The following is a 111,259-nucleotide window of genomic DNA, read 5'->3' as shown; positions in this document are numbered from 1 at the left end:
CAATGCCGCGCGAGGGCGCGGAGCCCGGCGTGCGCGCACGCAGCAGGTACATGGCGAGCGTGGGAATGAGCGTGCGCGAGAAGAAGTACGACGCGCACATGGCGAACACCACGGCCTCGGCGAGCGGCACGAAGAGGTAGCGCGCGACGCCCGAAAGCAGGAACATCGGCACGAACACGATACAGATGGAGAGCGTCGAAACGAAGGTCGGCACGGCAATTTCGCCGGAGCCGTTGAGAATGGCGTCATGCAGCGGCGCACCGCGCTCCAGGTGATGCGTGATGTTTTCGATGGCGACGGTTGCGTCATCAACGAGTATGCCGACAGCGAGCGCCAGGCCGCCGAGCGTCATGATGTTGATGGTTTCACCGAGCGCCGCGAGCGCGATGAGCGACGTGAGCACGGCAAGCGGAATCGTCACGGCAATGATGAGCGTGGCGCGCCAGCTGCCGAGAAAGAGCAGGATCATTGCGGCAGTGAGGCAGGCCGCAATGAGCGCTTCGCGCACCACGCCCGAGATCGCTGACTTCACGAACACGGACTGATCGGAGAGCGGCGTGATCTTGAGCGCTTTCGGCAGGCCTGCTGCGATCTTCGGCAGCATCGCCTTCACTTGCTGGATGATCGTAAGCGTCGAGGCGCTGCCGGTTTTTTCGACGGTGAGGAGCGCCGCGCGTTTGCCGTCCGCGCGCACGATATTCGTTTGCGGCGCGTAGCCGTCGATCACGTGCGCCACGTCGCGCACATACACCACGCTGCCGTTCACGGTCTTGATCGGCAGGTCGTTGAGTGCGGCAACCGTTTGCGTGCTGCCGTTCATCTCCACGTTGTATTCGCGCGAACCAATCTTGGCCGTGCCGCCGGGCAGGATGAGGTTCTGCGCGTTCACGGCGTTCACGACATCGGCGGGGGCGAGTCCTTTTGCCTGCATCGCTTTCGGATCGAGCTGCACCATGATCTGGCGGATCTTGCCGCCATAGGGCAGCGGCACGGCCGCGCCCTGGACGGTGGCGAGCTGCGTGCGGATGAAGCTGTTGCCGAGGTCGTAGAGCGACTGCTCGGGCAGCGTCGCGCTGGAGAGTCCCAGTTGCAGCACCGGCACCGTGGAGGCGTTGTACGTGATGATGTTCGGCGGCAACGTGCCCGGCGGCAGTATGCGCAGGATCGAAGCGGAGTTCGACGCGGCTTCGGCAATCGCGCGGTTGATGTCCGCGCCCGGGTGGAAGAACACCTTCACGACCGAGACGCCGTTGAGCGACTGCGATTCGATGTGCTCGATGTCGTCCACGTCGGAGGTGAGGGCGCGCTCGTAGTTCGAGGTGATGCGGTGCGCCATGTCCTCGGCGGAGAAGCCGTTGTAGGTCCAGACAATGCTGACCACGGGGATATTGATGTTCGGAAAAATGTCCGTGGGCGTGCGCATGATGGCAAGCGGCCCGAGGATGAAAAGCAGTACGGCCAGCACGATGAACGTGTAAGGCCGCCTGAGAGCCAGTTTGACGATCCACATGACGGTGTCCGGGTTGGGGCAGGATTGGCGCAAGTATCGGGAGGGCGCGCTTACCCGGCGCTGACCTCGACATTACGGATTTGTCATGTTTGACGTGAAGGGGTGTTGGCCGCGCATCGGCCGCGCGAGGCGCGTCGCGCCCAGATAACGAACTCGTAATCGGCGGGTCAGCATTGGGTCAGCGCCGCGCGGCCAGAATGCAGTCAACCTTCGCGACATTGCCGAGGGCGGCCGAGGCGGCATCGCTTCCCGATGCAGCGGCCATTCATTGAGAGGTGAACATCATGAAAGCACTCGTTTCCACATTGCTCGTTGCCTGCGCTCTGGCCGCTCCGGCTGCCGCTTTCGCACAGACCGCCACCCCGGCCAACACGCCGGTCACGCGTGCACAGGTCGTTGCCGATCTCGTGCGGCTGGAGCAGACGGGGTACCGTCCGACGGCCAACGATCTCAACTATCCGGATGACATTCAGCACGCGGAAGCGATCGTGGCTCAGGAGCAGGCGCAAACGGCACAGCAAGCCGCGCCGGGCAACACGGCGGTTGGCGGCGTGGCGATGACGGGCAGCTCGGACTCGGGCGCGCCGATCGTGGCCAGCGTTGCCGGCGGACGGTCGATTTATGCGGGCCACTGAGTTGACCACTGAGCGCTCGAACGCGTCGCGGCAGCCCCGGCAATAGAGCCGGGCGCCGCCGCGTATTCCGATTGATTGAATCAAACGTTTGCGCGGACGTCATTCGCACACCATCCCCGTCTTGCCGGCGCAGTCACGTTAGAATCCCGACCCTCAATAAAAATGAAACATTCAAACGGGTGCCATGCGTATGCGAAGTGGACTGGATATGCGTCGGGAGGTCCGAACGCCCCTGTTGTTCGCCCCGCTGCTGTTGAACAAGGACGGCAGGGCGCTCGCGCAGGTCGCCGACCTCAGCTCGCGCGGGGCGCTGCTGTACGCGCGCAACGGTCTGCTCTTCCGGGGAGAGACGGTCTCGGGTTGGCTGCAGTCGGCGCCGATCGACGACGAAGACGAGATCGTCCTGGCCGTCGCGCTCGATGTGCGCTGGATCACCGAGGATCAGGAAAGAGGATGGAGCCGCGTGGGTTGCGAGATGCACCCGCTGGATCGGCGCTCGATGGCCCGTTTGCAGGACCTGATTGCGAAGGCCGCGCCCTAGCCGTTCGACATTTCATGCGTGGCCGCTAAAGTTTGTAAGCCGCCCGCCGAAAATCCATGCATGGCGCACGAACAACCCAAACCTCCTCCAAACGATCCGATCTGGGCAGAAGCACGGGCGCTGGAGGCCAGCATCCGCGCGATCAGGCATGCACAGGGAAAGTTGAATCCCGAAGACTGTGCGCCGGGCAGCCCGGAATGCCTCGCGATCATGGAAGCATTCGTGCGCGATGTCGGGCGTGTGCTTGCGCTCGATATGCTCGAGCGCGAAAAGGAAGATGACAGCGATGTGAACGGAGCGGGTTCCACCGGGTAGGTGAAGACGCATCGAGGTAAAGTTCAACCCAAGGGCGTAAAGCCATCAGGGCTCCAGTCCTCGCTGCCCACGCCGTGATGCACGAAAAAGAACCCTTGCGGATCGTAGCGATCCTTGATCGCCTTGAGCCGCGCGTAGTTGACGCCCCAAAACGCCTCGCGCCAATCGTCGCGAAAAAAATCGGTCTCCGAAACGTAGGAGCCGCCTTGCGGCGATAGCGCCTTGAGAATGGCCGCAGCCTTGGCCACATTCGCGGCGTTGCGATGCGCCTGCGACATGTCGGGCGCGGCGATAGGGAGGCCCGGAAATGGCGGTGGGCCGCCGGTGGCGACGATCGCGAGGCCGAAGGCGTCGGCCACGTTCGGATTCGTGGCGCACTGACGCGCCGCGTCGTTCACCTCCGGCGGTGCACCGGCGAGTCCTTTGTTGAAATGCAACTCCACGGCTTGATACTGGGCGGCCGCGACGAAGGCATCGACAAGGCGGCCGCGTTGCGCCGGTTCGAGCAGGGCGGCGGGCAGCCATTGAGACTCGTAGGCGTGCAGGAATGCGGAGGCCTGCTCGCCATCGCCTTGCCACCAGCCGTGGTTGTGTGCGGCTTCGGCGCGGGGGTCCGCCACGAGTCCCGGGTTGGCATCGACGTCCCACCAGCGGCGCGACGGGCCAGCGCCGACGCGAGGTCCTTCGTTCAAGGTGAAGTCGGGCGGCGAAGCGCGGACCCAATCGATGATCGGTGCCCAGACCGACTTCGCCTCGTGGTCGTCGAGGCCCTGGCATACCATCGCCACCTCGATCTCATCGCTGTGAAAGACGAATCGCTCGCCCCATGCAGGGTTGAACAGCTTGTCTGCATAGTGATCGACGAGCCGCGCAGCCAGCCGCCGGTAAGCCTCACGCGACGAAGCCTTGACCTTGAACCTGGCCCAGCCGAAGTGTTCGGGCAGGTCGTGGGTCTGTAGCGTGATGCGGGTCACCACGCCGAAACTGCCGCCACCGCCGCCCTTGAGCGCCCAGAAAAGATCGGGCTCCTGGCATGCGTTCACCGTGCGGACAACGCCGTCGGCGGTCACGATCTCGGCCTGCAGCAGGCTCGCGGCCGCGAGGCCATACCGCTTGGACCAGGACCCGAAACCGCCGCCCAGAACGAGGCCGGCCACGCCCACCGTCGTGCATCCACCGCCCTGGACGTAGCGCCCCGCCTGAGTCGTGACGGCAGTGTAGGCGTCGATCCACATGCAGCCTGCCTCGACCGTCACAGCGGGCTTCGGCGTCGTCGAGCAACCGGCTGGAACGAACGCGTCGTGGAGTTCGATACGCTTCATGCCGCGCGTCCAGATCAGAAGAGAATCGGGCGCGTTAGAGCCGCCCAGGTAGCTGTGGCCTCCGCCTTTCACCACCAGGCGTAAATTGTGCCGGCGCGCGAAATTGACGCCCGCAACGACGTGTGCGGTGGAACGCGCGGCCACTGCGTAGGCGCTTGCCTTCGCCGTCCAGGCATCGAGCCAGCCGGAGATCTGGGTGCCGCCGGCGTCGTCGCCGAGTGCGAACGGGTTGCGCGCTTCCTTGACTCTCGCGAGGCACGCTTGCTCGTGTGGCGCTTGTGCGCAGGTCTGCCAGATCGTGGTGGGTTGCAGCAAGTTTGCGCCGACTGCCTGGCGCAATGCGTCCCATTGCTGTGCATTCGGCCAGCCAGGGTCGCCTGGCCGCACACGCCCCGCGCGCGCCGAGGCGGGCAGCGCGTTGGCGAAGGTCGAGGCGGTGGCGAAGCACGGCAGCGCCATAACCCCCTTTAGCAGGCTTCGTCGTTTCATGACGACGTTTCTCCTCACGATGGGTGAAACGCTTAGCTTTCCAAATGATGATGCAATGCTGCCAGCATGTGCTGCTCGAGGGGGCGCGCCGGGCGCCGGCGTCACTCGTGCCGCGTCTCCGCCCCGCGCAGCACGAACAGCGTCACGCTCTGCGCGGGCAGGCTCGCGCGCAGCGTGCCGTCCTGGTAGCGCGCGTCGGGCAGGCGCGCAAGCTGGTTGTTCGCGAGCCGCCAGGTTTGGGCCACGCCGCTCTCGGCGAAATGGTCGAGCGCGACCGCGGTGTCGGCGGACCGGTCCAACTGCTTGTTGATGACCACGAGCGTGAGCGCGTGGTCGCGCTCGCGCAAGGCGGCGAACGCGGATACCGTGTCCGGGTCGCTCGCGCTCGTGGCGATGCTGGTCGCGCCGAACGCCGAGCCGTTGCCGTCGTAGTTGCGGTAGAGCTTGAACGCCTTGTACACCGGCATCGACGGATCGAGCTTGCCCCAGCGCGTGGCGATATCCAGCCCTTCGCGGCCGAAAATGCCGAGCACGTCGGCCTGGGCCGTCGCGCCGTTCATCAGCGTGTCGCCGCCCCAGCTGTATTCCGTGATGGCGATGGGCGTGCCTGGGTAGTAGTACGTGTCGGCCCAATGACGCATCAGCGGGATCAGCGCCACGACGCTGTTGATCCACGTGGGGTCTTTGTAGTTCGGGTCCCACAGGTCGCGCGTGGAGCGGTTGCGCATGAGCGCCATAGCCTGCGCGTTCGTCACGCCCGCTTCGGCAAATTCGCCGCCTTGTGGATAGAAGTGGAGGCTGAACACGTCCACTGGATGGCCCGCCGCTTTCCATTGCGTGAGCAACCAGGGCACGTAGGGCATGCCCTGAGTTTCGCCTGCGCGGTCGGGCGTGCGGTCGAAGCCGTGGTCCGCTGCGTATTGCTGGTCGAAGCCGCTGTAGAAATAGCCGGGCCAGCCCCATTCTTCCGGCGCGACGATCTGCGCGTGCGGGTCCGCCGACTTCACGGCGCGCGAATAGGCGATGACCTTGTTGGCGATCTCGCTCGCATGCGCGCCCGTGGGGTGCACGTCGCGGTGGTTGATCTGCCAAAGGCTCGGCTCGTTGTCGAGCGCGTAGTAGCGCACGCCGCCTCCGTTCGCGCCGCCGAACCGTTTGACGAGATCCGCCACGCGCGCCTGCTCATTTTGCGGGTCGTCCGGTGTCGAGGCATCGTTCGCGTCGTTGCCGTCGATCGGCTTGCCGCCTGCCGTGACGCCATTGCCGGCATCGGCGTGGCCGTTCACATCGCGGTTTGGCTGCGGGCCGTATTTGGCGATCGAGAAGCTCGCGAGGGTCTCGCGCGCCGGCCCGAGTTTCGCCACACGGCCGAGCATCGGAATGGTCACGATGGGCGTGGCGCCCGCCGCCTGGGTGAACGCGACGAAGCGCTCGCCGAACTGCTCGTCGATCGCGGCGGGATTGGCCGCAACGCTTTCGAAATACCAGTCCTTGCCCGCATTGCGCGCGTCGATGCGCCAGTTATAGGCCGAGGCGCTGTTGCCGCCCGAGCGGTTGAGCGGCGCGCGCAGGTCTTGCAACACGGCGGTCGTGCCGAAGTTGATACCGTAAATCAGCGGGCTGATGGGGTGCCGGCCCGCCGCGGCATCGACCGAGATGGCCACCGGCAAGGGCGTGCCGGAGGTCGCGCCGGTGCAGACCGCAGCGCCCGACATGAGCACGCCGGCCAGCAGCGTGTGCAGGCGAGGGCGCCTGGTGCGCTCAGTACGCTCAGCGAGCTTGGGGCGAGACGTGGTGAACCGGCAAATCGGCATGGTCGGCAAGATCGTCGTGTTCGCTGTGCAACTCGCCCGCGCGCCAGATCTACGCGAAGATCGCGCGAACCGCTGTGATTTTGCCCGGCGTGAGCGTAGGTGGAGAGACGAACGAAATGAGCAGGAGGTAGACGAGCTAGTCGAACAGTGCACCGATCAGGCCGTACTCGAACTCGGGGATGTTTTCGTACGCATTATATGCGTCGTCGAATCTTCGATGCTGGCCCGCAACCGTTTCTGTATGGTAGTGATATGAACAAGCCGTGCGGTCAATCGGGCCGCCGTTGCGCGGACAACGAGTGTGAAGCGTAGCCGCGCGGGCCGCTTTCATCGCCCCGGCTGCAAGTGGCCCCAGCTCACGAGAATGGCCTGAATGCTGCGCGCGTAGGCGTCGCGCTCGTGCGGCGATTCGGAGTGGTACGCGCCGATGGCGCGCCACGTGTTGCCGTATCGCACCATCTTTTGCTTGAGCAGCCACGCGGCCACGAAGATATTCACGCACGGGTCCGTGAGGGCGCCGTGCGGAATGCCCTCGCGCGAAAGCTCGGAAAAATGGATCGAGTTGATCTGCGCTTGCCCCACGTCGATTGAGCCGTTGGCATTGTGATTGATGGCCGCGGCGTCCCCTTTCGATTCACGCCACGCCACCGCGCGCAGCACGAGCGGATTCACGCCCTGGTAGGCGCCGGCCTTTTCAAAGCATTCGTCGGCGGGCTGCGCAGCGTGCGCGGCGGTTGCGCCGAGCGCCGCGAGGCTCACGAACGTGACCCACGCGCGGACGACTCGGCGTCGCAGGCTCAGGGCGTTGGTCTGCTGCTGCATGGGGCGAAGCTCCGGGTTAGGCGTCATGCGCGACGTCAACGCGCGACGTTACTGCGCAAGGGCGGAATCGAGCTGCTGCTCGATGTCCTTGAGGTAGGCGCGCGACGTGTCGGAGACGACAAGGCGCGGTGTGGGCATGGCGCAGTGGCAATCGCGCTGACGCGGCTTCTTCTTGTGCGAGGACGAATGCGTCGCGGGCAGCTCGTCGTCGTCGCCGGTGGAAGGCGGCAGCATGGCGAGCGTGGGCAGCGGCGGATAAACCTTGTCGGCGGCGGCGGCGGCGGCGGGGGTTGCGGCAGCGGCAGCGGCAGCGGTGGTGGCAACCCCGGCGGCAGGCGTGCTGGCGGCGGGCTGGCCCGCCCAGGCGGCGCTGCAACAGCAGAGTGCGGCGGCGGCGACGAAAACGATCGAACGCATCGTGTCAGCTCCCCGCATGCAACGGCTCGATCGAGACGCTGTACGTCTGGTTCGCGCCGGCCGTCAGGTTTTCGAGCGTGGGCTTGGGCCCCTGCGCGGGCACGCCGCGCCAGATGGCCTGATTGATGTACTTGAGGTCCTGGCCGAGGGCCGTCACGCGGATCAAGGTGGGCTGCTTCTGCGCGGCGGCGAGCGCGCCCGCCTTGGCGAGCACCGCGCTCAGCTGCGGGTCGTGCGCGCCGAGCGCATCGGCGGGAATGTCGAACTTCATGATGACGTTCGACACGGCGGGTTTCCCGGTTTGCGCCGTCGCGGGCGGCTGCAGTTGCGCGCAGCCTGTCATAACCATTACGGCAAGTAAAAGCAAAACGCGCGTCACGGCCGGGTCTCCAAAAATTCGTGGCGATGTACGCGTTTTCGGCCTCGCGCGCGCGGACTTGATACCCGGGCTGCAAACGTTTGCCAAAAAGAAAGAGTTCGCTCGCGCAGTGCCGCTTCCCGGAAGGTCGCTCGCGTCGAGGCGGCGTTCGGGCAGAGAACTGCCTCCCGAAACCAGCAGGCAATGCGCCGCGCATGCGGCGAATAAGTATGAAGAATACGAAGCGGCCGCGCGGCACCGGCCCGGGTGCCGCGCGCAGGTTGTTGTTAATTGAGCTTGCCGAGCACCGCGGTGAACTCGTCCTTGCTCAAGGCGCGCAGCGATTGCGTGCGGATATTGCCAAGCGACCCGAGCGCGAGGCCGAACGCCATGAAGCTTTGCTCGTCGGGCGCTTCGATCACCGTGACGATGTCGTACTTCCCGAGCGTCCAGTAGATCTGCTTCATTTCACAGCCGAAAGTTTTGGCCATCTCCGCGGCCTGGCCGGCCCGCTGCGCACTGTTCTTGACAGTGCGAATACCCTGGTCGGTGAATTGCGCAAGCACCACATAGGTCGACATGACGATTCCCCTTACGATGACATCGAAACTCGAATCACGGGCTCCCCTTAGGCCGACCCGTCGGGCCGGATGTTCTGGTTATGGCGGAAAAGATTGTGCGGGTCGTAACGCGTCTTCACTTCGACGAGACGGCTCATGTTCGGCCCATACGCCGCCTCGACGCGCGTGCGTTCGTCGTCGGTGAGGAAGTTCACGTAGACGCTGCCGAGCGCATACGGCGCGGAAGCTTCGAAGAAGTCGCGTGCCCACGCAACGCAGCGGGCGTCGTCGGCGGGATCGGTCCAGCGGCCGTGCACGTTCATCACGTAGAGCGCGTCGCGGCTCGGGTAGGCCATCGCATCGGGCGCGACGCGCAACGTCGCGCCGCCGATCTGCCCGAAGAATATTTCGCACTCGGGCGAGGGCAGTGTGGCGATGGCGTCGGTCAGCGTGTCGATGAGGCCGTCGGGCAGCGTGGCGAGATTGTGCGATTTCCAGTAGTTGCGCGCGCCCGGCGTAAGGAGCGGATCGAATGCCTGTTGCCACGCGGCGTACGGCATCGGCCCGAGATGTTCGCCATAGGGCTTGCCGAAGCGCCGCACCACCTCCACCGCGTTCGGCCCGTTTTCCACCGGCCCCGAATAGCAGATGGCGAACACCATGATCGGCTTGCCATGGACCTCGGGCGGCAGGAAAGGCAGCGGCGGTGCGAGGCGCGACACGCTCCACACTGTCAGGTCTTCGGGCATCGTGGCAGCCGCCTCGCGATACTTCACGAGCGCTTCTTTCGCGGCGTCGAATGGCAGCACGACTAGCCCGCCGTAAATCTCGGGGCCGACGGGGTGAAGCGCGAACTCGAACATCGTCACCACGCCGAAGTTGCCGCCGCCGCCGCGAATGGCCCAGAACAGGTCGGCGTTTTCCTTGGCGCTCGCGCGCAGCAGTTCGCCGTCGGCGGTCACGATATCGGCGGCCACCAGGTTGTCGATCGACATGCCGAAACGCCGGCTCAGCCAGCCGAAGCCGCCGCCCAGCGTGAGGCCGGCCACGCCCGTTGTCGAATTGATGCCAAGCGGGGTAGCCAGGCCAAACGCTTGCGCTTCGTGGTCGAAGTCGCCGAGCGTGGCGCCGGGCTCCACATACGCGCGGCGCGTGGCGGGTTCGACTCTGACTGACTTCATCAAGGAGAGATCGATGACGATACCGCCGTCGCATAGCGCGCTGCCCGCGATATTGTGGCCGCCGCCACGCACGGCGAGCGGCAGTCCCGTTTCGCGCGCGAGCGCCACGGTTTGCCGCACGTCGGCGCAGCCCCGGCAGCGCACGATGAGTGCAGGGCGGCGCTCGATCATCGCGTTCCAGATTTGCCGGGCTTCTTCGTAGGCCGCGTCGCCGGGTTGCAACGCTTCGCCGCGCAGCGCGCTTTTCAATGTGGCGATGGATTCGCTCGACAGGCTGGACATGGCTCACCTCTCAATTCAACGGATCGGACACACGCACACCCATAGCCGGGCGTGCGTTTTCATGGACTGAACGGAACTGCGGGCGACCGCTTCAATTGTCGAATCAATGCGGCTGACGCACGCGCGAAACGCGGCGTGCGTCCGGTCGGGAAAGCAGGAAGGAAGCGCTTTCGCAAAGGGCGGCGGGGGCAGCCTGTGGCCGGACCGCGAGGGACCGGGCGGCGAGCGCTTCGTGACCTTGCCGGGTTTCTACCCAGGCCGCCACCGAGCCTCGCCGGATCATTAGATAACCTAAATTACGCAGCTTGATAAATAAAATCGCGTGCAATTAATTCAGATTATTGTCGCGCGTGGAATCGCTTTAATAGTTTAGCAAGCACATTGCATGGATTCTATAATTTTCACGTATGTACGCACGGGCAGCGTGAATGTTCTCCTATGCCCAACGAGAGGTCTCACCATGACGCGCAAGTACATTGACTGCCGGGAGTTCCCTAGTGAAATGAACTGTTCGGTGGCGATCTCGGCGGACTCGGACTCCGAGCTTCTGGAAGCGGCCGTGCAGCACGCGGTGAGCGTGCATCGTCACGTGGATTCTCCGGAACTGCGTGCGCAGCTCAGCCAGCTCTTTCACGAGGGTTCGCCGCCCGTCGCATCGCCACGCGCATGACGCCAAAGAGGGCCGGCATGCAATGTGCCGGCCTGTGCGCCCGTCCCATACGGCGCACGCGAGCCTCCAGCACCCCACCCCAGCGTTTCTGGCGCCCGAATCCGGGCCGCGCCTGAGCACCGTCCAGCCGCCATTGCCACCCGTTCGCCCCGGCTGGGTCGTCCGTGGCAGAATCAAGCGCGTCCCGCAGTCCCAACATCAGCGTTAGGCCTTTCCAGCCGGGAGCCCCCCGTGAAATACCCGCTAATCGTTGGCTTGAGTATCGTTTTCGTCGATGTCGTCGTGTGGCGTGCGCGGCTGCCTCCACAGGATCTGGTCAGGCTCTTCATTCGGCTGGCGCTCTTCGCGGCGTTGAGCTGGGTGCTGTTTTCGTCGGGTATGAATCCGTTCGGGCAGGCGCCGTACCGGGATGCGGCAGCGCTCCACTGGCTGGCCCAGGTTCTGGAAATCGTCTGGTGGCTGATGGCCGCGCGGCTGTTTACCCTGTCGCTCGACTCGCTGCTGTTGCCTCGCGCCTGGCGAAAGCAACGACTGTTCTCGGACGTCTTCGGCGCCGTCGTTTTTCTCGCGGCGGTCGTTGCCGCCCTGGCATTCGTGCTGGAGCTGCCGGTGCGCGGTCTGGTCGCCACGTCGGGTGCGCTGGCTATCGTGCTCGGCCTCGCCATTCAGAGCACGCTCAGCGACGTTTTCGCCGGAATTGTGCTCAACGCCACGGAGCCGTACACCGTTGGCGACTGGGTCGTGATCGACGATGTGGAAGGCAAGGTCGTCGAAATGAACTGGCGCGCCACTCACTTGCTGACCGGTCAGGGGAACACGCTCATTGTCCCGAACGCCATGACTTCCAAGGCGAAGATCTCGAACAACAGCAGGCCGGCCAATGTTCACGGCCTGTCAATCGTGCTCGAGATCGACCCGGAAGCCCGGCCGAAAACGGTGATCGACGCGCTGGAGCGCGCGCTGACCGGAAGCCACGCCATCCTCAAGACGCCCGCGCCCTATGCCCGCATGCAGCGCGCAACGCTGAACTCGATCCATTACGAGGTGGTCGGGTTCGTTGACGATATGAGCAAAAAGAGGGTGACGTCCAACGAGCTGTTCGACTTGTGCTACCGGCACCTGGCGGCCTCCGGCGTGTCGTTGCGTGCACTGGGCGTGCCCGCGCCCGCCATCGAAGCGCATGACGCGAAGGAGGCGCTGCTCAAGCGCGTGTCGCTGTTCGAGAGCCTGAGTGCCGACGAGGTGACCCAGCTCGCGAAGCGTCTTTCCCGGCACGAGTATCAGGCCAATCAACAGATCCTTGCCCCGGATACCGTGCCGGACAGTCTCGCCATTATTTATGCGGGTGTGCTGTCGGTGACTTTCCGCGAGCCGTCGGGCGAGCACGAGCTTGCCCGGATCGGCCCGGGCGAAGCATTCGGCGAGGCGGGACTGCTGGCGGGCCTGCCCATGCACGTGTGCATTACCGCGCTCACGCCATCGGTCCTTTTCGAAATCGGCAAGGACGACATGACCGCGTTCCTGAAAGAGCACCCGGAAGTCGCAAAGGAACTTTGCCAGCTACTGGCGTACCGGCAGGACAAAATCGCCAAGTTGACGACGGCGCTTCCCGCAGAACAGGAGCAAGGTCATTCCCTCTTCGAATGGCTGTTCGGCAAGGTGCGCAATATTCATTCGCTCTACGATTCCTGAGGGGCTTTATTTCAGCGCTCGAGCGAGCGCTTACAGTTCGGACTCGATCGGCAGAAGGCCCATGAACCAGACGCTGGTGCGTCGCATGAAGGATACATCGGGCTCCGAATCATATTCGGTCACGGTTCCGTTCGCGGCGGTGTCGATCCAGACGATCCGGGTCTTGCCGTTCGCTTCCGTGCGTTGCTCGACTCGCCAGGCAATCTGGTCCAGTTGCGGCTCGACCTCGTCGATCACCTGGCCCGCAATTGCCGGGCTGTCGCACAGCACGCCAATCTCCGTATTGAGTTTGCTCGAACGAGGGTCGAGATTCATCGAGCCAATGAAGATGCTTTGCCGGTCGAACACGTAGGTTTTCGCATGCAGCGAGGCTCTCGAAGAACCAAAAAACCGTCGTTGCGCCTTCACGCTGGACGCACCAACCGGCTTCAGTTCGTAGAGCCGCACGCCAGCCGCGAGGAGAGCCTCGCGATAGTGGTCATATCCCGCATTCACGGCGACGACGTCAGTCGCAGCCAGGGAGTTGGTCAATACCGTGACGCGCACCCCGTGCCCGGTCAGATCGCTTAGCCACGCCACGCCCGCTTTTCCCGGCACGAAGTAAGGCGAGATGATGAGCATCTCATGCGTGGGTTTGAGGTTAAGCGCGGCGAACCGTGTCATGAGATGGCCTTCCGGGTTGGCCGGGTCGCGAGCGATCTTGGAGGGATCGTCGTAGAGGAGTGTGGCTTTTCCCCAGGAGAAGGTGGTGTTGCCGGCCTCGAGGGCCTTGGCCAGTCGTTGCCTCGCTTGCACGACATAGGGCGAGTCACGCTCCGACTGGATGTATTCGTCGAGCTTCGCGCGGTAGGCGGCCAATGCGGACGGATCTGCCGGATGCCCCATCAATTGCTCGATCGAATAACTCGATTCGGCATTCCAGAACGCGTCGAAGACGTTGGAGACCTTCCCGACAATGGGGCCGTGCACCAGCACATCCAGATCGCCGAAGGCAACGACTCTCGACGCACCGAAGTATTCGTCGCCGATATTGCGGCCACCGAGGATAGCGGCCTCGTTGTCGGCAACGAGCGCCTTGTTGTGCATGCGCCGGTCGACCCGGGAAAATTCGAGCGCGGACGAAAGTGCCTTGAAGCGGCGCCCCGCGACCGGATTGAATAGCCGTATCTGCACGTTCGGGTGCGAGCTGAGCGTGAGCAGCACCTGGTCGTCCGCATTCGTGCCGAGGTCGTCGAGCAGGACACGAACGCGCACGCCGCGGTCCGCCGCCTTGAGCACCGCCGCCGCCAGTTCGCGGCCGGTCAGGTCGTCGTGCCAGATGTAGTACTGCAGGTCGAGCGAGCGCTCCGCCTTTTCGGTGAGCACAACGCGGGCCACGAGCGCGTCGGTGGGGTCCGGCAGCAGGTGAAACGCGCTTTCGTCTGGATGGCTTTGTGCTTCGGATGCGAAGAGCGTGCCGAGTGGTGTGGACGCCGTATCTTGCAACGCAAATGTCTGCGGCCGGTTGGTCTGCGGCGGCAGACTCGCGCACGCGCTCAACACACAGGCAACAACGATGACGATAAGACGCTGAAGCTTTGTCATGTTCACACCTCGCTGGAGCATCCGGTTGGGCGAGTGGCGCCCCTCTTGCCACTGGCATTGGCGGTAGGAATCATACGCTTTACGTTGTATTATCGACGCACACCAGCCCAGCATTGCCCCATGACCGACGTCGCCCCCGACGAAGTGCGCCTCGCCGCCGAGATCGAGCGGCTCAAAGCCGAGTTTCCCAAAACGCGCGAACTGTATCGTGAAGTGTGCGCGTTGATGTTCTTCCGTTACGGCATCACGCCCACGGCCAACCGGCTCTATCAGCTTGTGCGCCGCGGCAGCATGAGCACGCCTACGGCAGTGCTTTCGGAGTTCTGGGCCACCCTGCGTGAAAAGAGCCGCGTGCGCATCGAGCACGCCGATCTGCCTGAGGAACTGCAAGGGGCCGCCGGCGAACTCATGGGTGCGCTCTGGACGCGCGCCACGGCGGCCGCGCAGGCTTCGCTCGAAGCGCTGCGTCTCGAAGTGGAAGAGGCGCGTCGCGCCGCGGAGGGCGCAACCGCAGCCGTGCGCGCAGACCTCGGGCACACGGAGGTGGCGCTCGAACAGCGCACCGCTGCGCTGCTCACGGCGCAGGTGCGCATTCAGGAACTGGAACAGGCGCAGGCCGGCGCCGTTGCCACGCGCGGCGCACTCGAAGCGGAACTGGCGCGCGAGCGCGAGGCGAGCCGCGAACGCGACACCGCGCTGACCCAGGCGCGCGCCGATTTTGCCGCGGAACGCGACAAGTTGCGCGCAAGCGCCGAACTCGCGCAAGCCGGAGCGCAACGCGCGCTGCGCGCGGAGGAAAGCGCGCGCGCCGAGATTCAGGCATTACAGGCGCAGGTGGGCGATTTGCGCCATCAGGTGGGCATGCTCGAAGGCCGGCTCGACGCACTGCGTTCGACCCGCGAAGTTTCGGTGCGCGAACGTCAGAACGCGCCCGCGAAACCGTTGCGGGCGGCGCGCAAGACAGGACCCAAGACGTGAAGGTCTGGTTGACACGATAATTCGTTCGTCATCCTGAGTGAATGACCACGTTTGCAGCGTTTCACTCGTCGCGCACGCGTACCGGCAGCTCGGTTTTGTACTCCACGCGGCGCAGCGCCACGGAAGTGTGAATGTCACGCACGCCCTCGATCTTGGTGAGGCGCGTCATGACGAAACGCTCGATGCCCGCAATATCGCTCGCCACCACGCGCAGCATGTAGTCGAACGCGCCCGTCATCAAATAACACTCCATCACTTCGTCGCAGTTCGAGATTGCGCGCTCGAACGCGGCTAGCCGTGTCTCATTCTTCTTCTCGATCGCGACCGACACATACGCGTTCACAGGAAAGCCCGCCTTCTCCTGATCGAGCAGCGTGACGTACTGCGTGATGACGCCGCGCTCTTCGAGCATGCGGATGCGCCGGTAGAACGGCGAGAGCGAAAGCCCGAGCGATTCCGCGAGGTCGGCGGACTTCACGTGCGCGTCGCGCTGCAGGGCGTGCAGGATGGCCACATCCACGCGATCGAATTTCATTGGCTAAGTTTCCCTGGAAAGGCCGAATTTTAGGCGAGTGTTGCTAATTCGAGAGTGATGTGTGGCTCAGTTTGGCACGAATCGCCGCTATTGGCTACCTAGAATCGGTTAATACCCACAAGCCGAACAGCGGAGACAACCATGAACATGCGAGCCGTCGAGACCGGGCGCCAGATCGATACGGACTATCGCCTCGAAGACCGCTACCTGCGCGAGGACGGCGCGGTCTTTCTCACCGGCACCCAGGCGCTCGTGCGCATCCTGATCGAACAGGCGCGCGCGGACCGGCAGGCCGGGCTGAAAACGGCAGGTCTCGTCTCCGGCTATCGCGGCTCGCCGCTCGGCGGATTCGATCAGGAACTGTGGCGCCAGAAGGCGTTGCTGGCGGACTTCGACGTGCGTTTCGAGCCGGGCCTGAACGAAGACCTCGGCGCGACGATGCTGTGGGGCGCGCAGCAACTCGACGCGTTTCCCGGCAAGCGTGTGCAAGGCGTGTATTCGATGTGGTACGGAAAAGGGCCGGGCGTGGACCGCACGGGCGACGTATTCCGCAATGCGAACATGCTCGGCACGGCACGGCACGGTGGCGTGCTGGCCGTGGCCGGCGACGACCATGCGGCGCAGTCTTCGATGTTCCCGCACCAGACGGACCACGTATTCGAAGGCGCGATGATGCCCATCCTCTTTCCGGCCTCGGTCGAGGAGTACATCGAGTTCGGGCTCACGGGCTATGCGCTTTCGCGTTTCAGCGGGCTGTGGGTCGGTTACAAGGCGATTACGGAGACGGTGGAAAGCGGCCGCTCGATGCGCGTGAGCCGCGGCGTGCCGTTGCGTTTGCCCGAGGACATTGCGGTTCCGCCGCAGCGTGGCTTCAACTATGACCCGCAATTGCGCTGGCCCGCGGAACGCGCCGAACTGGAGCGCCGCGTACTCGAAGAGCGCCTGCCCGCCGCACTCGCGTTCATGCGGGCGAATCCGCTCGACCGCGCGTTGCTGCGCCCCGCGCATGCGCGCGTGGGCATCGTGACGGTGGGCAAGGCGCATGCGGACGTCCTGGCCGCGTTCGAGGCGCTGGGCCTCACGCACGAGCGCCTCGAGCAGCTCGGCATCGGGCTCTATAAGGTTGGCATGATCTGGCCGCTCGAAACGGAAGGGCTCAAGGCGTTTGCACGCGGCATGCAGGCGCTGTTCGTCGTGGAGGAAAAGCGCTCGTTCGTGGAGCGGCAGATCAAGGAAGCGCTGTTCAACGTGCGTGCGGACCAGCGGCCGTCCGTGCATGGGAAGACGCTTGGCGAGCGCGAGCCGCTGCTGCCGGCGGCGATGGAGTTCGCGCCGGAGCAGCTTGCCCGCGCGCTGCAGCGGTTCTTTCAGCACGTTGCAATCGATATTCCGAATGTCGTTGCGGGTGCAACGAATGAGCGTTCGGCCGCGCAGCGCGTGATCGCGCTAGCTTCGGTGCCGGCGGGGGAACCGCTCACCCGCAAGCCGTTCTTCTGCGCGGGCTGCCCGCACAATACCTCGACGCGTCTGCCGGACGGCTCGCATGCCGCGGCCGGTATCGGCTGTCACATCATGGCGCTCGGCGAAGCAGGCAATACGGCCACGTTTTGCCAGATGGGCGGTGAAGGCGTGCAGTGGGTCGGCATGTCGACGTTCACGGACATGCCGCATCTGTTCGTGAATCTCGGCGATGGCACCTACCAGCATTCGGGCAGCCTCGCGATACGCCAGGCCGTGGCGGCGCGCGCGAACATCACTTACAAGATTCTCTTCAACGACGCGGTCGCCATGACAGGCGGTCAGCCCGCCGAAGGCGGCCTCACCGTGCATCGCGTGGTGGCACAGGTTCAGGCCGAAGGCGTGAGTGAAGTCGCCGTGGTGACCGACCGGCCCGAGCAATACGCGGGCTCGCATGGGTTGCCCACGGGCGTGACGCTCATGCACCGCGACGCGCTCGACGCGCTGCAACGCCGCTTGCGCGAGCAGAAGGGCGTTTCGGTGATCGTCTACGACCAGACCTGTGCCGCCGAAAAGCGCCGCCGCCGCAAGCGCGGCAAGCTGATCGATCCGCCCACGCGTGTGGTGATCAACCCGGCTGTGTGCGAAGGCTGCGGCGACTGCTCCGTGCAGTCGAACTGTATTGCGATCGAGCCGCTCGAAACGGAGCTGGGCCGCAAGCGGGCCATCAATCAATCGAGCTGCAACAAGGACACCTCGTGCGTGAAGGGCTTTTGCCCGAGCTTCGTGACGGTCGAGGGCATGGAGCCAAAGCGTCCGGACGCCGCGCGCATTCAACGCATCGAAGCCGAGCTGCGGGCTACGCTCGCACCGCCCGCACGCGTGCCGCAGGCGCTGGAGCAGCATCTGCGCATGGTCGTGACCGGTGTGGGCGGCACGGGCGTCGTGACGATCGGCGCGATCCTCGCCATGGCCGCGCATCTGGAAGGGCGCGGCGCCTCGACGCTCGACTTTACCGGCCTCGCGCAGAAGAACGGCGCGGTGTTGAGCCACGTGCAGATCGCGCAAAGCCGCGGGCTCATCACCACGTCGCGTATCGGCGCGCATGCGGCCAACGTGCTGCTCGGTTGCGACGCCGTGGTGGCCGCCTCGTCCGGCGCGCTCTCGCGCTTGCCGGCCAGCGGCGCGCGCGCCATCGTGAACGAGCGCATCACCGCAACGGCCGACTTCGTGCGCGACGGTGACCTGCCCGTGAGCAAGGCCGTGCATCAAGCGGCGATAGAGAGCGCGATGGGCGCAGAGGGCGCGGCGTTCTGGGACTGCACGGCGGCGGCAGAAGCCATTTTCGGCGACGCCATCGCGTCGAACATGATGATGGTGGGCTACGCGTACCAGAGGGGCCTCGTGCCGCTCACGGAGGCATCGATCCTGCGTGCAATCGAACTCAATGGCGCGGCCGTGAAGATGAACGAACGCGCGTTCCTGTGGGGACGGTTGATTGCGCAGGACGCTCGCGTGCTCGAACGCGTGGCGAGAGCGGACGTGGCAGCCGCGAGCACGCCGTTCGATCTTGCGCGCTTCGTGGCCGAGCGCGAGCGCGATCTCACGCAGTACCAGAACGCCGCTTATGCTGCGCGCTATCGCGCGCTGGTCGAAACCGTCGCGCAGGCGGAGCGCGGCATTGACGGTGCCCACGGTGAGCTTGCGCAAGCGGCCGCACGCCACTATTTCAAAGTGCTCGCCTACAAGGACGAGTACGAGGTGGCGCGCCTGCACACGAACGGGGGCTTTAGCGCGTACCTCGCCGGTTTGTTCGACGGCACGGCGGGCAAGAAGACCTTCCACATGGCGCCGCCGCTCCTCACGCGCCGCGACGCGCAAACCGGACGCCGCAACAAGATCGCGCTGCGCGGCGTGTGGGCCGAGCCGTTGCTGCGCGTGCTCAAGCATGGCAAGGCGCTGCGCGGCACGCCGCTCGATCCGTTCGCACGCCAGCGCGACCGCGTGATCGAGCGCGCGATGATCGGCGAATTCGAGGACGACGTGCGCCTCGTGCTCGGCAAGCTCACGCAGCAGACGCTGGCAGCAGCCATCGGCCTGCTTGGCGTGCCGGGTGCGGTGCGTGGGTTCGGTATCGTCAAGGAACGCAATTACGAGCATTCGCGCGGCATGCGCGAGCGGTATCGTGCGGAACTGATGGCTGAGACGGTTTGAAAGATCGGATAACTAATCGATGGAGGAGATTCAGATGGTGGTGCAGGACAAGACGTTTTTGATCACGGGCGGTGGTTCAGGACTCGGTGCCGCGGTGGGACGGCATTTGCTCGAACGCGGCGCGAACGTCGTGTTCGCCGATATCGACATCGCGCGTGCGCGCGACGAGGCGGCGAATGGCGGCGAGCGTGCATTTGCCGTAGAGGTCGATGTGACGCAGGCCGCAAGCGTCGAGGCGGCGATTGCGCTCGTCACGCAGCGCTTCGGCGCGCTGCATGGTGTGGTCAACTGTGCGGGCATCGCGCCGGCGCAACGCATCGTCGGAAAAGAGGGCGCCCATTCGCTCGATCTGTTCGCGAAGGTCGTGAGCGTCAACCTCATCGGCACCTTCAACGTGATGCGCCTCGCGGCCGTGGCCATGGCGAACAATACGCCCGACGCAGGCGGCGAGCGCGGCGTGATCGTCAACACGGCTTCGGTGGCGGCTTACGATGGCCAGATCGGGCAATCGGCCTATGCGGCTTCCAAGGGCGGCGTGGTGTCGCTCACGCTGCCGGCGGCGCGCGAGCTGGCGCGCAACGCAATTCGCGTGGTGACGATCGCGCCAGGCATCTTCGAAACGCCGATGCTTCTCGCCATGCCCGCGGAAGTGCAGCAGGCGCTGGGCGCGGGCGTGCCGTTTCCGCAACGCCTCGGCCAGCCCGCGGAGTTCGCGGCGCTCGTCGAGCATATCGTCGGCAATCGCTACCTGAATGGCGAGGTGATACGCCTTGACGGTGCATTGCGCATGGCGCCGCGCTAGTCGACGTTCCGCGTTGGACGGATCGCCGCAGGGACGTCGAAGACTGTGTATCGTAGAATCGGAACCATCGACTCACGATATTCGAAAAGCACATGGCCAAGGACGTGACTTTGCGGCAGTTCCGCTACTTCGTGGCGGCGGCGCAGAACGGGCAGTTTTCGATGGCGGCGGCGGCCGAGCATGTCTCGCAGTCCGCGATCACCAACGCGGTGCTCGCGCTCGAAGAGGCGCTCGGCACGCGGCTATTCGTGCGCTTGCCCCAGGGCGTGGAGCTGACGCCCGACGGGCAGGACTTCCTCAATCACGCGCGCCACGTGCTGGAGTCGGTGCGCGACGCGCTGCACAAAGCGCCGTTTCGCGCGCACAGCCTGCGCGGTACGGTGCGCATGGCCGCCTCGTATACGCTGCTCGGTTATTTTTTGCCGGAACTGCTCGCGCGCTTTCGTGCGACGTATCCGGAGATCGAGATCGATCTGCACGATCTCGACCGCCCGGCTATCGAGGAAGCGGTGCTCGCGGGCAATGTGGATCTTGGCGTGGCGCTGCTTTCCAACGTGGAGCGGCGCGCGCGCTTTGGCCACCACGTGTTGATGCGCTCGCGACGCCAGTTGTGGGCGGCGCCCACGCATCCCCTGGCGCAGACGGGCACCGTCACGCTGCGCGACATCGCGCGCTACCCCTATATCCTGATCACGGTGGACGAGGGCGAGGCCTCGACGCTGCGCTACTGGAAGAAGCGGCGCATTGCGCCGAATATCGCGTTTCGCACGAGTTCGATGGAGGCGTTGCGCGGCCTCGTGGCGCATGGCTTTGGCGTGACGATTCTCTCGGACATGGTGTTCAGGCCGTGGTCGCTGGAAGGCAAGCGCATTGACGCGTGCGCCATCGAGGACGCCATTCCGCAGATGGAGGCGGGCATGCTGTGGCATCCGGGCGCGGTGTTGAGCGATCCGGCGCGCGCGATGCAGCAGTTTTTGATTCACGCTTGCGGAAATTGAGGGACGGTCGCCACCTCTCATTTCGAATTCCTCTGATATCCCCGCCACGCCCATTTCCCTAATCTGAAGCCTTCACCGCAATCTTCCGCGCTGGAGGCAAGTCATGGGTCCGCAACTGTTGCTCGATACGTCGCATCTGATGAAACACGTCGATGCGCTGGGCGAGTCCATCCACACGCACGCGAACGCGCAGCCCGTTGCGCGGCACGAGCGTATCGCCGTCGATTTCGTTCGGCGCCAGTGCACCGAAATCATCAACCTCGGCGTGGCGCTCGGCTGCGCGGCATTTTGCATGGGTATCGTGATCGGCGTGTACCTTTTGCTCGAACGCCTCTAATCGATCCGACGAGGCGATTCCAATGTCCAAACTCCGCGAACGCTACCGGGCGGGCAAAAAGCCGGTCAACCCGGATAGTTACCTCGCCGCCATCATCGAGCGGCACCGTCATTTGTACGTCGATATCGGCATGTGCATGGGCGTTCTGGTGGGGGTCGTCTGCCTGGTCGTCGCGGCGCACGTGATCGCCGACTGGCTCAACCTCGCGATCTAGCCGCCAACGGCAGGGCTGCACGCCGGTTTCTCCTCCACGGCCTTCATGGCAAGATACGCTTTCCCTCGCGCCACCCCGGGCACCGTACCCGGGCAACAATAAGGAAGCGTCATGTCGGCCGTGTCGGCGTTCAAGCTTGTGCTCCTGGCGCTCATCGCCATCATCGCGCTCGAACTGCTCGCGAAACGACTGCGCCTGCCACCCGCTGCCGCATTGCTGGTCGGTGGCGCCGCCCTGGCGTTCGTACCCGGCCTGCCGCCGGTCGTCATCGACCCCGACCTCGTCCTCATCGTGTTCCTGCCGCCCCTGCTGATGGACGGCGCTTACTCCTTCGTCTGGTCCGATTTCAAGCGCCACCTCGCGCCCATCCTGCTCTTCGCCATCGGCGCGGTGGCATTCACGACTTGGGCGGTCGGCGTGGTTGCGCATTGGGCCGTTCCTTCGCTGCCGTGGGCCGCCTGTTTCGCACTGGGCGCGGTGGTCTCGCCGCCCGATGCCGTCGCCGCGAAAGCCGTGCTCGAACGGCTCGCGCTGCCGCGCCGCCTGATGGTGCTGCTCGAAGGCGAGAGCCTGCTCAACGACGCCGCCGGTCTCGTGCTGTTTCGCTTCGCCGTGGCGGCGGCATTGACGGGAGCGTTCAGCGAACCGAATGCGGCGCTCAGTTTCGTCGGGCTTGCGCTCGGCGGGATCGTGGTGGGCTTTGTCGTGGGCTATGTCGTGGTGTGTCTGCTGCGTCAGCTCGAAGACGAATACCTGATCATCACCGCATCGGTGCTGGCGGGCTGGGTCGCCTATATCGCGGGGGACATGCTGGGCGTGTCGAGCGTGATCGCCACGGTCACGTGCGGCATGCAGCTAGGCTGGCATCAGCATGAAGTCTTTTCGGCTACCGTGCGCAGCCGCGGCACGGCGTTCTGGCAGGTCATGGTTTTCGTGCTCGAGGGGCTCGTATTCGTGCTGATCGGCCTTTCGCTGCGCGGGGTCATGCTTCGCCTCGGCGGTACGGGCAATGCCGTCGCGCTGCTCGGTCCCGCCGCGATGGCCGTGGTGCTCGCCGTCGTCGTTTCGCGCTGCGTGTGGACCTATGGCATCGAGGTCATCCGGGCAGCGTTGCATCGCATATTGCCGCGCCGCGTGAGCGCCGCGGACTTTCGCGGCGCGGCGGTGGTGAGCTGGGCCGGCATGCGCGGCGTGGTTACGCTGGCCATTGCGCTCGCCTTGCCGGAGGCGATGCCGGGGCGTGACCTCATTCTTTTCGCCGCGTTTGCCGTCATTCTGTTCACGGTGCTGCTGCAAGGCACGACCATAGGGCCGCTCATCAAGCTGATCAGGCCTGCGAACGATCTCGAAGGGGAGTCAGCCTATCTCAGCGAGCCGCAGGCGTGGGCGCGCCTCGAAGCCGCCCAGCTTGCGGCGATCACGCCGCTCGTACACGGGCCGGACGGCAGCGTCATCCACCCGCGTTTGCTGGAGCAATACACGTATCGCGCGAACCTCACGCGCAATTTTGAAAACGCCGAGCGCTATCCCCAGGAAATGCGCACCTCCCACTACGACGTCGTGCTGGCCGCGGTGGAGGCCGGGCGCGCGGAGCTGTTGAAGCTGCACCGCGCCGGCCAGATCCACGACGAACTGCTGCGTGTGCTCGAACGCGATCTCGATCTCGAGGAGCTTTCGGCGCGGCACGGAAGGGGCTGATACTCTCCTTCACGTTCTTCAGGCGTGCACGACAAGTGGCGCGAACAGAGTCGAAAGGTCGCGTTGCTGGTCGAGACTCCAGAGAAAGCCCAGCGCATCCTCGGCACGCGCGCTCCCGATCACAGGCGCCGCGTTCTTGCGGAACTTCACCGCGAAGTCGCTGCGCTGCATCGGCCGCGTGGCGAAGCCTGGAATGTCGTCCACGCGCTTCGACACGGTTTGTCCGTCCGTGAGCGTGGCGCTCACGATGGTCGCGTAATACTTCGGATAGAGCCGGGTCAGTTCGGGGTCCTCCACCACCTTGATCTTTTGCATGAACGCGCGAATCTTCGGGTCATGCAGCGCCTCGGAGCGGTAGCTCGCCAGGCTGATGTCGCCGTCGAACATGGCGCGCGCGGTCACATAGGGCAGGCTGTGATCGGCGGTTTCGCTCGTTTCCGGCGCCCACTTCTGCGGGTCCATGCCCGCCGAGAAATAGCCTTCGTGCGAGGTGCGAATCTCCATGCTGGCAATGCGGTTGAGATCGCCCACCTGTTTCGCGACGTCGATGCCCGCGGCAATGGCCGTTTGCGTGAGTGCCTGCGCCGGGTAGAACTTCACCGCACAGTCGTTGATGCGAAACGGCCGGCCTTTGCCGCCGAAGCTCGCCGTGTCGATGGTGAATGGCCCGGATACCTGCTTGAACAGCCCCGCATTCCCCTCGAAGATCGGCGCGGGGCCTGTGAGTCCGTCGCGCGCGAGGGCGGCCGAAAAGACGGCGTTGCGCGCGGCGTCGGCATCGGCGAGACCCTTCCAGTTCGACATGGTTTGCACGCGCGTCTGGTTCAGCGCGAGATGGCCGTTGAGCGCGATGTTGACGGCTTCGGCCAGTTGCCGCTCGTCGAGCTTCATGAGCTTGCCCGCCGCAAGCGCGGCTGCGGGCAGGCTGAAGATGGGGTGGTCCCAGCCGCGCGAGCTGATCGAAGCGGCGTCCATGAGGCGGCAGTCGATTTCGTAGGCGAGGGCGATGGCGACAATCAGGTCGCGGCCATTCGCGCCTTCGGCCTCGGCCTGCGCGAGACACGCTGCGATATTGTCGCTCGGGTGGCCGATTTCCTTGCCCGCATACACGTCGTTGAGATCGTAGTAGCGGATGGCGGCCCCATTCGCAAACGTGGCGAGGTCGGGCGACGTGCGCCGCTGCGTGCCGAGCACCGTGGCGCCCCGGCCGTCGCCGCTCGCGTAGTTCAGCGCAACCTGGCGCGCGATGCCCACCGGTTTCTCGCCGAGCGCGGCGATGCCGCAGCCCAGCGCGTCGGCGGTGTGGGTCTTGACCGCTTCGATCGTGTTCGCGTCGAGGTCATCGTAGTTCAGCGCGGCGGCGTATGCCGCGAGCCGCTGCGCGATGGTGGGCGAAGCCGGTGCGGACGCAACCTTCTGCGCGCGCGCCGCGCCCATGCCGCCCAATGTGCCCGCGCCCGCGGCGAGCGCCGTGAGCGACGCCATGAATGCACGCCGTTGCATGCGGTGTCTCCTTGTTCTTTGATGGTTTTAGGGAAGAATGCGGGTCAGACGAGCAGCAGCAGCGCTGCGCCGAATACCACGGTGCCGAGCAGGAAGGTCATGACCGTGAAGCCCAGCACGCGCTGCACGCCAATGCCGGCCATCGCAACCACGGGCGCGGCCCAGAACGGCTGCATCATGTTGGAGACCTGTTCGCCCATTGCGACGGCCATCGTCGTGGCGGGCATGGAGGCGTGCAGCGCGATCGCCGCAGGCACGACGAACGGACCCTGCACGGCCCAGTGACCGCCGCCGCTCGGAATGAAGAACGTGACGATCAGCGAGCACACATAGCTCCAGAACGGCAGCGTGTGCGTGTTCGAGATCGCGATGAAGAAGTGCGAGATCACGTTGGGCAGGCCCGTGGCGTCCATCATGCCCATCACGCCGCCATAGAGCGGGTATTGCAGCATCATCGAGCCGGTTTGCTTGGCGGCGTTCTTGACCGCATCCGCGTAAGCGAGCGGGTAGCCGTGCAGGATCACGCCCGCGATGAACATCACGAAGATCACGGCGTTCACACCGGAAAACGCTTCGATGTGCTCGAGGCGCGCGAGCACGAGGAACGTCACGCCCACGAGACCGATGAACGCGCTGCCGATCCACGAGTATTCGAGCCACTTCGCGAAGCTCAGCTTGCCTTCGGGGCGCTTGCGCGGTTCCGGGTCGGGGTTCTTTTCGATGTCGAGCACGACGGCGTCTTCGTCGCGCGGCTTGAGGAGCGCGAGCACGACGGGCGTGGCGACGAGCATGACGATCACCGGCACGAGGTTGAATGCCGTGAACACGGTGTCGTTGAACGGCAGCACCTGGCCCGTGAGCTTTTGCACGACATTCATCGCGCTGCCGGGCGTGGATTGCGCGAGCGCGATCGAGCTGGAAATGCCGCTTGCCCATACCACCCAGCCCGAAAAGCCCGCTGCGACGATCCATGCGAAGTCCACGCGCATGCGCTTGGCCACTTCGCGCGCGAGCAGCGCGCTGACCACGAGGCCGAGGCCCCAGTTGAAGAACGACGCCACAGCCACGAGCACGAAGGTGAGCGAGGCGGCCTGTACGGGCGTGCGGGCCATGCCCACGAGCGCCTTGAACACGCGCTGCACGGGCGCGGCGTGGGCGAACGCGTGGCCCGTTACAAGAACGAGTGTGATCTGGAAGGCGAACGTAAGGATATTGAAGAATCCCTTGTACCAACCAACCACGAGCGTGTTGAGCGTGGCATGCGGGGCGAACATCGCCGAAAGCGCGGCCACGACCGCGGTGATAAGGATCGCGAGCACGAACGGGTCGGGAATGGTGCGTTCGAACAGGCTGATCGTCGCGTCGGTAAAGCGCGCTTTGCGTACAGGTGCGGCGGTGGCGGTGGACTTCACGTAGTGTCTCCTGGTGCTGAAAGTGGCCGCGCGTACCTCGCGCGCGGCTGTTTGTATCGGTGGCGCAGTGGCGCTAGTTCATCGGGCGAAGCCGTAGAGTTCGGCAGGGTTGTCCACGAGAATCCGCTTGCGTGCCGCTTCGTCCTCGACCCACGTGCCGAGCAGATCGAAGATCGAGGCGGTGTCGGGCTTGTGCGTTTCCGTTACGTGGGGCCAGTCGCTGCCCCACACGGTGCGCTGCGGCAGCAGTGCGGCCCATGCGCGCGCGGTCCCGGCCATGTCGGCGTAACCGCCCGCGAGTCCCGCTTGCGAATCGAGGTAGGCGCCCGAGAGTTTGACCCACACGCGCCCGGAAGCCGCGAGGCGGCGCACCACGCCATACGCGGGGTGCGAGGTGCCCGCCGGCGAGGGCAGGCGCGCGAGATGGTCGAACACCATCTTGCAGGGCAGGCGCGTGAGCAACGCTTCGTGCTCGACGATCTGGTCGGCGGTCCAGTGCAACTGCACATGCCAGCCGAGTTCCGCGATGCGCCGCGCAAGCGGCTCGACCATGTCGAAGGTGACGACCGCCTGATGCGGCGTGTACAACGTGAAGCGGATGCCGCGTATGCCGCCGCGATCGAGCATGTCGAGTTCGGCGTCGCTTACCTCGGGGCGCAGAACGGCTACGCCGCGCGCGTTGTCGATACCCAGTTGGCGGATCGCGTCGACTGTCACGCAGTTATCGGTGCCATAAGGTCGCGGCGTGACGATTACCGTGCGCTGCGTGCCAGTGCGTTGCTGCACGCGTCGATAATCCTCGACCGTTGCGCCTTCAACGATATGCGCGCCGTTGCCGGGCGACGCCGCGAAGCGGCGATCGTAGATGTGGATATGCGAATCGCACGCGAAGGCGGGCGCCTGCATGCGTGCGTTGGATGTATCGATCGTATGGACATGATGCTCACGGTCCATTGCGTTGTCTCCTTGTTTGCCGCGCACGCTAACGGGAATCGGCGTGCGCGGTTGCGGCTTTTTCTGTTCAGAGCACGGCGTGCTCGCTTCTCAAGCGTTCGATCTCCGCATCGCTCCAGCCCGCCTCGCGCAGCACCGCGTCCGAATGCTCGCCGAAGGCGGGCGCGGCGATCGGATCGGGTGCAGGCGAGGCGCCGAAACGAATCGGCTCGCGAAAGCCGCGATACGCGCCCACGCCGGGATAGTCGTAGCGCGTGACCATTTCTTCCTCGAGCACTTGCGGGTCGTCGAACATATCTTCGACCGTGCGTGCGGCCGCGCAGGGCACCGCCTCGCCGAAGTGCGCTTCCCATTCGAGCGCGCTGCGCGCCTGCAACGCGGCGTGCAGTTGCGGCACGATCTCGTCGCGATGCTCCGCACGTTTGCGCACCGAATCGTAGCGCGGGTCCTGCGCGAGTGCAGCGAGCCCGGTTTTTTCGCAGAGCGCCTGCCAGAAATGCGGCGTGTTCGCCGAGATGTAGAGCCAGCCTTCGCGCGTGGGATGAATGCCGGTGATGCCGCCCGAGCGCATGTCGCGGCCTATGTCCTTCGGTTCGTCGTCGGCCCAGATCATGCGCGCCGACTGCATGGTGAGCGCGCTGCGCAACAGCGAAACGCCCACATATTGGCCCGCGCCGCTGCGTTCGCGCTCGAACAGCGCGGAGGAGACCCCTGCCGCAACGAGCGCGGCGGCGTAATAGTCCACCACCGAGCCATAGAGAATCTCGGGCGGACCGCCGGGCTTGCCCTGGAACGTGCACATGCCCGTCATGGTTTGCAGCACCTGGTCGTAGCCGGCCTTGTCCTTGTTCGGGCCCTGGTCGCCGTAGCCGGTGACCGCGCAGTAGATGAGCCGCGGATTCACTTCGCGCAGCTGTTCCCAGGCAATGCCCAGGCGTGCTGGCACGCCGGGCCGGAAGTTGTGCACGAGCACGTCGGCCTGTTTGACGAGGCACAGCAGCACCTCTTGCGCGCGTGCTTGCTTCAGATCGAGCACGAGGCCGCGCTTGCCGCGGTTCACGCCGAGAAAGGCACGGCTTTCGGCTTCGAGCGTGGAAGGGTACTTGCGCAGGTTGTCGCCCGTGGGCGGTTCGATCTTGATGACGTCCGCGCCTTGATCGGCGAGCAGTGTGCAGCCATACGGGCCCGCGATATAGGCGCTCAGGTCGAGCACGCGCACGCCAGCGAGCGGGCCGCGCGGCGCGGCGTTCATTTCGGGCAGCGCGTTCATTGGCGCACCTCGCTCGACGTTGCGGGCGCAACGAGTCCAAGCCGCTCGGCGCTTTGCACGAGCGCGCGGGCGCGCTCGACGAAAGGCGCGTCGATCATCTTGCCATCCACGACATAAGCGCCCACGCCGTCACGTTCGGCGTTGCGCGCGGCTTCCACCACGCGCAGCGCGTGGGCGATTTCGTCGTCGGAAGGCCGGAACACGTCGTTGGCGAGCGCGATCTGGCTCGGGTGGATACAGCTCTTGCCGAGGAAGCCGAGCGCACGGGCCAACTCGGCCTCGGCGCGAAATCCTTCGGCATCCTTGATATTAGCGAAAGCCGAATCGTACGCGAACACACCGGCTTCGCCCGCAGCGAGCCGCAGGCTGAACATGGCCTGCTGCACGGCTGCCGGATCGCGCCGCGCGATGCCGAGCGGCTCGAACAAGTCGCCAAGACCCAATTGCAGTCCCGCCACGCGTTCATTGGCGCACGCGAGTGTCGCGGCTTCGCGCAGCGCGCGCGGCGACTCGACGTTGAGCAGCAGCTTCACGGGGCGGCTCACGCCGTTGGCGCGTTCCGCGCGCTCGATCGCGGCGGCGGCGGCGCGCACGTCGTCGGCGGATTCGGGTTTCGGCAGATTCACGTAATCGAGGCCAGGCTGAACCACGGCGGCGATATCGTCGGCGAACCACGGTGTGTCGAGCGCGTTCACGCGCACGATCAGCACCTTGCCGCGCTCACGCACCGCGGGCGAAACCAGCAGGGCTCGCAGCGCCTCGCGAGCCTCGGGTTTACGCGCGGGTGCCACCGAGTCTTCCAGGTCGAACGACAACGCGTCCGCGGCGCTCGCGAGCGCCTTTTCGAACAGCTCCGGGCGCGATGCCGGCACGAACAGTTTGCTTCTCATTTCCACGCATTCCGTATAGATCACCACTGAAGCGCAGTCTACGATCGGCAACGATTTAGATAAACTATGCGAATCTATCTTTAAACCATAGAAAAGCTACATTTATGGACACTGGCTTCCTGAGCAACCTGCTGCTGGTCGTGGAGAGCGGCTCCATGGCCGAGGCTGCGCGCCGCGTGGGCGTAACGCCCGCCGCGATCGCGCAGCAAATCCAGACGCTCGAGCGCGAGCTGGGCGTAGCGCTCGTCATGCGCGCGGGACGTACCGTCATTCCCACGGAGGCGGGCCAGCGAGTCGTGGAGCGCGCCCGCTCGCTCGTGCGCGGGTTCGACGAGCTGAAAGCGCTGGCGCAGGAGCAGGAAATGGGCGGCGAGCTGCGTGTGGGGACCATCACGTCGGCGCTGCTGAGCGTGCTGCCCGACGTGCTTGCACGCTTCGCCGCGGCTTTTCCGCAAGTCAAGCTGCTGATTCGCGCTGGCACCTCGACGGAGCTATTCGAGGCCTTGCAGCGCGGCGAGCTGGACGTGGCCATCTGCCTGCACCCCGCGTTCGCGCTGCCGAAATCGTATGACTGGCATCTGTTGCGCGAAGAGCCCATCGTCGTGCTAGCGCCTGCAAAGCTCGCGCGCACCGATCCGCACGAACTGCTGCGGCGCGAGCCGTTCATACGCTACGACCGCGCGCTTGGCGGCGGCAAGCAGGCCGACCAGTATCTGCGCCGTGCGAAGATCGTGCCGCGCGAGCTGTTCGAATTGAATTCGCTGATGGCGATTGCGCTGATGGTGGATCGCGGCCTTGGCGTCTCGCTCGTGCCCGATATCGGCACGCCGCTTACGAAGGGCTTGCGGCTCGCGCGCCTCCCGCTGCCGGAGGCAACCGAGCCACGCCGCTTCGGCATTCTGTGGTCGCGCGCTTCCACGCGCAGCCGCGTGATACGCGGGCTCATCGAATGCTCGGCAGAAGTGGTGCGCAGGTGATGTGACGCGCTCGCGCGGGCTTCAGGCGGCCGCCGGCTTGCCGATGCGCTTGTACCAAAGCTCGATGAACGACTCGGCGGCGGGCGAAAGCGAGTGGTCGGCGCGACGGATCAGATTGACGTCGCGCGTGACAACGGGCGCCTCGAGCTTGCGCGCGACGAGATCGCGGTGTGGAAACGAGCCGAGCAGCATGCCGGGAAAGATCGCGATGCCGAGTCCGGCCTGCGTCATGGAAAGCCCGGTTGTCATATAGGCCACCTCATATTCAATGGCCTTGCGCTCGCCCAGCGCGAAGAGCGTTTCGTCGATCAGGCCGCGAATGCCGCTGCCCGGCTTCACGCCGATCCACGGGTAGCCGAGCGCGTCGGCCCACGTTACGCGGCGTTTTTTCGCGAGCGGCGAATCCTTGCGGCAGATCGCGCAGAGCCGGTCGCGCGCGAGACATTGCAGCGTAATGCCTTCGGGTTTGTCGCTGATGGTGCCGATGCTGAACTCCACGTCGCCGGTGAGCGTGGAGGCGGTGAGCCGGTCGGGCGCCGCGTCGTCGATCGAGACCTCGATGTTCGGATACAGGGCGCGGTACTCGGCCACGAGGCGCGGCACGATGGCTGCCGCGATGGAAGGCGTGGCGGCGAAGCGCAACTGTCCGCGCTCGCGCCCGGCCAGCTCTTTCACGCTCGACTGGATCGATTCGAGGTCGCGCAGCATGCGCTCGACAGTGGGCAGGATTTCCTGCGCCGCCACCGTGGGCCGCAGCGAGCGCGACGTACGGTCGAACAGGCGCATGCCGAGCGCTTCTTCCATCTGCCGGATCAGCACGCTGACGGCCGGCTGCGTGATGAACATTTCGTCGGCGGCGCGCGTGAGCACCCCGAAGCGGCAGACAAGCGCGAATGCGCGCAGTTGCTTGATGGTCGGTTGCATAAAGTAACTTTATGGAGCCATTGAATTTGTTCGATTGTCTTCATGACTATAGTGCCTTACATTGCATTGCGGCAGATTCGATGAAGTCGTTAAAGGTCCAATAGAGGCAGGCCAGCCATGAGCTGACCGCATGGAGACAGTCGTGAGAGCAATGGATACGCGCATACGCTGGCGCGGCGCCGTGGCGTCGACGCTCGGCAACGTGCTGGAGTGGTACGACTTCGTCGTATTCGGGTTTCTCTCTATCATCATCGCCAAACAGTTCTTTCCCGGCGACAGCGAATACGCGGCGCTCATGCTGACCACGGCCACGTTCGGCGCGGGGTTCGTCGTGCGGCCGCTCGGCGGCGTGCTGCTCGGCATGTACGCAGACCGCAAGGGCCGCAAGGCGGGCCTCACGCTCGTCATCGCCTTGATGACGCTGGCGGCCGCGATGATCGCCTTTACGCCCGGTTTTCAGCAGATCGGACTCGTTGCGCCCGCAATCGTCTTGTGTGCGCGGCTGCTGCAGGGTATTTCGGCCGGCGGCGAGTTCGGCACGGCGACGGCCATGTTGATCGAGTACGCGCCGAAAGGGCGGCGCAACCTTTACGGCAGCTGGCAGATGTTCGCCCAGGCGCTTGGCGCGCTGCTGGCCGTGGCCATGGGCAGCGCGCTCACGCACCTCTTCACGCCGCATGCGCTCGAGTCATGGGCGTGGCGCATTCCGTTCCTCTTTGGTCTGCTCATTGGCCCGGTGGGTTTCTATATTCGCCGCAGTCTGCCGGAGACCGAGGCATTCGAGCAGATCGACAAGCGCGTGAAGGCGCCGTTTAGCCGCGTGGTGTCGCAATACCCGCGCGAGCTATTCGTGGCGACGGCGCTGAGCGCCGCGCTCAACGTCATGGCGTACGTGATCATCACCTATCTGCCGATTTACTCGGTCCAGAATCTGCACATGCCGGTGACTCTGCCCTTTAACGTACTGCTGGCGAGCGTACTGTTGCGCGTGGTCACCATTCCGCTATTCGGCCATATGGCGGACCGCGTGGGCGGCAACCGCATGATTTGCGGCTCGCTTATCGTATTTCTCATCGTGCTGTATCCGGCCTATTACTGGATCGTGAGCGCGCCTTCCATCGTTTCGATCATGACGGTCGAATTGCTGTTCGCATTGCTGATCGGTGCTTCGAACAGCCCGATTCCCACGGCGCTCGCGGCGCTCTTTCCCACTGAAGTGCGCTCCACGGGCCTCGCGATTTCGTACAACATCGGCGCGGCGGTCTTCGGCGGATTCTCGCCGTTCGTGCTGACCTGGCTGCTGCACACCACGGGCAACAACATGGCGCCTGCCCACTTCTGCGCGGTGTTCTTCGCGCTGGGTCTGGTTGGCGCGTTCATGCTCAAGCGCGAAGCACCGCACTTGAGCGACCTTTCGGCGCCTTCGTCCATTTGAGCGGAGCAGCGCATCCATACACGCTGATGCTTTTATCCATACGATAAGGATGACGAAGCGTTAGCCATTCCATCGGCAATCTCGAACAGGAGAAACCAGCATGCCCGTCATTGACGTCCATACCCATATCTTCACGCACAAATGGCTCGAACTGCTCAAGGAGCGCGGCGGCGCCTACAACATTCAAACGCGGCCCGACGGGCAGCAGGAAGTGTTTCGCGGCAACACGCCGGTCGTGATTCCGCAGAAGGGCCATTTCGATTTCGACCTTCGCATCAGGCACATGAACGAAGCGGGCATCGACGTTTCGGTCGTTTCGCTGACATGCCCGAATGTATTCTGGGGCGATGAGGAAACGAGCTGCCAGGCCGCGCGCGAGACCAACGACACGATTGCGGAGGGCCAGGCGGCTCACCCCGAGCGCATCCGCTGGTTCGCTTCGCTGCCGTGGGAATATCCGCAACGCGCGGTGCAGGAGCTGGAGCGCGCCTGCGCCAATGGCGCGAGCGGCGTAATGGTGCTCGCCAACGTGGCGGGCCGCAGCCTCACCGACCCGATGTTCGCGCCGATCTGGGCCGAGATCGACCGGCGTGCACTGCCGGTGCTCGTGCACCCCACCGATCCGCCGGGTGTCGAGCAAATGGACATGACGAAGTTCGACCTGAGCTGGTCGGTGGGCTTCATGTTCGATACGACGCTCGCCATCACGCGCATGATCTTCGAAGGCTTCTTCGACCAGTATCCGAACCTCAAGATCATCGCCTCGCATGCGGGCGGCGCGCTACCGTATCTCGCGGGCCGCTTCGGCAAGGGCGACGACGTGGAAATTCCGCAGCGGCGCCAGATGAAGCGCAAGCCCATCGACTATTTGCGCCATATTTACTATGACTGCATCACGTATAGCCCGGCGTCGCTCGAGTTCCTGATTTCGGTAGTAGGTGCGGACCAGGTGATGTTCGGCACGGACTGGCCGCATCAGGTGCATGACACGCGCGGTGCGTTCGCCAATACCGCGCGCTTGCCTAAGGCGCAAAGCGATGCGGTGCGCGGCGGCAATGCATTGAAGGTGTTTGGATTCTGAGCGATGGAGACGGCAAGCGCGGCCTTTGGGCCGCGCTTGCCGGCACGAAAGCCTATTCCGCGAAAAGATCCGGCCCGAAGACTTCGTAGTGAATCCGGGCTTCGTGAACGCCGAGATGCTTTAGCGCATCGTGCTGCATACGCATGAAGGGAATGGGACCGCAAATATAATAGTCGGCGTCGGGTTGCAGAATCGCCTGCTTGATCTGGCCGATGTCGACGAACCCCGCATAGTCGTAATCGCGTCCTTGCACGTCGCCGGGCAACGGCTCGTTGTAGAAAATCTCTAGCTGAAAGTTGGCGTTCGTGGCGGCGGTCTCGCGCAAACGGTCGCGCATCGCGTGCACGCCGCTATTGCGCGCGCCATGCACGAATACCACCTTGCGCTGCGGATCCTGAAGCGCTCGCTTGAGCATGCTGATCATCGGCGTGAGGCCCACGCCGCCGCTGATGAGCACGATAGGCGTATGCGCGTTCACGTCGATATGGAAACTGCCGTAGGGCGCGGCCAGTTTCACTTCGTCGCCCACGTTCACATGGTCGTGCAGCAGGTTCGAAACATAGCCGGCCGGCTGTGGGCCGCCGGCCTCGCGTTTCACGGAAATGCGGTAGGTCCGGCCATTGGGCATATCGGAAAGACTGTATTGCCGGATCTGCTGCAAGCCGAGCGCCGGCACGTTCACGCCGATGCTGATGTATTGGCCAGGCTCAAAGTTCGCGACCGGGCCGCCGTCTGCCGGTTCGAACACGAACGAGGTGATCACGCTGCTTTCGGGCCGCTTCTCGCGCACGGCGAACGTGCGCCAGCCTGTCCAGCCGCCGAGCTTGTCGGCGGTATCTTCATATAGCTGGCATTCCATGCCCATGAGCACGTCGGCGAGATTGCCGTAGGCCTGCGCCCATGCGGAGATGATGTCCTCGGTGGCCGCAGCGCCCAGCACATCTTTGATCGCACCTAGCAAATGTTCGCCAACGATCGGGTAGTGCTCGGGCAGCACGCCGAGGCTCGCGTGCTTGTTGGCGATGTTCTTGAGCACGGCGCCGAGGCTCGAAGGGTCTTCAATGTTTTCCGCATACGCATAGACGGCGCGCGCGAGCGCCTGCTGTTGCTGCCCCTGTTCCTGGTGCGCCATGTTGAAGACATTCTTCAGTTCAGGGTGGGCCTCGAAGAGCCGCGTGTAAAAGCGCTTGATGATGGCGTAACCGTGATCCGCGAGCACGGGCGCGGTTGCCTTCACGATGTCCTTCGTTCGCTGCGTGAGCATTTCCGTTCCTCCTTTCACGAGTGGGGAAGCACGCGTACTCATTCCAGTCTAGTCAATGACAGGCGCGATCGCAGGGACGGGCGCTTATGCCTCACTCCTCCTTTTCGTCCGCTGCGCTAGCCCCTGTGATCACGCGCACGCGTTTGCGGATTTCCGAATCGAGAATCAGCCGCCCGCGCAGCTTGCCTTTCATGCGCTTGACATGCTTGGGCGCCTCCGTCATGTGCTCGACCATGAGCGCGCGCACACGTTCGACGTCGCGCTCGCGTGCGGCCTTCACGATCTCGCGGTGAATCTTGACGTTCGAAGCGCCAAAGCGGCGATGCTCCGCTATCGGCGTGTCGTTCCTGAACTCGATCAGCTGCCGGATCATTTCGTTGATCAGCTCGCAGATAAAGCGCAGGAACGGATTGGGATTCGCGGCTGCGAGGATGTCGTGAAAGGTCATGTCCTCCTGACGCTGACGCACGAGGTGGCCGCGGTCATGCGGCGCGCTCGCACCGTCGCAGCATTCGATGTTCGCCTCGAGCGCGGCAAAGTCCGCTTCGGTGAGATGCGGCACGGCGCCCGCGGCCAGTTCGGGTTCGAGCTGCTGGCGCACGGTATAGATGTCGTCGATCGAGACATCCTTGAAGAACAGATAGTTCTGCAGCAATTGCAGCGTGCGGTCGAGCGGCACTTCCACGACCATGCCCCCGCCGCTCGGCCCCGTCGACACCTTGATGAGACCTTGCACCTCGAGCGACTTCAGCGCCTCGCGAATCGTGCTCTTGCTGACCGAATAGAGCTGCTGCAACTCGGCTTCGCGCGGCAGCCGGTCGCCCGGTTTCAAGTCCTTTTCGGTAATCAGGCGCTTGATCTCCTCGGCGACGAGATCGGCGCGCTTGGGCTGCTTGATTTCGACGGCGGTCCCCGATCTGACCCGGTTCGTGACCATCTTCGCGACTCCCTGCGTAATGTTGGTTTCGTTGTTTCGCGCCGGCCGCGCCGCCGCTTGTGAGAAGGCGTGGCCAGGCCGACGAGGTTTTTGACGGATTGACACTGCAATTAATTATACCTAGCATCGGGTTCATTCTATTTATCATGATAAATAGAAATCACCGTCTCGCAGGCCGTCTCGCTGGCGCCGGTACGGTTTTGCAGTCTGCCGCGTCGTTCGTGTCTGTGTGTCCCCACAAGGAGCCTCAACTTGAATCGCCGAGAACTGTTGAAACTGGCCGCGCTGTCGGCCATGCCGGGCGCGCTGAGCGTCCTCTCGTCCTCCCGGGCGTTCGCACAGGGGGCGGCCGGCGTGCAGCTCGCGTGCCCCGTGCCGATGTCGGGGCCGTTCGCGGCCAACGGCAAGTACGCCGATCTCGGCATGCAGCTCGCGGTCAAGCAGTACGGCAAGGTGCTCGGCTTGCCGCTCGACTACACCACGCTCGACACCGAGGGCAAGCCCGCCACGGCCGTTCGCCGCGTGCAGGAGATCGAGCAGCAAAAGGGCGTGCGCTTCTTCGCGGGCGGCGTGCTGTCGTCCGAAGCGCTTGCCATGGGCAAGGAAGTCGACAAGAGCGGCGGCGTATTCATCACCACGGCCGGCGCCGACGAAATCACGGGCAAGGACTGCAACGCCGCCACGTTTCGCTGGTCGGTGCCGACCTTCGGCGCGATCGAGCAGACCGTGCGCCCGCTGATCCAGATGCAGCCGAAGGCCAAACGCTGGTACACGATCACGCCGCAATACGTGTTCGGCGAAGGCCTGCTCACCGCGGCGAAGAACGTGTTCAAGGAGAAGGGCATCGAGCACGTGGGCAACAGCTATCACTCGCTCACCGAGAAGGAATTCAGCGGCTATCTGACGAACGCTGTGGCGGCCAAGCCCGACGTGCTGCTCATTCTCAACTTCGGTTCGCAGTCCTCCGATACGCTGCGCCAGGCCGTGAGCTTCGGCATGAAGAACAACTGCACGATCCTCATGGCGTGGGCCTCGGGTCTCGAACAGTTCGAGGCGCTCGGCCCGGACCTGTGCGACGGCGTGTACTTCGGCGCGCAATACTGGCACGGCATCGACACGCCGCTCAATCACGACCTCGTGCAGCGCACCCAGGCGGCCTTCAAGGCCAACCCCAACTACAGCCTCGCGGGCTCGTACATCTGCTCGAAGATCCTGCTCGACGGCATGGTGAAGGCGGGCAGCGCCGATCCGAAGAAAGTCGTTGCCGCGCTGGAAGGCATGAAGTACGCGGGTTTGACGGGCCCTGAAGAAATTCGCAAGGGCGACCACCAGGTGCTCAAGAACTACTACCTGTTGAAGGGCAAGAAGAAGTCGGCGATGAAGAATGCCGACGACTACGTGGACATCGTCAGCTCGGGCCAGTCGTTCCTGCCGCTCGACAAGACGGAGTGCAAGATCGCCTGAGGTTTCATGGCGGCCCCGCTTGCCGCTCGCTCGTCACTTCTACGCTACGCAAGCCATGAATGTCTATCTGCTGCAGATCATCAATGGGATCGGCGTCGGGATGCTGTATTTCCTGCTGGCGGTCGGTCTCTCGATCGTGTTTGGCCTGTTGCGCTTCGTGAACTTCGCGCACGGCGCGTTCTACCTGCTCGGCGCGTACTGCTGCTATCAGTTTCTGCAGTGGTCGGGCAACTTCTGGCTCTCGCTCGTGATCGTGCCGATTGCGGTGGGCGCGCTTGCCTGGGTCGTGGAGAAACTCGTATTGCGGCATATCTATGCGCAGCAGCACGAGTTCCATATTCTCGCCACCGTCGGGCTCGCACTGGTGATCCAGGAGTGCGCGATTCTCGTGTGGGGACCGCTCGGCGACAACGTGGCCGTGCCCGACGCGCTCAATGGCGTGGTGATCTGGGGCAGCTTCGTTTATCCGAAGTACCGTTTGTTCGTGATCGGCTTCACCGCCGTGCTCGCCGTGCTGCTCTGGTGGGTGCTCGAAGGCACGCGGCTTGGCAGCGCGGTGCGGGCGGGCAGTGAGTCGTCCGAAATGGTGTCGCTGCTCGGCATCAATGTCACACGCGTGTTCAGCCTCGTGTTCGCACTCGGCGCGGCCACGGCGGCACTCGCGGGCGTGCTGGCAGCGCCCATACGCGGCGTCGATCCGTTCATGGGGCTCGAGGCGTTGAGCGTGGCGTTCGTCGTCGTCGTCGTGGGCGGCATGGGCAACTTTCTTGGCGCGCTGGTGGGCGGCCTGTTGGTCGGCATTGTGCAGAGCCTCATGAGCACGCTCTGGCCACAAGGCGCGCAGCTCATGATTTACGTGGCGATGGCGGCCGTGTTGCTGCTGCGTCCGAACGGACTGCTCGGGAGGGCCGCATGATCGAATCGACAAAGCTTGCCACTGGCGCGGGCACACGCGACGCGGCCGGGCCTGCCGGCCCGCTGCGGCGCTATCGGTATGTTCTGCTTGCCATCGTCGTGGTGTGCGCTTTGCCGCTCACCATCCGCTCGGGGTCGCTCGCGACCGAGGTGCTCGTGTTTGCACTTGCGGCACTGGGCTGCAATCTGCTGCTGGGCTTTACAGGGCTCCTCTCGTTCGGTCAGGGCATTTTCTTCGGCCTTGGCAGCTATACCGCCGGCATCCTGCTCACGCACGGCGTGCCTTCGGTGCTCGTGGCGCTGGCGGCTGCGGCCGTACTGGGGGCACTCGCGGCGGCGATTGTCGGCTGGTTCTCCATACGTCAGCGCGGCACTTACTTCGTGATGCTCACGCTTGCGTTCGGCCAGCTCTTCTACTTTCTCGCCTATTCGCTGCCCGATATCACCGGCGGCGACAACGGCCTGCTCGACATCCCGCGTCCGGCGCTTTCAATCGGCTCGCACGCACTCGTCGCGCTCGATTCGCCGTGGCAGTACTACGGTTTTGTCGCGGTGGTGTTCGTGGTCGTGTTCGCGTTGATGGTGCGCGTGTCGCATTCCGTATTCGGCCGCACGCTGCTCGCGATTCGCGACAACGAGGCGCGCGCGGGTGCGGCGGGCTATCACGTGAGCCGCTTCAAGCTGATGGCGTTCGTGATCTCGGGTGCGGTCACCGGTCTCGCCGGCGCGCTGCACGCGATGATGACCGGCATCGCGCCGCTCTCCAACATCGACTATCACACGAGCGAAATGATCCTGCTGATGACGGTGATAGGCGGCAGCGGCAACCTGTTCGCCTCGGTTATCGGTGCGGCGTTTTACGTGCTGTTTGCCGACTGGCTCTCCACCCTTTGGCCGCGCTGGCTGTTGTTGCTCGGCCTCGTGCTGATCGCCGTGAGCCTCTTCATGCAGCGCGGTCTGTGGGGCTTGGGTGAGCGCGTGGCGGTCGCGCTGCGGCGCACAGAAGGCGCGGATGCGCACAGCAAGGAGCAGACATGAGCGAAGCGATTCTGGAGGCGCGCGGCGTGGTGAAGCGCTACGGCAAATTCACGGCGCTTTCGGGCGTGGACCTGCGCATCGCGCCGCGCACGGTGCATTCGGTGATCGGGCCGAACGGCGCGGGCAAGACCACGCTCTTTCACGTGCTCACGGGTACGGTGCCGATTTCTTCGGGCACCATCGTATTCGACGGCCACGACATCTCGCGCGAGCCCGATCACAAACGCGTGCGGCGCGGTATTGCGCGTTCGTTCCAGGTGACGAGCCTGTTTCAGAACCTGAGCGTGCGCGAGAACCTGCGCGTGGCGGCCCAAGGTGTTCAGGCGCGCCGTGCGCTCAACGCCTGGACCCCGCCGCACGGCGCGCTCGCCCATGCGGAAACGGTGGAGCGCGTGCTGGAGCGCCTCGCGCTGCAACGCCACGCGGATACGGCGGCGGGTGCGCTCTCGCATGGCCAGCAGCGGCGCCTCGAAGTGGGCATGGCGCTGGCCGCGCGGCCGCGCGCGATCTTTCTGGACGAGCCCACCTCGGGCATGGGCATCGACGATCTCGACGACATGAAGACGCTGATCCGCGGCCTGCGCGACGACTATACGGTCGTGCTCATCGAGCACAACATGGGCATCGTCATGGACATCTCCGACACCATCACAGTGATGCAGCAGGGCCGCGTGCTCGTGGAGGGCAAACCGGATGCAATACGCGGCGACGAACGCGTGCGCAGCGCCTACCTCGGCAACATGATTACGGGAGGCCGCGCATGATGCTCGACGTGCGAGATATTCACGCGTACTACGGCAAGAGCCATATTCTGCAGGGCGTGTCGCTGCAGGTGAACGAGGGCGAAACGGTCACGCTGCTAGGCCGCAACGGCGCCGGCAAGTCCACGACGCTCAAGACGATTGCGGGCGTGGTGGCGCCGCGTGGCGGGGTGATCGACTTCTCCGGCAAGACGGTTAGCGGACAGCCGGCGCACCGGATCGCGGCGGCTGGCCTGTGCTTCGTGCCGGAGCATCGCGGCATTTTCCGTTTGCTGAGCGTGGAGGAAAACTTGCGCCTTGGCGCGCGCAAGGATTCGCCGTGGCAGCTCGAAGACATCTACCGGATCTTCCCGCGCCTGAAGGAGCGGCGCAAGAACGGCGGCGCGCAGTTATCAGGCGGCGAGCAGCAGATGCTCGCGATCGGGCGCGCGCTCATGAATCATCCACGACTTCTGATGCTCGATGAACCCGTGGAAGGCCTCGCGCCCGTGATCGTCGAGGAGATCGTCGACCAGCTCAAGCAGATCAAGGCAGCGGGCGTGGCGATCGTGCTGGTCGAGCAGAACCTCGAAGTGTGCACGCAACTGGCCGACCGTCACTACATCATCGAGCAGGGCGTGATCGTCTACACGGGCGGCAACGCCGAGTTCGCCGCCGATCATACGGTCAAGGACCGCTATCTGGGCGTGGGCGTGGTTTGAACGTCGCCTCCCATTCAAGCAAGGAACCCAATCGATGCAAGTTCAGGAAATGACTCGCGAGCCGCTCGCCCGCCTGCGCACGAACGGCGCTCGCCTGTGGGGCAGCCTCATGCGGCTGGCCGAGATCGGCGCAACGGAAAAGGGCGGCGTGTGCCGCCTCGCACTCACGCCGCTCGACCGTGAAGGGCGAGATTTGTTCGTGGCGTGGGCGAAAGAGTTGGGCTGCACGATACGCGTGGATGCCATCGGCAACATCTTCGCGCGGCGTGCGGGCGAGCGCGACGACCTGCCGCCCGTGATGACCGGCAGCCATATCGACACGCAGCCCACAGGCGGCAAGTTCGACGGCAACTACGGCGTGCTGGCGGGCCTCGAAGTGCTGCGCACGCTGGTAGAAGCGGGCGTGCGCACGCTCGCGCCGCTCGAAGTGGCCGTGTGGACCAATGAGGAAGGCTCGCGCTTCGTGCCGGTGATGATGGGCTCGGGCGTGTTCGCGGGTGCGTTTACACTCGAGCACGCGCTCGCGCAGCGCGATCGGGACGGCGTTTCGGTATCCGAAGCGCTTGCGAAGATCGGCTATGCGGGCGCGGGACCCTTCGCGCCGCATCGTGTGGGCGCGTATTTCGAAGCGCATATCGAGCAGGGGCCCGTGCTCGAAGCGCACGAGAAGACGATAGGCGTGGTGCAGGGCGCGCTCGGTCAACGCTGGTACGACGTGACGGTGCACGGTATGGAAGCGCATGCGGGCCCCACGCCGATGGATTCGCGCCGCGACGCGCTGCTCGTTGCAGCGGGCCTGATTCAAGAGGTGAACCGCATTGCGCTTGCGCACGCGCCGCATGGGCGAGGCACCGTGGGCTGGGTCGACGTGCATCCCAATTCGCGCAACGTGATTCCGGGCCGCGTGACGTTGACGGTCGACCTGCGCGCCGCCGATGACGCGGCACTGTCCGCAATGGACTCGCAATTGCGCGCGGCGTGCAGCGAGGCAGGGCGTCAGGCCGGCATGAGCATCGACGTGGAGCAGGTCGTGTACTTTCCCCCGCAGCCCTTCGATCCCGCGCTCGTGGACGCCGTGCGAGCGGGCGCGCAAACGCTCGGCCTTTCCGCCATGAACGTCGTGAGCGGTGCGGGACACGATGCCGTGTATCTCGCGCGCGTGGCGCCCACGGCCATGATCTTCGTGCCCTGCAAGGACGGCATCAGCCATAACGAAATCGAGGATGCGCGCCCCGAACATCTGGAGGCCGGCTGCAACGTGCTGCTGCACGCGATGCTGGCGGCGGCGGGCGTGGCTGCTGTGCGTGAGGAGGACGCTGCATGAAGATCCTGATCGCGCGAATGAATCACGAAACCAATACGTTCTCGCCGGTGGCCACGCCGCTTGCGGCGTTCGGCGGCGACGGCCCCGCGTGGGGCGAAGCGGCGTATCGCGAGAACAAGGGCATGCGCACGGCGATGGCAGCGTTCATCGACGCGGCAGAGCGCGAAGGCGCGCAACTCGTCACACCCGTTTCGGCTTCGGCGAATCCGAGCGGCCCCGTTGCCGCCGATGCCTACGATGCGATCTGCGACGCCATCGTCGCGGCTGCCCCCGGCTGCGACGCGGTGATGCTCGACCTGCACGGCGCGATGGTGGCGCAGCAATCGGCGGACGGCGAGGGCGATCTGCTCGCACGCGTGCGCGCCGCGCTGCCCGAGGCGCCGATTGCCGTCGCGCTCGATCTGCACGGCAACGTCACGCAGAAAATGATCGACAACGCGGATGTGATCGTGAGCTTCAAGACCTATCCGCACGTCGATATGTACGAGACCGGCGAACACGCGGCGCGCCTGCTGCTCGATCGCATTCATGGTCGCGCGCAGCCCGTGCTGGCGTGGCGGCAGCCGCCGCTGCTCACTTCGACGCTGCGCAGCGCGAGCGCCGAAGGCGCCATGCACCGCGCCGTCGAAGCGGCGCGCGAGGCCGAGGCGCAGGGCATGCTGGCCGTTTCGGTGCTCGCGGGCTTTTCGCTTGCGGACATTCCCGCGCCGTGCATCAGCGTGGTGGTGGTGGGCAACGGTGACGCGGCGGCCGCCGATGCGGTTGCCGAGCGCATCGCGCGGCAGATCTGGAACGAACGCGGCGAATTCGTTTATCGCAGCGCGCCGCTCGAAGCGTCGGTCGCTCAGGCGGCGCAGCTGGCGCAAGATGCCGGCAAACCCGTGCTGCTGCTCGACCACGGCGACAACTGCATGTCGGGCGGCACCTGCGACACGATGGACCTGCTCGAAGCCGCGCTCGCGCAAGGACTGACCGGCATGGTGAGCGGCCCGCTATGCGACCCACAGGCCGTGGCGGCGCTCATCGACGCGGGCGTGGGCGCCAAGGTCACGCTGGGCGTTGGGAACAAGCTCGCACGCGATGGCGCCGCACCGCGCGCGCCCTTCATGGCGACAGGCGTGGTGCGTGCGATCACCGACGGCGAATATGTGATCACCGGCCCGACCTACACGGGGCAGCGCGCGTACATGGGGCGCGCGGCGGTGCTCGATATCGGCGCCGCGACGCTCGTCGTGACCGAGCGTACCCACGAGCCTTGGGACCTCGGCGTATTCGAAAGCGTGGGCATCGATCCGCGCCGTGCGCGCTTTCTGCTGCTGAAGTCGCGCATGTATTGCCGTCCGGTGTTCGTGCCGATCGCGGCTGCGCTCGTGGAATGCGACAGCCGCGGCGTGACCGGTTCCGACTACGGTCTCTTTCAGTACGAGCGGCTCGCGCGCCCGATGTATCCGCTCGATGCCGACAGGCAATGGCACGCGGATTGAAAGTCGACCAGGCGTTGGTAACACGTCGGAGCTTATATAACTAGCCAGGCAGTGCGAAGAAACGTCCTCCACTTCGAAAGGAAACCTTCATGCGTTTGCTGCTCGCGATGTTCAAACACGAAACCAATACGTTTTCGCCGGTCCCCACGCCGTTCGAGCGGTTCTTTCGCCGCACGGGCGGCGCGGTCGCGGGCGAGCAGGCGCTCGAAGCCTACCGCGGCACGGGCGGCGCGCTGGGCGCCTACATCGACGTGGCCGACGAACTCGGCGCGCAAATCGTGCTGCCGGTTGCCGCCGACGCCTTTCCGAGCGGCCCCGTGCATGACGACGCTTACCGCCGCATCACGCAACTGATTCTCGACGAGGTGGCGAAGGGCGGCTACGACGGCATCCTGCTCGATCTGCACGGCGCCATGGTCACGCAATCGCTCGACGACGGTGAAGGCACGCTGCTGCGCCGCCTGCGTGAGATCGACCCGCATACGCCGGTGGGCGTGACACTCGACATGCACGCGAATCTTTACGACGACATCGTGAAGCACGCGACGGTCGTCACCGGCTATCACACGTATCCGCACGTCGACATGTACGAGGCCGGATTGCGCGCGGCGCGCATACTCGCGCGTGCGATCGCGGGCGAGATCAAGCCGGTGATGGCGTGGGGCAACAAGCCGATGCTGCCTCACGTGATGCGTCAGGGCACGCACGCCGAACCGAACCGATCGTTGCAGGCGCGCTGCATGAGGTACGAACAGGGCGATGCGCTGGCGGCCTCGCTGTTCGTGGGCTTTCCGAACGCCGATATCGAAAACGCGGGCCTGAGTGTCGTGGTCTGCACCGATGGCGACAAAGCGAAAGCGAGCGAATTGCGCGACGCGCTGCTCGACGAAGCGTGGCGCGAGCGCGAGCAGTTTCTCTATGCAAGCGAGCCGTTGGCCGAATCGGTCGCGCGCGCAAAGGCTTCGACGACGGCTGGCCCGCTCGTGCTGCTCGACCATTGCGACAACACAGCGTCGGGCGGGACGATGGATACCACCGAGGTGCTGGCGGAGGTCCTGAAACAAGGCCTCGACAACGCAGTGTTCTATGCGATCTACGATCCCGAAGCGGTGCAGCTGGCGATCGCGGCGGGCATCGGCAATGACGTTACGCTCTCGTTAGGCGGCAAGCTGCCGATGCCTGCATTGCAGGAGACGAGCCGCCCCATCGAAGTGACTGCGCGCGTGAAACTCGTGTTCGACGGCGTGTTCCGCAATCGCGGACCGATGTATCGCGGCGCGCTCAACAATACCGGTCCTACTGTGGTGCTCGATACCGGCAAGGTGGAGATCGTGGTGGTATCGGCGCATCAGGAGCCGTTCGACCTGAACTGCCTTTCTTCGGTGGGCGTCGACCCGACGCAAAAGCGCTATATCGTGCTGAAAAGCCGCGTGCACTGGCGTGCCGGCTTCGGCGACCTGGCGCGCGAGGTGATCGAATGCGCGGGCGTGGGCGTCACGACTTCGGATTACGGGAAGCTTGAATTCAGGAAGGTGCGGCGGCCGATTTATCCGCTGGATGCGATTTAACCGCTGAACGCTGGGTTTGTCTGCTTGAAACGTTCACGCCCTGATCAAACCCGTAGCCGCGTTTTTCGCACCGGCTTCACCAAATAGCGTCGATGCCGTGCGCTGCGGATCGAGCCCAAGGCTTTCCGCGGCAGCACCCGCGATTAATGCGTCGAGCGATGCGGTGGGCTTGAGGTCGCGCGACTCATAGAGATCCGCGGTGCGCAGCCCCGGCCAGTCGGCCTGGACGCGCCCCCCAGCCACGGCGCCGCCCACGAGCATCGCCACCGAAGCCTGCCCGTGGTCGGTGCCCCCCGTGCCGTTCGCCGCGGCCGTGCGGCCGAACTCCGTCGCGACGAGCACCGTGGTCTTGTCCCACGCGGCACCGAGGCCGTCGCGCAGCGAGGCCAGCATCGTGTCGAGCGCTTTGAGCTGATTCGCGAGCCGCGCATTCTGTGCGCTGTGCGTGTCCCATCCGCTGGTTTCGATCATGGCGATGCGCGGGCCATCGGGGCGCGCGAGGAAGCTCGCGGCCAGCTTGCCCACGCTCGCGGGGTCCTGGCGCGCGCTCGCGTCGCCGGCGAGTCCGCGTGCGTTCATCGCCGACATCCACAGCGAGCGCAGTTGCGGATCGGCTTCGTAAAGCGCCGAAACGCGCGTGAGCAGGTCGTCGGAAGCGGCGGGCAGCGCCGAGGGCGCATACGAACTCACCTGTACCGGGCCGCGCAGCGCGAGCGGCACGGTGGGCGCGAGCGCAATGGCGTTTTCGCGCGAGGCAGGCAGCATGGCGACGAGCCGGTTGAGCCAGCCGTCCTTGACCTGGTAAGGCGCGCGGCCGCCCGTTTCCAGCACGTTCTGACCGTCGAAGTGCGAGCGGTCGCGATACGGCGAGGCAATCGCATGCACGAAGAGCGCCTGCTTTTCGCCATACATCTGCGCCAGTTGTACGAGCGAGGGATGCAGCGCAAACGTGCCGTCGAGTTTCGTGGCGCGGTCGATGTCGATGGCGAGCGGGCCGCGCAGCGTGGCATAGGCGGGCTCCGCGTAGGGCACGACGATGTTGAGCCCATCGGCCGCGCCGCGCTGAATCACGAACACGAAGCGGCGCTCGGTTGCGACGCTGGCGAACACGATCTGCGGCGCGACGAGCATCGCGCCTGCGCCAGCGGCAGCGACGCGCAGGAAATGGCGGCGGGAAACCATGACGGTTATCTCCTCAGAAAATCGGGCGAGACGAGCAGCAACGCGATCGCCGTGGATGCGCTTTCGGCATGCGCGACTGCGCTTGCTGTAGACGTGCTGAGCGTGGCACCCATGAGCGTGTTGCCGAGCGTGCGCGGGTCGAGCCGGTCGCCCACGCGCGCCGCGAAGCGCTGCGCGACTTCCACGCGGCGCACGAGCGCATCGGGCGCGGCCCAGCTCGCGGCGATGTCGTCGTAACCGGCGGGCGAGCCTGGCCGCCACACCGGCTGGCCGAGTTGCGTGAGCAGCGGCGCGGCATTCATGTCGCCGGGTTCGCGCCAACCGAGACCGCGCATCGACGATACGGTCCATTCCCACGGCGTCTTGAACTTCGCATCGACCGGCGCCCACGCTTGCGGCGCTTCGACGAGCGCGCGGTACACGGTGGGAAGATCGCCGCTGCTTTGTTCGAAGGCCAGCGCAAGGCGTTCGGTGAGTGCGGGCGGCGGATTGTCGGCGACGAAGTGGCGCGCGAGCTGAAACGCGATATGGCGGCTCGTGGCGCTCGCATGCGCGAGGTCGTTGAGGATGGCGAGCGCCTGCAGTTCGCCCGGCTGATCGTAGCGCTTGCCCATCACGGTGCGCGCGCCCGGCTCGTGCAGCGCGGGGCGAAACACGAAGCTGCCGGGCGAGGCGGCATTGGCCACATTCCCCGGCTGAGGACCGCGCACGCCCGCCACGCTCCAACCCGTGAGCGCACGCGCGAATTCGGTCACATCGTCTTGCGTGTAGCCGGTGCGCGCGCCGAGCGTGTGCAGCTCCATGATCTCGCGTGCGAGGTTCTCGTTCAGGCCGCGCTTGTGCGCGGGGTCGCGCTGATCGGCGCGCAGCGCGGCCCGGCTGTCGGGCCCAACGGAGCGCGTCTGGTCGAGAAAGAGCTGCATGGCTGGGTGCTGCTCGACAGCGACCAGCATGTCCGCGAAATTGCCGAGCACGTGCGGCCGTATCGCTTCCCTTTCGAATGCGCCCGCAATGCCTGCAATGAGCGCCTTATCCACCGATACGGCGAAGTGGTTCGACCAGAAATGCACGAGGCGCTCGACGAAGGGCGTGTCGGTCTGCAAGGCGCTCGTGAGGCGCGCGTTGACCGCGCTGCGGTAGATGCCCACGCTCTCGCGGCGGATCGCCTGATTGACCGCGCGGCGCGCGGCTTGTTGTGCGTTGGGTTGGCCGTTCGTTTGCGTACTAGTCTCAGAAGCCGCGCTCGCTGCCGCGTCGTCCGCCATGCCTTGTTGGCGCTCGGCGCCGAAGCGGGCGGCGAGCGCCAGCACACCCGGCTCGTTGCGCCATGCTGCGGGCAACGGTTCATATGCAGCGAACTGGCCGAGCAGCCAGCTTTGCGGGTTGGCGGGCGGCGTTTCATCGGCGCGCGCGCCCAGGCCGAAGCGGTTCATGGCGATCGCGCCGGCGCGGGGATTCGAAAGGCTTTCCATGCGCGGTCCTTGGGTTCGCTGGAGCGTTGCGTATTTCCGTTAAACGGTCATCGCCCGTGTGATCCGTCGCCGGCCGGTCAACTTTTTTATTGCGCGTCGCTTGCCTCGCTTGCGGCGCGTTGCGGCTGCTTTTGCTGCTGCACAGGCAACCGCCACTGGCCGCGCTTTTCGAGTCCCTCGACGAACTTCACGCGTTCTTCGGGCGTGAGCGTGGCGGCGAAATCGACTACGCCGCTTTCGATCTGCGCACGCAATGCACTATCCGCCGTGCGCGTGCGCGCGAGCGCGGCGTCGATGGCGTTGCGGTCGAGTTGCGGCGCGGCGAGCAGGTCGAGCACCTCGCGCCGTCCGTCGCGTCCGTCGCGCGCGTACTCCCGGCCTTCGCGGCGCGAGGACTTGAGCGCTTGCGCGAACTGCTGCTGGCGTTCCGGCGAAAGCGCCTCGGTGGCGAAGCGCAACGCCACGCGCTGCGCGGATTGTGCCTGCGGCTCGTCGCGCACGGCGAGCCAGCGCCAGGCGCCGCCCGCAATGGCGCCGAGCAGAAAGACATTCAGAAGTACCGAGCCAACAAGCAGCGTCTTCCATGAGCGGCCGTTCATTCGTCACTCCCTTCGGCGCCCGCGTTGAGGTTCGATTCGCTCCAGTCCGAACTCGTCCCGCCAAAGCTCGTGCTGAGATAAGGCTCGTGCGGCGCTGCGGGCGTCGTGCCGCCGAGCACGACAAACGATATCGTCAGCGCGCCCGCGAGCGCTCCGGCGAGGCCCACGCCCGCGAACGCCGCGCCGGACCACCAAAAGCTGCGGCGTTTCGCGGCGGAGATGGGTTTCACAGCGGGCTTCACAGCAGGCCTAACCGGTGCGCCCGCAACGATCTGCTCAAAGAGCGCGCGCGTGGGCGGCGCGATCATGTCGCGCGCGAGCCAGCTATCGAGCGCCATGGCTTCGTCGAGTGCCGCGTCGGCTTGCGCGCGATGTGAGCGCGCCCACTCGAGCGCGTCGTCGCGCTCATGCTGCGGCCAGCGCTGCGGGTCGGCGCCATACGCCGCGACGAGAGTGTGGAATCGTTCGGGTGTCATACGGAGTCCTTACCGGCAGCTTCACCGGCCAGTTGTGCGCGCAAGGTGCGCCGGGCGCGCGCCAGCAGGCTTTCGAGCGCGTCCACCGAAATGTCCATCAGGCTGGCTGCTTCGAGGTTCGACAGCTCCTGATAGTAAGTGAGCACGAGCGCTTCGCGCTGACGCACGGGCAGCGCCGCGAGTGCGGCGCGCACGCGTTCGTCGCGCGTGCGCGCTTCGATCTGCTGGTCGGGCGAGCCTGCGGGATCGGGTGCTGGCTCGCTCATGGCGTGCACGTTGTCTACGGTCTCTTCGCGGCGGCCGCGCAAGCGGTCGTAACACAGGTTGAGCGCCACGCGGTGCAGCCACGTGTCGAATTTCGCTTCGCCGGTGCGCCAGGCCGGTGCTTGTTTCCAGATCCGCACGAATGCTTCCTGCGCGACGTCTTCGGCTTCGCTGCGGTCGCCCAGCATGCGCGTGGCAAGTGCGATGAGGCGCGGCAGCTTGCTCGCGACGAGCGCGCGCACGGCAAGCGGATCGCGCGCGCCCACGCGCGCGACGAGGTCTGCGTCTGGATCGCGTTCGTTCAAGGCCTTCCCGGCCCCGGCGGTCCGCAACGGTTGAACCGCATGCGAACCCTCTGCCGCGCTGTCATAGTCGTTTCCCAGTTTGAAGTCGGGCATTCACGCCTTATGCCGATCGATGCCACATCATGCCCGGTGGCCCGCAATCCCGTTGTAGCCGGAGCGGGGTCAACAGTCCCCATATGACTTGAACGGCGCCGCCGCATAAATCCGTCGCTCGGGCCGTTTATCCCGCATGCAATTTCCGCGCTCAGCGTCGTGTTTTTCGATTCGGAACGTATGTTGCTTGACAACTGCAAGTTCCGAACCCGAAGGACTTGAGATCAGGGTTTTTACCTAATAAGAAGCGCCACAAAATTGTTAAATTTCTGTCTTAGAATGGACACTCTAGATTGACTGCGGCGATGCAGCATTAGTTTTCAAACATAGATATACAGCCGTCAGTCAGGCCATCGGGGGTTGGCGCTTTAATTAGTTTGACTAACCAAGGAGCATGAGCTGATGTCCGTTTCCGCACCCGAACAATTCCGCGCGAACTACCAAGCCGGCGTCGCAGCGTTCTTTGCGCTCACGAAACCCGTTTTCCAGGGCGTGCAGGCCGTGATCGATCTCAACGTGCAGGCCAGCAAGGCTGCCATTGCCGAAAGCGAAGCGACGCTCAAGGGTGCCCTGCAAAGCGGGAACCCCACTGAGTTCCTGACGCAGCAGATTGGTGCGTCGCAGCAGGCCGCCGCCAAGGCCATGTCGTACGGCCGCCACCTCGTCGACATCGCGACGACGACCCAAAACGAGCTCATCCAGGCCGCCCAGGTGCAATCGGGCGAGCAGGAGCAGCGCTTCAAGGCCTTTTCCGAAGGCCTGACGCAAAACGCGCCCGTTGGCGCGGAGTCGTTCATCGCGGCCGTGAACTCCACGTTCGCCGCCGTGAACAATGCCGCCGAAACGCTGCGCGGCGTGACCCGCCAGGCCATCGAAACGGCCCAGAGCAATTTCCAGAACGTTGCCGCCTCCGTCCAGGAAGCCGCGCCGGTTGCCGTCCAGGCGGCTTCCGCGAAGTCGACGAGCCAGGCCAAGGCCTGATTTCCGTTCCTGCCACACCGGCAATACGCCAATACCCGCCTTCGTCGTCGTGACTGAACGACGAGGGCGCGGCATTTGCCGGCTCAGCTTCAAGACATCGATATTTCAGCGTAATTGCAGAGCAGGAGCTCAACATGACTGACATTGTGATCGTTTCGGCCGCACGTACGGCAGTTGGCAAATTCGGCGGTTCGCTCGCGAAGGTGGCGGCGCCCGACCTGGGTGCGATCGTCATCAAGGCCGCGCTCGAGCGCGCAGGTGTTGCGCCCGAGCAGGTGAGCGACGTGATCATGGGTCAGGTGCTGACCGCCGGCTCGGGCCAGAACGTGGCGCGCCAGGCATCGATCAAGGCGGGCCTGCCCACGGCCGTTCCCGCCATGACGATCAACAAGGTGTGCGGCTCCGGCCTGAAGGCCGTGATGCTGGCCGCGAACGCGATCATCGCGGGCGACTCGGACATCGTCGTGGCCGGCGGCCAGGAAAACATGAGCGCCGCGCCGCACGTGCTGCCGGGCTCGCGCGACGGCTTCCGCATGGGCGATGCGAAGCTGATCGACAGCATGATCGTCGACGGCCTGTGGGACGTGTACAACCAGTACCACATGGGCGTGACGGCGGAAAACGTCGCGAAGGAATACGGCATCACGCGCGAGGAGCAGGACGCGTTTGCGGCGCTCTCGCAGAACAAGGCCGAGGCGGCGCAGAAGGCGGGCCGCTTCGACGCGGAAATCGTGCCGGTGGCGATTCCGCAGCGCAAGGGCGAGCCGCTGCAGTTCGCGACCGACGAATTCGTGCGCCACGGCGTGACGGCTGAGTCGCTCGCGGGCCTGAAGCCGGCGTTCAACAAGGAAGGCACGGTGACGGCGGCGAACGCCTCGGGCCTGAACGACGGCGCGGCCGCGGTCGTGGTGATGTCGGCGAAGAAGGCCGAAGCGCTGGGCCTCACGCCGCTCGCGCGCATCAAGGCGTACGCAAGCGGCGGCGTGGACCCGAAGATCATGGGCATGGGCCCGGTGCCGGCCTCGAAGCGTGCGCTGGAGCGCGCGGGCTGGTCGGTGAACGACCTCGATCTCATGGAGATCAACGAGGCCTTTGCCGCGCAGGCGCTGGCCGTGAACAAGCAGATGGGCTGGGACACGTCGAAGATCAACGTGAACGGCGGGGCGATTGCGATCGGTCACCCGATCGGCGCGTCGGGCTGCCGGATTCTCGTGACGCTGCTGCACGAAATGCAGCGCCGCGATGCGAAGCGCGGTCTCGCCTCGCTGTGCATCGGCGGCGGCATGGGCGTGGCGCTCGCGCTCGAGCGCGCTTGATTGCGCTTTTAAGGCAATAAGCAGCGTAGTAACCAGGCAGCAAGCGGCTCGTCGCACGCGCAAGCAGCGGCGAGCCGCCAGTAGTAGCAACCACGCGCAATACCAGAAATTAATCAGAAGCCGCGCGGTATTCGCCTTGTCCTCGTCTTGGGTGGAAAGACGAAGCGGGGCAACAGTGCATGTGGCGCCTGCACGCATGATGCGTGACGCCACGGTTTGATTGACGCTCAACTCTCGCGGATATATAGGATGACTAATCGTATTGCATTGGTGACACGTGGTATGGGCGGCCTTGGCGAGGCCATCAGCGTGAAGCTGCATGATGCGGGCTATCGCGTCGTCGTGACGCATTCGCCCGATAACGCGGGCGCCAAAGACTGGCTGGCGCGCATGAAGGAGACCGACCGCGAATTCCACGCGTACGGCATGGACGTAGCCGACTACGACTCGTGCCAGCGCGGCGCGCAGAAGATCCAGAGCGAGATCGGCCCCGTCGATATTCTCGTGAACAACGCGGGCATTACGCGCGACATGACGTTCCGCAAGCTCGACAAGGTCAATTGGGACGCCGTGCTGCGCACGAATCTCGACTCGATCTTCAACATTTCGAAGCCGCTGTGCGACAGCATGGTCGAGCGCGCGTGGGGCCGCATCATCAACATTTCGTCGGTGAACGGTTCGAAGGGTTCGGTCGGCCAGACCAACTACGCTGCCGCGAAGGCCGGCATGCACGGCTTCACGAAGTCGCTCGCGCTCGAAGTGGCGCGCAAGGGCGTGACCGTGAACACCATTTCGCCGGGTTATCTCGCCACGAAAATGGTGACCGCCATTCCTCAGGACATTCTCGACACGAAGATCCTGCCGCAAATTCCCATGGGCCGCCTTGGCAACCCGGGTGAAGTCGCGGCGCTCGTGCTGTTCCTGTGCTCGGACGAAGCGGGCTTCGTGACCGGCGCAAATATTCCTATCAACGGTGGCCAGCACATGCAGTAACGCTATGCCAAACATGTACCGCGCATGAATGATGTCAGGCGAATTTCGCCTGATGGATGCGCGGCGCATGTGGCCCCGGTAACGCGTACCGACCGCCGCATTGCAGGGCACGCATAAAGCGCGCCGTGCAATGCGGCGGTTTTGCATGGTGGCGCCGCGGTTTGCGGGGCACGAACGCGGTCTAGCGTGCCGCTATAATTGGCCACCCCACGCGTGACCGGAGACCGGCCTTTGTCGAGCATTGCGAAACTGCTGTCCATCCTCGAACTCTTTTCCGAGGCGCGGCCTTTTCTTTCCGCCGAACAGGTGGCGGCCGAACTGCAATGCTCGGTGCCGACCGCTTACCGCTATCTGCGTGAACTCGTCGATACCGGCATGCTGCTGCGCTTCGTGGGCGGCGAATATGGCCTGGGCCCGCGCATCATCACGCTCGACTACCATCTGCGTATTTCCGATCCGCTGCTCAAGGCGGGGCAGCCGGTCATGCGCGAGCTGGCGGAGCAATCGGGCTTCGACGCCGTGATGTCGCGCTGGTATGGCAACGAGCTCGTCGATACCCATCGGGAATCGCACGACGCCGTGTTCGACCTGCGCTATGGACGCGGCCGTCCGCGCCCGCTCTTTCTTGGCGCGGCACCGAAGGCGATCCTCTCCACGTTTCCCAAGGCGAAGCTCGCCGCGTTGTTCGAGCAGTACCCCGAGGACATCGCGGCTAGCGGACTCGGCAACTCGCTCGAAGAATTCCGCGCGAGTCTGCTCAAGATCCGCCGCGCGGGCTTCTATCTCTCGAAGGGCGAACTCGAAGCGGGCATGTCCGCCGTCGCTTCGCCGCTCTTTACCGACGCATCCGGCGAAGCCGTGGCCTCGCTCGCGCTCGTCGTGCCCGAGCAACGCCTCGCGTTCTTCAACCTGGAACGCGTGGTCGAGGCCGTGAAGGACGCCGCCGCGCGCATTTCCACGCGCGTGCGTGCGTTGATCGAGTCATAAAGCCGCGGTGCGGCGTCACGCTACGCCCATACGCGCCGCCATCTCCCTTTCCCACACCGCGCGCGGGCGGAAACCCGGCAACGTGCTCGCATGGCGCTCGACTTCGGCCAGCAACGCCTCGTCGGGCAGCGTGAAGTCCACGCTCACACGCATGGGCTGATCCACGTACCACGGCGTGTCGATGAAAATCTCCAGCCGGTTGCCCTCCGGATCGCGCGCATAGAACGAGATCGCATTGCCGTGCGTGACCGGCACGATTTCCTCCATGCCTTCCTCCACGAAGCGCCGGTGAAAGTGCTTGAGCGTGGCGAGGCTGTCCGCTTCCAGTGAAATCTGGTTGATCGGATTGAACGGCAACTTCTCGGGCCTGCCGCTCGCCAGCACGATCTGGTGATGCACACGCGGATCGCGGCTGAGAAAGACCAGGCTGACCGCGCCGCGCGGTGTGGGCAGCGTGCCGCGGTCCGTCACCGTAAATTCGAGCACACGCGTATAGAAGTCTTCGACCTTCGCCATGTCGGTCACGAAAAAGCCCATGTGGCTGAGCGTGAGGCCGGTTCGCTTCGTGGTTGGTTCGGTGTTCGGCACAGTCATGCTGTCTCCAGTCGTAGTGATAAACCCTGATAAAAATCAAGTTGTGTGGCGCGTTTTTCGTAGTGTATTCTCAAAATACGATAAACACACCAAGAAATACGCGTTTCGATTCCAAGGAAAATCCACTCTTTATCAGCGGAGCATCATGAAACTCGCCAGCTTTTCTACCCATGAAGGTTCGTCGTTCGGCGTTGTGCGCGACGGCGCGGTGTTCGACCTCAAAAAGCGGCTTGGCGGCCGCTATGCAGACCTCAAGTCGCTGATCGCGGCGGGCGCGTTTGCAGAAGCCGAGCGGGCCGCAAGCGTTGGCAAGGGCGACTATCCGCTCGCCGAAGTCGCGCTCGAGCCTGTGATTGCGAATCCGCAGCAGATCTTCTGCGTGGGCCTGAACTACGCCGAGCACGTGAAGGAGACCAACCGCGAAACCACCGAGCAGCCGGTGATCTTCATGCGTCTGCCGGCATCGCAGGTGGGCGCGGGCGAGCCCATGCTGCGTCCGCGCGAGTCCACGCAGTTCGACTATGAGGGCGAGATCGCCGTGATCATCGGCGAGGGCGGCCGGCGCATCGCCGAGGCCGACGCGTGGCGTCATATCGCGGGCTACAGCTGCTACAACGACGGCTCGGTGCGCGACTGGCAGCGCCACACGGGCCAATGGGGACCCGGCAAGAACTTCTACCGCACGGGCGCGTTCGGCCCGTGGATGATCACGAGCGACGAGATCGAGCCGAATGCGCTGATGACGCTCGTCACGCGCCTGAACGGCCAGGAAGTGCAGCGCGCGACCACGGAGATGCTGATTCACGGCATTGCGAAGCAGATTGCGTATCTCTCCACCTTCACGCCGCTGTTCCCCGGCGACGTGATCGTGACCGGCACGCCGGGCGGCGTGGGCGCGAAGCGCAATCCGCCGCTTTTCATGAAGCATGGCGACGTGGTGGAGGTCGAGGTGGATCGCATCGGCACGCTCAGGAATCCCGTCGCGGACGAAGCGTAAGTTGCAGGCCGCCGCCCGCACCATGCGGGCGGCGCGGCTATCCACGCAATTATCCATGCAGTTAGCCATGTATCAGGTGAATGGGATGAAGGATGTCGTAAACAATTCGGTATGCAAAGCAAATCCGGCGCCCGACTATGATGTCGCGATCATCGGCTTCGGGCCGACCGGCGCGACGCTCGCCAATCTGCTCACGCTGCGCGGCCTGAAGGTCGTGGTGTTCGAGCGCGACAAGGACGTGTTCCAGCTGCCGCGCGCCGTGCACTTCGACGGCGAATGCATGCGCGTGTTTCAGACTGTCGGGATCGCGCAAACGCTGCTGCCGAACCTCTTCGTCGGGCCCGGCATGAAGTTCGTCAACGCGCGCGGCGAACTGATGATCGACTGGAGCCGGCCCGGCGGCATCGGCCCTCAGGGCTGGTGCGCAAGCTACAAGTTTCATCAGCCGGATCTCGAACGGGCGTTGCGCGCGCAACTTTGTGCGCGCGGCGGGGCCGACGTGCGTTTGCGGCACGAGGTGTTCGCGCTCGACGAACGCGACGACCACGTGCGCATTCGCTTCGAAGATACGGCACAAGGGCGACTCGCTCACACGACAGCGCGTTACGTGGTGGGTTGCGACGGCGCGCGCTCGACGGTGCGCCGCTTCATCGGCACGGAACTCGCCGATCTGAAATCGCACGAGCGCTGGGTCGTAGTGGACGTGTTGCTCGCGGGCGAGCGCGCCGATCTCGGCGACTACTCGATCCAGTACTGCGACCCTGCGCGCCCGACCACCTACACGCGCGGACCGCACAACCGCCGCCGCTGGGAAATCATGGTGATGCAGGGCGACGACGAGCGCCGCGTAGGCACGGCGGAATGGATCTGGGAGCGCCTCGCACGATGGATCACGCCCGAGCACGCGCAACTCGAACGCTCGGCGATCTACACGTTCCATTCGGTGATCGCGCAGGGCTGGCGGCGCGGCAGGCTGCTAATCGCGGGCGACGCGGCGCACCAGACGCCGCCGTTCATGGGGCAGGGCATGGCCGCGGGCATACGCGACGCTTCGAACCTCGCGTGGAAGCTTGCCGACGTGATCGAAGGCGCGCTGCCCGAAGCGCTGCTCGACACTTACGAGAGCGAGCGCGAGCCGCATGTGCGCACGTTCATCGAAACGGCGGTGCAGTTAGGCGGCGTGATTCAGGCCACCGACAGCAACGCTGTGGCCGCGCGCGACCGCGAGATGACGGCGGCGATTCGCGAGTTCCGAACGCCGCAACCGCGCTTGGGGCCGGGCTGGCACGCAAGCGAGGCTGGTGGCGAGATCGGGCCGCAACCCGTGTTCGACGACGGTACGCGTCTGGACGACGCAGTGGGCTATCGCTTCGCGCTGATCGCTGACGAAGTGCTGGCGGTGCACGCACGAGACGCGCTTGCGAACGCGGCACAACGCGAGCGGGTGGCGATCGTTCCCGCTTCGCACGAGTCGCTTCGAACCTGGCTCGCGCAAACCGGCGGGCGCGCCATGTTGCTGCGGCCCGACCGCTACGTTGGCGGCGTGGCGCGCGACGCGGGCGAACTGGATGCACTGCTCGAACGCGCAGGCGTTGCGCGTGCGCGGCAGCCGCGCGAGGCCGCGGCAGCTTGATCCGGCTTGACCAGGCTTCTGGGCGGCCCGCAAGGGAACGCGGCCGCCCGGGCCGACGTTTTTGAAGAAAGAGGCGCAGGACGACGATCCGCTAGCAGCCCAAAAGCGCCGCCATGTCAAATCATTAAGGAGAGCAAATGGAGACGACCCCCTCACTGCCTGTGTCGCAGGCCGCCGCGCCTGGCCTGAGCCGCGCCCAATGGAAGATGATCCTCATAGCGAGTCTGGGCGGCTCGCTGGAATTCTATGACTTCGTAATTTACGGCTTCTTCGCCCACTCGATCGCCGCGCAATTCTTTCCGGCGAGCAACCCGCTCGTGAGCATGCTGCTGACGTTTTCGGTGCTTGCCATCGGCTATATCATCCGGCCGCTCGGCGGCATTGTGCTCAGCAGCCTTGGCGACCGCATTGGCCGACGTCCCGTGTTCGTGGGCTCGATCGTCGTCGTGACGGTAGCGACGATCTGCATTGGCCTGTTGCCCAATTACGCGCACTGGGGCATTGCCGCGCCGATTGCGCTGATTGGCTTGCGCGTGCTGCAAGGTTTTTGCGTGGGCGGCGAAATGCCCGGCGCGATCACCTATGCGGTGGAGGCGGCGCCGCGCCGCGCCGGCCTCGCGGCGGGCGTGATCGTCTGCGCGATCAATACGGGCGTGATGCTCGCGACGATCGTCAATCTCGCCGTGCAGTCCACGCTCAGCCCTGCGGACGCCGCGAGCTACGGCTGGCGCATTGCGTTCCTCGTGGGCGGTGTGTGCGGGATCGTTTCGTATCTGCTGCGCCGCAATCTCGACGAGTCGCCCGAGTTCAAGCAGATGCAGGGCGCGGTGGTGAAGCAGCCGTTTCGCGAAACGCTGCGCCATCATCGCGGCGCGGTGGTGGGCGGTGCGCTCTCGATCGCGGTGATGGCGGGTTTCAACGGCGTGCTCTACGGTCACATGCCCGCGTATCTGATTCAGACGTTGAACTACGCGCCGCGCGACGCAGCGCTCGCACAGAATGCGTATTTGCTCGTGAGTTCGGTGGGACTGCTCGCGGCGGCCTGGGCAGGCGACTTCGTGCCGCGCCGGTACTTGCTGCGCGTTTCGTGCGTGCTGCTCGCCGCGCTTGCGTGGCCGTTCTATACGGCACTTGCGGCGCACAGCGTGAACGTGGTCGTGCTGTTCGTGCTCGCTGCGCTGGTGTTCTCGCTCGCAAGCGGCACGTGGGCCTCGGTGCTTGCCGACCTCTTTCCGGTGCAGGTGCGCTTTAGCGGCATTGCGCTTGCGTACAACGTTTCGGTGGTTGTGTTCAGCGGTTTTGCGCCGTTACTCTGCGCGGCCTTCGTGCGCATGAGCGGATCACTCGCGGCCCCTGCGTGGTACGTGAGCGGATCGGCGTTGATCGCTTTGGCGGCAAACGTCGGGCTGCACGCCTCGTCGCGCTCGCGACTGGAGCGCTCGGCGGCAGCGGCGGGCTAGCTGCGTTCCATTGTCCGGGCATGCCCGATGCGCTAACTGGCAAGCGGCGTATTGCGCCGGCAAGGAGGCAGCCATGAAGCATCACGAGAGCCCGAACGACGACGGCACGCACGTCAAGCATCCGCAGCACGAAAGCAGTGAGCCGCTGGCGCGGCGTCACCCGCATGAGCCGCGCTCGGTGGGCCGCCAGGGGTATAGCGACGTGGAAAGCGGGCAGGAGGACACGGACCGCTGGGGCGCAGACGCCCACCAGGAGCGCACCAAGAACGACGCTCACGTGAACCGCAATTCGCAACAGGGGCGGCGCTGACCGCTGCAGCGCTTGCGCCTGCCCCTGAGTGCGCGCGCTTACTTCGGCGAAACGTCGATATCGCCGAAGTATTTGCGGGCGAGCGACGTGACCGTGCCGTCGGACTCGATCTTCGCGATGGCCGCGTTCAGGCGATCGCGCAGCGCCGTGTCGCCCTTGCGGATGCCGAAGGCCACGCCGCTGCCCAGGATCTTGTCGTCGCGCACGGCCTCACCCACGAACGCGAAGCCTTTGCCTGCGGGCTGCGAAAGAAAGCCCTTCTGGCCGGCGGGCGCGAGCACGAGCGTTGCGTCCAGGCGTCCCGCGCCGAGGTCCGCGTAAATCTGGTTCTGGTCCTGGTAGGGCACGACCGTTACGCCCGCCGGCTCCCAGTGCACCTTTGCGTAGGTTTCCTGAATCGACGATTGCAGCACGCCCACACGCTTACCCTTGAGCGACGCAGCGGTGGCCACGAGCCCGCTGTCACTGCGCGCGATCAGGCGGCTCGGCACGCGATAGATCACCGTGGTGAAGTCGATTGCCTCGCGGCGCTTTTCGGTGGCGTTCATCGCCGAGTTGATGGCGTCGAACTTGCGCCCTTGCAGTGCGGGAATCAGGCCGTCGAATGACGTCTCGACCCATTTGCAGGTCATGTTCGCCTTCGCGCACACGGCATTGCCGATGTCGATATCGAAGCCCTGCAGCGTGCCGTCCGAGGCCTTGGTTTCGAACGGCGGATACTGCGCTTCTACGCCGAAGCGCAACAGGTTCGCGTCGGCGAACGCCGATGCCGGGCCGAGCACGCCGTACACGCATGCGAGCGCGAGGAGCGCGTTGAGTCGCTTCATGGTGATCTCCTTGCCTATCATTGCCTATCAGTTTGCCTAAGAGTTTCGTTGTGTTCCGAACGCCGTTGCCTTAAATCGCGCACAGGCGGCGCGCGCCTTCGAGCAATGTTTCGTCATCCTTGGCAAAGCTCAGGCGAATGATGCCTTCGTCGGTACCGTCGGCGTAGAACGCCGAGAGCGGAATCGTCGCCACGCGGGCATCGCGGATGAGCCGCAGCACGAAGTCGCTATCGCGCTCTTCGGAGAAGGCGCGAAAGCGCGCGAGCATGAAAAAGCTGCCTTCGCTCGGCAGCAGTTCGAATCGCGAGGCTTCCAGTGCGCGTGCGAGCAGGTCGCGCTTGTTCTGGTAGAACGCCGAGAGGCCCAGATAGCTTTGCGGCTCGGCAAGCGCTTGCGCGAACGCATACTGCATGGGCGTGTCGGCGGAAAATACCATGAACTGGTGGACCTTGCGGATCTCGTCCATCAGCGCGGCGGGTGCGAGGCAGTAGCCCACGCGCCAGCCCGTGACGTGATACGACTTGCCGAACGACGACACGATCACGCTGCGCTCGGCAAGCTCGCGGTAGCGCGCCATGCTTCGGTGCGGCGCGCCGTCGAACACGACGTGCTCGTACACTTCGTCGGAGAGAATCACGATGTCGGTGTTGCGCGTGAGCGCCGTGAGCCGCGCGATGTCGTCCTCGCCGAATATCGTGGCCGTGGGATTGTGCGGCGTGTTCACGATGATCATGCGCGTGCGCGGCGTGATGGCCGCGCTCACCGCGTCCCAGTCCACGCGGAAATGCGGCTGCGCGAGCTTGATCGCCACGGGCTTTGCGCCCTGCAGGCGCACGATGGGCGCATAGCTGTCGAACGAGGGCTCGAAATAGATCACTTCGTCGCCGGGATGCACGAGCGCGCTGATCGTGGAGTAGAGGCCTTCGCTCGCGCTCGCAAGCACAGTGACTTCGCTCGACGGATCGTAGTGCGCGCCGTGAAGCGTCTCGAACTTGGCGGCGAGCGCTTCGCGCAAGTCACCGAGACCCGCCATCGGCGCGTACTGGTTGTGGCCCGCGCGCATGGCGGCGGCCACGTCATCCACGAGTTTCGCGCTCGGGTCGAAATTCGGCGCGCCTTGCGAGAGGTTCAGCGCCTGATGCTCGGCGGCAAGCTGGCCGATCACCGTGAAAATGGTCGTGCCTACATCGGGCAGCTTCGAGCGGGGCTGGGCAGCGCTCTGCATGGTCGGTCTCCCTTCGGGCGGCGCGCGGCCGCGTGACTTGAAAGGTGCAAGGCCGCGCACTGAGTGTGCCTCGCACGAAGCGGCCCATTACGCCGAAAGAGCGCCCCGTGTGCAATCGATTAATTCTCATGCCCGCCATGCACGGCGCTCATGGCGGTATTCATGGCGGCATGGACGGCGGCATGGACGGTCGCACTACGGCGCTGCGCGGTCTTGTTCGATCCACTCGCTGAACAACTGCACCTTCTTCTGCTGCGCCACGCACTCGGGGTACACGAAATAGTAGCGCGAGCCCGTGGGCACGGCGAGCTCGAACGGCATGATGAGGCGTCGTGTCTCGACATCCTCGCGCACGAGCGTGCGGTCGGTTATGGCGACGCCAAAGCCCTGCATGGCCGCAGTGGCCGCGAGATCGAGCGACTCGAACGTGGGGCCGAGATCGGCATCGACCTTTTTCGCGCCCGCGCGCGCGAGCCACAGGCGCCAGTCGGCGTGGTCGCGCGTAGGGTGCAGCAGGGTCTGGTGCGCGAGGTCGTCGGGTTTGACGAGCGGGCGGCGCGAGAGCAGCTCGGGCGTGCAGACGGGCGTGAGGTATTCGTCGAAGAGCGGCACCGCGTGCACCTCGGCGCCGGGCGACGAGCCGTAGATGATCGCTGCGTCGAACGGCTCAGCCTGGAAGTCGACTTCGTGGCCCCACGTGGTCGTGATCTGGATCTGCAGGTCGGGATGCTCGTTCTGGAAGCGCATGATGCGCGGCAGCATCCAGCGCATCACACAGGTCGGCACCTTGAGCGCCAGTTCGGTGCGCTGGCGCGTGAGGCGTTGCGAGGCTTCCTCGATGCGCCCGAAGCCGTCGCGCACGGCGGGCAGCAACTGCTCGCCTTCTGCGGTGAGCGTGAGCCCCTTGGACGAGCGGCGAAAGAGCGGCAGGCCGTAATACTGCTCGAGCGTGAGGATTTGCCGGCTCACGGCGCCTTGCGTGAGGCAAAGATGCTCGGCCGCGCGCGTGAAGCTGCCGTAGCGGGCGACCGTTTCGAAGATTTGCAGGGCGTTGAGCGGGGGAAGGCGTCTCATGGCGGTCGTTGGGCGGCCGGGCGGAACGTGCATCCGGCGGGAATCGAGCCGCTATGATACGACGGCCGCCCGTTTCAATCGTCCGCGCCGCCTGCGCCTCGCGCCTGGTCTGCTGCGCGCGCCGCATCGATCGTTGCGTGCGCACCGAACAGGGCGCGAATGCCGGGCTCCGAGAGGAACATGGCCTCGGCGTTGTGACCCGCACCCGGCACCTCGAACCACGTATGCCGCAACTGCGGATGTCTTGCGCGCAGGTAGGCGTAGTAGGCGCGGGCGCGCGCGAGACGGTGCGGCCCCTGCGCGTTGGCCGCGCAGGAACGGTCGAGCGCCGCATGCGCGGGGTCGCAGTCGCGTTCGCCTGCCAGATAGACCACTTCCCGGCCGATATAGCGGTGTTCAAGCATCGTGGCATCGCGCGTGGCCGCCGCGTAGCGCGGGAGCTTGCGCATGCCGTACTTCCAGTCGTCGAGGTCGGGGCACGCGGCGCGATCCGCGGGACCGAAACCGCCATCGGGTTGCGGGCGCAACGAATCGAAATACACCCAGGAAGAGGGATTCGCGATCACGAAGCGCAGGGGCACGCCGAGCCGTGCGCATGGCTCGGGCGCGGCGCTCAAGATGGCGTAGCGATGCGCGACCTGCGCCCCGCCCGAATGCCCCGCGATCACGATTTCGCGCAGCGCCGGGTAACGCGAGCGATCGGCAAGCTGTGCGACGAGCGCGTCGAGGGCGTCGAACGAACTCAAAGGCGCCGGGCCGCGCGCGTCGGCGCCGCCCATCCACGCGGTCCACTCCCAGTGCAGGAAGTCCGCATGCGCGCGGTGGTGGTGTTCGACATCGGCGCTTGCGAGGAACTGCGGCACGACGACGAGCGTGGCGTCGTCATGCGCGGACGAAGCGGCGCGGGCGCGCAGTGTCGAGCGCAAGTAGGCGTCGGCGTCGCGCAGGCGGCCGTGCAGCACGACAAGCGCACGCGTGGCTCGCTCGCTCGCCGTGCAACCGCCCACGAACATCGGCACGGTGCCGCTGCCTTGCGCCGTGACGACAGGCAAGAGGACATCGCCGATTGCGCGCACGGGGTACTCGTTGCGCGGGCGTTCATCGCCTGCGGTGCTCGCATTGCTCACGATGGACGGCTCGATCATTACGACTCCGACTCCGCTGGCCAGGCGTTGGGCTCGCGCAGCAGGCGCCGGCCCGACACGCTCGCAAAGACCAGCACGAGCGAGACGATGCCCGTGACGATGAGATACCACGCCGGCACGATGCGCGAGCCGGTCACGCCGATCAGCGTCGAAACCGTGAGCGGCGCCATGCCGCCGAACAAGGTGACGGCGATGTTGTACGAGAGCGCGACGCCCGTGGAGCGCGTGGACGTGGGGAAAAGCTGCGTGAGCATGCCGGGATGCGCGCCGGACATCAGACTCAGCACGACGGTCGCGACCATTTGCGCGGCGAATACGCGCTCGGGCGTGGGCGCGGCAAGCACCCACGCGAAGAGCGGCCAGGCGGCGCAGATCCAGACGAGCGTCACGGGCAGGAAGAGCCGGTAGGCGCCGAAGCGGTCGGCGAGCTTGCCCGCGAGTGGATAGCCGACGATGCCGATGAGCCCCGAAGCCGCCGTGCCGAGCAGTGCGCTCTTGAGCGGCAGATGCAGCTGGCGTTCGACATAGAGCGGCATGTACGAATGCCAGAGATAGTTGGTCGCCGCGCCCACGGCGATCACGCCCACGGCGCACAGCGCCGCGTCGCCGCGCTCGCGCAGGAACGTGCGCAAGGACTGGCGCGGTGCGTGGCCCAGGCGTTCGCGCAACTGCACGAACTCTGGCGACTCGGCGACCTTGTGGCGGATATAGAAGCCCACCGGGCCGACCAGCGCCCCGAGCAGGAAGGGCATGCGCCAGCCCCATGCGGCGAGCGCGGCGGGCGTGAGATGCGTGGTGAGCAGAAAACTGCACGCGGAGGACAGCAGCAGCGCGACGGCCTGGGACGTCATCTGAAAGCTGCCGTAGAACATCTTGCGGCCGGGCGGCGCGTACTCGGTGAGCATCGAGGCGGCGGTGGCGAACTCGCCGCCCACCGAAAGCCCTTGCAGGATGCGCGCGAGCAGCACGATGAGCGGCGCGGCAATGCCGATCGACGCATAGCCGGGCGTGACGCCCATGAGCAGGGTGCTCGCCGCCATCAGCACGATCAGCGCGGAAAGGGTCCGGCGCCGCCCGTAACGGTCGGCGAACGCACCGATCACCACACCGCCTAACGGCCGCACGACGAAGCCGATCGCGAAGGTCGCGAGCGTGAGCGTGATCGACAGAAAGCTGCTCTGCACGGGGAAAAACACGTGCGCGATGGTCTTCGCGAAGTAGCCGTAGATGAGGAAATCGAACCACTCGAGCCCGTTGCCGATGACGGAGGCGAGCACGGCGCGGCGGACCTGCGAGGTGGTGAGGTGGGGCGCGTCGAGCGCGGCCGGGTCTGCTTCGAGAATGGATTGCATGGGTCTCCGGATGTCGTCGTCGGTGTTTTGCCTCACAGACTAGGGAGTTGCGCGGCAAATGTAAAATACATATCGAATGGGGTTGCCATATTCAATACCTATACCGGAGCGTCGTATGGAGCTACGTCACCTGCGCTACTTCCTCGCGGTTTGCGAAGAGCGCCAGTTCACGCGCGCGGCAGCGCGCCTACACATGCAGCAGCCGCCGCTTTCGCAGCAAATCCAGGAGCTCGAGCAGGAGCTGGGCTTTGCGCTCTTCACGCGGCAGCCGCGCGGCGTGGAGCTGACCGCGCCGGGCGAGGCGTTTGCTGATTGCGCGCGCAACCTTCTGCGTACGCTGGAGCAGGGCGTCACGCATGCGCGGCGCGTGGCGCTCGGGCAGGTGGGCAAGCTTCATGTGGCGCTCACGAGTTCGGCCGCGTTTCATCCGCTAGCTCCAGCCGTGATCCGCGCGTATCGCGAAGGGCATCCCGACATCGCCATCGAGCTTAGCGAGATCAACGCGGCCGAGATCATCGAGATGATGATGAACGGGCATGTCGATGTCGCGATTCTGCGCAAGCCGATCGAGACGCCCGCTCAGTTGCGCTTCGAGCGCATCGACCAGGAGCACATGCTGCTCGTGCTGCCGGTGGGGCACAGGCTGGCGGGTCCGCGTGCGGTGTCGCTCAAGCGCCTCGCGGGCGAGCCGTTCATTTTCGTGCGGCGGCCAGGCGCGCCCGGCATGTACGCCGATTTCGTGCGTGCCTGCGAAGCCCAGGGCGTGGAGCTGCGCGTGGTCGACGAGGTGCCGCGCATGGTCACGGCAATCAATCTCGTGGCCGCGGGCGGCGGCGTGACGCTCGTGCCGGCTTCCATGCGGCGCTATCAGCAGGAGAGCGTGCGCTACTGCCGCGTGGCCGGGGACGAGGCGTTTCGCGCACCGCTTCATCTCGTGACCCAACCCTCCGTGCGCAATCCGGCGGTGGAGCGGTTTCGCGAAACGGTGTTTGCGTTTGTGGAGCGTTCGCGCGAGGGCGGCTGAGCCCTTCAAATATTTTTCTCTGTCCCCTTTCGAATTGCTTCGGCCTGCCGTTAACCCGTATGCCTCTACGGGCGCCAGGTGCAATCACAAGAGCAACACGAATAAACAGTGGCAACGAGAATCATCGAAGGAGCGGCAGTGCGGGCCGCCGCCGGGCGCGAGACGCCCATCGCAGGCCGCCCGGCGGCGCTGCGCTTGCTCAGCACGCTGCGCAACCACAAATCCAGGCTGGTGCTGCTGGCCGTCGCGGCGGGCTGCGTCATCACGTTCGCGTCCTGGCTGGGCGGACAACTGCAGCCCGCGCTCGAGGCGCGTGAGCGCAACGAGCAGGCCGCCGAAGATCTGCACGAGCGCTTCGCTCCTTGCCTGCCCAATGCAGAGCGCAGCGCGAACTCGTGGTGCGGCGCTGTGAGGATTCCGCCGCCGCCTCCGCGGCCCGTTATGCCGCTTCCCCTGATCGCGGGTGCGCCCGCGGCTTTCTGCACGGCCAACGGCAGCCCGTCCTGCTGATCTACCGGGGTCACCTTCGAACGCGTAGCCGGGTGGCGCCGATACTGGTAGCCGCGCTTGTCTTTTTCGCGCGCCGCGTTGCGCTTACGCTTGGCTCCTTCGATACGGAACGGGGAGAGCGAAATGGTCAAGGCAATGAGGCGCGGTGAACCGTATTGCGTGGCGGTGAGCAACGGGCGCGTCGAACTGCACGCCGATACGCACAAGAATGGCCAGGGCGGCGCGGCCGGCATGCGTCCGCACGAACTGCTAGAAAGCGCTCTGGCGGCTTGCGTGTGCATTTCGATCGAGATGGCGGCGGCGCGCGCGGGCGTGAGCGTGCCGAAGCCGACTGTCGAGGTGCATGTCGAGCGCAGCGACGAAGCAACCTGTTTTCGCGTTGCCGTGCACTGCGAAGCGCCATTGGCCGAAGCGGCGCGCGAGATCGTGCTAGCGGCCGTGGCGCAATCGCCGGTGGCGCAGACCTTGGGGCGCGCAGTGCGGGTGGAGTTGGGGGCGGTGGGCGCCGATATGTGACGGCATCACCGGGGCGTCGCGCCCGCCAACGCCTCACATGTCTCGAACAACAGCGCGCGCACCCACTGATGCCCGGGTGAGCGATGTGTGCGCTCGTGCCATGCGAGCGTCTTGGTGAACCCCGGGATCTCGAGCGGCGGCTCGATCACGGCGAGCCCTTGCGCGCTTCCCCTTGCATCCTTCACGAGCCGCGACGGCACGACCGCAATCAGATCGCTCGTCAGCAAAATGTCGGGCAGCACGAGAAAGCTGTTCACCGACACCGTCACGCGGCGTGCGCGCCCCAGGCGCGCCAGCGCCTCATCGGTCACACCGCTCAGGCTTGCGCCCGCATACGACACCAGCGCGTGATCGAGCGCGCAAAACCGCTCCAGCGTGAGGCGCCGCGCAGCAGCGGGGTGATCCGCGCGCATCACGCACACGTAGCGCTCGTCGAAGAGGCGCCGCGCGTGCAAGTCGGCTGGCGTGCTTTCCGGCGTGATCAGGGCCATATCCACATCGCCGCTTTCCAGTTGCGCCTGCAGGCGCTCGTGCTGCACCGGCACGATCACGGCCCGCACGCCGGGCGCGCTTTCCCGCAGCCGCGCGAGAAACGGCACGACCACCGCGCGCAGCGCGTAGTCGGTCGAGGCGAGCGTGAGCGTCATCTCGGCCTCGGCTGGTGCGAAGGCCTGTGGCTGCAGCATCTGCTCGATTTCACTCAGCACCTGCTTGAGCGGCGCCGCCAGTTGCAGCGCGCGCTCGGTCGGCACGATGCCACGTTGCGAGCGTACGAACAGCGGATCGCCGAAACTCTCACGCAGACGCGTCAGCATCGCGCTCACGGCCGGCTGCGTGAGCGACAAGCGCTGCGCGGCGCGCGTGACGTTGCGTTCGTCGAGCAGGGCGTCGAGCGCCCGCAAGAGGTTCAGATCGAGCATTCTGATATCAACGCGGTTTATGGTGAAAATAATGATCCACGATTGGATTTATTTCAGCATAGCCCGCATGATGTCTCGTGTCCACCGCACCCAAACCGACAGCATCGAAAGGTAACGAACATGAACGAGATTTTCTGGCCCGAAGACTATTTGCCCGGCACGACCGACAACTTCTGTTCCAACGAAGTGATCGTCGCGGGCCTGTCCACCGCCGACGTCTGGCCGCTGCTCAACAAAGCGACCGCGTGGCCGAGCTATTACAGCAATTCCGCCGACGTCGGCTTTCACGACGGCCTGGGCCCCGAACTGAGCGCGGGCGCGCGCTTCCAATTCAAGACCTTCGGCTTTCCGGTACAGGCCAAAGTGACCGAGTACGCGCCGCCTGCAGCAGGCCAGCCCGCGCGCGTGGCGTGGCACGGCTGGGCCGAGGGCGACGAAGAAACGCGCCTCGACGTGATACACGCATGGCTCATCGAAGACCTCTCAGGCGGACGCGTGCGCGTACTCACGCAGGAATCGCAGAAGGGCAAGCCCGCCGTGGAGCTGGCGAAAACGCGCCCGAATCCGATGATCAACGGGCATCAGGACTGGCTCGACGGTCTCGTCGACGCCGCGCGCAAGGCCAAGGGAGCACGGTCATGAAGGCCGCCGTGCTGCGTGCGCCGGGTGGCCTCGACCAGATCGAGCTGCGCGATATCCCCGAGCCCGGCGCGCCCGCCGCCGGCGAGATCCGCGTGGAGCTGCATGCCACGTCGCTCAATTTTCACGATCTGCTGGTGGCCAACGGCGCCATCCCCACGGCGGACGGACGCGTGCTGATGTCGGATGGCGCGGGCGTGGTGTCGGCCGTGGGCGCGGGCGTGACGGAGTTCAAGCGCGGCGACCACGTGGTGTCGTGCTTCTTTCCGCAATGGACGGACGGCGCGCCGTGGCAAGCCGTGGGCAACTTCGCGCAGACGCCCGGCGACGGCGCGGACGGCTTCGCGACCTTGCACGCCGTGCGGCCCGCGAGTGCCTTCACGCTCGCGCCGCGCGGCTGGACCCACGCGGAGGCCGCCACCATCACGACGGCGGGGCTCACGGCATGGCGCGCGCTGGTGGCCGACGGCGGCCTCAAGGCGGGCGACACTGTGCTGACGCTCGGCACCGGCGGCGTATCGATCGCGGCGCTGCAGATCGCGCGGATGATGGGCGCTTCGGTCATCGTCACTTCATCGTCGGACGACAAACTTGCACGTGCGAAAGCGCTGGGCGCCGACCACGTGGTCAACTACCGGCAGCACGAAAAGTGGGGCGCGCTCGTGCGCGACATCACAGGCGGCAAGGGCGTGGATCACGTGATCGAAGTCGGCGGGCCAGGCACGCTCGCGCAGTCGATCGACGCGGTGCGCGTGGGCGGCCATATCGCGCTGATCGGCGTGTTGACCGGACGCGAAGGCACCGTGCCGACCTCTGTACTGATGGCGAAACAGGCGCGCCTGCAAGGCTTGATCGTGGGCAGCCGGCGCCAGCAACAAGAGTACGTCGCGGCGCTCGACCAGGCCGGCATTCGCCCCGTGCTCGACCGCACGTTCGGGCTGGACGAACTGGCCGATGCGTTTCGTCATCAGCAGGCCGGGGCGCATTTCGGCAAAGTGTGCGCGGCGTGGTGAAGGCAATGCGGCGCCGTTTTGGCGCCGTACTGTTGATCGTCGTAAAAAGTGATTTGGATACCGAATTAATTGACGCGGTATGCGATGCGTAATGTTTCCGTTCTTTACAACGCAACACGAAGATATATAAATAAGTAGCACACGGAAATTCTGCGAACGAATCGGCCCAACAAGTCGATCGACAAATCGGCGAATAGCAAGAGCCGGGTACGTTCCATGCTCAGGAGCCCCACCATGCCGCTTTCCCGTCGTCGCTTCATGATCCTCGCCGCCTCCGTGGCTTCCACGGCAGTGCTTTCCAACGAATCACGCGCCGACGCGCCGGTGCTCTCCGAGAGCGATCCGACCGCCATGGCGCTCGGCTACAAAGCCGACGCGAGCAAAGTCGACAAGACGAAGTTCCCGCAGTTCCAGGTCGGGCAGACCTGTGCGAACTGTCAGTTGTATCAGGGCAAGCCGGGCGCACCGAATGGCCCGTGCGCGACCTATGGCGGCAAGATCGTCGACGCCAAAGGCTGGTGCGGCGCCTACGTGAAGAAGGCTTGACTTATGCGCCGCGAGGAGCACGCTGCAAGCAGTTGATCAATGCGTTTCAGGAGGCGCCATGAAGGCGGTGTGCCCGCTGCACGGGCCAACGACCATCGTCGGTACAAACGCTTACGGGTTTCCGGTTTATGCGTGTTGCCGCGACGACATTCCCTTTGTCATGCCACCGGACGCCTGTACGCGCGAGCCGGTTCAATCGGGGGATGAGCCGAAGCGCCAACCCCGGCAGCCAACGACCGGCAAGGAACCACACTGACGACCGGCGTTGACTGCGCGAACGCCACGCACACGAACGCGGTTGCCCGCGTCCGTGTGCGTTGGCATCAGGTTGCCGGTGCCGTCAGCGACGTGTTGTACGTGGTGCCTGCGATCACCACGTTGGTCAGCGTAATGCCGCTCACATTGCTCGCGAAGACCGGACCCGGCGCGGCCGACGCGGACGTTGCTGGCGTGGTCGGCGCCGCGCCCGTGCACACCGGATTGCCGAGGTTGCAGTTCGAGATCGTGACGCCGCTGATCGGACTCACGGTCGGCACCGGCAGCGGACCGTTGTAATCGACGGCCTCGGGGCCCTGCATGACGAGCGCCTGGAAGCACGAGTTCGACCCGGCCGCGAAGCCCGAAGGCATCGAGTACGACACCGCGCCCGAGACGTTGCTCGCGTTCACGTTCGTGATGTTGATGTTGCTGATCACGGACGGACTCCAGCGTACTGCGTCGCCGGACGGGCTGTAATCGCAGTCGAACGTGATCAGGCCGCCCTGGCCCGTGGACGGGTTCGTCGCGAGACCGGTCGTTCCGGTACCCGTGATCTTGCTGATCGCGGCGCCGAGCGACCCGCCGCCGTACTTGCCGGCAAGGTTCACGCCGTTGGACAGCGTCACTCCGTTGATCCACACGTTGTTGATGAACCCGCCGCGGTTCATGTTGCTCTTGAACCGCAGCGCGATATTCAGCGGATTGCTCGCCCAGTTCTCGTTTTGCATCGTCAGGTTGCGAGCATAGACGTTGCGCACGCCCGCGCTCATTTCACTGCCGATCGTCAGACCGCCGTGCCCGCTTTGCATCGTGCAGTTTTGCACGACGATGTTCTGCATCGGGCCGTACTCGGTGTCGAGGTACTTGCCGGACTTGATCGCGATGCAGTCGTCACCGGTGTTGAACTGAACGTTCTGCACCAGCACGTGGTTGCACGCGTCCGGATCGAAGCCGTCGTTGTTCGGCCCGACGCTGTCGGCGAACACGCCGTCGATCACCACGTTCGTGCAGTCGGTGGGGTGGTGTTGCCAGAACGGCGTGTTCTGCGTGTGATAGTTCTGCAAATACACATTTGTGCAGCCGATGAACTCGATCATGCACGGACGCAGATAGTGACCGTTGCCGAAAATGCGGTTCTCGACCGGCACGCGCAATTCGGAAAGCGCGGGCAGATAGTTCTGGTCCTGGTTCCAGCCCGTGCCCGTGAGCAGGCCCATTAGGGTAGTCGTCGTTCCGTACTGATTCGTGAAGGAGACGTTGGCCTGCGGGTTCTGGATTTGCGCGGCGGGGAGGCTGGTGAGCGCGACGTTGTTCGGATTCGCATAAGCCTGCGAGGGCGTTGACGAGCCCGCGCAACCGTACGTGTTGCTGCTTCCCTTGTAGGTCCACCAGCAGGAGGTTGGCGCCTGGGTGCTGGGTTGCATGGGCGTCATCGCCTGACCGTTCAGCACGCAGGTGTTGTCGTCGGCGGTGACGGCAATGTTGGTCTGGCGGAAGGCGTAAATCGGCGAGCCGAAATTCAGGCAGTCGTTCGCCTGCCAGCGCGTGTGGTACAGATTGCCGTTCGCCGTCTTGTACGGGCCATTCTTCGCGTAGTCCGCCGGGTTCGGACTGAAATAGATCGTGCAGCCCGACTCCAGGTGGAGATTCACATGGCTCAGCAGCACGATCGGGCCGCCGCAATACCAGTTGCCGGCCGGGATCACCACGCGGCCGCCACCGGCGCGGCTCGCGTCGACGATTGCGGTGTTGAATGCGCTGCACGAGTCGTATTGCGTGCCCGTGTAGTCGCACGGGACCATCACGCCGGAGCCCGGGCTTTGCAGGTCGCTGGTCGGATGCGCGGTCTGCTCCGTGCCGCCCGTCACCCATGGAATCTTGCCGCTCGGCCATGCGGTCGACGTGATCAGCGCGGAGGCGGGGAGCGTGCGCGCGCCGTAGCTCGTCACGTGAAATTCGGCGCGGTTGAACAGCGAGCGATCGACGTGAGCGAGCCTCCTGATGATGGCCGTGGCCTGGCCGTCCGGGCCCCAGATCGGGTCGCCGGCGGCGTGGCCGGGCGGCTGAGGAAGGTGCCCGCCGAAGGTGGCAGGCGTGGGGAACATGGAGTCTGCTGCTGCCGCACCGCGGCTGGCCGCGAGCAGGCTTGCGCCTGCGGACGCGCCGGCAAAGGCCATGAACGCGCGCCGTTTGGGCGAGGCGGGGGCGTTGGTGCAGCCTTCGGAGAGCAGGGGATCGTCTTTGCCTTGTGTTGTCATTTGGTTCGTTCTCCTATGTTATCTCGCTGATTTATTTCGCTGACAGGGTGGCTGGACTTCGGCGGCCTTTGGGCCGCGTGACGACGCTATTGCGAACGGGAGAGGCACGGTTACAGCGAAGAGAGATCGAACAGGAGCGGCTGGCCGATCACCATGGATATTGTTGTCAGACGACATCGAAATCGTCAATCAGATTTATCTAGGTGATGAACCTGGTGCTTCCAGTTGTCGCGCATATCTACCGCTAGCTTACGGGCGTTGGGAATTTGTCTGACGAGCGGGGTGGGGTTCTCCGATGCAACGCGGGCGGCGTTGTTTGGTGTGAAGGTGTGTTGGGTGTTTGTAATGGAGGCAAAGCCGATGTTGAAGTTTGCGACGCATAAGGACAGGCAACGAGTGCGTGCGGTCTTTCGGCGTTCGAACGAGCCAGCGGCGTTAGTTGATGACGAAGCCCGCCTGCGATTGTCCGGGGCGGCGATGATTGGCTGTTAATTTGGATTCCTGATTGGTGAATTCGCACGCGCATCGGCTTGGCCGGGCGAGAACACCATCGGTTGCGGCCCAATGCGGAGCGGCGAAAGCGTGGCGGTGAGCCTGCAGGGCGCACAATCGTCATTTGGCAGCCCGCTGTCTCCAGTCGGCTTCGGGCCTCGAACGCCACCCCCGGCGCTCCCGGTCCGTCAAAATAAGGGAACCGAACGGTCGACTCTTTCATATACTGCTCGTAACAACAGTCTGATTGCATTCGACCTGCTCGCTGCCGACGCAGGTGCAATTCAGGAGAAGCGGCGATCGACGCCGGCCGCCTCACTACGCGTCGCCACGCTAATGCAATCTATGCGCGGAAGTCGAGCGCGACCGGCGGCGTCGCGCCGCGTGAGTCGTGCCAATCGGATGCGTGGAGATACGCTATGAAAACCCTCCCGAGAAACTGCGCGACGCTTGCTGCATTGGCGCTCATGCTGATGGGGTGCGTCACCGCAGGCGCGCCACAAAGCGGGCCGCATCTGAGCCCTACGGAGTGCCGTGACCTGGCCGCGCTGAAAAGCAACCCGTCGCCAACGAAGGCGCAACGTCAAAGCGAGCTTTCGGCGTTGAGGAAGGCGGGCTACGACCCGGCGCCCTGGAACGACGACCCAAACTACCCGGATGATCTACACGCGGCGCAGCGGCTGGTCGACCACTGGTTCCAGACGGATTGCCAACAGGTTCAACCCGGGTGAGATGCCCCGGCGGCCCTGCGGACCTCCTCGCACCTGGCGAGCAGCAACCGTGCGCGCCGGTAATCACGCAGGCACGACTGAACGTCGCGCTGCCTATGATTTGCCGTCGGTATAACTCTCTCGCGGAGGGTACACACCGGCGAGGCGCGCGATCAGGATCGCGACGAACAAGCTGCCGGTGATCTGTTCCACCATGCACATGCCGCGCGCCGGGCGCGTGAGTGGCGTGATGTCGCCGAAGCCGGTGCTTGTGAGGACGGTGATGCTGAAGTAAAGCGCGTCGGCATAAACGAGCCGCCCCGATTGTCCGACGATCATGTACGACTTCGGATAGAAGAATCCGATGCTCGCGTATATGTACGCCCAAAGCACGCCAATCAACAGATATGCCGCCGCCGCGCCAAACAACTTGTCAGGCGTCATGATCCTGGGCTGGAAAACGTAGCGCAGAAGATAGGCAACCGTGATGGAATAGAGCACTGCGCAGAACAACCAGGATACGGCAAGGCTGCTATCGTCGTCGTGCCAAAGGCCGAGGTACTGGAACCACATGGCCGGAATGGCAAGCAAAAGCGCAATCGCAAACGACAGTGTCGTGCGTCCGACCGCTGCCACGGTTGCGATCAGAAGAAACATATTGACGACGTTCAGGAACAGGCGGCCACTATCGCTCGCCGGGACAAACGAAACCGCGCCGATGAGCGCGAGCAGCACGACAAACAGCCAGAAACAGCGCTGGTAGAAAATGCGAGACAGCGCTTCGCGCGTGGTATGGAAGGCCATGATGTTCTCCCCTGGGTTCGCGCATGTCTCGGCCAGACCCGCCGGGCCGCGTGTGACGGAAGTATAGAGCGGTAGCACACGCAGCCGCGTTCGCCCGCGCTGGCGCGAGTCGACCCGCGGCGGACAGTCACGATTACCTTAACAGGACGTTCGCAAGGGTGAAACCGGCTATTTGCCTTGTAATGTGGGTGGCGTTACACTGCGCCCGCGCTGAGGCGGCGCCTGGTGGCAAGCCTCCAGTGAGGGATCTGCGAGATCCCGGTGAAAACGAGTTAGGGCGAAGGAGGAAACAGTAACGTGACTGCTCCATTTTCCGGCGGCTGTGCATGCGGATCGATCCGTTACGTATGCTCGCGCGCGCCAATTGCGACGTTAAACTGCCACTGTCTGGACTGCCAGCGCTCAAGCGGCGCTCCTTTTGCTTCCGGCTTCATCGTCCGGGTCTCGGACATGACGATCACGGGGACGCCGAAGACGTACTCGGTCCGCGCCGGCAGTGGCCGGCTCGCGACTCGCAGCTTTTGTTCCGATTGCGGCTCTCCTCTGTTCACCTATGGCGAGACTGCACCAGAAGTCATGTCCGTCCGTTTCCCTACGCGCGACAATTCGTCGGAGTTTCATCCGATGGTGGATATCTGGACATCGAGCGCCCAACCGTGGGTTTGCCTTAGTCAGACAATTCCTCACTATCCTCAGTCGCCCTGATTCGCTCGCCGCTATCGTGCGATTGTGCGACTGTGCACGAGCAGCGCCCTATGTCGGCGAGGCCGTTCAAACCAGCCGCTTTTCAAACCAGTGATGGGCATAGGGTTCCGCGCTGAACGCATCGACTTCGATGTATCCGGATTGCCGGTATAGCGAAATCGCTTCGCGCAGAGCGCGGTTTGTCTCCAGGCGAATCACGCGCGCTTTGGCCTGCCGGGCACGCTTCTCCGCCTCGACAATCAACCGGCGGCCTACACCCAAACCACGGGCGGCGGGACTCACCCACATTCGCTTGAGTTCGGCCGGAGACTTCTTGTGAAACTTCAGCGCGACGCAGCCTATGGGGCTTCCATGGAGTCTCGCGACGATCAACGCGCCTTCCGGCGCCGTCAGTTCATGAGCATCTGCGGGCAGGCTCATGGACGGGTCGAATCCCGCCTCGAAGCGCTCGTTTAGCTCACCGAAGTATTGCTCAAAGCACCACTGCGCATCATCGCTATCCGGCTTCTCGAGCACGTATTGCACAAGGGATGCCTGTAGCAAACGCTCAACCTCAGACATGGCTGCGACCAGTCTGCGTCGCTGCTCATCGCTGAGCGGCTCGAGCGCACGTGAAGCGACGGCGTCGGAGAGCCGCTCGAGTTCGGCCCTTTCGGTGAGCCCTTGCGCAGTCAGGCAGGCCCGGCGTACGCGCCGGTCGTTCGGATGAGTGAGGACGGCAACAAGGTTTTGTCGCTCAAGAGACGCCAGGGTCCGGCTGACATAGCCTGAATCAAGGTTTAGCCGCGCGCGAAGCGCGCGAATGTCCGCACCGTCGACACCAATCTCCCATAGCAGGCGTGATTCACCCATCGGGCGGCCGCGTCCGAGGAAATGATCGTCGATGGCGCCGATGCTTTCGGCGACGATGCGGTTAAAGCGTCGAATCTGGAGAATGTCGGCTGCGCTCATATCTCTGACTTTAGTCAGAGATATGGCTCCCGTCAACATAGAGTCGATGCTGTGCTGTCCCCAAAGGACAGGCTCGGATGAATGCCGGCCGCGAACCGCCAGCCTGTTTCAAGGCTGACGTGACGCATCCCCACGGATCAGGGTTGGCGTTTGCCGCGGCCGCCCGCGGGTTTGCCAGCTGGCTTACGTGAACCCGCAGCCGGCTTGCTGGCGGGTTTGCCGCGTGGCTTTTGCACGCTGAATGGGCTACCGCTGGTCAGGCTCGTGCCTTTGCCCGCGGCCACCGTGCGCTGCGCTGCAGGCTTGGGTTTGTTTGCGCCATTTTGCGGGCGCGGTTTTTTACCGGGCGCCTGCACGGCACCCGTCGCCGCTTGCGGCACTTTGGGCTTCTTGGGCTTTTTGGGTTTCTTGATGATCTGCCCCGTCGCGCTGGTTTCCGGCACGCGGTGTTCGGCTTCAAAGCCCGGCTCTTCTTCACGGCGCAGCGTTTGCCGGATCAGCGCTTCGATCGCGGCCAGTTGCGGCGCTTCATCGGCGCACACGAGGGACACCGCCACGCCGCTGGCGCCCGCGCGGCCGGTGCGGCCAATACGGTGCACATAGTCTTGCGCCACGATCGGCAGATCCACGTTGATCACGAGCGGCAGGTCGTCGATATCCAGCCCGCGCGCAGCGACGTCGGTGGCGACCAGCATCTGGACTTCGCGCGTCTTGAAGCGCTCCAGCGCCCGCAGACGCGCGGGTTGCGGTTTGTCGCCGTGGATGGTGTCGACCGCATAGCCCGCATCTTCCAGCATGGCCGCCAGGTAATCCACGCCACTGCGGGTTTTGACGAACACCAGCGCGTGCTCCCAGTGGTTCTCGGCCACCAGGTGCATGAAGAGGTCGGGCTTGTTCCTTTTATCGACCGTCACCACCCACTGCTTGATTTTGCTGGCCGTTGCGTTGGGCGGGCTGACGCTGATATTGACCGGGCCGCGCAGAATGTTCGCCGCCATGGCGCGGATATCGTCGGTAAACGTGGCAGAGAACAGCAGGGTCTGGCGCTGAGCGGGCAAGGCGGCAAAAACGGCGTTGAGTTCGCGCGCAAAGCCCAGATCCAGCATGCGGTCGGCTTCGTCCAGCACCAGCGTTTGTACCTGATCAAACTGCACGGCGTTCTGTCGATTCAGGTCGAGCAAACGGCCCGGTGTGGCAACGAGCACATCCACGCCTTTGCGCAACTTCATCATCTGCGGGTTGATACTCACACCGCCGTAGGCGGCCAGAAATCGTAATTCGAGCCCTTTGCCGTAAGCCATGAAGCTCTGCAGCACCTGTTCAGCCAGTTCGCGCGTGGGCACCAGCACCAGAACGCGCGCGCGGTTGCTCGACACCGCCGGTCCGTGTTGCACCAGCCGTTGCAGCAGCGGCAGCGCAAACCCCGCCGTTTTGCCAGTGCCGGTTTGTGCCCCAGCCATGACGTCACGGCCACTGAGGACAGCAGGAATCGCCTTGGCCTGCACCGGCGTAGGTGTCTGGTAATTGAGGTCCTGCACATTGCGCAGCAAGGGATCGATCAGGCCAAGCGAGGCAAAAGACATTGGCGTATTCCGGGCTAAAACCGCAATTCTAGCGGTTACCGGCTGATCGCGCCGCGCTGGCAAGCTGTGCTACGAGGCGGCGATGCGCGGCACCGCCGCCACCCGCTGCCCGAAACAAGGATGAAATCTTGTCGGGCCATTCGTTGTGGAAATAAGCAATCCTACTCATTTGCGAGTGCTATCGCTTCGTTTGCGTTAGCGAGACGCGACCCTCAGACTATTGCTGATCGATTTGAAACATCATGTCTTTGCTGTCCGGATTCCCGATGGGTACACGCTGAATCGTCGATCAATCGGGTATTCCCAAATTCGCGCAAATCGGTAATCTGCGAGGTATTGGTGAACGAAAATGCCTCGCTGCCTGACTGCAACCATTCGGATCCTCCATGACTGAGCCTCGTCTGACGTTCCTTGACCAGAATGAATGGGAAAACTGGTTGACGCAAAACGGCGCGACCTCGACCGGGATATGGCTTCGCCTCGCGAAAAAGGGTGCCGGGAAGCCAACCTTGACCTACGAACAGGCGCTGGAAAGCGCCCTTTGTCATGGCTGGATCGACGGCCAGAAACAGACAGAATGTGAAGCATACTGGTTGCAACGCTTCACCCGGCGCTCCGCGAAAAGTATCTGGTCCAAACTCAACAAAGACCGCGCCGAAGCGCTGATCGCGGCAGGCAGAATGCTTCCTTCGGGCATGCAAGAAGTCGAGAAAGCCAAAGGGGATGGCCGTTGGGAGGCCGCCTATACCTCGGCCAGCAACTCGGTCGTGCCGGACGACCTGCAGGCCGCACTGGATGCCAATCCCAAGGCCAGCGCGTTCTTTGCGACGCTGAGCGGCCGAAACCGCTACGCCATCCTGTTTCGGATACAGAATGCCAAAAAGCCCGCGACACGGGTGCGCAAGATCGAGGAGTTCATCGGCATGCTGAATCGCGGCGAAACCATTCATCCCTAGACGCGCATGATCGGCCGTTACGAAAATCCGGCTGAGCGTCGGGTTCTGGCCGCACGGAGAAGCCGCGAGGTTGCAAAAGACTGCTGCATCACGCAAGCGGACCCTCGGTATCCTTCCTGCTTACGGCGACGGCAATTGCACTACCGACAATCAACGCTATTCCGAAGAGGGATAGCGGTTGCATCGTCTCATGCCACACGACGTAACCGAACACCGCCGCCCATACGATGCTTGTGTAGTTGTAGGGTGCGAGCCTGCCTGCGTCCGCCTGACGAAAAGCCACCGTCATTAAAAGTTGCCCGGCTGTCGCGAAGGCTCCGAGAATTGCCATAATCAGCAGCGAACTGGCGGACGGTGTTCGCCAGCTGAATAGAAGTGTGCATCCGGTAACGACCGTTCCCACCATGGTGAAGAAGAGAACTGTCGTCTCCGAGTCGTCGGTAGAGCGAATGCGCTTTATCTGCAAGATGGACAACGCGCCAAAGACCGCGCTCAGTAGAAGGAAAGCCGGGCCGAGCCAGCTCGACTGCCCACCGCCCGGACGCACCACGAGCAGCACGCCCAGGAATCCAACGATCGCTGCCGCTATCGAACGCAGCGTCAAGCGTTCTCGCAGAATCAACGGCGCGAGGAGGATAACGATCAACGTCTCGGAATAGGCAAGCGCTACCGCTTCACCCAAGGGGACGTAAGGCAATCCCGCGAAGAAAAGGCCCGATGCGCCCAGAAGCATCAACGCCCGCACGGTTTGCCCTCCAAGATCGACATTTGCCAGTCGCCTGGTCAGGGAAACAGGTCCCACACAGCACATCATCACCGCGGGGACCAAGCCGAACAGCATCCGAAAGAACGTCACCTCATTGGCTGGATATTGCAGCGCAACCGTCTTCGCCAGCGCGTCCACCACGGCAAAGCAGAACATGGACGCGAGTATGCTGCCGATGCTGCTCAGGGGAAGGGCGTTGGCGGACGTTGCGCTGGAAGATGACATGACCTGCCGCATTAGACGTGAATCCTGGCATGATCTCATAGGCTTGGAGAGAGCCAGGCCGAAAATCATGGCCATGTGTGCACTATCGCGACCGACCGGTCAGCGAGAGATGCGACTTGCGTGATTGTCGGCTCTGCCGGTCGAGGAGACGCGCCGCATTCACCCGCCGCCGCTGCCTCTCATGCAAAAGTCATAACCCGCAACAGGGAAGCAGCGGGCCATCGGGAAGGCGGCTTTTCTCAACGCCCGGGGCGAGAAAACAGGTTGACGAGATTCCCATCCGGGTCGCGCAGCAGGAGCGAGCGATTGCCCCAAGGCATCAACGTCGTCGGCATCACGATGGTTGCTCCGGATGCATTCATCCGTTCGAACACCGCGTCGACGTCCTCCACTTCGAACTCCAGGATTGCCGATTGATTGGCTGCGGCAGTGGCGGCGCCGACATTGAATAGCTTGATCAGGTGCTCAGATGATATCGCCAGTGTAGAGCCCTCGAATCGCATTTCGGCGAACCCATCGGCCAGACGGACAGCCTCGATCCCGGAAAGCCTCTGATAGAACTCGACCAGCTTTTCGATATCCGTGGTCACAACGCGAACCGATGCGAACTTCATTTTGAACTCCTCGCCAAGAAAGGAGCTTCAGTCTACTGATCGATACTGTCAGATTCTGGCAGTATGGTGCGGCTGGCGGCCTGATTGCGCTTGCGCCACTCACGAAGCAGTGTGGAGCGCCTCTTTGGGCAGCGCTCCTCCATCTGCTCGACGCTCAAGATCCGATCCGAACGGAAATTCCGAAAATCGGCTCGCATCTCGCACCACGCCATCAGGACTCGCGCCTGGTCGAAATGCACCAGGGCAAAAGGCCAAACGATACGCCGGGAGTGAATGCCAGCGCCGTCCACGTAAGTTATTTCGAGCTTTCGTTCCGCACGGACCGCGGCACGCAAAAGGTCCGGCGAGATTATGTGGGCCGGTCTCGTCAACGGCGCGCCGACCAGCAGCGAAGATTCCTCCAGTTCGCGGCGCAATTCAGCGGGCAGTACAGCGGCTATCTTCGCAAGCGTGCTGAGCGCGCCGGCCGATAGCGTCTTGTCGCCGCGATCGGCCACCCAGCGCATGCCAAGCACCAGGGCATCGAGTTCCTCCGAGCGGAACATGATGGGGGGAAGCATGAAGCCCGGTTTCATCACGTAGCCAATGCCTGGCTCCCCCTCGATCATGGCGCCCTGTGCCTGCAAACTGGCGATGTCCCGGTATAGCGTGCGGATGCTCACGCCGAGCTCGTCGGCGAGGGCCTGGCCGCTCACAGGGCGTCGATAACGACGTAACACTTGCAGGAGTTGAAGGAGACGTTCGGCACGGGACATAACTCAATCCGGATATCGATACTGAAGGAAATCGACGACGTGCCCCGTTACTGCAGACCGAATGTATGGGGTGCGCGTTCAATAAGCAATTGGCTCACGGCCCGCTGGCTTTAGCAGCGACAATGCGCGCGCCGACCCTGGAAAAACAGTCGGCAACAATCTCGAATGCCTGCTGCGCAGCGGGCACGAGCGTGCGCTCGGCGTGATGCACGATGCCGAGCGTCAGGTCCATGACCAATGGCGGATCGACGGCGAGCGCCACCGCATCGCCAGATTCCAGTTTCGAGACGATCGCGAGTTCGGTCAGGGCGACGATGGCGTCGCTCTTTTGCAGAATGCTGTGAACCGTGCCGACGTCGTCGGTCGTCACGGAGAAATAGTCGATGACAGGCGCATTCAGGCCATAAAGGTCGCCGAGGCGCCTGGCCAGCGAGGGTTCGACGTAACCGGCGGCAATGAGCGGATACGCGCGCATATCGTCGAAAGTCACCTTCCGGCGGCCCGCGAGCGGATGTCCGCGCCGGGCGAACCAGCCGAAGGTGCATGGGTACAACGCCATGACGCGCAAATCGGCGTGCTCGCGCGCAACGCGAATATCGCCGACAAAGAAGTCCAGGCGTTCGGCCAATAGCGCGGCCACCAGCCGTTCGGATGTTTCGATCACGCTATGCAATTTCACGCCGGGCGATGCGTTCATCAAGCCGAGCACGATGGGCTCGAGGAGGATGGGCGCGAGTGACGAACCCATTCCGAACGCGAGCGACCCCGATTCGCCCGACTGCATCAGCGCCAGCAGGCGCGCGCCTTCCTTTTCGTTGAGAATCATCCGCCGCGCGCGAGGCTCGTAGGCCTGTGCGTAGGGCGTCGGCCGCAGCCGGCGCTCGGTTCGGTCAAAGAGCGGCACGCCCAGCAGGTCTTCCATCGAGCGGATGCTGCGGGAAAGCGCGGGCTGGCTCAAATGAACGGCTTCAGCCGCGGCCGCAAGCGAGCCGTGGTCGAGCAAGGCGAGAAAGTGCCGGATCTGGCGGGTGTTCATTTCGTGGGTTCACTTGCAGAAACTGCATTGTATCCCCCAGAAATACGCAATGTACACAAGTCGCTGCGCTGCTTAGACTGCGCGGGCATTGACTCACTCTTCACGCCCATGCCTCTCGATACGACCCCAAGCCAGCGCCGTCCTGTTGTCGGCATCATCTCCGACAGCATCGAGCACTACGGGCATCGCGGGCATTCCGTCCTGCACGGCTACGTGCGTGCCGTTGCCACGATCGCGCGCGCGTTGCCCGTGCTGTTGCCGGCCTGCACCGAGGCACTGGACGGCGAGACGCTGGCCGCGACGCTCGACGGCATCGTGCTGACCGGCAGCCCTTCCAATGTCGCCGCCGAGCGCTATGGCGCTTCGCCGCTGCCGGAAACGACACGGCAGGACCGCTGGCGCGATGCAGCCGTTCTCGACGTGTTGCCGGACCTGATCGCGGCCGGCATCCCGACGCTCGGCATTTGCCGTGGCTTGCAGGAGCTCAATGTCATGTACGGGGGCACACTCGAGGCCGCGGTGCACGCGCAGCCTGGCCGGCTCGATCATCGCGAAGGCGATCACGACCGGCCTATCGAACGCTGGTACGACGACAGCCACGCTGTGCGGATCATGCGCGGCGGTGTGCTCGACAAGATCGGCACGAACCCGGTGGAGCAGGTGAATTCGCTGCATCACCAGGGAGTCGACCGCCTGGGCGCTGGGCTGCGCCCGGAGGCCGTCGCAACCGACGGACTGATCGAGGCGTTCTCGATTGGCTGCGTGCCGCAGTTCGCGCTGGCAGTTCAGTGGCACCCCGAGATGCGCATCGACGACAGCCCGCTGTCGCTCGCCATTTTTGAAGCCTTTGGTGCCGCCTGCCGTTCGCGCCGTGACGCGCGCGCACACAATGCGCGCGTTTGACGTGCGCGCGACACAGCAACCCCCTCATCGAATCATGTCGAACACTCAATTTCGCGCCCTGTTCAGTCGCAACTACGCTGAAGCGCGCGACAAATTCCTCAATGCCGCCACCGCACGAGGCCTCGCCGTCGACTCGCATGTCCTGCCGCTCGAAGGCAAAGATGGAGAAGTGCTCGCGACCGATGTCGTGCTCGACGGTCCGCGCGAGGCTGCGAATCTCGTGATCCTCATTAGCGGCGTGCACGGTGTGGAAGGCTATTGCGGTTCCGCGATCCAGACCGGCGTGCTCGGTCTCGGGCGTGTCGCCGACGCCGACACTGCCGTGCTGCATATCCATGCCATCAACCCGTACGGCTTTTCGCACTCACGTCGCGCGACACACGAGAACGTCGATCTGAACCGCAACTTCGTCGACTTCAGCACCGCGCAGCCGGTGAACGAACGCTACGCGCAAATCCACGACCTGCTGCTGCCGGCCACGTGGCCGCCCGCTGACGACAACGAATCGACGCTCGACCTGTTGCGCAGGCAATGGGGCGCCCGCGGCTTTCAGCGTGCAGTCGGACTGGGCCAGTACGCTTTCGCGGACGGTCTTCACTACGGCGGCGCCGAGCCGGCGTGGAGCAATCGCACGTTCCGCCGGATTCTTCGCGAGTACGCCCAGCGTTGCCTTCGCATCGGCTCGATCGACATTCATACGGGCCTCGGTCCCTATGGTCACGGCGAGCGGATTTTCGCCTGTCTCGATGAAGGCGGCGCGTTGGCGCGCGCGCGCCGGTGGTGGGGCGACGATGTGACCTCGGTGAATCAGGGCACGTCGACCAGCATTCCGATGACCGGCCCGATTCAGTACGGACAGTTCGAAGCGTGCCCGCAGGCCGAGCACACCAATATCTGCCTGGAGTTCGGTACGCATCCGCCTTCGCTCGTGCTGCCCGCCATGCGCGCCGAGCACTGGCTGCACCGAAGCGGCGGCGCCGACGTGGCGCAGGCCGCGTCGATTCGTCAGGCGCTCAAGGACGCGTTCTATCCGCAGGCCGACGACTGGCAAGCCGCGATCTGGCAGCAGGGGCGCGACGTATTTCTGCAGACCGTGCGCGGTTTGCAGGAGCCAGCGAACGCGACCGAGGCCGGTTGACGCGCCTGCGAACGAACCGCACCCGATAACGGAGACATCATGCGATCTACCCTTGTCGACGCACCCGGCAACTGCCAGGGCGTCCCAAACACAGCGCCGGCCGGAACCGTCAGCGGCCTGCGCCCGGTCATCAGCCGCAAGGCCGTTGCGGCAGCGGTCACCGGCAACGCGCTCGAATTCTACGACTTCGTGATTTACGCGTATTTTGCCGTCTATATCGGGCACGCTTTCTTTCCGGTCGGTGGCCAGTACGGGAGCCTGCTGCTTGCGGCGGCGACGTTCGGCGTGGGCTTTTTCACGCGCCCGCTAGGTGCGGTGCTGATCGGCGCTTTTGCCGATCGTGCGGGCCGCAAGCCCGCACTCATTCTCACGGTTGCGTTGATCACGGTCGGCACGCTGGGAATGGCCGCCACGCCGTCATATGCCAGCATCGGCATGGCGGCGCCGCTCATCGTGGTGCTGTGCCGGCTTCTGCAAGGCTTTGCGCTAGGCGGCGAGGTCGGTCCGGCGACGGCGCTTCTCATCGAAGCCGCGCCACCTGGGCGGCGTGCGCTCTATGCAAGCTGGCAACTCGCAAGCCAGGGCATTGCAGTCGCCGTGGGGGGCGTATTCGGTGTGTTGGTATCGATGACATTGCGCGCGGACCAGCTGACGGCATGGGGCTGGCGTATTCCGTTCATCGCGAGCCTGCTGCTCGTTCCAGTGGCTGTCTATATTCGCCGGAGTCTGCCCGAAACGCTCGAGGACAACGACGCTCGCACGGCGTCTGAGGTATTGGGCGGCGTCGTGCGTACGCATCGGCGCTACCTGGTGCTGGGCGTGTTGATGACGCTCTCGGGCGCGGTCTCCTCGCAGATCGGCAACTACATGACGACCTACGCCATCCAGACGCTGAAGCTGCCGCCAACGATCGCGCAGACGAGCGCACTGGTCGGCGGCCTGTTGACGTTTGCAGGCGGCCTGGCCGGCGGATGGCTGTGCGACATGCGCGGCCGCAAGATCGTGCTGATTGCACCGCGCGTGCTGCTGATGCTGTTGAGCGTGCCGATGTTCCTGTGGCTGCAGGCCGCGCCGGGCGCAACGAGCTTCCTGCTGGTGACGGTGATTCTCGCGTTGCTGACGGCCATGAGCGCAACGGCGGCGATGGTGGTCATGCCCGAATTGCTGCCCGCCAGCTTTCGCAGCACGGGTGTGTCGCTCGTCTACGCAATCGGCACCACGCTGTTCGGCGGCACCACGCAGTTCGCCGTGACGGCCTTGATTGCCTGGACCGGAAGCCCGATGGCGCCCGCGTGGTACATGGTGGCGACCAGTGTGCTGAGCCTTGCCGCCATGGCGATGCTTCCCGAAACACGCAACGTGGACGTGTCCAGATAGCGTTCTGCGCCGTGCGCGGCAGTGCCCGCGCCCGGCCAGCTACTCACCGCACCTTCGCATCATGCCGGGCGTAAGCCTGGCAGGGGCGCTCGCGCGCCTGCATTTTCACCATAAAGACAATAGAACGAGACATGAAAAAGACCATGATCGCCGGCCTCGTGCTGGCCGGTATGAACGGTGCTGCGAACGCGCAGTCGAGCGTGACGATCTTCGGCAGCCTCGATACAGGGCTGACCTACGTGAGCAACGTCCACGGCAGTTCGTCTTTCGCCATGGCAGACGGCATCAACAAGAGCAACTCGCTAGGTTTCACGGGTGTCGAAGACCTGGGCGGCGGCAAGCATGCGCTATTCAAGCTGGAAAACGGCTATTCGGTGAACACGGGTACGTTGGGGCAAGGCGGACTGCTGTTCGGCAAGCAGGCTTATGTCGGCCTGGGCGATGCGTCGATTGGAGATGTGACGCTCGGGCGTCAATACGACTTCGCGTACTCCATGATCCGCTATTTGCCGTGCTTGTCGTGTGGCATCTACAGTGTTGAAAACGGCGACCTGGATCGCGTTTCCGGCGAGCGGTTGAACAACACGGTGCAATTCATGTCGCGCACGGTTGCGGGCTTTTCGGCCGGAGCGCAGTACAGCTTCGGCGCAAGTTCCGGTAACACCACGACAAACGCCGGTCGCGCGGTGAGTGCAACGGTGCAATACGCCGGCAGCGCCTTTGCCGCAGGCGCCTTCTACACCGATATCAATGGCGCCCCCGTCTATGTCGGCATGACTGGCGCGGCGGAAATCTTCGGGCGCCCGATCACGCCCGCTACCGCGTTGCTCGTCGACAAGCAGCGCATCTTCGGATTTGGTGCAACCTATACACCGGGTCAATGGCGGGTGTCAGCGGTCTATACCAATACCCATCTGGAACTTGGAAACGCCAGCGCACAGGACCAGGTGATTCACGTTGGCGGTGAATATCGGCCCCGGCCCGACCTCGTGCTCGCCACCAAGATCTCGTACGACAAGCTCGATGCGTCGCATTGGCTCACGCTGTCATGCGGCGTGGACTATTTGCTCTCCAAGCGCACAGATGTCTACCTCGACGTGCATGCGCAGCGAGCATTCGGGGACAGCACCAAGGCATCGATCGCGCTGGCCGGCACTTCGTCGACAGACAGCCAATTCCTGTCGCGTGTGGGCATCAGGCATTTGTTCTAGCCGTTCTCGCGGGTACGGCCTGATTTTCGGGGGCGACGCTCTGGTCACGCCCCGACGCCCAGCGATGATCAGAGGTCTCCGCGCACTTCACCGGTGCCCAGCACGTTGCGCTGCCGGTTGACCTCCGCCCAAAGCGCATCGCTGTCGTCGTCGCGCAGCAGGACCATCCAGTCCAGTTGATCGTCGGTCACGCCGAAGTATTCCAGGATCTCCCTGCGAACGGCATCGACGAACTGCGCGTATTCCGGCGTTGCCTGGGCCTGCGCGTGCAAGGCGTCGTATGCCGCATCGTCCACGCCGCCGCCGTGCTCGTCGATGTAGTGCGAGATCCACTGGTCGCGTTCGCGGTCGTAGTCGGCCTCGGCGCGCATCGCCTGCACAGCCGTGTAGAAGTCCAGTTGGGCAAACGCGGCGATCGCCGCCGTTGTTGCCTCGTCGAATGGGGTTGTCATCGCATATCTCATGTGGGCCGTGGCACATTATCGCGCGGGCCGCGACTGGACGCCCGAGACTCCCTCACTTTCGCAACTGCGATGCCCGCGCAGGCGGCCTGCGGCGCGTTCGAACGCTGTCGATGCGGCAGCTGCCACACACCGCGTTCTGCCCGGGTACGCCCGCCTGGGGGCTTGCAGCGCTGGCGATAGAGGCGTAACGTTGTTGCAGGAGATGGCATTCTCCTGGAACCGCCCCGACGGGCTAATGATGCCTACCGGCCTGGGAACAGGCACTGTCGGTGCATGCGGTTTCTTCGCTGGCCCCACCTGTGTCTGTGCCGTCAAGACGGCAACTCCCGGTTCGCATCGTCACAGCCCAACCTTCGTTGGGTCTGGGTTTCGTCGCGCTCTGCCAAAGGCGTGGCGACGAGGGACTGGAGATGGGATTTCACAGCATCCTGTTTGAGACACCCGAAGACGGGCCGCCTGCTGGCGAAGTGCACGAGCCGGAGTGCTTTGGCGACCTGAATCTCGACCAGATTGAACTGAAGCTCACGCAAGGCTATGACGAGTACGACCTGAAGCCGTTCTTTCGTACAGCGCTCGATCGCGAGAGTGCAATACGGTACCGGCATGACGTGATGCGCGACCTCGGGAGCGACGAGATTTCCCGCTGTATTCACGCGTTTGCGCAGTCGATGCGCAAGATGCGCTCAGCGCTGGCACAGGCAGAGAAGCTTTACTATCCGCGACAAAAACAATGGTGGTTTCTCGAAGCTGCGTTCCGGTATTGCGATGCGCTTGGGACGTTAGAAGCCACGCTACATGAGACTCCCCCGAAGTCGGCAGGCTTGCGCGAGTTCAGCGCGTGGCTTGCAGGGTATCTTCGTGGCGAGGACTTCATCGGACTCAGGCGAGATGTGGTGGACCTGCAGACGGCGCTGGAAGCCGTTAGATACGCGGTGCACATTCACGGCAACGCGGTGACCGTGCTGAATGACGACCGCGAGAGCGATTACAGCGCATACGTCGTGGCTATTTTCGAGCGATTCAAGCAGGGTGAGGTCAAGGACCACAGTGTCGAGGTCAAGGAATGGCCGGAAATGAATCACGTCGAGGCACAGATACTGGACTACGTCGCCAGGCTCCAGCCTCAACCATTTGCGATGCTCGCCAGCTTCCAGCTCAATCACACCGACTTCCTTGATGCCACCATCGCCTCATTCGACCGCGAGGCGCAGTTCTACATCGCGTACGACGCCTATATTCAGAATTGCCGGGAGCAAGGTCTTCCATTCTGCTTCCCGGTGGTTTCGTCGTCGAGCAAGGCCGAACGTTGTCACGATACGTTCGACCTCGCGCTCGCGCACAAGCTGTGTGCAGACAAGCTTCCAGTCGTGCGCAACGACTTCTGGCTGGAGCGTGCTGAGCGCATTATTGTTGTCTCGGGTCCCAACAACGGCGGCAAGACGACTTTCGCCAGAGCGTTCGGGCAACTTCACTACCTCACGAGGCTGGGTTGCCCGGTGCCTGGCAGTGAGGCGCGCCTGTATCTCTGCGATCAGCTCTTTGCACATTTTGAGCGCGAAGAGAATACGAAGGACATGCGCGGCAAGTTGCAGGATGACCTCATGCGCATGCACGCCATCCTGGCGCGAGCCACGCCCCGCAGCGTCATCGTGATGAACGAGATTTTCAGTTCCACGACGCTTGCCGATGCGCTATTTCTCTGCCGCCGGATCGTCAACCGGATTATGGAACGCGACGCGCTTTGCGTATGCGTGACCTTTGTCGAAGAGTTGGCCCGGCTCGGCGCGCAGACAGTGAGCATGGTCAGTGAAATCTGCCCGTCCAATCCGGCGCAGCGAACGTTCCGTATTCGCCGAAAGCTCGCCGATGGACGCACATACGCCGTCTCTGTGGCCGAGCAGTACGGGCTCACCTATGAACGCCTGAAGGAGCGCCTTGCATCATGAAAGCATGGTTGCTCTATGCGCAGCGCGATTTCGACTGGCATCGCGGTGAACAATGGAACGAAACCACGCTCACGCGGGATCTCGAACTCGCCACCGTCTTTGCGGCGATGGGGGCGGGCGACGAATTTCTCGAGGGTGTGGCGAAGAAGGTCGTGACCGTCAGTCTGGACGAGCTTGGCGACATTCTTTATCGACAGGCCGTGCTCAGGGATTGTCTGAGCCACGAGGCCGTTGTACGGCGGCTCTATGCGATTGCCGTGGAGGCGCAAGAGACAGAGCGCAAGAGCTTCTACTGGGGATTGACGGCTTCGGCGAGCAGCGTCCTGCACTCGGCCCGAGACCTCGTGCAGGCGTATTTCGCCTCGTTGGTGAAGTTGCGCCAACTCGCGGACGATGAAACGTCGTCATTCGAATCGGCTGGTTTCAGACGGTTCTTCGCGATGGTGCGCGAAGCGTTGCCGGACGACTATTTCGCAGCTGTTAAGCATTGCCTGAGGGAACTCAGGTTCAACCGCGGTGTGCTGATGAGTGCGCAACCAGGTCGTGGCAACAAGGGCACCCGCTACGTTTTACGCAGACCCCACGAGCCGGACCCGAATCTGATTCGCCGTCTATTCGCAAGGCGGCCACGCTCATACACGTTCCGCATTGCCGAGCGAGATGAGAACGGCGCCCGTGCGGTCGCCGAACTTGAAGCGCGCGGCATCAACCACGTTGCAAACGCGCTTGCCCAGTCCGCTGATCACATCAAGAGCTTCTTCGCGATGTTGCGCGCGGAGCTTGGCCTCTATCTGGGTTTCATGAATTTGCGCAACAGACTGGCAAAGCGAGGTTTGCCAGTCTGTTTTCCTGTGCCTTTTCCGGTTGAGCAGCGCAGGCACAGCTTCTCAGGGCTGTACGACATCAGTCTCGCACTGCGTATGGAGCACGCACCGGTGGGCAACGACGTCGACGCGAACGGCAAGGATGCTATGGTCGTGACCGGCGCGAACCAGGGCGGGAAATCGACTTTTTTGCGTAGTATTGGAATCGCACAGGTACTGCTCCAGGCGGGCGGCATCGTCGGCGCCTCGGCATTTGAAGCAAACGTCGCGACCGGGATCTTCACGCACTACAAGCGGGAGGAAGATGTCACGATGCAAAGCGGAAAATTCGACGAAGAGTTAAGACGCATGAGCGAGGTCGTTGACCATATCCGGCCTCACGCGCTCTTCCTGTCAAACGAGTCGTTTGCATCGACCAACGAACGTGAGGGCTCGGAAGTCGGTAGAGCGATTATCGACGCTCTGCTCGAGGCGCGCGTAAAGATATGCCTTGTCACGCATCTGTTCACGTTGGCAAAGGGTCTCGCTACTGAATGCGCGTTTCCCGCAGTCTTTCTGCGGGCCGAACGCCGGGAAGACGGCGAGCGCACGTTCCGCCTGATTCAGGGAGAGCCGCTGCAAACGAGTTTCGGGCAGGACTTGTACCGCGCCTTATTCGAGGAAGACGCCATGGAGTCAGACGATGCTGGGCATAGGCAGGAGCGTTCGCCACGCGTTAAGGCTTGACCCCAGGGCAGCAGCCAGCGGGGCGTCGTCGCTTCTCTGGCTTTTGGCCCGGCACAGTTCATTAACTTGATCAGGAGGTGTTTATGCAAGGTAGTCAACTGACCATCTATGCGGCTAATCAGAGTCATCGCGTCCGGCACCTTTCGGTCGTTGACTGGATACTTGAGGAAGCCAGGCATGCGGACATTCATGGCGCCACGGTGGTCGAGGTAGCCGAAGGTGTAGACCACAAGGGAAAATATCATGCTGCTCGCTTTTTCGAGCTTGCGGAACAGTCGGTCGCCGTCACCCTTATCGCCGGAGATGCGCAGATTGACAACCTGCTCGACAAGCTCAACGGCGGCGGTGTTCCCCTCTTTTATACGCGTACGCGAATCGAATACGCCACGCTTGGAACGAAAGCTGCGGACTGAGGACAGAACACGCTGAGCTTGTGCCCTATGTCGCGCGCGTGCGCTGCAATGCAGCACATGTCGGCGCCAGACCCTTGCACTAGAATGGATTGAGGGTCCTTCGGTGCCGGGTCGGCACCGAAGGACCTTCCGGCTGCAGCTTCTGCTCAGCGGTCTCCCGCGCGTGGAGGAGGGCATGAACGGCTTTCAGCTTACGTTTTACACCGAACATGACCGCCATCACGGACATCGGACGGTGTGCGAATGGCTGCTTCACGAAGCGGGCCGCCTGGGAATTCATGGCGTCACAGTGATCAACTGCGCGGAGGGGACTGGGCATGCCGGCGCACATCATGGGGCGCATCTGCTGAATCTCGCTGACCAACCGGTGCAGGTTATTCTCGCCGTCACGGAAGACGAGGCGCAGCGCATGCTCGACGCCGTTGAAGCTGAGCACGTTCACGTCTTCTACACGCGGTTTCCCGTCGAGTTTGGGGTGCTCGGTGCGGACTCGCAGCAGGCAGGGAAAGCGCGCTTTTCCCTATTCGGTCATAAGCCGAAATAGTCACTTCACAACATGCGCCGCCAGGTCTTCGTACTGCGAATCTGCGGCGGCGGCGCCGGCGTGCTATTCACGCGCGTGTGAACTATTCTGAAGTGGTGACTAGCGGCTGGTTTTCTTCTACGCATTCGACAGGAGGTGTGCCATGTCGATGTCGACCACTCTGCAGGAACGCCTGCGCAGCAAGGGCTCACGCTACGAAATCGTGCGCCACCCATACAGTCATTCGAGCATGGAAAGCGCTGCGGCAGCGCACATTCCCGGCGACCGCCTTGCAAAAACCGTACTGCTCGAAGACGAGCACGGCTATGTGGCCGTCGTACTGCCCTCGACCTATGCCGTGCAATTGTCGGAGCTTTGGAACAAGACAGGCCGCAGGCTCGCCCTCGCGACAGAAGCCGACCTGCGCGAGCTGTTCAAGGACTGCGATGCTGGGGCATTGCCGCCGATCTGCGGGGCGTATGGCATGAAAACCTATCTCGAAGCGAACCTGGCGGGGCAGCCGGACATCTACTTCGAGGCGGGCGATCACGAAGAGCTGGTCCATATGGAAGCGGACGAGTTTCTGGCGCTGATGGACGACGCGGAGCGTGCCCATTTTGCAAGGCGCATGCGAGGCATGAGTGGCCGCGCGTGAGTGAGCGGTGCGGGGCCGCCGCGCATTGAATGTCGACGTAGCGGTAAAACTCCCACGTTCGCGTGCAGATCTTGCGCGACGAAAGGGCGCGCTCGTGCTCGTACGAAAGGGCGGCAGCACGCGCGGGCGCGGCGGTGATACCCGCAGCATCGAAGGAACGCACGGCGGCGACTCAAGGAGCGAACGATGAAGTTCTATGCGCGTGAGTACGAAGGGCGTCTGGAGGTGTTCAGCTTCGATGGCGTTTATCGAATCCGTATCACCCAGTTGTGCGGCGCGGCACAAAAAGCGTTCGTGGATACCGTCCAGCTATGGATCAACGACGGCGTATCGGCAGACGAAGCCATTGCGCGAGAGGCAGAGTCGCTGGCCCGTTTAATTAAGGAATACTAGAAAATCTGGTGTTCGGCGAAGCCGCGACGTGCTCACCCGCCCCGTAGGAGAACCCGGATGGCCTCGCCCGAAGAGATCAACGCCGACATGCTTGCCTTCTGGAACGGGAACGGCGGCGACATCTGGGTGGCGCGACAGGCGCACACCGACATCACGCTCGCGCCGGTGACAAACGCCTTGCTTGCCTTTGCCGCACCGCATGCCGGAGAGCGGGTGGTGGATATCGGCTGCGGTTGTGGCGCGCCCACGCTGGAATTCGCGCGCGCCGTGGGTTCGTCCGGCCGCGTGGCGGGGTTGGACATTTCCGGGCCAATGCTTGCTGAGGGTAAAAGGCGCGCGAGCGCCGCCGGCATTGCCAATGTCGATTGGCGGCACACGGATCCGGCAACGGCCGCGCTGGACGAATACGATTTGCTGATTTCCGCGTTTGGCGTGATGTTCTTCGGCGACCGGGTGGCGGCATTTGCCAATATGCGCCGGGCCGCCGCGCCGGACGCGCGCATGGCGCTCGTGTGCTGGCGCGCGCTGGCCGAAAACCCGTGGATGGAAGTGCCGATGACCGCGGCTGCGCGGCACCTGCCGCCGAGGCCGCAGCCGGTGCCCAACGCGCCCGGAATGTTCGCCTTCGCCGATCGGAACCACGTGACCGAGGTTGCCACGGCGGCCGGCTGGGCGCCACCGCACTTCGAGAAGCTCGACATGGACCTCGATATCGCCGCTGGCCGTGGGCTGGAGGAGGCGGTGGTTCAGTCAACCCAGATCGGCGCGGTGAATAGTTGGTTGCGCAATCAGCCAGCGGAGATTATCTCTGCCGCCACCGCATCGGTTCGCGAGGCGCTTGCGCCCTATGCGGACGGTGCGAGAGTGCGGTTGCCCGGCGCGATGTGGTTAATCAGCAGCACGCCCGCTTGAATGAGCGTTGGCCAGCTGCCGTACCGATCAGGCTGTGCCCCTTTCAGCGCGCGGCAAGATGCCATCCTCGACGAAAAAACGCCGACGCGCCGTTTCGTCCGACGGAGCCTCGGGCCCCATCCCTCTGATATCGGGCATGCGATCGGGCTCCATCGCGAGACAGGGCAGAACACGGGCGCGGCGCTCATCAGCGATCTTTCCGCGTTCGTACAGCAGTTGGGCGAGCCAATCGTGCACACGGTGCAGCGCGCCGTAGTACCGGTCGTGCTCAAAAGCATATGCGTGCGCAGCGGCTTCCCAGTCATCACCCGCAAGCAAACGGTGAAGCAGCACCCTGACGTCACGCAGCGTCAACGACAGCCCTCCTCCCCACGCCGGGTCACTGGCCGCCGCGGCGTCCCCAATCAGCACCACGCCGCCGTTGCAGGGATGATCGACCCAGCTATCGGCACCGGGATATGACGCAAGCGGGCCAATGACGCGCGCGTGTTCGAACCAGTCGCGCGGCACGCCCGTGTCGACACACGCATCGACGAATTCGCCGATGTGGCCGTTTCCGCTGATGGGCCGCGCAAGCTGCCCGACCCGTGAGACAAAATACGTGCGAAATCGCTGACGGCCGATTGGATAGATCAGTGCGGTCTGTCCCAATGCCGGGCACTGGAAGTGGTGGATCGCGTCTTCTGGAGCATCCAGCCCTTCACACAAAACCCCGGCAACAATCAGTCGTCCGGCGTCCTGATTAAGCGAAAAGCCCGCGGTCCTGCGCACTACCGACCTGCGACCGTCAGCGCCCACGACGAGGCGCGCTTTCGCCCAATGTTTGCCTTCGTTCGTGCGTATCTCGGCAACCGGCGCCTTGCCCGGCACATCACCGGGTTCGACGCCTACCACCTCGGCTCCACGCAGCACAATTGCCCCCGATGCTTCTGCCGCGTCCAGCAGGGTGCGTTGCATCGCCGGGTGAAAAAAGTTCAGACACGCAGTGTGTGCGGGGGTAGTGGCGGCAAGGTCCCGGCAATCCATATGACCCGGTCCCGTGTATTTCTTCCAGAAGGGCACCACGTGCGCCCCATCGTCGAGAAGCAGGCGTTCAATCCCGAGCGTACTGGCTTCGACCACGCCCCACGGGAAGATGCCTTCGCCACGCACGCGGTCCTTGAACAACGTTTCGCGCTCGACAATGAGCGTGTGCGCCCCGGCGCCCGCCAGTGCGCGGCCAAGCGCGGCGCCGCCAAGGCCGCCGCCCGCGATCACGACGTCGTAGCTGCACGGTGTCATCTGTAGACCTCCGCCGCGAATGACGTTAGTAAACCGGCATCGAATGAACAGGCGCCAGTGCACCTGGTCGCGCATTCGTCCATCGCCATTATGCAGCTTGCATGTTTTGACAGACCACAATTCGGTGAGCTGTCAACTCGCACTCGAACTTGCGAGCGGTGCAGGTCGCGCGCTGGCCGCGAGGCTGTTTGCCTGCGCGAGAGCGCCCGGTCGTAACAGACAGCCACGATTTCGGCAAAAAGACAGCATAGGTGAGAGTATTCAGGATGCCGAAGAAGCAGTTCCAGCAGCGTGATGAGCCGATGCGGACTCTGGCGGACGCGCTGTAATTGGTTGTCGTTCCTGGACAACTATCTGCCTTATTCTGGAATGCCGCCAGGTCCGTAGTCGATAACCTCGTTACAGGCGACTTCGGAGAATAAGTATGCAAGCGCAGTTTTTGATCGGCGTCGCGGCCGCCGTTTTTGCAGCCTTCTCGTGGTCACTGAATTTCGTGGCCCCGTATGTCGTTGGCCCCTACACCATTTACGACATGGCCGTGACACGCTTCCTGCTCTCAGGAATTTTGGGCCTGCTGTTGTTCGTGGCGGTGAAAGACCAGGGCGCACGCACGGCCACAGGTGACTGGCTGGTCGCCGCGTGGCTCGGTTTCGTCGGGTATGTTGGCTATTTCGTGACCATCATGGCAGCTGTACGGTTCGCCGGCCCGATTATCCCGCCTGCCATCGTCGCAACTGTGCCCGTGGTGTTGGCCATCGCCGGCAACCAGGGCCCACAAGCCACGTCGTGGAGAGTGTTGAGCCTGCCGCTAGGCTTCATAGCGTTGGGGCTGGTAATGGTGAACTGGCCCGGGCTCATCGCGGCACTCAACGGCTTGTCGACAAGCGTGATCGCCGGAGTCGCGATTTCATTCGGGGCAGTCTCGCTGTGGACAGCGTTCGCACTGTCGAATCGGAACGCACTCAAAAAACGCCCGACGATGGACCCGCGCAAATGGACAGCGATGATGATGATCGGTGGCGCAATCGAAATCGCGTTATTCGTTCCTGTGGCCACGCATCTGTCACTACTGAACTTCGCCAGCCTCGGATTGCAATGGCCGTCGTTCGGGATCATCCTCCTCAGCTCCCTGGTGCTCGCCGCGGTGGGGTCGATTGCCGGTTCGTGGGCATGGACGATTGCGTCAAAGCGGCTTCCGATTGGGCTCGCGGGTCAGCTTATCGTCACGGAAACCGTGTTCGCCACGTCGTTCGGTCTGGTGGCGAGTCGCCGATGGCCGACGTTCAACGAGGCAGTCGGCGTCGGAGCCATTGTCTGCGGCGTCGTCCTCGCGCTTAAAGTTCTGCCTTCGTCGACGGTCGAGGCGCAGGAGGTCGTCACTTAGATCGATACCTCACGCTCATGCGACCTGCGCATGGCTACAACCGGCGTTGTGCTAAGGTTCATATGACGTTTTCCGTGGGTTCGCCAGTGCGGCGCCGATGTGCCGCAAGGAGACCGAATATGGTTTGCCTGAGCATTGAGGGGCGCGAGCTGGAAGCGCCGGCCACCTGCTCGATCCTGCAGGCCTTCGTGCATGCTGGCCAGACGCTCGTCGAAGGCGTCGGTTGCATGGGGCAAGGTGTGTGCGGGTCCTGTCGCGTCATGGTTCGGCGCAGCGGTGAGCCGGAGGTCAAGACCGTACTCGCGTGCGAGACGCTGGTCGAAGAAGGCATGCAGGTCGCATTCCTCGATTACCTGACGACGCCTGCGCGCCACGTGTATCGCATGGAGGACCTCGGCGATAGCTGGCAGGCGCTACGCACCATGTCCGAAATATTCCCGGAAGCGTCTCATTGCCGCCATTGCAGCGGCTGTGACCGCGCCTGCCCGAAAGGCCTCGAAGTCCAGCGTGGTGTGAACCTGGCGGTGGAGGGCAGGCTCGACGCATCCAGTCAGGTCTTCGACGAATGCGTCATGTGCAACCTCTGCACGCTCGCTTGCCCAGAGCACATTCGGCCCAACCATCTCGGCCTGTTCGTGAGACGCATGATTGCGGCTCACTCGCTGCGTCCGGCCAATCTTATCCGCAGGCTGCAGCAGATCGAACGCGGCGAAATGAAGATCGACTTCGACGCACCAGGCGCGCAGCCGCCGCGTTGACCGCTCCCTACGAACATGTCTATCGGCATCCCTTACGAAAACGCGCTTCTGCGCTACCGCGCCGGCGTTGCGCCCGTGCTGCGTGCGGACGACCAATCCGTCGACGATCTGCTCAAGGGCTATCACCCCGACCACGGGCCGAATGCGCGCGTGGCCCTGGCCGCTGGTGTGAACCGGGGCGAGTCCTGCCAGCCGGATCTCGCGCGCCAGTTGCAGGCCAACGCGTTGATCGACGACGTCGACCTGGCTGGCGCGCAACTCGTGCATACCGACGTGCTGGTCGTCGGCGGCGGAGGCGCAGGATGCGCTGCGGCGCTCACCGCGGCGAAAGAGGGCGCGCAGGTCATGCTTGCCTGCAAGCTGCGCCTGGGCGACAGCAACACCGTGATGGCCGAGGGTGGAATCCAGGCGGCCGTGGGGGAGGACGACAGCCCCCAGCTGCATTTCGAAGACACATTGCGTACCGGCCATTTCTGCGGCGACCCTGAACTCGTCGCGCAAATGGTGATGGACGGCCCCGATGTGATTCGCTGGCTCATCCAGCTCGGCATGATGTTCGATCTCGAGGACGACCGGCCGATCGGCGGCAACCTGTTGCGCAAGAAGCCCGGTGGTGCCTCGGCGGCGCGCATTCTCTCGTATCGGGACTACACCGGGCTCGAGATGATGCGCGTGCTGCGCGAGGCCGTCGACCTCGATGCCGGCATCGAGGTCTGGAACCGTTGTCCCGTGGTCGAACTGCTCTCGGACGAGCGCGGAAACTGCGCGGGCGCCGTGCTCTACAACCTCGAATGGCGGACCTTCGTGCTGGTGCGCGCCCGTGCCGTGATTCTCGCCACGGGCGGAGCGGGGCGGCTGCATTTGAATGCCTTTCCCACCTCCAACCACTACGGCGCAACCGCCGACGGTCTCGTCCTGGCGTATCGAATCGGCGCGCGGCTGCGTGAGCTCGACTCGTTCCAGTATCACCCAACCGGGGTGGCCTGGCCGCCCCACATGGCGGGCGGCCTGATCTCGGAGGCGGCGCGCTCCGCAGGGGCGAAGCTGATCAACGGCGAAGGCGAACGTTTCGTCGACGAGCTCAAGGCGCGGGACGTGGTGGCGTCGGCAATCCTGCGCGAATGCGCGCAAGGGCGCGGCATCACGCACGACGCTCAGGTCGGGGTGTTCCTCGACACGCCGACGCTCGAAATGGAGAATCCGGGCATTCTGGCGCAACGTCTCGTCACGCTGCGCCATCTCGCGCGCAAGTGCGGTATCGATCCGGCGCGGCAGCCGTTTCTTGTTTATCCCACCCTTCACTATCAGAACGGCGGCGTCGCGGTGGACAAGCACGGTGCGACGAGCGTGCCCGGCCTGTACTGCGCGGGAGAGGTCACAGGAGGGATCCACGGGCGCAACCGGCTGATGGGCAATGCGCTGCTCGACATTCTGAGCATGGGCCGCCGGGCTGGGGCGAGAGCGGCGGAGTCGAAGGCGCGCACGATGGCCAGTCGCGCGGGCATCGGGCACGTTCACGCGTGGCAGCGCGAACTCACGTTGGCTGGATTGCCGTTGCACATGAAGGCGCCGCAGCTCTTCCCCGACTACGCGCATTTCGATTTGCAGGCCGACGCCAGCCTGCGCCCGGATGCACGCGCACGCGCGGCCCGCAGCATCCGGTAACGCGATCCACGGAGCGCCAATGGACAAGCTCAATCAGATTCTGTTGCGCGATGAGATCCGCGTAGGCGCGAATCTCGATGGCTGGCTCGCGCGCGGCGGCGGTGAAGGACTCGAGAGGGCGCTGCAAGACCCAGAAGCGATCATTGCGGAGATTGCCGCGGCGGATTTGCGCGGCATGGGCGGCGCGGGATTCCCGACGCATCGAAAATGGACGCCGGTTGCCGCTGCCCCAGAAGGGGACAAGTACATCATCTGCAATGGCAACGAAGACGAGCCCGGCACCTTCAAGGACCGCTTTCTGCTGGAACATACGCCTCACCAGGTGATAGAAGGCGCGCTCATCGCCGCACTCGCCACGCGCGCCAACCACGTCGTGCTTTATGTGAACCCGCATGAGCAACAGGCACTCGCGGTCACGCGCGAAGCCGTGCGGCAGTGGCGCGAGCATCCTCTATTCACGGCGATCGAACAGGTGATCGGAAGGACCGTCTCGCTTTGCGTTCTCGCCAGTTCGGGGCTGTACATCGGAGGAGAGGAAACGGCGGTCATTGCCAGTGTTGAGGGCGGCTTTCCGTTTCCACGGCGCAAACCCCCATTCCCCGCACAACAGGGCGTACATGGCGCACCGACCATCGTCAACAACACGGAGACGCTGGCTCACGTACCGGGAATATTGCGCCATGGCGCACAGTGGTATCGGGACCTGGGCGTTGGCGATGCCGCGGGAACCAAGCTTTACTCGCTCTCGGGCGACGTCTTGCGTCCCGGTCTGTACGAACTGCCGATGGGCACGAGCCTCGCGGCGCTCGTCTTCGAGTGCGGCGGCGGCATGCTGCAGGACAAGGAGTTCAAGGCGGTCTTCACCGGCGGCCCCTCCAACACCCTGCTGACGAAACGCGAACTCGATGTTGCGCTCGACTTCGACTCGGTCCGGCAACGCCGCTCGCGTCTTGGCACGGGCGCGATGATCGTCGTTTCGGAAGGCACCAGCATCGTGCGCAAGGTCGCGGAGTACGTGAGCTTTTTCGCCCAGGGCTCGTGTGGGCAGTGTCCGCCGTGCAAGGGCGGGACGTTTCAGTTGATGCGGCTTCTCAACCGGCTCGACACCGGCCGCGGCGTACGCGCCGATCTCGATTCGCTGGAAAACCTGTGCCGCATTCTTCCGGGCAGCGGACGTTGCGGTCTCATCGACGGCGCGGTGACTGTCGTGGAAAGCTCGCTCAACCAGTTCCGCGAAGAATACGAAGCACTTCTAACCTAGCTGGCCTAGCTCACGAAAGGCAGCTTTTCATCGCGTGCGGTTGCGAGCATCGACAGCGTGATCTTTCGCACCTCCAGCTTGCTTTGCGTGATGTGAGCGCGCAGCAGGATGCTCGCTTCGGCAAACTTCCTGCGATCGATGAGATTGAGCATCGTCGAATGCTCGTCGTAGGTGGCGCTCGTGCGATGCGCCTTGAGAAAATCGAGTCTTCGCACGATGCGGATACGTTCGGTCACCTCGTTATGCACGCGCAGCATCTCGTCGTTGCCCGCTGCGCTCACGAGGCCGCGATGAAAGCCCTCGTCCAGTGCGAACATGGCAGCCGGATCGCTTTTGCGTTCGCTTTCCTCGATGCACCACACGGCCCGCAGCGCGTCCATGGCGTGGTGGGGGACGCCGGGGAGCCGCTCGATCGCCGCCAGCTCGAGCACGATGCGCAGGTCGTAGAGCTGGTCGAGCCGGTTGAAGTCGATATCGCAGACTTTCCAGCCACGCCGGAATCCCACCTCGAGATACCCTTCGCGCAGCAGGCGGAACAGCGCGTCGCGCACCGGCGTGCGCGACACGCCGTAATGCTGGGCGATGTCGTTTTCGGAAAAGCGGTCGCCGGGAAACAGGCGGAAGTTGAAGATGTCCTGCTTGATCAGCTGATACACCTGTTCCGCAAGCGGGTTCGCGCTATAGACCATCTTCGCGCCAGATGCTGGGGAGGCCTCGGCGGCCGCTTCGGGCAAGTCGTTCATGAGTCGGGTGTAGAAAACGTCGATAGTTTTGCAGCGCGCCCGTGTAATGCGGGCGCCGAAAGCCGGTTCCTTATTATCCGCGCTTAGACAGGTTCGATGAGGCTCACGTGCGCCGCCACGATCATCCAGCCGCCGAACGTATCGTCCTGCTTGTGCAGCCGCGCCCACGTCTGCATCTGGCGGCCTGTCAACGGCGTTGCGTCGCTCGTGAACTCCGTGCTCACCGTCGCATAGTCGGCGCCGAAAGTCGTCACCACGGTGCGATGCAGGCGTCTCGAGCGTGGCACGGGCACACAGGTCTCCCGCCAGCGGCGGATCGCCTCGCCGCCGTGCTGAATTTCGGCGATGCCGTAGCGTACGGTTTCCGGTGCGTCCCAGAAGAGTGCGTTCATCGTTTCGACGTCGTTGTCGACAAGCGCGCGCTCGTAAGCCTCGAAAGCCGCTTGCACCTGCGCGACAATTTCGGGCCGGTTCAGTTCGAGCGTCATCGGGCTGCCTCCAGCAGGGCGTCGAGCGGGGCCGTCCAGCCGACGATACCGCCCTGCGAATGAATCATCGCAATCGTGGCCTCGCGAAACGCGGGAATGTAGCTCGCCGTTGCATCCTCGATCAGCAGGGATTCATAGCCTCGGTCGTTGGCTTCGCGCATCGAGGTTTGCACGCAGACCTCGGTTGTCACGCCCGCGAACACGAGGTGCGTGATGTCCCGCATCGCCAGTTCCTCGCCCAGGCGCGTGGCGTAGAAAGCGCCTTTGCCAGGCTTGTCGATGACGAGTTCGCCATCGAGTGGCCTCAGCGAATCGATGATTGCGTTGCCGGGCTCGCCGCGCACCAGGATGCGGCCCATCGGACCTTCGTCGCCAATGCGCGCATTCGGCGTGCCGCGCAGGCGTTTGGCCGGTGGGCAATCGGACAGGTCGGGTGCGTGCGATTCGCGCGTGTGTACCACCTGCCAGCCCTCGGAACGTGCGTGGGCGAGCAGCCGCGCGACCGTCGGCACGATGCCGGAAAGCAGCGACACGTCGTTGCCGAGCGCCTCGCCAAAGCCGCCTGGCTCGATGAAATCGCGCTGCATGTCGATGACGATGAGCGCCGTGTGGCGCGCGTCGAACGTGAACGGAACGGGCTTGGCCCGGGCGATGGTTGTCATCGCTGTCCTTCTCCCTTTGTGCTGTGTGTTGTTCGAGTGTCGGCTCAGGCGCTTGCATGCAGCACGGTCGCCTCGGCCGGCTGCGGCTTGCCTTCGTCGCCATGGCCTGCCATGTGACGCCCGAGCACCACGCGGTCCGCAACGCTTGCCGCCGTCTCGTACACGAGGCGGCCTTCGGCCATCACGACAATGCGGTCGGCGAGTTCCAGGAGTTCGTCGAGGTCTTCGCTCACGAGCAGAACCGCCGCGCCGGCATCGCGAGCCGCGAGAATCCGGGCATGGATATCGGCCACAGAGGCGAAGTCGAGTCCGAACACCGGATTGGCGACGATCAGCACGTTCACTTCCTGACCTAGCTCGCGTGCCAGTACGGCGCGCTGCACATTGCCGCCGGAAAGCGTGCCGATGGCGCGTTCGGGCAGCGGCGGCCGCACGTTGAATTCGGCGATCAGCCGCTCGGCGCGCGCACGCATCGCACGACGATCAAGCCACCATCCCCAGCGCCGCAGCGGCGAGCGATCGAAATCGCGCAGCGCCATGTTCTCCGCCACGCTCATCCCCGCGACGCAGGCGTTGCGCAGCGGCTCCTCGGGAAGCGCGAACACCCGCAGCCGGGTCATTTCCTCGCGTGTCGCGGCATAGGGCGCGCCCTCTACGCGCATCTCGCCCGAGACGACCTTGCGCTGGCCAACGAGCGCTTCGATCAGCTCCTTCTGGCCGTTTCCGGAGACGCCTGCGAGCCCGAGAATCTCTCCCGCCCGCACCGAGATCGAGGCTTCGCGGACTGCGGCGTGGCCGCGGTCGTCTACGACCGAAAGGCTCGATAGCGAGAGCTGTACCGGGGCGTCAGGCGAGTGAGTCCGGCGCGCAAGCCGCGCCTCGCCAGCGTCTTCGGCGGCCCCTTCGCGCGCTTCGAGGCTCGCGTCGCTGCCCATCATCCAGGCGGCCAACTGGTCGCGGTTGGTGTTGGCAACGGCGCAGGTCGCGACGAAGCGTCCTTTGCGCAGCACGGTCACGTTGTCTGCATAGGCCATCACCTCGCGGAACTTGTGCGTGATCATCAGTACCGTGAGGTCGCCGCACGAGGCGAGCTTGCGCATGAGGCCGAGCACTTCGTCCGCTTCCTGAGGGGTGAGCACGGACGTCGGCTCGTCGAGGATCAGGAAACGCTGTTCCAGATACAGCTGCTTGAGGATCTCGAGTTTCTGTTTCTCACCGGCCGCGAGGGACGACACGGGCGCGTCCAGCGCCAGGCGAAACGGCATGCGCCGCATGAACGCGTCGAGTGCCTTGCGCTGCGCCGCCCAGTCGATCTTCCACGGCAGCTTGCCGCGCGCGAGGAGCAGGTTCTCCTCGACGCTCAGCCCGGCCGCCAGCGTGAAATGCTGGTAGACCATGCCGATGCCGAGCGCCTGGGCATCGCGCGGGGACGTAATGTGCACCTCGCGTCCGTCGGCCAGGATCGCGCCGTGATCGAGCACGCCGTAGCCCACGAGCCCTTTCACGAGCGTGCTCTTGCCCGCACCGTTTTCCCCGAGCAGGGCGTGGACGGTCCCGGGCGTCACCTTGATCGTGACGTCGTCGAGTGCGCGGAATGCACCGAATGACTTGGTAGCGCCGATGACCTCGACGCCGAGCGCTCGCGCCGGGCTCGCCATGATCAGCGCTCCAGGGCAGCGACGAGCGCCGCCGAATCGGAGACCGTGCCGAACACGCCACCCTGCATCAGCACCATGTTGAGCGCCGCGTCGTGATTGCGCTTGTCGGTCGCCCCGCAGCAGTCTGCGAGCAGGGTGCATTCGAAACCGCGGTCATTCGCTTCGCGCATGGTCGTGTGGACGCACACGTCGGTTGTGATACCGGTGAGCACGAGGTTGGCAATGCCGCGCGTGTGCAGGATCAGCTCCAGGTCCGTCGCGCAAAACGAGCCCTTGCCTGGCTTGTCGATGACGATCTCGCCGGGCAGGGGCGCCAGCTCGCCGATGATCTCCCAGCCAGGCTCCCCGCGCACGAGAATGCGCCCGCACGGTCCGATGTCGCCGATGCCCACGCCATTCGTGCCCGCCTGGCGGCTGCGCCAGCGCTTGTTCGCGGGCAGATCGGACAGATCCGGGCGATGCCCTTCGCGCGTATGGATGATCGTGAAGCCTAGTTCGCGCATGAGGCCCAATACGCGCTTGATCGGCTCGATCGGAGCGCGGGTGAGCGAGAGGTCGTAGCCCATCTTGTCCACATAACCGCCGTAGCCGCAAAAGTCGGTCTGCATGTCGATGATGACGAGCGCCGTGTTGTCCGGGCGCAGGTCGCCGTTGTAGGGCCAGGGGTAAGGACGCGCTTCGATGTACTGGGTCATTTTCGTTCTCCGGGCGTGCGCTTGCGGGCGCACGCGATTCTCGATTCGGGCCGGCCGTTCAGGCGGCGTTCACGCTCAGCGCGTGAGGCTCAGTTCGCCCGGCGCGCCGGTCAGCGTGCGGTCGGGCCGGCAGTTGACGATCATGAGCGCGAGCGTCAGCACGTAAGGCGCGGCGTTGAAGAGGTAGTAGCCGGTCGTCACGCCGATTGCCTGCAGGGCCGGGCCAAGCGCGCCGGCGGCGCCGAACAGCAGCGCCGCCCAGAGACAGCGCAGCGGCTGCCAGCGCGCGAAGATCACGAGTGCGACGGCCATGAGGCCCTGGCCGCTCGACAGTCCCTCGTTCCAGCTGCCGGGATAGACGAGCGAGAGATAGGCGCCGCCCACGCCCGCGAAGAGGCCGCCCACCGCCGTCGCCAGCACGCGCACGCGCGTGACCGGGTAGCCCATGGCGCGGGCGCTCTCGGCGTTCTCGCCCACGAGCCGCAGCGTCATGCCCCAGCGCATCGAGCGCAGGCCCCACTGCAGCGCGACGGCGAGCACGACGCCGATCACGAAGAGCAGGTTGATGTGCAGCGCGTTGTGCACTTGCGGCGAGGCCGCCCACGCGCCGAGATCGATCGACGGAAGCATCGGCGCCTGCGGCTCGATAAACGGCTTGCCGAGATAGAACGCGAGGCCGGTGCCGAACAGCATGAGCGCGATGCCGAATGCGATATCGGACACCCGCGGCAGCGAGCAGACGAGACCGTGCAGGCAGCCGAGCACGAGACCGGCCGCCGCCGCCGCGAGCACGCCGATCCACGGCGAGCCCGAGAGATACGAGCCCGCATACCCGCACATGGCGCCGGAGACGAGAATCCCTTCGAGGCCGAGATTCACGCGTCCGCCTTTCTCGGTCAGGCACTCGCCGAGGCTCACGAACAGATAGGGCGTGCTCACGCGAATGGCGCCCGCGAACAGCGAGAGCAGCAACACCGCGACAGGCGAGTGGAGGCTAGACATGATGAGTACGCTCCAGCGAGACGGAAGAGGCGTCGAGCGCGGCGGCCTGCAGCTTCACGCGCCAGGCGGCGAGGCGAGGCGCGAGCGCCTCCCACGCGAGCAGGTTGGCGAAAAGCAGGCCCTGCAGCACGAGCGTGGCGGCGTCGGGCAGGTCGAGGCGGCGTTGCAGCAGACTGCCGCTCGCCTCGATGCCGCCGACCATCAGCGCGCACACGATCACGGCGAACGGGTTCTGCCGCGCCGCGAACGCGACCAGGATGCCTGCGTAGCCGTAGCCGGAAAGCAGCGACGCATTCGCGCTGCCTTGCACGGCCGCGACTTCGAACATCCCGGCAAGTCCTGCCGATGCCCCGCCGAGCGCACAGGCGGCGAGCGCGAGTCCGCCCACGGGCAAACCAACAAGGCGCGCCGCGCGCACGTTGCCGCCCGTTATGCGCATCGCAAAGCCGAGCGTGCTGTGGCGCACGAGCACCCAGGCGGCGAGACACGCGAGCGCGCCCCAGAAGAGCCCCCAGTGCACGTCGAGACCCGGCAGCGAGCCGATGGTCATGGCGTCGGGGATGGGAAGCGTCGACGGCTTGTTGAGGCTCGCGGGATCGCGCAGCGGCCCTTCGACCAGAAACTTGAAAACCGCGATGGCGATATACGACATCAGCAGGCTGCTGATGGTCTCATTGACGCCGCGCCATTGACGCATCGCGCCTACCGCACTGATCCACAAACCGCCCGCGAGCATGCCGGCGATGGCCATCAAGGGCGTGGCGATGAACCAGGGCGTCGCGTGCGGCAGGCATGGCGGCACGACGGCCGCCGCGAGCCCGCCGAGCGCGAGCGCACCTTCGCCGCCGATCACGATCAGGCCGACCTGGGCGGGCAGCGCGACGCACAGGGCAGTCAGCATGAGCGGCGCGGCGCGCAGCAAGGTGTTCTGCCAAGCGAACGACGAGCCGAAAGCGCCCTGGACAATGAGGTCAAGGGCCTCGACGGCCGGCTGCCCCTGGACGAGCAGGAACGCGCCGAACAGCACCAGCGTGGCGGCGATCGCGCATAGCGTCGGCAACGCAGGCAGTACGGCAAGCACCAGACGCGCAATGCCAGCGGGCAGTCGCGGCCGCCCGTGAACCGGCGAAAGGGAAGTGGACATCACGACTCCTGGTGAGGACGCAAGCAATCCTCAGATCTGGCCAACCACACCGGCAACCAGATAGTTCATGCTTTCGAGCGCGATATCGGTCTGCGCGTAACTCGTGCCGGACGCAATGGCGCTGCCGCCCTTGTTGTCCTTCATCGGCCCCTTGAAGATCACGTAATCGCCCGCGACCATTTTTGCCTTGATTGCATCGGCATTCGTGCGGGCATCCGGGGTCACCTTCGCGCCATACGGCGACATCTTCACGAAGCCTTCACGCAGGCCGCCACGCAGGATATTGGGTTGCGTCTTGCCCGTTTGTGCGTTGGTGACGAGCAGCTTGTACGGCGTGGCCCAGTCCCATTCGGCACCCGTCAGATAGCCCTTCGGCGCCAGCGCCGCCTGGCTTGCGTGGTAGCCGCAGCTCATCGCGCCGCGCTTTTCCGCTGTCTCGATCACGACCTTCGGGCCATCCACGTGGCACGTGAGGACATCGCAACCTTGATCGACGAGGCTGTTCGCGGCTTCCGCCTCTTTCACCGGCATCGACCAGTCGCCCGTGAAGATCACATGCGTCGTGATCGACGGATCGACCGATTGCGCGCCCAGCGTGAACGAGTTGATGTTGCGCAGGACCTGCGGAATTGGCTTGGCCGCGACGAAGCCGAGCTTCTTCGTTTTGCTCGCATGGCCCGCCACGACACCGTTCAGGTACTGGCATTCGTCGATGTAGCCAAAATAGCTCGAAATGTTGGCCGGATTGCCGCTCTTCCAGAGGCCGCCGCAGTGTGCGAAGCGAACCTTCGGGTATTTGGCCGCCATCTTCAGCACATGCGGATCGAAATAGCCGAACGAGGTCGCGAAGATCAGCGTGGCGCCGTCCTGCTCGATCATCGCCTCCATCGTCTTTTGCGCGGCGACGGTCTCGGGCACATTCTCTTCCTCGACGACCTTCACGCCCGGCAGCTTCTTGATGACGGCTGCCGCCTGCGCCTGGGCCTGGTTGTAGCCGTAGTCGCCGCGCGAACCCACGTAGATCACGCCGACCGTGAGCGGTTCGGCGCCGAAGGCGAGGTCGAATGGAAAGGCGCTGCCAAGGGCGAGGGCGCCCGCGCCCTTGAGAAAATGACGTCGGTTGGTCATGGCTGGACTCCTCACGAATTGGATTCGTTAAATTTAGGCATGCATATCAAACGGATTTGTGTGCCTCGACCGCGGTGGCGAGCCATGCGCGCCAGCCACCGAATTCGGTGATGTCGCGTGCGCCACTTCCCGGCCCGACAGCCGCAGGCTCGCAGATGAAGCCTTTGACGATCAACCCGTCGGCTGTCTGCACACTGCCGATGCCCAGCGGTGCCGGCACGCGGGCAACAAAGGCGCCGAAGGTGCGCAGCGGCACTTCCCAGAGTTCGATCTCGATGGGCTGGCCCGGCTCGTCCGGCGTACGCACCAGCGCCGGCTTGGCCGGTGTCGTGCCGGCGAGCGCATAGAGGCGGTACTGCGATGTGGTGCGGGTTGTCTGGATGAACCGCGCGCCCGCCTCGAGCAGTTGCCAGCAGAGGGGCTGCCCGCGCAGATGCGCGCCGACGACGGCGAGCGTTACCGTTGGCTCCTCGAAGGGCAGGGGTTTCGCGGCGATGCTGGCGGCGTCTTCGGCCGCGGCGTGAGGCACGAAAATCGCTTGGATCTGTGCAGCGAGTACGGCGAGCCGCTGGTCGGCCCCTGCGGGGGCGATAAGCGTGACGCCTGCCGGCAGGCCGTCCGCTCGACGCACACCGGGCACGGCAAGCGCACACAGGTCGAGCAAATTCACGAAGTTGGTGTACACGCCTAGCTGGCTGTTCGCGCCGATCGGGTCCGCGTGCACATCGTCGAAGCTCGGATGGGTGGGCGTGGTCGGCACGATGAGGACATCGATTTCCTCGAACATCGCTTCGACTTCGCGGCGTAACGCGGCGAGTGCGTATTGACCATTGAACGCATCGACGGCGCTATAGCTGTCGGCTTTGGCGATGACCTCGGCGACAACCGGATCGATATCGGCGCGATGCGCCTCGAAGAACGAACCGAGCGCGGCCCGCCGCTCTGCCACCCAGGGGCCGTCGTAGAGGAGAGCCGCGGTGCGCTGCATGGGCTCGAACGGCACGTGTACCGGCGTGAACGCAAGGCGCGTGGCAAGCGTGTCGAGCGTGGCGGCAAAGGCCTGCTGCGCCTGCGTGTCGCCGAAGAATGTCAGCGGCTCCGGCACGGCGAAGCGCAGCGCTGCATGGGGCAGCCCAAGCGATGGCACGCGGCGCGCGTAGTCATCGTGCCCGTCGTACTTGGCCATCTGCAACAGGACTTCCCAGGCGTCGCCGACGTCGTGCGCGAAGATCGACACACAGTCGAGGCTTCGGCACGCCGGAACCACGCCGCGCTTGCTCACGAGGCCCGGCGTTGGCTTCAGACCCACGAGTTCGTTGAAGCCCGCGGGTACGCGCCCCGAACCCGCGGTGTCCGTGCCGAGTGAGAACGCGACGAGCCCGGTTGCAACCGCGACCGCCGACCCCGAACTCGATCCGCCGGAGACGTATGCATCGGATTCGAACTGGCGCACCCGGCCGTAGGGCGAGCGCGTGCCGACGAGCCCCGTCGCGAACTGGTCGAGGTTCGTCTTGCCGACGAGGATGGCGCCCGCATCGAGCAGGCGGTCGACTGCAAAGGCCGACGTGCGAGGCGTGTAGGCGAAGGCGTCGCAAGCCGCAGTGGTGGGCATGCCGGCAACGTCGATGTTGTCCTTCACGGCGAACGGTACGCCGAAGAGCGGCATCCGCTCGAAGACCACAGCGCCGAGGCGCGCGTACGCTTCGTCGAGTTCGGCGGCGCGGCGGGCGAGGTCGTCCTCGCTCACACGCGACAACCAGACTTCCGGGCGCCTCGCGGCCGCGATACGGGCGATCAACGTCTCGACGACCTCGCGAGGCGTTGCGCTTTTGCGGGCATAGGAGTCGAGCAGGGCACGGACCCTGAAACGTGCGTCTTTAGACATGAGTTCAATCTTGAATACAAGTTTGAACTCAAGTTAGCAGTAACTGTGCCATCAAGCCGGTGGTTGCCTGAGGGGCTTGCGGGACAAGGGTTTCAGGGGGAAGAGGATGCCGGGCAGCGGGCGTGTGCTGAACCGGACTTGATCCGGAATGGGTCGCAAATGTGCCCGCGGTGGTGCATGCATCCCGCACATCGTGCAAGACCTTGCAAAGTCCTTCAAAGGCTGGAGAGGGGGTTCTTGCTGCACGGCTGTGGCGGTAGCGGCGATAAGCACCGCAGCGCTGGCGCGGATCAGGGCGCTGAAAACGCAAATGTTTTGGTAATTGTGGTTCGGCTTGCCTCTTGGAGTCGCGTGTTCGCGGGAGGGCGGCCTCTCTTTGTGGGCGGGTTCCGAGGCAAGCCCGCGAAGCCAGACGAATAGCTTATGCATGCACCCTGTCCAATGCTAAGGAGATTCCCTCTAGTTCACGCTCTAAACGACACCTTCTCAAGAAGATTAACAAAAAAAGCAAGCAAACCAACGGTTCAATTGGTATCAATATTGGAAGGCCAGGACATTGAATTTTTATATAGTTATAAATCGGCATAAGCCACGCGAGCAAGAAAAGCGTTTGCTCCCATTTCAGCCAGCCGCTCCTTGCCGCCATAGAATAGAGACATAGAGAAGAAATCCCTAGCCATGTCAATTCATAGTGCCAGGCATACGGAGAGATGAGAAGAACAGACGCGGCCAGAGCGCCTGCCCGCAGGCAGCGATCTCGGGATTTTTTCCATACGTGAACTACGCCCATGATCGCGACAAGCGCGCATAACGCCCACGCGACATGTGCCATGCCTGCCGAAAATCCTGTCAACCGCAGTGCAGCCATAATACCGGGCGAGGCATGCCAATATCCCCAGCTGTTCTCAATCGTCAGATCCTGGAGTTGTCTGGAGGCCTTCCATGTAGCCATCAATGCCCACCATCCTTCGACCGCAACACTGGTCGCCACGAGAACTATCGCGCTTGCCATTGCAACTAAAAACGCTTTCCAGGCCCGAGTGGCGGCCAACACGAATGGGAATGCCACAGCAAATTGTGGCTTGATTACCAGAAGGCCAACGCACAGTCCAGCCAAAACGGGAAACTCGCCGACCCACAATACAGCCAGCATTGCCAAGCCACTTACCAAAAAGACATTCTGCGCCGTCAGCAAAGTTAAAAAGATTGGGGGGCTGAAAATGGCCGCGATTGCAAACTGTGAGTGAGTCAGCCCTGTCAGCCTCATATCCGACACCCGGTAGACCGCGTAAAGCATCAATGCAAGCGTCAGGCCATCCCAAAGTGCACATGCGACCCAGAATGGGAAAAAGCCCAACGGAGTGACGATCATCAGGAAAACGGGGAGATAGCACCATGGCATATACCCGGCGCCATAAGGCATAGGACCAAAAAAATGTTCCTCGACCCAATGAAATGTACCGTAGTCGTACACGGTAAGACCCGCACCAGCCAACGCGACATGGGCGGCGGACCAGAACACGCGAAAATCACCGCCGGGCAGCAACCATTCCGATGATTGCTTGCCAGATTCGAGGACCCACTTAATATACTCCATCTGCCACAGGGCAATCGGGTAGAAACACAGCAGCGCAAAACGAACCAGGAATTTATTCGATACCCACATTTTTGCGTAATTCACCGCTCCTCCCCATTCACTCTGGCGCTTCCCGTTCGCCGGCTGCAGGTTGTCAGAACAGCGCAACTGCAATCAGGCGCCTTATGTATTCAGTGCATGTTCTCACGGCATCGCAGAAGGACAAGAGCAAAGTTCGAGCATTATTGCGGCGGATCGTTTGGTTCAGTTCTTCTAGACCTCGGCCGATTCATTGCCCCGTCTCCCCCCGGCTATTGGCCTTGTTCACTACGCACAGTGGGCGTTGCAAATTTGCTGCCTCTCTCGTCACGTTCAAATATTCCAGAACCTCGTAGCCCACTCTGTTCGGGCAAGCACATAGTTTTTACTTGCGTCCAGGAGTGCAACTGCCGTACAGGGGGCTTGATTGCGCACAGAATTGGTTGCGCGATCAAGGAAGCCGCTATTCCCGAGTCGACTGTATGTATCACCGCATGGTTCGACGCGGCAA

Annotated in this window: 106 protein-coding genes, 1 pseudogene and 1 riboswitch (2 of these 108 only partly in view); of the genes and pseudogenes, 57 read left to right on the top strand and 50 right to left on the bottom strand. The window is 64.2% G+C overall.

Translation table 11 applies throughout. From position 1 onward, the window contains the following. On the bottom strand, positions 1-1,510 hold the 5' portion of the coding sequence (locus U5A65_RS01030; RefSeq protein ID WP_321945172.1) for an efflux RND transporter permease subunit. 1,700 nt of this gene lie to the left of the window's left edge; the window shows 1,510 of its 3,210 coding nt (coding positions 1-1,510); the start codon lies at positions 1,508-1,510; its stop codon lies off the left edge, out of view. Between the two features lie 284 nt (positions 1,511-1,794). On the opposite strand from U5A65_RS01030, the gene U5A65_RS01025 reads away from it, so the two are divergent. The 3 genes from U5A65_RS01025 (at position 1,795) to U5A65_RS01015 (ending at position 3,001) form a co-directional block, all read left to right on the top strand. Then, complete coding sequence (locus U5A65_RS01025) at positions 1,795-2,145, top strand: DUF4148 domain-containing protein (protein ID WP_321938569.1); 351 nt, start codon at positions 1,795-1,797, stop codon at positions 2,143-2,145. Between the two features lie 184 nt (positions 2,146-2,329). Next, positions 2,330-2,686 carry a PilZ domain-containing protein gene (locus U5A65_RS01020; RefSeq protein WP_321945171.1) on the top strand — a complete coding sequence of 119 codons (357 nt, stop codon included), beginning with the start codon at positions 2,330-2,332 and terminating at the stop codon, positions 2,684-2,686. 60 nt (positions 2,687-2,746) lie between these two features. Then, positions 2,747-3,001, top strand: coding sequence for a hypothetical protein (locus U5A65_RS01015; protein WP_321915132.1), 255 nt, complete (start codon positions 2,747-2,749; stop codon positions 2,999-3,001). Between the two features lie 23 nt (positions 3,002-3,024). On the opposite strand, the gene U5A65_RS01010 is transcribed toward U5A65_RS01015, so the two are convergent. The 5 genes from U5A65_RS01010 to U5A65_RS00990 all read right to left on the bottom strand — a co-directional run bounded on the left by U5A65_RS01010 (position 3,025) and on the right by U5A65_RS00990 (position 8,214). Continuing rightward, positions 3,025-4,812 (bottom strand): FAD-binding oxidoreductase, encoded by a 1,788-nt coding sequence (locus U5A65_RS01010; RefSeq protein ID WP_321945170.1) that lies wholly within the window; start codon positions 4,810-4,812, stop codon positions 3,025-3,027. A 101-nt stretch (positions 4,813-4,913) separates the two neighbouring features. Further along, positions 4,914-6,527 (bottom strand): glycoside hydrolase family 44 protein, encoded by a 1,614-nt coding sequence (locus U5A65_RS01005; protein ID WP_321945169.1) that lies wholly within the window; start codon positions 6,525-6,527, stop codon positions 4,914-4,916. 426 nt (positions 6,528-6,953) lie between these two features. After that, a complete protein-coding gene (locus U5A65_RS01000) occupies positions 6,954-7,448 on the bottom strand; it encodes a lytic transglycosylase domain-containing protein (protein WP_321915128.1) in 495 nt (164 codons plus the stop codon). A 48-nt stretch (positions 7,449-7,496) separates the two neighbouring features. Continuing rightward, entirely contained in the window at positions 7,497-7,865 is a 369-nt protein-coding gene (locus tag U5A65_RS00995) for a hypothetical protein (RefSeq protein ID WP_321945168.1), read from the bottom strand. 4 nt (positions 7,866-7,869) lie between these two features. Continuing rightward, entirely contained in the window at positions 7,870-8,214 is a 345-nt protein-coding gene (locus tag U5A65_RS00990) for a hypothetical protein (RefSeq protein WP_321945867.1), read from the bottom strand. Between U5A65_RS00990 and U5A65_RS00985 the strand changes: the two genes are divergently transcribed. Further along, a complete protein-coding gene (locus U5A65_RS00985; RefSeq protein WP_321938621.1) occupies positions 8,135-8,518 on the top strand; it encodes a hypothetical protein in 384 nt (127 codons plus the stop codon). The two genes, U5A65_RS00990 and U5A65_RS00985, sit on opposite strands and share 80 nt — an antisense overlap. Here the strand turns inward: U5A65_RS00985 and U5A65_RS00980 are convergent. Together U5A65_RS00980 and U5A65_RS00975 are read right to left on the bottom strand one after the other, a co-directional pair. Next, a complete protein-coding gene (locus U5A65_RS00980) occupies positions 8,511-8,804 on the bottom strand; it encodes a GYD domain-containing protein (protein ID WP_321915126.1) in 294 nt (97 codons plus the stop codon). The genes U5A65_RS00985 and U5A65_RS00980 overlap by 8 nt on opposite strands. Positions 8,805-8,851: 47 nt before the next feature. Next, positions 8,852-10,246 (bottom strand): FAD-binding oxidoreductase, encoded by a 1,395-nt coding sequence (locus tag U5A65_RS00975; protein WP_321915125.1) that lies wholly within the window; start codon positions 10,244-10,246, stop codon positions 8,852-8,854. Positions 10,247-10,706: 460 nt separating this feature from the next. Here U5A65_RS00975 and U5A65_RS00970 point away from each other — a divergent pair, with 460 nt between their 5' ends. Next, on the top strand, positions 10,707-10,916 hold the full coding sequence (locus U5A65_RS00970) for a DUF1059 domain-containing protein (protein ID WP_321915124.1): 210 nt from the start codon (positions 10,707-10,709) through the stop codon (positions 10,914-10,916). Between the two features lie 231 nt (positions 10,917-11,147). Further along, entirely contained in the window at positions 11,148-12,608 is a 1,461-nt protein-coding gene (locus U5A65_RS00965; protein WP_321938581.1) for a mechanosensitive ion channel family protein, read from the top strand. Between the two features lie 30 nt (positions 12,609-12,638). Here U5A65_RS00965 and U5A65_RS00960 read toward each other — a convergent pair whose 3' ends face one another. After that, on the bottom strand, positions 12,639-14,192 hold the full coding sequence (locus U5A65_RS00960) for a phospholipase D family protein (RefSeq protein ID WP_321915122.1): 1,554 nt from the start codon (positions 14,190-14,192) through the stop codon (positions 12,639-12,641). A 120-nt stretch (positions 14,193-14,312) separates the two neighbouring features. On the opposite strand from U5A65_RS00960, the gene U5A65_RS00955 reads away from it, so the two are divergent. Then, positions 14,313-15,170, top strand: a complete 858-nt coding sequence (locus U5A65_RS00955) for a DNA-binding protein (RefSeq protein WP_321945167.1) — start codon at positions 14,313-14,315, stop codon at positions 15,168-15,170. Positions 15,171-15,231: 61 nt separating this feature from the next. On the opposite strand, the gene U5A65_RS00950 is transcribed toward U5A65_RS00955, so the two are convergent. Then, complete coding sequence (locus U5A65_RS00950; protein WP_042267102.1) at positions 15,232-15,705, bottom strand: Lrp/AsnC family transcriptional regulator; 474 nt, start codon at positions 15,703-15,705, stop codon at positions 15,232-15,234. 141 nt (positions 15,706-15,846) lie between these two features. On the opposite strand from U5A65_RS00950, the gene U5A65_RS00945 reads away from it, so the two are divergent. From U5A65_RS00945 to U5A65_RS00920, 6 genes are all read left to right on the top strand, one after another. Further along, positions 15,847-19,377 (top strand): indolepyruvate ferredoxin oxidoreductase family protein, encoded by a 3,531-nt coding sequence (locus U5A65_RS00945; protein WP_321945166.1) that lies wholly within the window; start codon positions 15,847-15,849, stop codon positions 19,375-19,377. A 34-nt stretch (positions 19,378-19,411) separates the two neighbouring features. Further along, complete coding sequence (locus tag U5A65_RS00940) at positions 19,412-20,179, top strand: SDR family NAD(P)-dependent oxidoreductase (protein ID WP_321945866.1); 768 nt, start codon at positions 19,412-19,414, stop codon at positions 20,177-20,179. A gap of 92 nt (positions 20,180-20,271) precedes the next feature. Further along, positions 20,272-21,177, top strand: coding sequence for a LysR family transcriptional regulator (locus tag U5A65_RS00935; protein WP_321945165.1), 906 nt, complete (start codon positions 20,272-20,274; stop codon positions 21,175-21,177). Between the two features lie 103 nt (positions 21,178-21,280). Then, positions 21,281-21,514, top strand: a complete 234-nt coding sequence (locus U5A65_RS00930; RefSeq protein ID WP_321945164.1) for a hypothetical protein — start codon at positions 21,281-21,283, stop codon at positions 21,512-21,514. A gap of 22 nt (positions 21,515-21,536) precedes the next feature. Continuing rightward, on the top strand, positions 21,537-21,728 hold the full coding sequence (locus tag U5A65_RS00925) for a hypothetical protein (protein WP_321915117.1): 192 nt from the start codon (positions 21,537-21,539) through the stop codon (positions 21,726-21,728). Positions 21,729-21,839: 111 nt separating this feature from the next. Then, complete coding sequence (locus U5A65_RS00920) at positions 21,840-23,426, top strand: Na+/H+ antiporter (RefSeq protein WP_321915116.1); 1,587 nt, start codon at positions 21,840-21,842, stop codon at positions 23,424-23,426. 18 nt (positions 23,427-23,444) lie between these two features. Here the strand turns inward: U5A65_RS00920 and U5A65_RS00915 are convergent, their stop codons facing one another. The 5 genes from U5A65_RS00915 to U5A65_RS00895 form a co-directional block, all read right to left on the bottom strand. Then, positions 23,445-24,929, bottom strand: a complete 1,485-nt coding sequence (locus tag U5A65_RS00915; protein ID WP_321945163.1) for an MmgE/PrpD family protein — start codon at positions 24,927-24,929, stop codon at positions 23,445-23,447. A gap of 44 nt (positions 24,930-24,973) precedes the next feature. Further along, positions 24,974-26,341 carry a short-chain fatty acid transporter gene (locus U5A65_RS00910; protein WP_321915114.1) on the bottom strand — a complete coding sequence of 456 codons (1,368 nt, stop codon included), beginning with the start codon at positions 26,339-26,341 and terminating at the stop codon, positions 24,974-24,976. Positions 26,342-26,419: 78 nt separating this feature from the next. Next, positions 26,420-27,295, bottom strand: a complete 876-nt coding sequence (locus U5A65_RS00905) for an amidohydrolase family protein (protein WP_415764031.1) — start codon at positions 27,293-27,295, stop codon at positions 26,420-26,422. Between the two features lie 67 nt (positions 27,296-27,362). Beyond that, positions 27,363-28,565: a CoA transferase gene (locus U5A65_RS00900; RefSeq protein ID WP_321945162.1), complete on the bottom strand. Its 1,203-nt coding sequence runs from the start codon at positions 28,563-28,565 to the stop codon at positions 27,363-27,365. Beyond that, positions 28,562-29,455, bottom strand: coding sequence for a CoA ester lyase (locus U5A65_RS00895; protein WP_321945161.1), 894 nt, complete (start codon positions 29,453-29,455; stop codon positions 28,562-28,564). Before U5A65_RS00895 ends, U5A65_RS00900 begins: the two co-directional genes overlap by 4 nt. 104 nt (positions 29,456-29,559) lie before the next feature. Between U5A65_RS00895 and U5A65_RS00890 the strand changes: the two genes are divergently transcribed. Further along, entirely contained in the window at positions 29,560-30,432 is an 873-nt protein-coding gene (locus tag U5A65_RS00890; protein ID WP_321915111.1) for a LysR family transcriptional regulator, read from the top strand. Between the two features lie 21 nt (positions 30,433-30,453). Here U5A65_RS00890 and U5A65_RS00885 read toward each other — a convergent pair whose 3' ends face one another. After that, positions 30,454-31,356 carry a LysR family transcriptional regulator gene (locus tag U5A65_RS00885; RefSeq protein ID WP_321945160.1) on the bottom strand — a complete coding sequence of 301 codons (903 nt, stop codon included), beginning with the start codon at positions 31,354-31,356 and terminating at the stop codon, positions 30,454-30,456. A gap of 151 nt (positions 31,357-31,507) precedes the next feature. Here U5A65_RS00885 and U5A65_RS00880 point away from each other — a divergent pair, with 151 nt between their 5' ends. Together U5A65_RS00880 and U5A65_RS00875 are read left to right on the top strand one after the other, a co-directional pair. Further along, positions 31,508-32,791, top strand: coding sequence for an MFS transporter (locus U5A65_RS00880; RefSeq protein WP_321945864.1), 1,284 nt, complete (start codon positions 31,508-31,510; stop codon positions 32,789-32,791). Between the two features lie 100 nt (positions 32,792-32,891). Then, the gene (locus U5A65_RS00875) at positions 32,892-33,872 is read left to right on the top strand and encodes an amidohydrolase family protein (RefSeq protein WP_321945159.1); all 981 of its coding nucleotides are present in this window, start codon (positions 32,892-32,894) and stop codon (positions 33,870-33,872) included. Positions 33,873-33,924: 52 nt separating this feature from the next. Here the strand turns inward: U5A65_RS00875 and hmpA are convergent, their stop codons facing one another. Continuing rightward, positions 33,925-35,136, bottom strand: a complete 1,212-nt coding sequence (gene hmpA / locus U5A65_RS00870) for an NO-inducible flavohemoprotein (RefSeq protein WP_321945158.1) — start codon at positions 35,134-35,136, stop codon at positions 33,925-33,927. 91 nt (positions 35,137-35,227) lie between these two features. After that, positions 35,228-36,073, bottom strand: a complete 846-nt coding sequence (locus tag U5A65_RS00865) for a FadR/GntR family transcriptional regulator (RefSeq protein WP_321938597.1) — start codon at positions 36,071-36,073, stop codon at positions 35,228-35,230. A gap of 252 nt (positions 36,074-36,325) precedes the next feature. On the opposite strand from U5A65_RS00865, the gene U5A65_RS00860 reads away from it, so the two are divergent. The 8 genes from U5A65_RS00860 (at position 36,326) to U5A65_RS00825 (ending at position 45,328) form a co-directional block, all read left to right on the top strand. Further along, positions 36,326-37,537, top strand: a complete 1,212-nt coding sequence (locus tag U5A65_RS00860; protein WP_158761461.1) for an ABC transporter substrate-binding protein — start codon at positions 36,326-36,328, stop codon at positions 37,535-37,537. A gap of 55 nt (positions 37,538-37,592) precedes the next feature. Then, complete coding sequence (locus tag U5A65_RS00855; protein ID WP_321945863.1) at positions 37,593-38,453, top strand: branched-chain amino acid ABC transporter permease; 861 nt, start codon at positions 37,593-37,595, stop codon at positions 38,451-38,453. Then, on the top strand, positions 38,450-39,490 hold the full coding sequence (locus U5A65_RS00850) for a branched-chain amino acid ABC transporter permease (RefSeq protein WP_321945157.1): 1,041 nt from the start codon (positions 38,450-38,452) through the stop codon (positions 39,488-39,490). The genes U5A65_RS00855 and U5A65_RS00850 overlap by 4 nt, the downstream gene beginning before the upstream one ends. Beyond that, positions 39,487-40,254, top strand: coding sequence for an ABC transporter ATP-binding protein (locus tag U5A65_RS00845; RefSeq protein WP_321915104.1), 768 nt, complete (start codon positions 39,487-39,489; stop codon positions 40,252-40,254). The genes U5A65_RS00850 and U5A65_RS00845 overlap by 4 nt, the downstream gene beginning before the upstream one ends. Further along, on the top strand, positions 40,251-40,952 hold the full coding sequence (locus tag U5A65_RS00840) for an ABC transporter ATP-binding protein (protein ID WP_321915103.1): 702 nt from the start codon (positions 40,251-40,253) through the stop codon (positions 40,950-40,952). The genes U5A65_RS00845 and U5A65_RS00840 overlap by 4 nt, the downstream gene beginning before the upstream one ends. A gap of 34 nt (positions 40,953-40,986) precedes the next feature. After that, positions 40,987-42,276: a Zn-dependent hydrolase gene (locus U5A65_RS00835; RefSeq protein WP_321915102.1), complete on the top strand. Its 1,290-nt coding sequence runs from the start codon at positions 40,987-40,989 to the stop codon at positions 42,274-42,276. Next, positions 42,273-43,760, top strand: coding sequence for a M81 family metallopeptidase (locus U5A65_RS00830; protein WP_321945156.1), 1,488 nt, complete (start codon positions 42,273-42,275; stop codon positions 43,758-43,760). Before U5A65_RS00835 ends, U5A65_RS00830 begins: the two co-directional genes overlap by 4 nt. Before the next feature lie 89 nt (positions 43,761-43,849). After that, positions 43,850-45,328: a M81 family metallopeptidase gene (locus U5A65_RS00825; protein ID WP_321915100.1), complete on the top strand. Its 1,479-nt coding sequence runs from the start codon at positions 43,850-43,852 to the stop codon at positions 45,326-45,328. Positions 45,329-45,361: 33 nt separating this feature from the next. Here the strand turns inward: U5A65_RS00825 and U5A65_RS00820 are convergent, their stop codons facing one another. The 5 genes from U5A65_RS00820 to U5A65_RS00800 all read right to left on the bottom strand — a co-directional run bounded on the left by U5A65_RS00820 (position 45,362) and on the right by U5A65_RS00800 (position 49,719). Further along, entirely contained in the window at positions 45,362-46,510 is a 1,149-nt protein-coding gene (locus U5A65_RS00820; RefSeq protein ID WP_415764030.1) for a DUF1501 domain-containing protein, read from the bottom strand. Positions 46,511-46,515: 5 nt separating this feature from the next. Then, on the bottom strand, positions 46,516-47,982 hold the full coding sequence (locus tag U5A65_RS00815; protein ID WP_321945155.1) for a DUF1800 domain-containing protein: 1,467 nt from the start codon (positions 47,980-47,982) through the stop codon (positions 46,516-46,518). A gap of 86 nt (positions 47,983-48,068) precedes the next feature. Continuing rightward, entirely contained in the window at positions 48,069-48,581 is a 513-nt protein-coding gene (locus U5A65_RS00810; RefSeq protein ID WP_321945154.1) for a periplasmic heavy metal sensor, read from the bottom strand. Next, the gene (locus U5A65_RS00805) at positions 48,578-49,057 is read right to left on the bottom strand and encodes a hypothetical protein (RefSeq protein ID WP_321915097.1); all 480 of its coding nucleotides are present in this window, start codon (positions 49,055-49,057) and stop codon (positions 48,578-48,580) included. The genes U5A65_RS00810 and U5A65_RS00805 overlap by 4 nt, the downstream gene beginning before the upstream one ends. Next, positions 49,054-49,719, bottom strand: a complete 666-nt coding sequence (locus U5A65_RS00800; protein ID WP_321945153.1) for an RNA polymerase sigma factor — start codon at positions 49,717-49,719, stop codon at positions 49,054-49,056. The genes U5A65_RS00805 and U5A65_RS00800 overlap by 4 nt, the downstream gene beginning before the upstream one ends. A gap of 402 nt (positions 49,720-50,121) precedes the next feature. Here U5A65_RS00800 and phaP point away from each other — a divergent pair, with 402 nt between their 5' ends. The 4 genes from phaP (at position 50,122) to U5A65_RS00780 (ending at position 53,996) form a co-directional block, all read left to right on the top strand. Next, positions 50,122-50,700: a TIGR01841 family phasin gene (phaP, locus tag U5A65_RS00795; protein WP_321915095.1), complete on the top strand. Its 579-nt coding sequence runs from the start codon at positions 50,122-50,124 to the stop codon at positions 50,698-50,700. Between the two features lie 134 nt (positions 50,701-50,834). Then, positions 50,835-52,016 carry an acetyl-CoA C-acetyltransferase gene (locus U5A65_RS00790; protein ID WP_321945152.1) on the top strand — a complete coding sequence of 394 codons (1,182 nt, stop codon included), beginning with the start codon at positions 50,835-50,837 and terminating at the stop codon, positions 52,014-52,016. A gap of 249 nt (positions 52,017-52,265) precedes the next feature. Further along, entirely contained in the window at positions 52,266-53,009 is a 744-nt protein-coding gene (phbB, locus tag U5A65_RS00785; RefSeq protein WP_321945151.1) for an acetoacetyl-CoA reductase, read from the top strand. Between the two features lie 231 nt (positions 53,010-53,240). Then, positions 53,241-53,996, top strand: a complete 756-nt coding sequence (locus U5A65_RS00780; RefSeq protein WP_321913202.1) for an IclR family transcriptional regulator — start codon at positions 53,241-53,243, stop codon at positions 53,994-53,996. A gap of 15 nt (positions 53,997-54,011) precedes the next feature. Here the strand turns inward: U5A65_RS00780 and U5A65_RS00775 are convergent, their stop codons facing one another. Beyond that, positions 54,012-54,590 (bottom strand): VOC family protein, encoded by a 579-nt coding sequence (locus tag U5A65_RS00775; RefSeq protein ID WP_321945150.1) that lies wholly within the window; start codon positions 54,588-54,590, stop codon positions 54,012-54,014. Positions 54,591-54,735: 145 nt separating this feature from the next. Between U5A65_RS00775 and U5A65_RS00770 the strand changes: the two genes are divergently transcribed. The 4 genes from U5A65_RS00770 to U5A65_RS00755 all read left to right on the top strand — a co-directional run bounded on the left by U5A65_RS00770 (position 54,736) and on the right by U5A65_RS00755 (position 58,990). Next, complete coding sequence (locus tag U5A65_RS00770) at positions 54,736-55,587, top strand: fumarylacetoacetate hydrolase family protein (RefSeq protein ID WP_321936885.1); 852 nt, start codon at positions 54,736-54,738, stop codon at positions 55,585-55,587. An 85-nt stretch (positions 55,588-55,672) separates the two neighbouring features. Beyond that, a complete protein-coding gene (locus U5A65_RS00765) occupies positions 55,673-57,220 on the top strand; it encodes a bifunctional 3-(3-hydroxy-phenyl)propionate/3-hydroxycinnamic acid hydroxylase (protein WP_321945149.1) in 1,548 nt (515 codons plus the stop codon). Between the two features lie 137 nt (positions 57,221-57,357). Continuing rightward, positions 57,358-58,680, top strand: coding sequence for an MFS transporter (locus tag U5A65_RS00760; protein ID WP_321945148.1), 1,323 nt, complete (start codon positions 57,358-57,360; stop codon positions 58,678-58,680). A 73-nt stretch (positions 58,681-58,753) separates the two neighbouring features. Then, positions 58,754-58,990, top strand: a complete 237-nt coding sequence (locus U5A65_RS00755; RefSeq protein WP_321913207.1) for a hypothetical protein — start codon at positions 58,754-58,756, stop codon at positions 58,988-58,990. Between the two features lie 38 nt (positions 58,991-59,028). Here the strand turns inward: U5A65_RS00755 and U5A65_RS00750 are convergent, their stop codons facing one another. The 5 genes from U5A65_RS00750 to U5A65_RS00730 form a co-directional block, all read right to left on the bottom strand. Further along, positions 59,029-59,817 (bottom strand): ABC transporter substrate-binding protein, encoded by a 789-nt coding sequence (locus U5A65_RS00750; RefSeq protein ID WP_321936890.1) that lies wholly within the window; start codon positions 59,815-59,817, stop codon positions 59,029-59,031. A gap of 70 nt (positions 59,818-59,887) precedes the next feature. Next, positions 59,888-61,042, bottom strand: coding sequence for a pyridoxal phosphate-dependent aminotransferase (locus U5A65_RS00745; protein ID WP_321945147.1), 1,155 nt, complete (start codon positions 61,040-61,042; stop codon positions 59,888-59,890). Between the two features lie 195 nt (positions 61,043-61,237). Then, entirely contained in the window at positions 61,238-62,116 is an 879-nt protein-coding gene (locus tag U5A65_RS00740) for a LysR substrate-binding domain-containing protein (protein ID WP_321945146.1), read from the bottom strand. Positions 62,117-62,190: 74 nt separating this feature from the next. Further along, positions 62,191-63,261 carry a hypothetical protein gene (locus U5A65_RS00735; RefSeq protein ID WP_321945145.1) on the bottom strand — a complete coding sequence of 357 codons (1,071 nt, stop codon included), beginning with the start codon at positions 63,259-63,261 and terminating at the stop codon, positions 62,191-62,193. After that, on the bottom strand, positions 63,261-64,613 hold the full coding sequence (locus U5A65_RS00730) for an MFS transporter (protein WP_321945144.1): 1,353 nt from the start codon (positions 64,611-64,613) through the stop codon (positions 63,261-63,263). Before U5A65_RS00730 ends, U5A65_RS00735 begins: the two co-directional genes overlap by 1 nt. Positions 64,614-64,728: 115 nt before the next feature. Here U5A65_RS00730 and U5A65_RS00725 point away from each other — a divergent pair, with 115 nt between their 5' ends. The 3 genes from U5A65_RS00725 (at position 64,729) to U5A65_RS00715 (ending at position 66,663) form a co-directional block, all read left to right on the top strand. Continuing rightward, positions 64,729-65,637: a LysR family transcriptional regulator gene (locus U5A65_RS00725; protein ID WP_321913213.1), complete on the top strand. Its 909-nt coding sequence runs from the start codon at positions 64,729-64,731 to the stop codon at positions 65,635-65,637. A 108-nt stretch (positions 65,638-65,745) separates the two neighbouring features. Further along, on the top strand, positions 65,746-66,147 hold the full coding sequence (locus U5A65_RS00720; RefSeq protein ID WP_321913214.1) for a hypothetical protein: 402 nt from the start codon (positions 65,746-65,748) through the stop codon (positions 66,145-66,147). Between the two features lie 123 nt (positions 66,148-66,270). After that, positions 66,271-66,663: an OsmC family protein gene (locus U5A65_RS00715; RefSeq protein WP_321945143.1), complete on the top strand. Its 393-nt coding sequence runs from the start codon at positions 66,271-66,273 to the stop codon at positions 66,661-66,663. Between the two features lie 5 nt (positions 66,664-66,668). Here the strand turns inward: U5A65_RS00715 and U5A65_RS00710 are convergent, their stop codons facing one another. Next, positions 66,669-67,583, bottom strand: coding sequence for a LysR family transcriptional regulator (locus U5A65_RS00710; RefSeq protein ID WP_321945142.1), 915 nt, complete (start codon positions 67,581-67,583; stop codon positions 66,669-66,671). 120 nt (positions 67,584-67,703) lie between these two features. On the opposite strand from U5A65_RS00710, the gene U5A65_RS00705 reads away from it, so the two are divergent. The 3 genes from U5A65_RS00705 to U5A65_RS00695 all read left to right on the top strand — a co-directional run bounded on the left by U5A65_RS00705 (position 67,704) and on the right by U5A65_RS00695 (position 69,781). Next, on the top strand, positions 67,704-68,225 hold the full coding sequence (locus U5A65_RS00705; protein ID WP_321913217.1) for an SRPBCC domain-containing protein: 522 nt from the start codon (positions 67,704-67,706) through the stop codon (positions 68,223-68,225). Continuing rightward, positions 68,222-69,235, top strand: a complete 1,014-nt coding sequence (locus tag U5A65_RS00700) for an NAD(P)-dependent alcohol dehydrogenase (protein ID WP_321913218.1) — start codon at positions 68,222-68,224, stop codon at positions 69,233-69,235. Before U5A65_RS00705 ends, U5A65_RS00700 begins: the two co-directional genes overlap by 4 nt. 234 nt (positions 69,236-69,469) lie before the next feature. Next, entirely contained in the window at positions 69,470-69,781 is a 312-nt protein-coding gene (locus tag U5A65_RS00695) for a high-potential iron-sulfur protein (RefSeq protein ID WP_321913219.1), read from the top strand. 323 nt (positions 69,782-70,104) lie between these two features. Here U5A65_RS00695 and U5A65_RS00690 read toward each other — a convergent pair whose 3' ends face one another. After that, a complete protein-coding gene (locus U5A65_RS00690) occupies positions 70,105-72,297 on the bottom strand; it encodes a glycoside hydrolase family 28 protein (RefSeq protein ID WP_321913220.1) in 2,193 nt (730 codons plus the stop codon). 911 nt (positions 72,298-73,208) lie between these two features. On the opposite strand from U5A65_RS00690, the gene U5A65_RS00685 reads away from it, so the two are divergent. Beyond that, complete coding sequence (locus U5A65_RS00685) at positions 73,209-73,520, top strand: DUF4148 domain-containing protein (RefSeq protein ID WP_321913221.1); 312 nt, start codon at positions 73,209-73,211, stop codon at positions 73,518-73,520. A gap of 93 nt (positions 73,521-73,613) precedes the next feature. On the opposite strand, the gene U5A65_RS00680 is transcribed toward U5A65_RS00685, so the two are convergent. Beyond that, the gene (locus U5A65_RS00680) at positions 73,614-74,303 is read right to left on the bottom strand and encodes a potassium channel family protein (protein WP_321936904.1); all 690 of its coding nucleotides are present in this window, start codon (positions 74,301-74,303) and stop codon (positions 73,614-73,616) included. 297 nt (positions 74,304-74,600) lie between these two features. Here U5A65_RS00680 and U5A65_RS40895 point away from each other — a divergent pair, with 297 nt between their 5' ends. Beyond that, on the top strand, positions 74,601-75,008 hold the full coding sequence (locus tag U5A65_RS40895; protein WP_415764029.1) for a GFA family protein: 408 nt from the start codon (positions 74,601-74,603) through the stop codon (positions 75,006-75,008). Between the two features lie 66 nt (positions 75,009-75,074). Here U5A65_RS40895 and U5A65_RS00675 read toward each other — a convergent pair whose 3' ends face one another. Further along, complete coding sequence (locus U5A65_RS00675) at positions 75,075-75,959, bottom strand: helix-turn-helix domain-containing GNAT family N-acetyltransferase (RefSeq protein ID WP_321913223.1); 885 nt, start codon at positions 75,957-75,959, stop codon at positions 75,075-75,077. Between the two features lie 137 nt (positions 75,960-76,096). Further along, entirely contained in the window at positions 76,097-77,542 is a 1,446-nt protein-coding gene (locus U5A65_RS00670) for a DEAD/DEAH box helicase (RefSeq protein ID WP_321945141.1), read from the bottom strand. 386 nt (positions 77,543-77,928) lie between these two features. On the opposite strand from U5A65_RS00670, the gene U5A65_RS00665 reads away from it, so the two are divergent. Further along, complete coding sequence (locus U5A65_RS00665; RefSeq protein ID WP_321945140.1) at positions 77,929-78,498, top strand: YdeI/OmpD-associated family protein; 570 nt, start codon at positions 77,929-77,931, stop codon at positions 78,496-78,498. A gap of 88 nt (positions 78,499-78,586) precedes the next feature. Here the strand turns inward: U5A65_RS00665 and U5A65_RS00660 are convergent, their stop codons facing one another. The 4 genes from U5A65_RS00660 to U5A65_RS00645 form a co-directional block, all read right to left on the bottom strand. Beyond that, positions 78,587-79,489, bottom strand: a complete 903-nt coding sequence (locus U5A65_RS00660) for a DMT family transporter (protein ID WP_321945139.1) — start codon at positions 79,487-79,489, stop codon at positions 78,587-78,589. Between the two features lie 239 nt (positions 79,490-79,728). Next, positions 79,729-80,103, bottom strand: a complete 375-nt coding sequence (locus U5A65_RS00655) for a VOC family protein (protein ID WP_321913227.1) — start codon at positions 80,101-80,103, stop codon at positions 79,729-79,731. A 32-nt stretch (positions 80,104-80,135) separates the two neighbouring features. Then, complete coding sequence (locus U5A65_RS00650) at positions 80,136-80,858, bottom strand: YafY family protein (protein WP_321945138.1); 723 nt, start codon at positions 80,856-80,858, stop codon at positions 80,136-80,138. 94 nt (positions 80,859-80,952) lie between these two features. Next, complete coding sequence (locus U5A65_RS00645; RefSeq protein WP_321945137.1) at positions 80,953-81,894, bottom strand: LysR family transcriptional regulator; 942 nt, start codon at positions 81,892-81,894, stop codon at positions 80,953-80,955. Here U5A65_RS00645 and U5A65_RS00640 point away from each other — a divergent pair. From U5A65_RS00640 to U5A65_RS00625, 4 genes are all read left to right on the top strand, one after another. After that, positions 81,850-82,797, top strand: a complete 948-nt coding sequence (locus tag U5A65_RS00640; RefSeq protein ID WP_321945136.1) for a gamma-glutamyl-gamma-aminobutyrate hydrolase family protein — start codon at positions 81,850-81,852, stop codon at positions 82,795-82,797. The genes U5A65_RS00645 and U5A65_RS00640 overlap by 45 nt on opposite strands. A gap of 34 nt (positions 82,798-82,831) precedes the next feature. Continuing rightward, positions 82,832-83,935 carry a M14 family metallopeptidase gene (locus U5A65_RS00635; protein WP_321945135.1) on the top strand — a complete coding sequence of 368 codons (1,104 nt, stop codon included), beginning with the start codon at positions 82,832-82,834 and terminating at the stop codon, positions 83,933-83,935. Between the two features lie 39 nt (positions 83,936-83,974). Further along, positions 83,975-85,312, top strand: a complete 1,338-nt coding sequence (locus U5A65_RS00630) for an MFS transporter (RefSeq protein ID WP_321945134.1) — start codon at positions 83,975-83,977, stop codon at positions 85,310-85,312. A gap of 131 nt (positions 85,313-85,443) precedes the next feature. Then, entirely contained in the window at positions 85,444-86,523 is a 1,080-nt protein-coding gene (locus U5A65_RS00625) for a porin (protein ID WP_321945133.1), read from the top strand. A 68-nt stretch (positions 86,524-86,591) separates the two neighbouring features. Here U5A65_RS00625 and U5A65_RS00620 read toward each other — a convergent pair whose 3' ends face one another. Continuing rightward, the gene (locus tag U5A65_RS00620) at positions 86,592-86,975 is read right to left on the bottom strand and encodes an ATP-dependent protease (RefSeq protein WP_321913234.1); all 384 of its coding nucleotides are present in this window, start codon (positions 86,973-86,975) and stop codon (positions 86,592-86,594) included. Between the two features lie 201 nt (positions 86,976-87,176). Next, positions 87,177-87,239: riboswitch (Fluoride riboswitch) on the top strand. Between the two features lie 158 nt (positions 87,240-87,397). Here U5A65_RS00620 and U5A65_RS00615 point away from each other — a divergent pair. The 7 genes from U5A65_RS00615 (at position 87,398) to U5A65_RS00585 (ending at position 93,379) form a co-directional block, all read left to right on the top strand. Next, entirely contained in the window at positions 87,398-88,933 is a 1,536-nt protein-coding gene (locus tag U5A65_RS00615) for a MutS-related protein (RefSeq protein ID WP_321945132.1), read from the top strand. Next, entirely contained in the window at positions 88,930-90,483 is a 1,554-nt protein-coding gene (locus U5A65_RS00610; protein ID WP_321945131.1) for a MutS-related protein, read from the top strand. The genes U5A65_RS00615 and U5A65_RS00610 overlap by 4 nt, the downstream gene beginning before the upstream one ends. A gap of 83 nt (positions 90,484-90,566) precedes the next feature. Further along, a complete protein-coding gene (locus U5A65_RS00605) occupies positions 90,567-90,896 on the top strand; it encodes a DUF190 domain-containing protein (protein WP_321936921.1) in 330 nt (109 codons plus the stop codon). A 175-nt stretch (positions 90,897-91,071) separates the two neighbouring features. Continuing rightward, complete coding sequence (locus tag U5A65_RS00600) at positions 91,072-91,440, top strand: DUF190 domain-containing protein (protein ID WP_321913238.1); 369 nt, start codon at positions 91,072-91,074, stop codon at positions 91,438-91,440. 142 nt (positions 91,441-91,582) lie between these two features. Beyond that, complete coding sequence (locus U5A65_RS00595; RefSeq protein ID WP_321913239.1) at positions 91,583-92,074, top strand: YbaK/EbsC family protein; 492 nt, start codon at positions 91,583-91,585, stop codon at positions 92,072-92,074. 186 nt (positions 92,075-92,260) lie between these two features. Next, positions 92,261-92,467 carry a hypothetical protein gene (locus U5A65_RS00590; protein WP_321913240.1) on the top strand — a complete coding sequence of 69 codons (207 nt, stop codon included), beginning with the start codon at positions 92,261-92,263 and terminating at the stop codon, positions 92,465-92,467. Positions 92,468-92,524: 57 nt separating this feature from the next. Next, positions 92,525-93,379: a class I SAM-dependent methyltransferase gene (locus tag U5A65_RS00585; RefSeq protein ID WP_321945130.1), complete on the top strand. Its 855-nt coding sequence runs from the start codon at positions 92,525-92,527 to the stop codon at positions 93,377-93,379. A 27-nt stretch (positions 93,380-93,406) separates the two neighbouring features. Here U5A65_RS00585 and U5A65_RS00580 read toward each other — a convergent pair whose 3' ends face one another. Continuing rightward, positions 93,407-94,735 carry an FAD-dependent oxidoreductase gene (locus U5A65_RS00580; protein WP_321945129.1) on the bottom strand — a complete coding sequence of 443 codons (1,329 nt, stop codon included), beginning with the start codon at positions 94,733-94,735 and terminating at the stop codon, positions 93,407-93,409. Positions 94,736-95,084: 349 nt separating this feature from the next. Between U5A65_RS00580 and U5A65_RS00575 the strand changes: the two genes are divergently transcribed. From U5A65_RS00575 to U5A65_RS00560, 4 genes are all read left to right on the top strand, one after another. Continuing rightward, on the top strand, positions 95,085-96,044 hold the full coding sequence (locus U5A65_RS00575; protein ID WP_321945128.1) for a DMT family transporter: 960 nt from the start codon (positions 95,085-95,087) through the stop codon (positions 96,042-96,044). 119 nt (positions 96,045-96,163) lie between these two features. After that, a complete protein-coding gene (locus U5A65_RS00570; protein WP_321913244.1) occupies positions 96,164-96,802 on the top strand; it encodes a 4Fe-4S dicluster domain-containing protein in 639 nt (212 codons plus the stop codon). Between the two features lie 15 nt (positions 96,803-96,817). Further along, positions 96,818-98,467: an FAD-dependent oxidoreductase gene (locus tag U5A65_RS00565; protein WP_321945127.1), complete on the top strand. Its 1,650-nt coding sequence runs from the start codon at positions 96,818-96,820 to the stop codon at positions 98,465-98,467. A 19-nt stretch (positions 98,468-98,486) separates the two neighbouring features. Further along, positions 98,487-99,728, top strand: coding sequence for an NADH-quinone oxidoreductase subunit F (locus tag U5A65_RS00560; RefSeq protein WP_321913246.1), 1,242 nt, complete (start codon positions 98,487-98,489; stop codon positions 99,726-99,728). 5 nt (positions 99,729-99,733) lie between these two features. Here the strand turns inward: U5A65_RS00560 and U5A65_RS00555 are convergent, their stop codons facing one another. From U5A65_RS00555 to U5A65_RS00510, 10 genes are all read right to left on the bottom strand, one after another. Next, positions 99,734-100,471 carry a GntR family transcriptional regulator gene (locus U5A65_RS00555; protein WP_415764028.1) on the bottom strand — a complete coding sequence of 246 codons (738 nt, stop codon included), beginning with the start codon at positions 100,469-100,471 and terminating at the stop codon, positions 99,734-99,736. 83 nt (positions 100,472-100,554) lie between these two features. Next, positions 100,555-100,959, bottom strand: a complete 405-nt coding sequence (hpxZ, locus tag U5A65_RS00550; protein ID WP_321936930.1) for an oxalurate catabolism protein HpxZ — start codon at positions 100,957-100,959, stop codon at positions 100,555-100,557. After that, a complete protein-coding gene (locus tag U5A65_RS00545) occupies positions 100,956-101,621 on the bottom strand; it encodes an isochorismatase family cysteine hydrolase (protein ID WP_321945126.1) in 666 nt (221 codons plus the stop codon). Before U5A65_RS00545 ends, hpxZ begins: the two co-directional genes overlap by 4 nt. Positions 101,622-101,665: 44 nt before the next feature. Then, the gene (locus U5A65_RS00540) at positions 101,666-103,279 is read right to left on the bottom strand and encodes an ABC transporter ATP-binding protein (protein ID WP_321913249.1); all 1,614 of its coding nucleotides are present in this window, start codon (positions 103,277-103,279) and stop codon (positions 101,666-101,668) included. Positions 103,280-103,281: 2 nt separating this feature from the next. Continuing rightward, a complete protein-coding gene (locus tag U5A65_RS00535) occupies positions 103,282-103,974 on the bottom strand; it encodes an isochorismatase family cysteine hydrolase (RefSeq protein WP_321913250.1) in 693 nt (230 codons plus the stop codon). Positions 103,975-104,049: 75 nt separating this feature from the next. Further along, the gene (locus tag U5A65_RS00530; protein WP_321913251.1) at positions 104,050-104,976 is read right to left on the bottom strand and encodes an ABC transporter permease; all 927 of its coding nucleotides are present in this window, start codon (positions 104,974-104,976) and stop codon (positions 104,050-104,052) included. After that, entirely contained in the window at positions 104,969-106,120 is a 1,152-nt protein-coding gene (locus U5A65_RS00525; protein WP_321913252.1) for an ABC transporter permease, read from the bottom strand. Before U5A65_RS00525 ends, U5A65_RS00530 begins: the two co-directional genes overlap by 8 nt. Positions 106,121-106,150: 30 nt before the next feature. Continuing rightward, positions 106,151-107,248, bottom strand: a complete 1,098-nt coding sequence (locus U5A65_RS00520) for a BMP family ABC transporter substrate-binding protein (RefSeq protein ID WP_321936934.1) — start codon at positions 107,246-107,248, stop codon at positions 106,151-106,153. Between the two features lie 46 nt (positions 107,249-107,294). Next, entirely contained in the window at positions 107,295-109,133 is a 1,839-nt protein-coding gene (gene atzF / locus U5A65_RS00515) for an allophanate hydrolase (RefSeq protein ID WP_321945125.1), read from the bottom strand. Between the two features lie 421 nt (positions 109,134-109,554). Continuing rightward, a complete protein-coding gene (locus U5A65_RS00510; RefSeq protein ID WP_321945124.1) occupies positions 109,555-110,814 on the bottom strand; it encodes a glycosyltransferase family 87 protein in 1,260 nt (419 codons plus the stop codon). Positions 110,815-111,211: 397 nt separating this feature from the next. Here U5A65_RS00510 and U5A65_RS00505 point away from each other — a divergent pair. After that, a pseudogene (locus U5A65_RS00505) lies at positions 111,212-111,259 on the top strand (integrase) (its annotated part continues 130 nt past the right edge of the window); the annotation flags it as partial.

This window comes from Paraburkholderia sp. J10-1 (assembly GCF_905220165.1).
Classification (GTDB): Bacteria; Pseudomonadota; Gammaproteobacteria; order Burkholderiales; family Burkholderiaceae; genus Paraburkholderia.
The sequence above is the reverse complement of the archived record's forward strand: the minus strand, read 5'-3'. Positions and strand labels throughout refer to the sequence as shown.

Excerpts from the sequence above, each read along its gene's own strand:
- U5A65_RS01025 (WP_321938569.1), top strand. The coding sequence starts at position 1,795 with ATGAAAGCACTCGTTTCCACATTGCTCGTTGCCTGCGCTCTGGCCGCT.
- U5A65_RS01020 (WP_321945171.1), top strand. The coding sequence starts at position 2,330 with ATGCGTATGCGAAGTGGACTGGATATGCGTCGGGAGGTCCGAACGCCC.
- U5A65_RS01015 (WP_321915132.1), top strand. The coding sequence starts at position 2,747 with ATGGCGCACGAACAACCCAAACCTCCTCCAAACGATCCGATCTGGGCA.
- U5A65_RS01010 (WP_321945170.1), bottom strand. The coding sequence starts at position 4,812 with ATGAAACGACGAAGCCTGCTAAAGGGGGTTATGGCGCTGCCGTGCTTC.
- U5A65_RS01005 (WP_321945169.1), bottom strand. The coding sequence starts at position 6,527 with ATGTCGGGCGCTGCGGTCTGCACCGGCGCGACCTCCGGCACGCCCTTG.
- U5A65_RS01000 (WP_321915128.1), bottom strand. The coding sequence starts at position 7,448 with ATGCAGCAGCAGACCAACGCCCTGAGCCTGCGACGCCGAGTCGTCCGC.
- U5A65_RS00995 (WP_321945168.1), bottom strand. The coding sequence starts at position 7,865 with ATGCGTTCGATCGTTTTCGTCGCCGCCGCCGCACTCTGCTGTTGCAGC.
- U5A65_RS00985 (WP_321938621.1), top strand. The coding sequence starts at position 8,135 with ATGATGACGTTCGACACGGCGGGTTTCCCGGTTTGCGCCGTCGCGGGC.
- U5A65_RS00990 (WP_321945867.1), bottom strand. The coding sequence starts at position 8,214 with ATGGTTATGACAGGCTGCGCGCAACTGCAGCCGCCCGCGACGGCGCAA.
- U5A65_RS00980 (WP_321915126.1), bottom strand. The coding sequence starts at position 8,804 with ATGTCGACCTATGTGGTGCTTGCGCAATTCACCGACCAGGGTATTCGC.
- U5A65_RS00975 (WP_321915125.1), bottom strand. The coding sequence starts at position 10,246 with ATGTCCAGCCTGTCGAGCGAATCCATCGCCACATTGAAAAGCGCGCTG.
- U5A65_RS00970 (WP_321915124.1), top strand. The coding sequence starts at position 10,707 with ATGACGCGCAAGTACATTGACTGCCGGGAGTTCCCTAGTGAAATGAAC.
- U5A65_RS00960 (WP_321915122.1), bottom strand. The coding sequence starts at position 14,192 with ATGACAAAGCTTCAGCGTCTTATCGTCATCGTTGTTGCCTGTGTGTTG.
- U5A65_RS00955 (WP_321945167.1), top strand. The coding sequence starts at position 14,313 with ATGACCGACGTCGCCCCCGACGAAGTGCGCCTCGCCGCCGAGATCGAG.
- U5A65_RS00950 (WP_042267102.1), bottom strand. The coding sequence starts at position 15,705 with ATGAAATTCGATCGCGTGGATGTGGCCATCCTGCACGCCCTGCAGCGC.
- U5A65_RS00945 (WP_321945166.1), top strand. The coding sequence starts at position 15,847 with ATGAACATGCGAGCCGTCGAGACCGGGCGCCAGATCGATACGGACTAT.
- U5A65_RS00940 (WP_321945866.1), top strand. The coding sequence starts at position 19,412 with ATGGTGGTGCAGGACAAGACGTTTTTGATCACGGGCGGTGGTTCAGGA.
- U5A65_RS00935 (WP_321945165.1), top strand. The coding sequence starts at position 20,272 with ATGGCCAAGGACGTGACTTTGCGGCAGTTCCGCTACTTCGTGGCGGCG.
- U5A65_RS00930 (WP_321945164.1), top strand. The coding sequence starts at position 21,281 with ATGGGTCCGCAACTGTTGCTCGATACGTCGCATCTGATGAAACACGTC.
- U5A65_RS00925 (WP_321915117.1), top strand. The coding sequence starts at position 21,537 with ATGTCCAAACTCCGCGAACGCTACCGGGCGGGCAAAAAGCCGGTCAAC.
- U5A65_RS00920 (WP_321915116.1), top strand. The coding sequence starts at position 21,840 with ATGTCGGCCGTGTCGGCGTTCAAGCTTGTGCTCCTGGCGCTCATCGCC.
- U5A65_RS00915 (WP_321945163.1), bottom strand. The coding sequence starts at position 24,929 with ATGCAACGGCGTGCATTCATGGCGTCGCTCACGGCGCTCGCCGCGGGC.
- U5A65_RS00905 (WP_415764031.1), bottom strand. The coding sequence starts at position 27,295 with ATGGACCGTGAGCATCATGTCCATACGATCGATACATCCAACGCACGC.
- U5A65_RS00900 (WP_321945162.1), bottom strand. The coding sequence starts at position 28,565 with ATGAACGCGCTGCCCGAAATGAACGCCGCGCCGCGCGGCCCGCTCGCT.
- U5A65_RS00895 (WP_321945161.1), bottom strand. The coding sequence starts at position 29,455 with ATGAGAAGCAAACTGTTCGTGCCGGCATCGCGCCCGGAGCTGTTCGAA.
- U5A65_RS00890 (WP_321915111.1), top strand. The coding sequence starts at position 29,560 with ATGGACACTGGCTTCCTGAGCAACCTGCTGCTGGTCGTGGAGAGCGGC.
- U5A65_RS00885 (WP_321945160.1), bottom strand. The coding sequence starts at position 31,356 with ATGCAACCGACCATCAAGCAACTGCGCGCATTCGCGCTTGTCTGCCGC.
- U5A65_RS00880 (WP_321945864.1), top strand. The coding sequence starts at position 31,508 with ATGGATACGCGCATACGCTGGCGCGGCGCCGTGGCGTCGACGCTCGGC.
- U5A65_RS00875 (WP_321945159.1), top strand. The coding sequence starts at position 32,892 with ATGCCCGTCATTGACGTCCATACCCATATCTTCACGCACAAATGGCTC.
- hmpA (WP_321945158.1), bottom strand. The coding sequence starts at position 35,136 with ATGCTCACGCAGCGAACGAAGGACATCGTGAAGGCAACCGCGCCCGTG.
- U5A65_RS00865 (WP_321938597.1), bottom strand. The coding sequence starts at position 36,073 with ATGGTCACGAACCGGGTCAGATCGGGGACCGCCGTCGAAATCAAGCAG.
- U5A65_RS00855 (WP_321945863.1), top strand. The coding sequence starts at position 37,593 with ATGAATGTCTATCTGCTGCAGATCATCAATGGGATCGGCGTCGGGATG.
- U5A65_RS00850 (WP_321945157.1), top strand. The coding sequence starts at position 38,450 with ATGATCGAATCGACAAAGCTTGCCACTGGCGCGGGCACACGCGACGCG.
- U5A65_RS00845 (WP_321915104.1), top strand. The coding sequence starts at position 39,487 with ATGAGCGAAGCGATTCTGGAGGCGCGCGGCGTGGTGAAGCGCTACGGC.
- U5A65_RS00840 (WP_321915103.1), top strand. The coding sequence starts at position 40,251 with ATGATGCTCGACGTGCGAGATATTCACGCGTACTACGGCAAGAGCCAT.
- U5A65_RS00835 (WP_321915102.1), top strand. The coding sequence starts at position 40,987 with ATGCAAGTTCAGGAAATGACTCGCGAGCCGCTCGCCCGCCTGCGCACG.
- U5A65_RS00830 (WP_321945156.1), top strand. The coding sequence starts at position 42,273 with ATGAAGATCCTGATCGCGCGAATGAATCACGAAACCAATACGTTCTCG.
- U5A65_RS00825 (WP_321915100.1), top strand. The coding sequence starts at position 43,850 with ATGCGTTTGCTGCTCGCGATGTTCAAACACGAAACCAATACGTTTTCG.
- U5A65_RS00820 (WP_415764030.1), bottom strand. The coding sequence starts at position 46,510 with ATGGTTTCCCGCCGCCATTTCCTGCGCGTCGCTGCCGCTGGCGCAGGC.
- U5A65_RS00815 (WP_321945155.1), bottom strand. The coding sequence starts at position 47,982 with ATGGAAAGCCTTTCGAATCCCCGCGCCGGCGCGATCGCCATGAACCGC.
- U5A65_RS00810 (WP_321945154.1), bottom strand. The coding sequence starts at position 48,581 with ATGAACGGCCGCTCATGGAAGACGCTGCTTGTTGGCTCGGTACTTCTG.
- U5A65_RS00805 (WP_321915097.1), bottom strand. The coding sequence starts at position 49,057 with ATGACACCCGAACGATTCCACACTCTCGTCGCGGCGTATGGCGCCGAC.
- U5A65_RS00800 (WP_321945153.1), bottom strand. The coding sequence starts at position 49,719 with ATGCCCGACTTCAAACTGGGAAACGACTATGACAGCGCGGCAGAGGGT.
- phaP (WP_321915095.1), top strand. The coding sequence starts at position 50,122 with ATGTCCGTTTCCGCACCCGAACAATTCCGCGCGAACTACCAAGCCGGC.
- U5A65_RS00790 (WP_321945152.1), top strand. The coding sequence starts at position 50,835 with ATGACTGACATTGTGATCGTTTCGGCCGCACGTACGGCAGTTGGCAAA.
- phbB (WP_321945151.1), top strand. The coding sequence starts at position 52,266 with ATGACTAATCGTATTGCATTGGTGACACGTGGTATGGGCGGCCTTGGC.
- U5A65_RS00775 (WP_321945150.1), bottom strand. The coding sequence starts at position 54,590 with ATGACTGTGCCGAACACCGAACCAACCACGAAGCGAACCGGCCTCACG.
- U5A65_RS00770 (WP_321936885.1), top strand. The coding sequence starts at position 54,736 with ATGAAACTCGCCAGCTTTTCTACCCATGAAGGTTCGTCGTTCGGCGTT.
- U5A65_RS00765 (WP_321945149.1), top strand. The coding sequence starts at position 55,673 with ATGAAGGATGTCGTAAACAATTCGGTATGCAAAGCAAATCCGGCGCCC.
- U5A65_RS00760 (WP_321945148.1), top strand. The coding sequence starts at position 57,358 with ATGGAGACGACCCCCTCACTGCCTGTGTCGCAGGCCGCCGCGCCTGGC.
- U5A65_RS00755 (WP_321913207.1), top strand. The coding sequence starts at position 58,754 with ATGAAGCATCACGAGAGCCCGAACGACGACGGCACGCACGTCAAGCAT.
- U5A65_RS00750 (WP_321936890.1), bottom strand. The coding sequence starts at position 59,817 with ATGAAGCGACTCAACGCGCTCCTCGCGCTCGCATGCGTGTACGGCGTG.
- U5A65_RS00745 (WP_321945147.1), bottom strand. The coding sequence starts at position 61,042 with ATGCAGAGCGCTGCCCAGCCCCGCTCGAAGCTGCCCGATGTAGGCACG.
- U5A65_RS00740 (WP_321945146.1), bottom strand. The coding sequence starts at position 62,116 with ATGAGACGCCTTCCCCCGCTCAACGCCCTGCAAATCTTCGAAACGGTC.
- U5A65_RS00735 (WP_321945145.1), bottom strand. The coding sequence starts at position 63,261 with ATGATCGAGCCGTCCATCGTGAGCAATGCGAGCACCGCAGGCGATGAA.
- U5A65_RS00730 (WP_321945144.1), bottom strand. The coding sequence starts at position 64,613 with ATGCAATCCATTCTCGAAGCAGACCCGGCCGCGCTCGACGCGCCCCAC.
- U5A65_RS00725 (WP_321913213.1), top strand. The coding sequence starts at position 64,729 with ATGGAGCTACGTCACCTGCGCTACTTCCTCGCGGTTTGCGAAGAGCGC.
- U5A65_RS00715 (WP_321945143.1), top strand. The coding sequence starts at position 66,271 with ATGGTCAAGGCAATGAGGCGCGGTGAACCGTATTGCGTGGCGGTGAGC.
- U5A65_RS00710 (WP_321945142.1), bottom strand. The coding sequence starts at position 67,583 with ATGCTCGATCTGAACCTCTTGCGGGCGCTCGACGCCCTGCTCGACGAA.
- U5A65_RS00705 (WP_321913217.1), top strand. The coding sequence starts at position 67,704 with ATGAACGAGATTTTCTGGCCCGAAGACTATTTGCCCGGCACGACCGAC.
- U5A65_RS00700 (WP_321913218.1), top strand. The coding sequence starts at position 68,222 with ATGAAGGCCGCCGTGCTGCGTGCGCCGGGTGGCCTCGACCAGATCGAG.
- U5A65_RS00695 (WP_321913219.1), top strand. The coding sequence starts at position 69,470 with ATGCCGCTTTCCCGTCGTCGCTTCATGATCCTCGCCGCCTCCGTGGCT.
- U5A65_RS00690 (WP_321913220.1), bottom strand. The coding sequence starts at position 72,297 with ATGACAACACAAGGCAAAGACGATCCCCTGCTCTCCGAAGGCTGCACC.
- U5A65_RS00685 (WP_321913221.1), top strand. The coding sequence starts at position 73,209 with ATGAAAACCCTCCCGAGAAACTGCGCGACGCTTGCTGCATTGGCGCTC.
- U5A65_RS00680 (WP_321936904.1), bottom strand. The coding sequence starts at position 74,303 with ATGGCCTTCCATACCACGCGCGAAGCGCTGTCTCGCATTTTCTACCAG.
- U5A65_RS00675 (WP_321913223.1), bottom strand. The coding sequence starts at position 75,959 with ATGAGCGCAGCCGACATTCTCCAGATTCGACGCTTTAACCGCATCGTC.
- U5A65_RS00670 (WP_321945141.1), bottom strand. The coding sequence starts at position 77,542 with ATGTCTTTTGCCTCGCTTGGCCTGATCGATCCCTTGCTGCGCAATGTG.
- U5A65_RS00665 (WP_321945140.1), top strand. The coding sequence starts at position 77,929 with ATGACTGAGCCTCGTCTGACGTTCCTTGACCAGAATGAATGGGAAAAC.
- U5A65_RS00660 (WP_321945139.1), bottom strand. The coding sequence starts at position 79,489 with ATGTCATCTTCCAGCGCAACGTCCGCCAACGCCCTTCCCCTGAGCAGC.
- U5A65_RS00655 (WP_321913227.1), bottom strand. The coding sequence starts at position 80,103 with ATGAAGTTCGCATCGGTTCGCGTTGTGACCACGGATATCGAAAAGCTG.
- U5A65_RS00650 (WP_321945138.1), bottom strand. The coding sequence starts at position 80,858 with ATGTCCCGTGCCGAACGTCTCCTTCAACTCCTGCAAGTGTTACGTCGT.
- U5A65_RS00645 (WP_321945137.1), bottom strand. The coding sequence starts at position 81,894 with ATGAACACCCGCCAGATCCGGCACTTTCTCGCCTTGCTCGACCACGGC.
- U5A65_RS00635 (WP_321945135.1), top strand. The coding sequence starts at position 82,832 with ATGTCGAACACTCAATTTCGCGCCCTGTTCAGTCGCAACTACGCTGAA.
- U5A65_RS00630 (WP_321945134.1), top strand. The coding sequence starts at position 83,975 with ATGCGATCTACCCTTGTCGACGCACCCGGCAACTGCCAGGGCGTCCCA.
- U5A65_RS00625 (WP_321945133.1), top strand. The coding sequence starts at position 85,444 with ATGAAAAAGACCATGATCGCCGGCCTCGTGCTGGCCGGTATGAACGGT.
- U5A65_RS00620 (WP_321913234.1), bottom strand. The coding sequence starts at position 86,975 with ATGACAACCCCATTCGACGAGGCAACAACGGCGGCGATCGCCGCGTTT.
- U5A65_RS00615 (WP_321945132.1), top strand. The coding sequence starts at position 87,398 with ATGGGATTTCACAGCATCCTGTTTGAGACACCCGAAGACGGGCCGCCT.
- U5A65_RS00610 (WP_321945131.1), top strand. The coding sequence starts at position 88,930 with ATGAAAGCATGGTTGCTCTATGCGCAGCGCGATTTCGACTGGCATCGC.
- U5A65_RS00605 (WP_321936921.1), top strand. The coding sequence starts at position 90,567 with ATGCAAGGTAGTCAACTGACCATCTATGCGGCTAATCAGAGTCATCGC.
- U5A65_RS00600 (WP_321913238.1), top strand. The coding sequence starts at position 91,072 with ATGAACGGCTTTCAGCTTACGTTTTACACCGAACATGACCGCCATCAC.
- U5A65_RS00595 (WP_321913239.1), top strand. The coding sequence starts at position 91,583 with ATGTCGATGTCGACCACTCTGCAGGAACGCCTGCGCAGCAAGGGCTCA.
- U5A65_RS00590 (WP_321913240.1), top strand. The coding sequence starts at position 92,261 with ATGAAGTTCTATGCGCGTGAGTACGAAGGGCGTCTGGAGGTGTTCAGC.
- U5A65_RS00585 (WP_321945130.1), top strand. The coding sequence starts at position 92,525 with ATGGCCTCGCCCGAAGAGATCAACGCCGACATGCTTGCCTTCTGGAAC.
- U5A65_RS00580 (WP_321945129.1), bottom strand. The coding sequence starts at position 94,735 with ATGCGCGACCAGGTGCACTGGCGCCTGTTCATTCGATGCCGGTTTACT.
- U5A65_RS00575 (WP_321945128.1), top strand. The coding sequence starts at position 95,085 with ATGCAAGCGCAGTTTTTGATCGGCGTCGCGGCCGCCGTTTTTGCAGCC.
- U5A65_RS00570 (WP_321913244.1), top strand. The coding sequence starts at position 96,164 with ATGGTTTGCCTGAGCATTGAGGGGCGCGAGCTGGAAGCGCCGGCCACC.
- U5A65_RS00565 (WP_321945127.1), top strand. The coding sequence starts at position 96,818 with ATGTCTATCGGCATCCCTTACGAAAACGCGCTTCTGCGCTACCGCGCC.
- U5A65_RS00560 (WP_321913246.1), top strand. The coding sequence starts at position 98,487 with ATGGACAAGCTCAATCAGATTCTGTTGCGCGATGAGATCCGCGTAGGC.
- U5A65_RS00555 (WP_415764028.1), bottom strand. The coding sequence starts at position 100,471 with ATGAACGACTTGCCCGAAGCGGCCGCCGAGGCCTCCCCAGCATCTGGC.
- hpxZ (WP_321936930.1), bottom strand. The coding sequence starts at position 100,959 with ATGACGCTCGAACTGAACCGGCCCGAAATTGTCGCGCAGGTGCAAGCG.
- U5A65_RS00545 (WP_321945126.1), bottom strand. The coding sequence starts at position 101,621 with ATGACAACCATCGCCCGGGCCAAGCCCGTTCCGTTCACGTTCGACGCG.
- U5A65_RS00540 (WP_321913249.1), bottom strand. The coding sequence starts at position 103,279 with ATGGCGAGCCCGGCGCGAGCGCTCGGCGTCGAGGTCATCGGCGCTACC.
- U5A65_RS00535 (WP_321913250.1), bottom strand. The coding sequence starts at position 103,974 with ATGACCCAGTACATCGAAGCGCGTCCTTACCCCTGGCCCTACAACGGC.
- U5A65_RS00530 (WP_321913251.1), bottom strand. The coding sequence starts at position 104,976 with ATGTCTAGCCTCCACTCGCCTGTCGCGGTGTTGCTGCTCTCGCTGTTC.
- U5A65_RS00525 (WP_321913252.1), bottom strand. The coding sequence starts at position 106,120 with ATGTCCACTTCCCTTTCGCCGGTTCACGGGCGGCCGCGACTGCCCGCT.
- U5A65_RS00520 (WP_321936934.1), bottom strand. The coding sequence starts at position 107,248 with ATGACCAACCGACGTCATTTTCTCAAGGGCGCGGGCGCCCTCGCCCTT.
- atzF (WP_321945125.1), bottom strand. The coding sequence starts at position 109,133 with ATGTCTAAAGACGCACGTTTCAGGGTCCGTGCCCTGCTCGACTCCTAT.